Raw genomic sequence first — 102,226 nt, forward strand, 5'->3', positions numbered from 1 at the left:
CGCCGACACCAGGAAACCCACCACGGCGACCGCGGCGAACCCAAGACCCCACGCCACGTCGACGATCCGGTGCACACCCTTGCGCACGGCCACGGCGAACGTGACGAGCATGACGGCGAACGCGGCGGCGGCCGCCCACCCGAGACCGGTCGCGAAGTCGGCCCAGGCGAAGCCGCTCATGACGCGTCCAGACCGGGGTACCAGTCCCGCGGCGTCGCCGGGACACCACTGCGCCCGGCGGCCGTCGGGCGGACCGAGAGGATCTGGTCGACGCCCATGCGCCGCTCCTCGAAGGCGAGGGCGCCGCCCACCAAGTACAGACGCCACACGCGGGCCGTCTCCTCACCGACGAGCGTCACGAACTCGGACCAGCGTTCCTCCAGCGTGCGATGCCACGCGCTGACGGTGCGCACATAGTTCTCGCGGAGCGACTCCACCGACCGCACCTCCAGACCGGCCGTCTCCAGCAGGCCCACGGTCTCGCCCAGCGGCCGCATGTGCATGTCGGGCGCGATGTACGCCTCGATGAACGCGCCGCCGCCCGGAGCCGTCGACCCACGCGACATCTGCTGGACCAGGACGCGTCCCGCGGGCCGCACCAGACGGTGCAGCGCGGCGGCGAACGCCGGGTACTCGGCGTCCCCGACGTGTTCGCCCATCTCGACCGTGGCGACCGCGTCGTAGTCGCCGCCGGTGATGTCCCGGTAGTCCTGGCACACCACGTGCACCCGGTCCGTGAGGCCCCGCGCGCGCACCTGCTCGTCCACGTACGCCGCCTGCTCGCGGGCCAGGGTCACCGCCGTGACCTGTACCTCGAGCCGTTCGGCCGCGTACAGCGTCAGGGAGCCCCAGCCGCAGCCGATGTCGAGCAGCCGGGCCCCGGGCAGCAGGCCGAGCTTGTGGCAGATCAGCTCCAGCTTGGCGCGCTGCGCGTCGGCCGCGGTGAACTCCGGTCCTTCTCCCGCCCAGTACCCGCACGAGTACGCCATCGTCTCGTCCAGGAGCAGCCGGTAGAAGGCGTTGGACAGGTCGTAGTGGTGGCTGATGGCCTCCCGGTCACGGGACCTGCTGTGCAGGGCTCCGCGCAGCCGTGCCTGCGACGCCGGCGGGGCCGGGGGAGGGCCCACCGCGCCGAGGCGGGCCGCGGCGCCCGCCGCACGGGCGCGACCGGTCAAGGAGAGGCGGGGTACGTGCAGCTTCCGTTCGCGGGCCGCGGACCACATGGCGCGCAGCCCGGCCGCCAGGTCCCCTTCCACGTCGATCTCGCCGGTCACATACGCCTGTGCCAGCCCCAACTCGCCGGGATTCCACAGCAGTCGGCGCAGCGCGCGGCGGGAGCGCACGACGACCACGGGGCTGTCGGCCGGGCCCGCCTCGGTGCCGTCCCAGGTGCGCAGGCGGACCGGGAGCGGCCCGCCGAGCGCGGTCTCGGCGAGGGCGGCGAGGCGGTGGGCGGCGCCGGTCATCGGCTGATCTCCTCCTTGGTGAGCAGGTACTGCTGTACGTCGAGGTACCCGGAGCGGAACCCGGCCTCGGAGTAGGCGAGATAGAACGTCCACATGCGCTGGAACGTCTCGTCGAATGCGAGCGCGGCGACCGCGTCGGCCCGCTCGGCGAACCGTTCCCGCCACAGCCGCAGTGTCTCCGCGTAGTGCGCGCCGTAGCTGTCGCGGCGGGCGATCGTGAGGCCGGTGTGGTCGCGTACGGTCTCGGCGATGGCGTCGACGGACGGCAGCAGCCCGCCGGGGAAGATGTACTTCTGGATCCAGGTGTACGTGGACCGGCTCGCCAGCATCCGGTCGTGCGGCATCGTGATGGCCTGCAGCGCGACCCGGCCACCCGGCGCCAGGCGTGCGTCGAGGGTACGGAAGTAGGTGGGCCAGAACTCGGCGCCGACCGCCTCGACCATCTCGACGCTGACGACGGCGTCGTAACTGCCGCGCGCCTCGCGGTAGTCGCACAGCTCGACGGTGACACGGTCGGCGAGCCCGGCCGCAGCGACGCGTTCCAGGGCGAGTTCGCGCTGTTCGCCGGAGAGGGTGAGCGAGGTGACCCGGGCCCCGCGTGCGGCGGCGCGGATCGCGAGCTCGCCCCAGCCGGTGCCGATCTCCAGGACCCGGCTGCCCTCCCGCACTTCGGCGAGGTCGAGGAGCCGGTCGATCTTGCGGCGCTGGGCGTCGGCGAGCAGGCTCCGGTCGGCGGGCAGGCCGCGGAACACGGCCGAGGAGTAGCTGAGCGTCTCGTCGAGGAAGAGCGCGAACAGGTCGTTGGACAGGTCGTAGTGGTGGCTGATGTTGCTCCGCGATCCGGCCGGGGTGTTGCGCCGCGCCGAGGGCTGACGCGGGGCCCACAGCCCGCGCAGCCGCTGGAGGGGTGTGGGCACCAGCTCGGGCGTGTGCGCGGCGAGGACGGTGAGGGCCGCCACCAGATCGGGCGCGTCCCACTCACCGGCCATGTACGACTCACCGAACCCGATCAGCCCCTGCTTGCCGATGCGGCGGTGGAACGCGTCCGGCCGGTGGATGTGCAGGACAGGGCCGCCCCTGCCGAGCTCGGTGCCGTCGGCGAACCGCACACGCAGCGGCAGTTCACGCAGGGCACGGCGGACGACGGCCGCGGCGACGGCGGTCCGGGGCGGCGAGGCAGCCGGTGGCGCGGCCACGTCGGGCCACCTGGCCGGGTCCACGGGGAGGTGAGTGGGCCCGGCCGGGGGAGCCGTGGCGGGGCGGGTGTCGCCGGTTCTCATGAGGTGTTCTCCGAAGTGCTGTGTTCGTGCTGGTCGGGACGCGGCTGGACGGGCAGACCCCGCAGATACAGCCGGATGCCGTGCAGGCGAATGGCCGCCGACACCGCGAGCGTGGACCACGGGCTGCGCGCCGCGAGCCCCAGCAGGGTTCGTGCACGTACTTCCTTCCTGGTGCCGCGAACGGTTGCGGTGAACGGCCTGCAGCCGTCGCGCTCCAGGTGCACGGTGAGGTCCACCCGGCCCCCGGGCGCGGGCAGACGCATGCGGTAACGCCCGTCGACGGGGAAGAACGGCGAGACGTAGAACTCCTTGTCCGTCGACGCCCGGCCCGCGGCGTCGGGCCACAGCAGATAGCCGTGGCGTCCGCCGTACGTGTTGTGGACCTCGGCGACGACGCAGCGCAGGGCACCGCCGGGGGTGTGGCACCAGTACAGGGTGAGCGGGTTGAACACGTAGCCGAAGACGCGCGCGTGGGTCAGCATGACGACCGGGCCGCCGTCCAGATCCACTCCCTGCTCGGCGAGGAAGGCGTCGAGCCCGGAGCGGAGGGACGACTGCCGGTCGCCGCCGAAGTGGTCGCGGGCGTCAAAGCCCGCCAACGCCCGGAGCGGAAAGGGTAGTTCGGGCGGATGATCCGGGTCGATCAGCCACATGTACGTGCGGTGGCGCAGCGCGTAACGGCGCGGCGCGGTGCGCACGTGGGCGATCGTGACGCTGTACAGAGCCGGGGCCGCGCTCACCATGACACCCCCAGGGCCGCGGCGGCCGCGACGCCAGAGGCACAGCCGTCCTCGTGGAAGCCCCAGCCGTGGTAGGCGCCGGCGAACGCGGTCGTGGAGGTGCTCAGTCCGGGAAGCAGCCGCTGGGCGGCCACCGACTCCGGTGTGTACACCGGGTGTTCGTAGACCATGCGGGCACGGACCAGGTCCGGATCGACACGGTCCTCGCCGCCGAGCGTGACGATGTAGGTCTCGGGTGCGTCCAGGCGCTGGAGCCGGTTCATGTCGTAGCTGACCCGCACCCGGTCGGCGCCCGACCCGCAGGACGGCATCAGATAGTTCCAAGAGGCCCTGGCACCCCGGGCGCGCGGCAGCAGCGCGGTGTCGGTGTGCAGGAGCGTGGCGTTCCGGGAGTACCGGAACGCGCCGAGCACCTCCTTCTCCCGGGGCGTGGCATCCGCAACCAGCCGCAGCGCCTGGTCCGGGTGGGTGGCGACGACCACTGAGTCGTACGTGTGCGTGAAGCCGTCGGCGGCGGTGAGGTCGGCCCCGTCGGGATGGCGCCGCACGAGCCGTACCGGCGACCCGAGGCGCACCTCGTCGAGGTTCCGCGCCACCCGCTCCACATAGCTGCGCGAGCCTCCGGTCACGGTGCGCCAGGTCGGTGACCCGCCCACCGAGAGCATCCCGTGGTGCTTCAGGAACCGGAACAGATACGCGGCCGGATAGCGCATCGCCGTGGTGGCGTCGCACGACCACACCGCCGACACGAGAGGCGTCATGAAATGCGTACGGAAGTACGGCGAGAAGCCCTCGCGATCGAGGAACCCACCCAGCGTGAGCTGCGACTCCGCGTCGCGTTCGAGCAGCCGTCGCGCCGCCCGGTGGAAGGCGGGCACCTGTGCGAGCAGCCGCAGATAGCCGGGGCGCAGCGCGTTGCCGGGCTGCGCGAACAGCCCCGCGATACCCCGCGCACCGGCGTACTCCAGTCCGCAGCCCTCGCACCGCACCGACATGCTCATCTCCGACTCCTGCGTGGCGACGCCGAGCTCGGCGAACAGGCGCAGCAGGTTCGGATAGGTGGCGCCGTTGTGCACGATGAACCCGGAGTCGACCCGATGGCTCGCCCCGTCCGGCGAGGTCAGGTCGTGGCTGTGCGCGTGCCCGCCGAGACGGTCGTCGGCCTCGTACAGGGTGACGTGGTGTCTCCGGGCGAGTACGTGCGCCGCGGTGAGCCCGGCGACGCCGCTGCCGATCACGGCGGTGCGCCGCCGCCCCACCGTCCTTGGGGTGGCATCCCCCGAGCCGCCTCCTGGGACCGTCGACATCGCCTCTCCTCTCACCCGCCCGCGCATGCTGTCTCACGGGTAATCCGGAGCCGATCACGCGGTGGATTGGCGGAGAGGCGGAGTGCGGGCACCGGCCCCCGGCTCAGCTCTTGGGCATCAGCACGCTGTCGATGATGTAGACGGTGGCATTGGCGGTCTTTACGTTGCCGCAGACCACGTTCGCCGAGCCGTTGACCTTGTAGGACTCCCCGGAGCCCGCGGTGGTCAGCTTCGACTTCTCCAGCGTCTCGAACGAGCCCTTCTCCAGGTCCTTCGGCGTGAGCTTCTTGCCGACCACGTGGTATGTGAGGATCTTGGTGAGCTGCGCCTTGTCGTTGAGGACCTTGTCCAGGTCCGCCTTCGGGATCTTGGCGAAGGCGTCGTTGGTGGGCGCGAAGACGGTCACGTTCTCGGCGTTGTTGAGGGTGTCGACCAGGCCGGCCTTCTTCACCGCGGTCACCAGGGTGGACAGGTCCGGGTTGTTCGACGCGGCGGTGGCGACCGGGTCCTTCGCCATGCCGTCGAACGAACCCGCACCGTCCTTCGGCACGGACGAACAGGCCGCGCCGAACGGCTTGCTCATGGTCGAGGTGTCGTCCGAGGGGCTGGTCTTGTCGCTCTCCTCCGACGCGGAAGAGGAGGCGCTGTCGGAGCCGCTGTCCTTGGAACCACTGTCGGAGCAGGCGGTCAGCGCGAGCGGCAGCATGGCTGCGGCGGCGACGGCGACGGCGGCACGGCGGGTACGAGTGCGCATGGCAATCACTCCACGATCGAATCAGTGGGAGCTTCTTCGCTCCCGGCACACGTAATCCGGGGTGGACGGGGATGCGGATTGGTCGATTCCCCGAACGGGTGAAGACTGGCGGTCCGATGGCGGCACCCACCAATCCGCACCCCGCGCGAGAACGTATTCCGGGGCATGGACGGCAACGTGACACACCACCGGCCCCGCGGGGCCACGCGCCCGGCCCTCGGCGCCCTGAGCGGGCTGCTCGCCGGATACACGGCCCTCACCGTCGCGGAGCTTGCCTCCGCGGCCGTACGGCCCGAGTCGGGACCGGTCGTCGCGGTCGGCGGGGCGGCCATCGACCGCACCCCGCCCGCCGTGAAGGACTGGGCGATCCGGCAGTTCGGCACGGACGACAAGCTGGTGCTGCAACTGGGCATCCTCGTCGTGCTCTCGCTCCTGGCCCTGATCCTGGGCATGGTGGCCAACCGATGGCGACTCGTCGGCTCGTTCGGGGTGCTGGCTTTCGGCGGCATCGGCGCGCTGGCCGCCACCGGCAGGCCCGACTCGACGGGCGCGATCGACGCCCTGCCCTCCTTGGCGGGCGGGGTCGTGGGCACGGCCCTGCTGTACTGGCTCACCGGACGTCTCGAGGCCTCCATTGGGCCCGCGGCGGCGCGCGACTTCGGTGAATCTGGATCTGGATGGGACCGGCGCGGATTCATCATCGCGGCCACCGCCGCGGCGGCCGCCTCGACCGGAGCCGGAGTGCTCGGCCGGTCGCTGAACGGCTCCCAGGTGCAGAACGCCGTCGCCTCACGCAAGGACGTGGTGCTGCCCGCGCCCTCGTCGAAGGCCGCTCCCACACCGCGCGGCGCCGCCCTGCGCATCAACGGCATCAGCCCGTACGTGACACCCGACGCGGACTTCTACCGCGTCGACACGGCCCTGATCGTCCCCAAGGTCGACGCCACCACCTGGAAGCTCCGCATCCACGGCAAGGGGGTGTCCCGCGAACTGACACTGACCTTCGCGGACTTGCTGAAGCTGCCGCTCATCGAACGCACCATCACCCTGACCTGCGTGTCCAACGAGGTCGGCGGCCCCTACGCCGGTAACGCCCGCTGGATCGGAGTCCGTCTCGCCGACCTCCTGAAGCGGTGCGGTGTCGAACCTCCGTCGAAGGGCGGCCCCGCCGACCAGTTGGTGGCACGCTCCGTGGACGGCATGACCATCGGCAGCCCGGTCGAGGACGTGATGGACGGACGGGACGCGATGCTCGCCGTCGGCATGAACGGCCAACCGCTGCCCTTCGTGCACGGCTTCCCCGTCCGCATGCTCGTCCCCGGCCTGTACGGCTATGTGTCCGCCTGCAAATGGATCCAGGACATCGAGCTGACCACGTTCGACGCCTACGACCCGTACTGGGTCAAGCGGGACTGGGCCCGGCGCGCCCCCATCAAGACCCAGTCCCGCATCGACACACCGAAACCCTTCGCCCGCCCCGAGGCGGGCACCGTCATGGTCGCCGGAGTCGCCTGGGCGCAGCACCGCGGCATCGACAAGGTCGAGGTCCGCGTCGACGACGGCCCCTGGCAGGAGGCCCGCCTCGCCGCCGAGGACACCCGCGACACCTGGCGACAGTGGTCCTACGCATGGCAGGCCACCAAGGGCAGCCACACCCTCACGGTCCGGGCCACAGACCGCACGGGCACCACCCAGACGGCGAAGCGCACACCGACCGTGCCCGATGGGGCGTCGGGGTGGCACTCCGTGGTGGTGACGGTGGACTGAGCGACGGCGGCCCGTCGCCGAGGGCGTCCGCCGCCTCCGTGCCTCGACGGTGTGTGCGAGGCGGGTCAGCTCAGGTAGGCGCTGCACCCGGTGGAGTTGCGGATCCACTTGTGGGAGCTGATCGCGTTGTTGGCCGACTTGCCGTTGCTGAACTTGTCGTTGGACTTCTTCGACCAGTTGCGGTCGTTGTCCTCGTCCTTGTCCTTGCCGAGGTAGTCGCGGCAGTTCTTCGAGCCGTACGAGTACACGTAGCCGGCCTTCGCCGCGTTGTACCGCTTGTCGCAGTTGTGGGACGCCGCCTGCGAGCCGGAGCCGGAGCCGGCGATGTCCGACGGTGAGGTACGGGTTCAGCCGTGATCGCGGACGATCGGGCGGGCCCGGACGAGCGCCTCGTCGGTCAGGCGCAGATAGGTGTCGACCTCCTTTCGGTAAGCCGGGCCGATGGTGTCCTCGCGGTAGGAGCGCTCCAACGCCCCGACCCGTTCGGCGAGTTCGGTGGAGCGTGCGCACGTGGCCTCGGCGACGGCGAGCCGCACCTGGGAGCGGTGTGCGCGGTCAGGGCCCAACGATGCGTCCAGAGACGGGAGGTGGTCGCGGATCTGTTGCGGGGAGCGGTACGAGAGACCCTTGCCGCGCATGCACCGCGACCACCACCCGACGGCGGTCGTGTACCGCGGGTCACGGGTGACCTTGTCGGCGTACAGCGGGGTGAGCCCCTGGGCGGTCTTGCTCGCCCGAAACCATGCGCGGAGGTCCCCGTACAACTGCTCGCGGGCCGACGCGAGGCAGCCCTCCAGGCTGGTGCCGGTCCGGCCGCCCGAGGGCAGCCGGACGCTGACGGTGCGGCTGTCCGCCGGACCGAAGAGTGTCCGCTCCCAGTGAGTCCGAGCTTCGGGCGAAAGCCCCCTGAGGTGCGCGGTGTTGCGGTCCTGCCCGCGCTCCCGCTCCGCCACCCGGTCGAACCGGTCGCCGTAGCCGTTCCTGCGCGCCCAGCCGACGTCGTCGAGAACGAGGCCGACCGTCCGCATCTCGTCCGGGCGCGGCGCCCGGCCCGGCCGGTAGGGCTGCTCGTGCCGAGCCATGCAGCGCCCGGTGAGCAGCTGCTCGGCCCGGTCCAGCGTGCCGAGCTCGACATCCGTGGGCCAAGCGGTCCGCTTGGTGTCACCCGTGGTGCCGGCCTGAGCGCCCGCGCAGCCGGTGACGGCGACGAGCGCGAGGGTCGCCGCCCCCAGCGCGGCGTGTGTGCGACTCATGATGCCTCCGTACGAATCCCCCGTGGAGCCCTGCCTTTCCGCGAAGTTCGCGGCGATCTGAAGGTAGGAGGCGGGGCGGAGGCGCTCCCACGTCTTTCGGGCGAGCCCGAAACAGCTGAGGAGTACGCGGGGGTACGTGTGCGGGCTCAGCCCGCCGCGGCGCCGCTGAGCAGATGGCTGCCGAGCTGCGTGAGGCTGTGCTGCATCCGGTGGCGTTCCCGGGTGCTCGCGATGAGCCCGGCGCGTCGCAGCACCGCCGCGTGCTCGCTCGCCGAGGACAGCGAGACCCCGGCCAGGTGCGCCAACTCCGTTGTCGTACACGGCTCTTGGAGTGCCTGAAGCACCGCCGCGCGGGTGTGCCCGAGCAGAGGGGCGAGCCGCGGGCCCGGCCCGTCGGCCGGCTCCGGAATCAGTGGCCGGGCCGGATACACCAGGACCGGCCACAGCGCCTCGTCCAGCAGCGCGACCGGCGTGCGCCGACAGAAGTACGAGGGCACGAGGAGCAGTCCGCGCCCCTGGAGGCGGATGTCCCGCTGGACGGGGTAGTCCGCGACCAGCACGGGAGCCTCCCAGCGCAGGACGGGCGCGAAGGTGCGCAGCATGGCCTCCGTGCCGAGCCTGCCCTGCGCACCTGTCCGATGTCGCCGGTCGCCCTCGACGCGGGCCGCGATCTCCGGCCAGGCCGGCGCGAGCACGGAGGCGTGATAGATGCGCAGGGCCCGGCCGAGCCGGTGCACCACGCCCAGGTCCCCGGCGGCCAGAGGCCGGGCCCAAGCGGGCAAGGTGGCGTTCTGCGCCGCCAACAGCGTCATCTCCGCGCGTAGTTGACGGCGGGGAGTGGACAGGACGGCGTCGATACCGCACTCGAGCCCGGCGAGTCCGGCCGCCGGTGTCAGGAAGTCCGGGAAGTAGCCGCGCGGCGGCATGAGCGGTGACAGCATGCCAAGCGCGCTCATGTCGCGCGGGCACTGCCGCCTCCGCCACGAGTTGAGCACCGGCTCGCGCCGCATTTCCCGGAGCTGATGCAGACTCAGCACGATTTCCCAGAGCGGGTCCGGTTCCTCGGCGATCCTGGTGCGGGCCAGATCCCCGGCACTGAAGTGAATACGCAGCACGGCTTCCCCCGAATCCGCCACGGCGTTGGGTGGGGCGGACGCGCGCTCCGGGGTGGTCTGTTGAACCGGAACGTGCGCCGTCCTGAAGTGTCCTATGCTGGGACCATAGTGGCGAGAACGGCGGTTCTCAAGGCGGCGCGCGAGGCGCGCCGGGCGCTCAAGGGGCGTGCGGGGGCAGTGAGTTGATCAGCCGATGGGCATTCGGCGGCGAGTCGTTTGGAGGAGGCGTCCCGTTGATACCGGACGACCTGCGGGTGCACGTGGTCGAGGTGGCGGACGAGCTGTTCTACACCCACGGTGTCCACACGGTGACGATGCACCGGATCCGCGACGAGGCGGGGGTGCCGCTGAAGCGGCTGTACCAGATGTTCCCCTCCAAGGATCTCCTCCTCGCGGCCTGCCTCGACCGGCGTGACCAGGTGGCGCGTTCCGCGATCGGGCAGCGTGTCGGGTCGATCGAGGACCCGGTCGCGAAGATCCTCGGCCCCTTCGACTTCCTGGACGACTGGTTCCGTCAACCGGGCTTCCACGGCTGCGTGTTCGCGGGCGCCTTCGGCGAGGTGGGCGCCGCCGCGCCGATCGTCGTGAAGGCCGTGCAGACCCACAAGCTCGCCCTGCGCGCGCTCCTGACCGAACTGGTGGAGGAGGCGGGCATCCGCGACCCGGTGGCGGTGGGTGCCCAGTTGGCCGTGCTGTTCGACGGGGCGATGGCCCTCGCGACGTTCTCCGGCGACGCGGACGCCGCGCTGCACGCACGCAAGGCGGCACAGGCGGTGCTGGCCGCGGAACTGTGACGGCTGAGCACGGCATATCCGTGCGTAGGCGTCACAGTCCCCAGTCCCCAGTCCCCGGCCCACGCGGCGGCCGGGGCGCGTTACGTGCAGGGGACACGGTGTGAAAGAATTCCACCCTGCCGGTGCGAGCACGGTCCCCCTGGAGACCGTCGACGCCACCATCTCTTCTTCCGTTCTCCGGATGCCGCGGCCGCTTTCTCCCCGGTCGCGCCGTGTCCGGACGTCGGCATGAGCGAGTGGGGCAGGACGCCCGCCCCGGCGCCTGCCCCAGTCCACCTCGCGCGACGGAACGACGGAACCAAGCCACATGACACAACTGGATGAGACGGCCGCGCCCCCGAGCGCCCCGGGCCCGGTGGACAGCACGGACGGCGCGGACGGTACGGGCGGTGGTGACAAGCCCAGCCGCTACGCGAAGAAGGCGGTGTTCGCCTCCTCCCTCGGCTACGCGATGGACGGCTTCGACCTGCTGATCCTGAGCTTCGCGCTCTCGGCCATCTCCGCCGACCTGGGCCTGGACAAGGCGCAGGGCGGTTCGCTCGCCACCATCACGCTCATCGGCGCCGTCGTCGGCGGACTCGTGTTCGGGATGCTCGCCGACCGGATCGGCCGGGTGAAGGTCCTCACGTACTCGGTGATCTTCTTCGCCGTCTTCACCGGCCTCTCGGCGCTCGCGACCTCCTACGGCGAGCTGTCCGCGTTCCGGTTCCTCGCGGGCGTCGGCATCGGCGGCGAGTTCGGCATCGGCATGACGCTCGCCGCGGAGGCGTGGCCGAGCAAGAAGCGGGCGCGCGCCACCTCGCTGGTCGCGCTCGGCTTCCAGGCGGGTGTGCTCGCGGCGGCGCTGATATCCGCGCCGGTGATCGCGGCATGGGGCTGGCAGGGACTGTTCCTGATCGGCGCGGTGCCCGCGGTCGTCGCCATCGCGCTGCGCTCCCGGCTGCACGAACCCGAGCAGTTCACTCGCACCCGCGACGAGGGCAAGGGCCTGTCGACGCTCGCCTCGCTCAAGCTGCTGGTGAAGGACGGCCCCACGGCTCGTGCCAGCTTCGGCGTCCTCGTCCTGACCTCGGTCCAGAACTTCGGCTACTACGGCATCATGACGTGGCTGCCGACCTACCTGAGCGAGCGGTTCGGCTACAGCCTCACCAAGTCGTCCGGCTGGACCGCCGTCACCGTCGTCGGGATGGCGCTCGGCATCCTGCTCTTCGGTGAACTCGCCGACCGCCTCGGCCGCCGCAGGACGTTCTGGCTGTTCCAGGTCGGCGCGGCCGTCTCCGTCCTCGCGTACAGCCAGCTCGTCTCGCCCTGGGCGCTGCTCGTCGGCGGCGCCGTGATGGGCCTCTTCGCCAACGGCATGACCGGCGGCTACGGCGCGCTGATGGCCGAGCTGTACCCGACGCAGGTACGGGCCACAGCGCAGAACACTCTGTTCAACATCGGCCGCGCGGTGGGCGGCTTCGCGCCCGTCGTCGTGGCGCTCTGCGCGGACCAGTGGGGCTTCGCGGTCGCCATCGGGCTGCTGTCCGCGATCTACGTCGCCGACATCCTCGCCATGTTCGTCATCCCGGAGCGCAAGGGCGAGCGGCTCGCCTGAGGGCTTGTGACGGCACCCGCGCAGGGTGCTCGCCTTCGGCGCGGTCGGGCCGCATGCTGGGACCGGACGCCCGCGCCGAAGGGGAGGACGCCGTGACCGATCGCGATCAGGACCTGCGCACCCAGAAGATCTGGGCCCGCGACGCGCCCCACTACGACGGCTGGATGCGCCGCTTCGACCGCCACATGCTGCGCGGCGGCCGCGCCCGGCTGTGCGCGCGGGCCGAGGGCCGGGTTCTGGAGGTCGCGGTCGGCACCGGCCTGAACCTGCCGCACTATCCCAAGGGCACCGACCTGACCGGGGTCGACCTCTCCCCGGACATGCTGGCCCGCGCCCGGGTGCGGGCGGCCGATCTGGGCGTCGACGCCACGCTCAGCGAGGCGTCCGCGACCCGGCTCCCGTTCCCCGACGACTCCTTCGACTCGGTCGTCTGCGCGCTGGCCCTGTGCTGCATCCCCGACGACCGCGGGGCCGTCGCCGAGATGCGGCGCGTCCTCGCGCCCGGTGGCTCGCTCCTCCTGCTCGACCACGTCATCAGCCACAAATTCGCCGTCCGCACGCTCCAGCGGGCCCTTGAGCCGTTGACGCTGAAACTCGCGGACGACCATCAACTGCGCCGCCCGCTGCACCTCGTACGAGAAGCGGGATTCGACGTCGTCGAGCGCGAGCGCTACAGCCTCGGCGTCATCGAACGGCTCGTCGCGGTCCAGCCTTCGCCGCACTGAAGGAGTCGAGGACGGCGGCGAGGTCCGTGCCCGCGCGCAGGAGTGCCACGGAGCGCGCGGCGATCCGGTCGAGCCGCTCTTCGAGGATGCGGCGGACCCGCTCCGGTCCGCCGTGCTCCCGCATCGCGCCCAGCGAGCCGATGATGTCCCGCACCGCCGGGATGCCGTACCCGCTGCCGCGCAGCGCCGCGACGATCCTGGCCGCGCCGATCGCGGCCGGGCCGTAGCGCCGCGCCCGCTGTGATGTCACTCGCTCGGGCGCGACGAGGCCCTCCCGCTCCCAGAACCGCAGCGTCGAGGCGCGGACGCCGAGCGCGGCGGCGAGCTCGGTGATGGTCATGGTGTCGGCGCCCTCGACCGTTCCGTGGTCGGTCGGCTCGGACTCGATCGCCCACAGGGCCTGCTGCGCGCGCAGCACCTCGTCGCGTTCACGCGCCAGCGAGACATGCACGGCGCCGACCGAGGCCGCCGCCTCCTCGACCGTCCGCGTCCACAGTCCCGCCATCAGCTGCCTGGCGGCGACGGGCCCCATGGCCCCGGCGAGCCCCCGATAGGCGCGCAGCGCCCGCACATGGACGGGTGCGTACGCCCGATAACCATTGGCCGACCGGACGGCCGCCGGGACGACCCCGAGCCGCTCCAGATCGCGCACCTGCTGCACGGAGTACCCCGACTCCCTGGCGACATCGACGGTCCTCAACGCGCTCTCGACGGCCATCGATCCCCTCTCAACCCCTCTCAACCCCACACAAGCACTTCAAGTAGATGCTTGAACCATGACCAGCGACACGAGTATGGAACACCTCATCAAGACCGTGCGCGGCTTCGACGGCGCGCTCGTCCTCGCTCCGGAGCCCGGTGGGGACTTCCCCGAGATCGCGTGGGGCGACGCGTTCTTCTACTACGCGCCGGACGGCCAGGTCCCGCAGGCCACACAGCCGTACGGCACGATCGTCACCAAGAACTACCCCGGCGACGAGCTGTCCGACCTGGACGCCCCCGACCGTCTGCGCGTGAACATCCAGGTGGACCGGGCCGCGTTTCCGGCACTCACTGGAGACTCCGCGCCCGACTCTGCGCCCGATTACGCGGCCGTCGACACCGTGCTGCCGCACCCGGTGTATGGCGCTCAGAGCTGGATCTGCGTCGTCAATCCCGGCGAGCGGACGTCCGAGTCGGTCCTGCGGCTGCTGCGCACCGCGCACGACGCCGCACGGTCCCGCTACGAGCGCCGGCGCCAGGCGTGATCAGCAGACCGTGCCCGGCCGGGCGGCCGTCGACCGCAGCAGCTCCCGTACGAGGTCGAAGTCGACGGCGGCCGCCTTCCGGAACCGCAGGCAACCCTTGCCCATGTCCTGCCCGGCGAGCCGCTCGGCGTGGGCCTCGCGCACGTCGCCGCGCATCAGATAGAAGGAGATGTACTGCTTCTGGCTCGCGAAGGCGATCTCGGCGACACCGTCCCGCTCGTAGGCGGGCATGCCGTACGCCATGACCTCGGTGAAGCCGGTCAGCTCGGAGCGGCACAGCCGCCGCAGCTCGGTGAGCGCGGCCCTGCGTTCGTCGGGCAGTTCGGCGAGGTAGTCGTCCACGTTCGCGGCGGAGCTTTGCACCATGGCGTGATCGTACGGTGCCGGGTGCACGGCCGGGGGGGCTCAGGCCTCCACCGACGCCGGCGCGGGAGCCGTGGAGCCCGTGCCGGCCGGGGACGGTGCCGCTGGGCGTCCGCCCGTGCGGGTGGCGCCGATGCCCGCGGCGACCACGAAGGCGATGCCGACCGCCGGTGCCAGTCCGGGGTTCTGGCCGAGGACGGCGAGGCCGACCAGCATCGCGATGGCGGGTTCGAGGCTCATCAGGGTGCCGAAGGCCGATGTGGTCAGGCGGCGCAGCGCGAGGAACTCGAGGGCGAAGGGCAGGACGGGGCTCAGAGCGGCCAGGGCGAGCATGATCCACAGGCTCGTCCAGGTGACGTTCGCGGAGACGGCGGGCGCCGCGATCAGCATGCCGAGCACCCCGGCCACGGGCATGGACACCGCGAGCCCCTTCAGACCGGTGACACTGTCGCCGACGCGCTGGGTGAGCAGGATGTACGCGGCCCAGCAGCCAGCCGCCGCCAGCGCGTACACCGCACCGAGTGCGTCGAGGCCGCCGTGCCAGGGCTCGGTCAGCAGGACGACGCCGATCGCGGCCGCCGCGGTCCATGTCCGGCGGCCGTGGCCAGGACCGAACAGGGAGACGGCCAGCGGGCCCAGGAACTCCAGCGCGCTCGCCGTGCCCAGGGGCAGACGGTCGAGCGCCAGCATGAAGAACACCATCATCCCCGCCGTCGCGGCGCCCAGGACCGTGCAGGCCAGCAGGTCCGCCCGCGCGAAGTCACGGCGGCGGGGCCGGATGAGGACGAGCAGGAGCAGGCCCGCCCAGCCGAGCCGGAGGCCCGCCGTGCCCAGCGCGCTGAGCTGGCCGAAGAGGGGGACGGTCAGGGCCGAGCCGAGCTGGACGGTGGACATGGAGGCGACGGCCATCGCGAAACCGGCTTGCGCGCCGCTGGGGCGGGAGGAGCGGTGTGGGGCCTTGGGCGAACTCATGGGCGACATTCAATGCCCCATGCATCGTTCGTGTCCACGTGCCGATCATGGACGTTCCGTTCGATGATCCTGGACAATGGGGGAATGGAGACACGGCGGCTGCGGCTCTTGGTGGAACTGTCCCGGCTGGGGTCGATGCGCGCGGTCGCGGACACGGTGGGCACGACGACCTCGACGGTGTCGCAGCAACTCGCCGTCCTGGCAAAGGAGATGGGGGTCGAACTCATCGAGCCGGAAGGGCGGCGGGTGCGGCTCACGCCGGCCGGGCGGCGGCTGGCCGAGCACGCCGCCGTGATCCTCGCGGCCGTCGAGACCGCGCGCCTCGACCTCGCTCCGGGGGCCGAGCCGAACGGGACGCTGCGGGTGGCCGGGTTCGCCACCGCCATCCGCGTCCACCTGCTGCCGCTGGTCACCGAGCTGGCGGCGAGCCACCCCCGGCTGCACATCCTCGTCCGCGAGCACGAACCCGCCGAGGCCCTGGAACTGCTCGCCGCGGACGGGACCGATCTCGCGCTCACCTACGACTACAACCTGGCCCCCGCCGACCCGGACCCCGCACTGCACACCACCGCCCTGTGGACCGCGCCGTGGGGCCTCGGTGTGCCCGCCGACGCCGAGGTGCCGGAAGGGGCGGACACCCTCGGCGTCTTCGACGTGTTCCGCGCGCAGGACTGGATCGTCAACTCCCGCGGCACCTCCGACGCGACCGTCATCCACACCCTGGCCGCCATGGCCGGGTTCACGCCCCGCGTGACCCACCAGGCCGACAGCCTCGACCTCGTCCAGGGCATGATCACCGCCGGGCTCGGCGTCGGACTGCTGCCCATCGGCACCCCCACGTTCCCCGGGGTCCGGCTGCTGCCGCTCACCGGACCCGAAGTGCTGCTGCGCGCCCACGTCGTCGCGCGCCACGGCCGCCTGGGCTGGCCGCCGATCGCCCTGGTCACCGAGCTCCTCGCGGGCCGGACCGCGAACCGGCCCGCCGTTCAGTAGCTGTCGTAGGCGGGCTCGCCGTTCGGCCGGTAGACACCGACGACGGTGCCGCCCTTCGTCGTCGAGACGCTGACCGGTTCGAGCGCCGTGGGAATCGCCCCGTCGGCGAACAGCCGCTTGCCGGTGCCGATGATCACCGGGTGGACGGTCAGCCGGTACTCGTCCACGAGGTGGTTGCGCATCAGGGTCTGCGCGAGGTCGCCGCTGCCGACGACATTGATCTCGCCGCCGCCGGACGCCCGCAGCTCGCGCACGGCATCGACGACATCGCCCTCCAGCAGTGTGGAGTTCTGCCACTCGACGGACGTCAGGGTCCGGGACGCCACGTACTTGCGCATGCTGTTCATCCGCGCGGTGAACGGATTCCCGGGATCGGCGGTCGGCCAGTACGACGCGAAGAGCTGGTACGTCTTACGGCCGAGCAGCATCGCCTCCGCGTGCTCGTACCAGCCGGCGATGGCGGCACCGACCTCCTCGTCGTCCGTCGGCTTCTGCCAGCCACCGTGCTCGAACCCGTCCTCCATGTCCTCGTCCGAGGCCCCCGGCGCCTGCATCACGCCGTCCAGCGTCAGGAACGTACAGACAATGATCTTGCTCATGGCGTGCTCCCTTCGTCGACGGGTAGACCGGCAGACCGCCGGAAACTCATCGACGGGGCCGTAAAGGAGCACGCCGCGCGGCCCGCCCGAAGGTCCTACAGCCCGTACGTCTTGCCGATGATGTCCCGCTGGATCTCGCTCGTCCCGCCGTACACCGTCGACACCACCGTCGCGCGCAGCAGGGCCTCCATGCCGTACTCGGTGGCGTAGCCGTAGCCACCCATCATCTGCATGCCCTCCAGGGTGATGTGCTTCGCCAGCTCCGTGCACTTGAGCTTCGCCATCGAGGCCTCGCGGGGGAACACCTTGCCCGGCTCCGCGTCGATCGTCGCGGCGGTGTCGTCCAGGAGGAGCTGCGCGCACTCCAGTTCCGTCGCCATGTCGGCGATGCGGTGCTTGAGCGCCTGGAAGGAGCCGATGGGGCGGCCGAACTGCTCGCGCTGGCGGACGTACGCCAGGGTGTCGTCGAAGGCCCGGCGCGCCACGCCCAGCATCATCGCGGCGAGGATCATCCGCTCCAGGTTCAGGCCCGCCATCAACTGCGTCCAGGCCTTGCCCGGTGTGCCGACCACCGCCGAGTCCGGGACGAAACAGTCGGTGAAGTAGAGGTCGTTGACCTCCTTGCCGCCCATCGTGTCGATGCCGCGGATGGTCAGCCCCTCGGCGTCCGTCGGCACCATGAATTGGGTCAGGCCCTCGTGCTTCGCCGAACCCGGTTCCGTACGGGCGATGAGCAGGATGTGGTCGGCGAAGTGGGCGTTGGAACACCACGTCTTCTGGCCGTTGACCAGATAGCCGCCCGCGGTGCGCTCCGCGCGGCAGGTCAGCGCGCCCACATCGGAACCGGCCCCCGGCTCGGACATCGAGACGGACTCGACACGCCCGTTCACCACGCCTTCGAGGACGGTCCGCTTCTGCTCCTCGGTGCCGAACTTCTCGTACGCCGCCGCCGTGATGATCGTCGTCCCGAAACCGCTGATGGGGGCGCGGCCGTAGGAGGTCTCCTGGAGAAAGAGGGAGAGGTCCACCATGCCGAGGCCGGCGCCGCCGTACTGCTCGGGGACGGCGATGCCGAGCCAGCCGAGCTTCGCCATCTTCTCGTACAGCTGCTGGTTGTGGTGCTCCACGCCGTTGGACGTCAGCTTGTCGCGCTGTTCCTTCGTGCCGCACTCGCGACCGCAGAAGTCCGCGATGGCCTTGATCAGATCGCGGCGCTCGTCGGACAGGACTCGGGGCATGGGTGTCTCCTGAGTAAGAGGAAAGGTGTGCATGTGGCGCGGCTCAGCCGTTGCGTACCGCGGGGAAGACCGTGTGCAGCAGGTGGACGACCGAGCGGGTGAGCATCACATGCAGGTCGTCGCGGGTGAGGGTGCCGCGTGCCAGCCACTCGTGGGACGCGGACTTGAGCATGGCGCTGTGGGCGCGGATCATCGCGCGGAGCTTCTCCCGGCCCGCGTCCTCGTCGACGTCCGTCATCATGGCGGCCTCGAGGATCCGGTCGGTGGCGATCTCGTCGGCCTCCAGCATGATCCGGTCGACCTCCGGGTCGCCGAGGGACTCCATGCCGATGGCCGCGAGCCACATGTCCCGGTTCCGCTCGACGACCTCGAGCCAGCGGTCCACGCAGACGGCCAGCCGCTCCTCGGCCGTGGTCGGCGGCAGTCGCTGTGACACGGAGGCGGGGATGACCATCATCTGCCGCACCACTTCCAGGTACAGCTGCCGCTTGTCGCCGAAGTAGTGGTTGACGAGGGCCCGGGCCACGCCGGCCTCCGCCGCGATGTCGGAGATCGACACCGAGGCGTAGCCGCCGGATCCGAACCTTCGGCGGGCCACGGCGAGGATCTCGGCGCGGCGCGCGTCCGGTTCCATCCGGCGCCGCCGGGTGGCCTGGGCCTTGCCTCCCATGGGCGGCTACTCCTTGTCCTTGTCCACTGGTTCGTCCGACTCGTACATCGACTCGATCGTCGCCGCGTGCAGGTCGTCGATGGCGCGGCGGCGCAGGCTGAGCTTGGGTGTCAGCTCGCCGGTCTCCGTCGTCCAGGGGCCTGCGACGACCCGGTAGCGCTTGACCTGTTCCACCCGCGAGAGGACCGCGTTGGCCTCCTCGACCGCGGTGTCCATCGCGGCCAACACCTCGGGCTGCGTGGCGAGTTCGTCGAGCGCGAATGTCGCGAGGCCACGGGCTTGCGCCCATTGCGGGGCTGCCTCCTCGTCGAGGACGAGCAGCGCCGTGACGTAGCGGCGCCGGTCGCCGATCGCGACGGCCTGGCCGATCAGTGGGTGGGCGCGCAGCAGGGACTCGATCTTCGTCGGGGCGATGTTCTTGCCGCCGGCGGTGATGATGAGTTCCTTCTTGCGGTCCGTGACGGTGACGATGCCCCGGGAGTCGACCGTGCCGACGTCACCGGTCGGCAGCCAGCCCTCGGCGTCCGCGCCGGAGTCGATGGTGCCGTCCGCCTGGAGGTACCCGGCGAAGACCACGGGGCCGCGGACGAAGAGCTCGCCGTCCTTGGCCTCCCTGACCTCGATGCCAGGGCCCGGACGGCCGACCGAGCCGAGGGCGAACACCTCGGGCGTGCTGACCGTGGCCGCGCCCGTCGTCTCGCTCAGGCCCCACACCTCGTACACCGGAAGGCCCACGCTCGCCAGGAACTCCAGGACGGCCGTGGGGATCGGCGCGGCGCCGCTGAACGCCCGCAGACAGTCGTCGAAGCCGATCGCGGCGCGCAGCGGGCGCAGCGCCAGCTCGTCCAACTTCTGCATCTGCTCGGCCAGTTCAGGCGGTACGCCCTTGTCGGCGGAGCGCAGCCGGAAGACCTCCAGGGCCGTCTTCTGGGCCTGCGCCAGGGCCGTCGCCTGCTCCTCGGGGAGCGCCGCGAGCTGGGCGCGCAGGCCGGTGGTGAGCTTCTCCCACACCCGCGGCACACCGAAGAAGCCGTGCGGGCGGACCTTCTGCAGCGCGGGCAGCAGCTGGTCGGGGGAGGGGCAGATGGTGACATGGCCGCCGCTGCAGATCGGCATGTAGATCCCGAGGACCCGCTCCGCGATGTGCGCCATCGGCAGGTACGCGACCGAGCGCGGATGCTCGGGCAGCGGCACCAACTGCTCCTGCATCACGGACTCGTGGATGACGTTGCGGTGCGAGAGCACCACGCCCTTGGGGTCGCCCGTGGTGCCCGAGGTGTAGACGAGGGCCAGCGGCTGGTCCGTGGTGGCGGCGTCGGTGAGCGTCTCGAAGGCGGCGTCGTCGGGCGGCAGCGCGCCCCGCACGGCCGCGTAGCTGACGAACCGGGGGTCGTCGGCGGGCGCCGCCGACCAGTCGAGGACGACGACGGCCCGCAGCCGGGGGAGGTCGTCGAGGACGGGCGTCCAGCGCCGCACCTGCTCCTCGCCCTCCAGGACAAGGACGGTGGCGGCGCTGTGCCGGGCGATGACACCGATCTGCTCGGTGCTCAGGGTGTCGTACGTGCTGCAGGGCAGCGCGCCGATGTGGGCGGCGGCCAGGTCGGTGACCCAGTGCTCGGCCCGCTTCGACATCGCGATGAGCAGACGGTCGCCCCGGTCCAGGCCGAGTTGGGCGAGGCCGCGGGTGAGCGCGGCGGTCTCGGCGCGCAGTTGGTTCCAGGTGAGGGTGCCCGCGTCCGGCCCGATGCCGGTGGTGAGGGCGGGGCGGTCCCCGAACTCCTGGGCGTTGCGGCGCAATAGTTTGGTGATCGTCAGCCCGTCGATGGACTGGCGCAGCGGCTCTGTTGGCGTCACGGCGGCTCCCGGAAACGTACGACGTGGAACGTGCGGGGGTGGGGCGGACTGTCAGTGAGCGGTGCCCACCGTGGACCGTTATTGGCGCCGTGTCAATAAGTCGCGTCGTCGTATCCGGGGACCAGGTTCGGCGAACGTGTCTACGCCGGCGGCCCCAGCATCGGCACCAGGAACTGCCGTGCCACGCCCCGCATTTGCTCGTCGTCGTCCAGGTCGATGACATGGCTCGGCACGACCAGGAACGATGTGCAGACCCGCACCATCATCTCGGCCACCACGTCCACGTCGACCTCCGCCGCGACCTGCCCCGCCCGCTGCTCCTCGCGCAGCCGCGCCGCCACGAACTGCTGCACCACGTGCTGCGTGCGGCCCCCGTCGGTGGTCATCGACGGCACCACGGAGTCCGGCTCGACCGCCATCAGGCCGCCGATGAGCCGGTTGTGGCGGATGGCGCGCAGGGAGCTCACGAAGCCCACGACGACCCGGTCGGCGACCGTGTCCGCGCCCCGGATCTCGCTCGCGAACCGCTCGAAGTAGCGCCGGAACTCACGCCGCACGACGTGCTCGACCAGCGCCTCCTTCGTGTCGAACCGGCGGTAGACGGTGATCCGGGAGACGCCCGCGAGCCGCGCCACGTCGGCCATCGTGGAGCGCTTGATGCCCATGCGGCAGAACTGCTCGTAGGCGGCGTCCAGTAGACGCACCGTCACCTCGTCCGTGTTTCCGGTGGTGTCGGTCCCCACGACGGATTCGCTGAAGGCCAGCTCGAGCACGTTCGGTTCCACAGGTGCCTCCCTGATTGCGTCCAGCCTCTGGCGTTCATGCCACGTCTGTGCTCCCCTGTGGTACTGATACAGAGATGCTCAACGTGTTTCATCGTACCAAAGCAACTGCTGCACCAGCAGGGCTTGTTGACGGTCGAGAGAGTCACGGAACTCAAGGAGGAGTTCGGGGCAATGGATGGCTTGAGCAGGCGGAACATGTTGCTCGCGGGCGGTGCCCTCGGCGCCCTGGGAGTGCTGGGCGCGGCGTCACCGGCGAGCGCCCGGTCCCTGTGGACGTGGTCACCGGGCGACTCGGTCGCCGGGACCGGCGCGGGCGTCGACCCCGAGTGGGTCTGGGACGACGAGGTGGACCGGCTCATCGCCTCGGTCATCGACCGCGGCGACGTACCGAAGGTGAACGAGCAGCTGCGCACCTGGACCCGCAACGACCAGGCGGCGCCGCCCGGACTCCCCAAGGACGTAAGGGAGTTCATCGACAAGGCGCGCCAACTGCCCTCCTGGGCCGACCGGGAGAAGCTGGAGGTGGCGGCCGACTTCAACAAGACGCGCGGCTTCTACCTCAATGTGCTCAACGGGGTCGGCGGCGGCATGCTCAGCACCGCCATACCCCGCGAAGCGCGCGCCGTGTACTACTCCAAGGGCGGCGCCGACATGGAGGACCGCGTCGCCAAGACGAGCATCCTCGGCTTCTCCGTCGGCGACCTCAACGCGTACCGCCCCGACGGCGACTGCGTCGTGCAGGCCGTCAAGACGCGGATGGTGCATGCGGCGGTCCGGCACCTGCTGCCCAGGTCACCGGCGTGGTCGCAGGTCAGCGGTGGGCAGAGGATCCCGATCAGCCAGGCCGACATCCTCGTCACCTGGCACAGCCTCGCCACGTACGCGATGCGCAAGCTGCTGGAGTGGAAGGTGCCCATCAGCTCCGCCGAGTCCGAGGCCTATCTGCACCTGTGGCAGGTCACCGTGCACATGCTCGGAGTCCAGGACCAGTACATCCCCAAGACCTGGGACGCCGCCAACGCCCAGTCCAGGCAGGTCCTCGACCCGATCCTCGCTTCCACCAAGGAAGGCGTCGAGCTCACCGACATCCTGCTCGGGCAGCTCGCGGAGCAGACCAGCCCCGGCGGGATCGACCGGCCGCTGTGCAACGCGCTGGCCCGCTACCTCGTCGGTGACCGGGTCGCCGACATGGACCGCATCCCCGAGGAACCGTTCTGGGAGAAGACGATCGCGGCGGTCTGGCCGAAGCTCGTCGCCTTCCGCGAGGGACTGCTCCCGCTGCCCCTGGTGCCGCCGCTCGCCTGGACGGTCGACGAGGCGGCACGCCAGTACATCCTCGCCTTCCTCACCAAGGGCAAGGGCACCGCCATCGAGATCCCCGACACCAACCGGCCCGCGGGCCGTTGAGGAGACGAGACCAGCGATGAGCGGACACGAAGGACGCGAAGGACACGAAGGGCAGCACGGGTTCAGCAGGCGCAGCATGCTGCTCGGCGGCGGAGCGTTAGGCGCCTTCGGCGCCATCGGCCTCGCGTCACCGGCGAGCGCCCGGTCCCTGTGGACCTGGTCACCGAAGACCTCCGTCGCCGGCGCGGGCGCGGGCGTCGACCCCGAGTGGGTGTGGGACGAGCAGGCCGACCCGGTGATCGCCAAAGTCATCGAGCGCGGCGAGGTCGCCAAGGTCAACGACCTCCTCGCGCAGTGGAAGCGCAACGACCAGCCGCTGCCCGCCGGACTCCCGGCGGATTTGCGGGAGTTCATGGAGGACGCCCGCAAACTGCCCTCTTGGGCGGACCGGGCCCAGCTCGACCGCGGCTCCAAGTTCAGCAAGACCAAGGGCATTTACGTCGGCGCCCTGTACGGCCTCGGCAGCGGCCTCATGAGCACCGCCATCCCCCGCGAGGCACGCGCCGTGTACTACTCCAAGGGCGGTGCGGACATGAAGGACCGCATCGCCAAGACCGCCAGACTCGGCTACGACATCGGGGACCTGGACGCCTACAAGCCCGAGGGCTCGATGGTCGTGACCGCCGTCAAGACCCGCATGGTGCACGCGGCGGTGCGGCATCTGCTGCCGCAGTCCCCGGCGTGGTCACAGGTCAGCGGTGGGCAGAAGATCCCGATCAGCCAGGCCGACATCCTCGTCACCTGGCACAGCCTCGCCACCTTCGTCATGCGCAAGCTGAAGGACTGGGGCGTACGGGTCAACTCCGCCGAGGCGGACGCGTATCTGCACGTGTGGCAGGTCAGCGCGGCGATGCTCGGCGTCCAGGCGGAGTACATCCCGAAGACCTGGGACGCGGCCAACGCCCAGTCGAAGCAGGTCCTCGACCCGATCCTCGCGCACACCAAGGAGGGCGAGGAACTGACCGAGGTGCTCCTCGGCATCGTGGCGGAACTGGACTTGGGTCTTACCCGACCCCTGATCAGCGCGTTCTCCCGGTATACGCTGGGTGGCCGGGTCGGCGACATGATCGGCCTGTCCAAGGAGCCGATCCTGGAGCCGCTCGTCGCCGGTGCCTGGCCACTGCTCGTGGCCTTCCGCGAAGGGCTCATCCCCATACCGGGGGTGCCGGCGGTCATGTGGACATTGGAAGAGGCGATCCGTCGGTTCGTGCTCCTGTTCCTGGCCGAGGGGCAGCCGATCGCCATCAACCTTCCGGACATGAACCGGCCGGAGTGAGAGGAAGTATGCGCAGACGACAGTTGCTCGGCTACGTACTGGCGGCACCCACGCTGGTGGCCGCGGCCGAACTCGCACCGGCAAAGGAAGCGGCGGCCGAGGGAACGGCGACCAAGGGGGCGGCGGCCAAGGATGTCGCGGGGGCCGGCGGTCTGCCGTCCCTCGACATCACGGAGGTCGTCGACCTCAACGACGCCATGACCCTGGCGGCCGCGCCGACCTCCGCGCTCATCACCGTCCAGGTGAACAAGGACGGCACGGTGTCCTTCGCGCTGCCCCGCGCGGAGGTCGGCCAGGGCATCACCACGTCGACCGCGATGCTGATCGCGGAGGAGCTGGACGTACCCCTCGACCGGGTGCACGTCACGCTCGCCGACGCCCGCCCCGAACTCCTCTTCAACCAGCTCACCGGCGCCTCCAACACGACAATCGCCACTTACACCCCGGTGCGGGTGGCGGCCGCCATCGCGCGCGGCAGGCTCCTCGACGCCGCGGCGCTCGTACTGGACGCGGCCGTCGACGAGTTGAGGATCAAGGCGGGCGTCGTCCTCGGCTCCGCGGGCAAGAGCATCGGCATCGGGGAACTGGCCGAGAAGGCCGCCGCGACCACGACGCAGAAGGCCACGGCACGGCTGAAGAACGCAGACGAGTTCTCTGTCATCGGCACATCACAGGGCCGCGTCGACGCCCGCGCCGCGGTCACCGGCGCCAAGAAGTTCGCCATGGACCTCGCCGTACCGGACGCGCTGCCCACGATGGTGTGCCGCGCGCCCACCATCAACGGCAAGGTCGGCTCGGTGGCCAACCTCGACACGGTGCGCAGCATGCCCGGTGTCACCGACGCCGAGGTCGTCTCCACCGGCGTCGCCGTGCGGGCCCGCACCTTCGGCCAGTGCATCGACGCCGTACGCGCCCTCGAGGTGTCCTGGCGGGGCGGCACGGCCGAGGGCAAGTCCGACGCCACGGTCCTGGCCGAGCTGAAGAAGGCCGAACCCTCCATGGGGCTGCCGTCGTTGAACCGCACCGTGGAGGAGAGCTTCACCTTCCACTTCCGCGGCAACAGCGCACTGGAGCCCAACTGCGCCATCGCCGACGTCCGTTCGGGCAAGGCGGAGATCTGGGGCGGCCTCAAGTCGCCCATCGTCGCCAAGCAGACCATCGCCGCCCGCCTCGGCCTGCCGGTCGGCGCCGTCACCGTCCATGTCACCGAGAGCGGCGGTTCGTTCGGCCGCAAGCTGTTCTTCGACGCGGCCCTCGAAGCCGCCGAGATCTCCCAGAAGATGGGCAAGCCCGTCCGGCTCATGTGGCACCGCGCCGACGACGCACGCCAGGGCCGCGCCCACCCGATGGCCACCTCGCGCGTGCGTGCCTCGTACGCGGGCGGCAAGGTGCTGAGCTTCAAGCAGCGGCACACCAGTGTCTCCACCGACCTCTCCATGGGCTTCGGCGAGGCGCTCACCTCCGTGGCCGCGAAGCTGCCGGTCGCCGACCTCGCGTTCTCCGAGACGTTCTTCCAGCTGTCGCAGTCGATGCCGTACGAGTTCGGGGTCTACAGCCGGCTCCTCAACGAGACGGACAAGGGCTTCAACACGGGCAGCATGCGCAACGTCTACTCGCCGGACGTGACCTGCGCCCGCGAGCTGATCGTGGACCGGCTCGCCGAGAAGATGGGCAAGGACCCGCTCTCCTTCCGCCGGGACTTCCTGGACGACGAGCGGGCCCGCGCGGTCCTCGACAAGGTCGCCGAGGTCGGCCGGTGGGGCCGGGAGCTGCCGGACGGGGTGGCGCAGGGGATCGCCGTGCACACCGAGTACCACTCGGTGAACGCGGTCCTCGTCGAGCTCGACTGCCGCCCCGAGACGGTGAAGCGGCCGATCCGCGACGGTGTCACGGGCCCCCGGGTCACCAAGGCGGTGTGTGCGGTCGACGTGGGCCTCGCGGTCAACCCCCGCGGCCTCGAGGCCCAGATGATGGGCTGCCTCATGGACGGCATCGCGCAGACCCTCACCTCCAGCCTGCACCTCGAGGACGGCCGCTTCCTGGAGGCGAGCTGGGACAACTACGCCTACACCCGGCAGTGGAACACGCCGCCCGAACTCGACATCATCGTCATGCCCAGCACGAGCGAAAAGCCCGGCGGGGCGGGGGAGTTGGGCGTCGCGACGTCGATGGCCGCGGTGGCGTGCGCGTACGCGCGGGCGAGCGGCACGATGCCGACGACGTTCCCCATCAACCACGACACACCGTTCTTCATCCCGAAGCCGACCGTCCCGCCGGTGCCGCAGTCGCCGACCGACGGCCTGACTCACGCCATCTGAGCCCACGCCATCCGGCCCGTACCCGACCCACCGATACGAATCAGGGAGACTGGAAACCCCGTGCCCAAGCACACTTTTCGCGTCAACGGCGAGCAGGTGACGGTCGACGTAGAGGACGACGTGCGCCTGCTGTGGGTGCTGCGCGACATCCTGGGCGTCACAGGTCCGAAGTACGGCTGCGGCATCAACGTCTGCAAGGCCTGCACCAGCCACCTCAACGGCAAGGCCGTCAACCCCTGCTCGATCCCCGTCAAGGCGCTCGCCTCCGACGACGAGGTGACGACCATCGAGGGCCTCGCCGACACCGTGGACGCGGACCTGCACCCGATGCAGCAGGCCTGGCTCGACCAGGACGTCGCCCAGTGCGGCTACTGCCAGCCCGGCCAGATCATGGCCGCTGTGGCGGTGGTCCGCCGGGCCAAGGAGGAGGGCCGCGCCATCACCGACGCGGACCTCGACGGCATCCGGAACGTGTGCCGCTGCGGCACGTACTTCCGGATCCGGGAGGCCATTCGCGAGGGCGCCAAGGGAATGTGAGCCCCTGCCCCGACGAGGGGCGCCTTTCGTGAATCCGCCATGTCTTGGCGGACCCGCCCACTTCGGAGCGCACGCTTCCGAAGTGGGCGCGGACCGCCGAGACTTGTGGACCCGACACCGACGCCGGATTCACGAAAGGCCCCACGATGCCCGCATTCAGCGATGGGACACCGGAGACCGAGCCGCCCGCAGGACCGACGGTGACAACGGACGTCGTGGTCGTCGGCTCGGGCCCGGCCGGGGCCGCCGCCGCGCTCCTCCTGTCGACGCTCGGCGTCGACACCATCATGATCACGAAGTACCGGTGGACGGCCAACACACCTCGCGCGCACATCACCAACCAGCGCACGATGGAGGTCTTCCGCGATCTGGGCATCGAGGACCAGGTGCTCGCCGACGCCACCGAGCACGCCCTCGTCGGCGACACCGTCTTCTGCACGAGCATCGCCGGTGAGGAGATCGGCCGGATCCGCACCTGGGGCACCCGACCCGACCGCGAGGGCGACTACCGCCTCGCCTCGCCCTGCCTCACCGTCGACATCCCGCAGACGTACCTCGAGCCGATCCTGGTCCGCAACGCCACCGAGCGCGGCGCGCAGACCCGGTTCTCCACCGAGTACCTGTCCCACACCCAGGACGCCGACGGTGTCACGGTGCGGGTCCTCGACCGGCTCACCGGCCACGAATACAGCATCCGGGCGAAATACCTGATCGGCGCCGACGGCGCCCGCTCCAAGGTCGCCGAGGACATCGGCCTGCCCTTCGAGGGCGCGATGGACATCGCCGGTTCGATGAACATCACCTTCAAGGCCGACATCGCCCGCCACGTCGAGCACCGCCCGTCCGTCCTGTACTGGGTCGTCCAGCCCGGCTCGAACGTCGGCGGCATCGGCGCCGGACTCGTCCGCATGGTGCGCCCCTGGAACGAGTGGCTCATCGTGTGGGGCTACGACATCGCCGAGGAGCCCCCGGTCGTCGACGAGGCGGCCGCCGTGCAGATCGTTCGCAACCTCCTCGGCATCCCGGACCTGGACGTCGAGATCACCGGCACCAGCCTGTGGGGCAACAACGAGATGTACGCGACCCGGCTGCACGAGGGCCGGGTGTTCTGCGCGGGCGACGCCGTCCACCGGCACCCGCCGAGCAACGGCCTCGGCTCGAACACCTCCGTGCAGGACTCCTACAACCTCGCCTGGAAGCTCGCGGCCGTACTCAAGGGCCACGCGGCCCCCTCGCTCCTCGACACCTACTCGGCCGAGCGGGCGCCGGTCGCGGAGCGGATCGTGAAGCGGGCCAACAAGTCCGGCCGCGAGTTCGTCGGCATCTTCGAGGCGCTGGGCCTGCTCGGCGCCACGACCGAGGCCGAGATGTCGGCCGCCATCGAGGAGCGCAAGGACAACACCCCCGCAGGCGCCGCCAAGCGGGCCGCCCTGGTGCGCGCCATGGAGCTGAAGAACTACGAGTTCAACGCGCACGGAGTCGAACTCGGCCAGCACTACACCTCCGCCGCGATCGTCCCCGACGGCACCGAACGCCCCGCACCCGCCCGCGACGCGGACCTCTACTACGAGATGTCGACCGTCCCCGGCGCCCACCTGCCGCACGCCTGGGTCGGTGACAGCACACACCGCCACGCCCTCATGGACCTCGTGCCCTACGACCGCTGGACGCTCCTCACCGGTATCGCGGGCGAGGCCTGGGAGCAGGCCGCGGAGAAGGTCGCAGGCGAGTTCGGCGTGCCGCTCGCCACGGTCGTCATCGGTCCCGGCCGCGAGGTCACGGACCTGTACTACGACTGGGCCGGCTTGCGCGAGATCGACGAGAGCGGTGTGCTGCTGGTGCGCCCCGACAAGCACATCGCGTGGCGGTCGGCGAGCCTGCCCGAGGACCCCGCTCAGGAACTGCGCCGGGCCATGGCGTCCGTCCTGGGAAGGAACGAGCCCTGATGCACTTCGTCCACGAAACGCTCCCGCAGACGGTGCGGTTCGCCTCCGGCGCGGCGGCGGAGAGCCTCGCCGCCGAACTCGGCCGCCTCGGCAGCGAGCGGGTGATGGTCATCGCGGCGCCCTCGGCGAAGGCGTCGGCTGAGCGCATCACCGCAGGCCTCCCCGTCGCCGTACGTCACGACGATGTCGTCATGCACGTCCCCGTCGAGACCGCGCGGCGCGCGAGAGAGGTCGCCGCGGCCCACGAAGCCGACGTCGTCGTCAGCATCGGTGGCGGCTCCGCCACCGGGCTCGCCAAGGCGGTCGCGCTGACATCCGGGCTCCCGGTCGTCGCCGTCCCCACCACCTACGCCGGCTCCGAGGCGACCCCGGTGTGGGGCCTCACCGAAGGGTCCGTCAAGACGACGGGCACCGACCGGAAGGTCCTCCCGCGCACGATCGTCTACGACGCCGAGCTGACGCTCGGCCTCCCCGTCGGCCTGAGCGTCGCCTCCGGCCTGAACGCGCTCGCACACTGCGTGGACTCCCTGTGGGCCCCGCGCACCGACCCCCTCAACCAGGCCCTGGCCGCCGAGGGCGCACGGGCGCTGTGCGCCGGCCTGCCCCGGGTGGCGGAACGGCCGGAGGGACTGGAGGGCCGGGAGCAGGCCCTGTACGGGGCGTACCTGTCCGCCGTGGCCTTCGCGTCCGCCGGGTCCGGGCTGCACCACAAGATCTGCCACGTCCTGGGCGGCCGGTTCAACCTGCCGCACGCCCAGACCCACGCCGTCGTTCTCCCGCAGGTCCTCGCCTTCAACGCACCGAGCGCCCCGGAGGCGGAACGGCGCCTCGCCGCGGCGTTCGACGCCCCTACAGCGAACGAGGGGTTGGCCCGACTGCGCGCGCGACTGGACGCGCCCCGCTCGCTGCGGGACCTCGGCATGCCCCACGACGGCATCACGGCCGCGGTCGAAGCCGTCCTCGCCGCCGCCCCGGCCGACAACCCGCGGCCCGTCACACCGGAAGACATCACGGCACTGATCGAGGCCGCCTGGAAAGGAGCCGACCCCCGATGACACAGACTCCGAACACCTCCGCGGGCGTCCCCGCCGAGCAGCGGGAACGCGAGGCCGATGTCCTGCGCCAGGTACTGCGGTCCTTCGACGACTGCGCCGACCCCCGGCTGCGCCAGGTCCTGGAGTCCCTGACCCGGCACCTGCACGCCTTCGTCCAGGACGTCCGGCTCACCGAGGAGGAGTGGAGCGCGGGCATCGACTTCCTCACCCGGGCCGGACACATCACCGACGAACGCCGCCAGGAGTTCATCCTCCTCTCCGACGTCCTCGGTGTGTCGATGCAGACGGTCGCCGTCAACAACGAGGCATACGGCGACGCCACCGAAGCCACCGTCTTCGGCCCCTTCTTCACCGAGAACAGCCCCGAGATCGAGCACGGAGGAGACCTCGCCTTCGGCGCCGCCGGAGAACCCTGCTGGGTCGAGGGCACCGTCACCGACACCGCCGGAAAGCCCGTGCCCGGGGCGCGGATCGAGGTCTGGGAGGCCGACGAGGACGGCTTCTACGACACGCAGTACGGCGACGACCGCGTCGCGGCCCGCGCCCACCTGTTCTCGGACACCGAGGGGCACTACCGGTTCTGGGGCCTCACCCCGACCCCGTACCCCATTCCCCACGACGGCCCGGTCGGAGGCCTGCTGGCGGCATCGGGCCGCTCCCCGATGCGGGCGCCGCACCTGCACTTCATGGTCACCGCGCCCGGACTGCGTACGCTCGTGACGCACATCTTCGTCCGCGGCGACGAACTGCTCGACAGCGACGCGGTGTTCGGCGTGAAGGAGTCCCTCGTCAAGGACGTCACGACACAACCGGCCGGCACACCGACGCCCGACGGACGCGACCTGGAGGGCCGGACCTGGTCCCGCGTCCGCTTCGACATCACGCTGGCACCCGACGGGAGTTAACCGGTGCGGGCCTCGCGCAGCACGTCCGAGGCCCGCATCCCGTAACGCTCCTTGAACCGGTGGGAGAAGTGGGCGGCCGAGCTGAAGCCGCAGCGGACCGCGGCTTCGGCGACCGTCGCCGCCCCGCCCCTGGTGAGCAGGGTGTGCGCCAACTCCAGCCTGCGGCCCCGCAGATACTGGGGAACGCTCTCGCCGCCCGAGGCGAACACCCGCGACAGATGCCGCTCGCTGATGCCCACACCACGGGCGATGCGCGACGCCGAGAGTCCGGGCTCGGCCACGTGCTTGTCGATGTAGACCTTGGCGATCGCCAGATGGGCCGCGGCGAGCGTGGGCGGGCGGCCTGTCACCAGGCTGCCGAGCAGCCCCAGCAGGGTCTGTTCGTCGACGGTGCCGGCGCCTGCGGGACGCACCGCACGGCCGGCGAGCCGGGCGAACGTCCGCGCCTCTACGGACCCTTCGTCGATATCGAGGACCAAGGGTCGCTTCAGCGTCGCCGGACCGCCGATGTCCCGCCACACCGCACGGGGAACCTTGATCGCCAGCTCCTCGAGCCCCTTTGAGAAGCCCCGCACGAAGGGACGGTCGGCATCGCAGACGATCAGCTGGCCCGAGCGCAGCAGATGGACCCCGTCGTCGTGGTAGAAGAACGCGTCGTCCGCCAGGTTCAGATAGCAGGCCATCGCGTCGGACGGCGTGCGCCGGATCACCGCCTGGGGGCGCTCCACGATGTGCGGGCTGCCGAGGACCCGCGCGATGTGGACCCTCGGCAGTTGCAGGTTGATCTCCGTGGCGTCCAGGCGCCGCTCGCCGAGGGAGCGGCACCGCAGGCCGATCAACGCTTCGGCGTTGTGCCGCTCCCACAGAGCGATGTGCTGTTCCTCGGGGAGGTTCAGGGTGCTGAAGCTGACGGGGTGTGTCATGGGCCGCCCGAGCCTCCCGGTTCCTGAGTGTGTCTGCTCGCGTCTGACCGAACGGCGCCTGGTTAAACGCTCAACAGCTCAGGTTAGTGGGTTTTCAGGCGGGCGGGTCCGTGCGCAGCCACACAGCCGTGTCCGCGGGCAGGAGTCCCTCCTCCGTCAAGGGCCCGCTGGCCAACAGCACCTCGCCGGGCGGCAGATGGGCGGGCGGCCCGTCCACATTGACCACGCACTCCCAGCCGTCGAGGCGCGTGAAGTGCAGCAGCTGTTGCGTCTCTCCCATCCGGGGCTCGCCCAGCACCTCGCTGCCGGGGGCGCCCGGTCGCAGCAGCTCGCGGCGCAGGCGCAGCGCCGTACGGTAGAAGGCCAGGTGCGAGTCGGGATCCCGGTCCTGGGCGGCCACCGAAAGGGCGCCGAAGCCCTCCGGTTGCGGCAGCCAGCCGGCCGAGTCCCCGAACCCGTACGACGGGCCGTCGGTCTCCCACGGGAGCGGCACTCGGCAGCCGTCCCTGCCCTTGCGGTGGCCGCCCGACTGTCCGTACACCGGGTCCTGGAGGTCCTCCGCGCGCAGGTCGGCGACCTCCGGCAGGCCCAGCTCCTCGCCCTGGTAGATGTATGCGGAGCCGGGCAGGGCCAGCATCAGCATCGTGGCCGCGCGGGCGCGGCGCAGTCCGAGTTCGCGGTCGGGCTCGGGGAGCCGGCCGTCGGCGCGCAGCCACGCCTCCAGGTCGGCGCCGACCGGCAGGCCGAGCCGCGAGGCGTGCCGGACCACGTCGTGGTTGGACAGCACCCAGGTCGCCGTCGCACCCACCGAACCGGCCGCGTGCAGCGACTCCTCGATCACCTTCGCGAGGTCGGGTGTGCGCCAAGGGGCCGACAGGAACTCGAAGTTGAACGCCTGGTGCAGTTCGTCGGGGCGGGTGTAGAGCACCCTGCGGGAGTTGGTCACCCAGGCCTCGGCCACGGCGACGCGCGGTGGTGTGTAGGCGTCGAGGACCGTGCGCCAGTCGCGGTAGATCTCGTGCACCTCGTCGCGGTCCCAGTACGGGTGGGTGCCCGGCGGCATGTCGTCGTGGATGCCCTTGTACTGGGGGCGGCCGATGTCGGACAGCGGCCCGGCGAGATCCTTGGCGCAGCCGTGGGCCACGTCGATGCGGAAGCCGTCGACGCCCCGGTCGGACCAGAACCGCAGTGTCTCCCGGAAGTCGGCGCGCACGTCCTCGTGCTCCCAGTTCAGGTCGGGCTGCTCGGGCGCGAACAGGTGCAGGTACCACTGCCCGTCGGGCACCTGCTTCCACGCGTTGCCCGAGAAGCTGGCCTCCCAGTCGGTGGGCGGGAGCGAGCCGTCGGGGCCGCTGCCGTCGCGGAAGACGTAACGCTCGCGGGCCGGGGAGCCCGGCGGCGACGCCAGCGCCTCCTGGAACCAGACGTGCTGGTCGGACGTGTGGTTGGGGACGATGTCGACGAACACCTTCAGGCCGAGGCGGTGTGCCTCGGCGACCATGGTGTCGAAGTCGTCGAGGCTGCCGAGACGCGGGTCGACGTCTCGGTAGTCGGCTACGTCGTAGCCGCCGTCCTTCAGCTCCGAGGGGTAGAACGGGCTGAGCCAGACCGCGTCCACGCCCAGGTCGGCGAGGTGACCGAGGCGGCGGGTGATGCCGACGAGGTCACCGATGCCGTCACCGTTGGAGTCGGCGAAGCTGCGCGGATAGATCTGGTAGACGACGGCCTGACGCCACCAGTCGGCGTCCTGCGGCGAGTTGTCGATGTGCTCGGTCATGCGGACTCCGTACGTAGTCGAGTGGGGGGAACGCGGCGCATGCGGCGCGGTCATCCCTTGACCGCGCCGTCGGTCAGGCCGGACAGCACGCTGCGGCGGAAGATCAGCACCAGGAGCGCGATGGGAACCGTCGCGGCCATGGCCCCGGCGAAGATGGTGCCGAAGGGGATCTCGTAGACGCCGGAGAACAGGGCGATGCCCACCGGCACGGTCCGGAAGTCGTCGGAGGAGTTGAAGGTCAGGGCCATCAGGAACTCGGTCCAGGTGGCGGTGAACGTGAACACCCCGGCGGTGAACAGGGCGGGTCTGGCCTGCGGCAGGATCACCGACAGGAGCGTGCGGACCGGGGACGCGCCGTCGACCGTCGCCGACTCCTCCAGCTCGTGCGGGATGTCGAGCAGCGAGTTCCGCAGGATCCACACCGCGAACGGCAGGTGGAAGGCGACGTACGGGATGATCAGGCCCCAGTAGCTGTTGAGCAGGTCGAGTTGCCGCTCGACCAGGTACAGCGGGGTGACCACGGCAATGGTCGGGAACACCGAGATCATCAGCAGCGCCACCATGATGGGCCCGCGTCCGCGCAGCGGCAGCCGGCCCAGGGCGTAGCCGGAGAACAGGCCGAGGCCGAGGACGATGGCGGTGGCGCTGAGGCAGATGACCGCACTGTTGAGGAGGTAGCGGTCGAAGCCGGCCGAGCTCAGGGCCCGCGCGTAATGCGCCCACGTCGGGTCCTCGGGCAGCACGGTGGGCGGGGAGGCACCCAGCTCGCCCTCCGGCTTGAAGGAGGTCACGGCCATCCACAGCAGCGGCAGCGACACCGCGATGACCAGGACGAACGCCCCGATGTTCACGACGTTCAGCCAGCGGCGCACACCGGTGGCCTGTCGTCCGCGGCGGCTCATCGGCCCACCCCTCCTTCGTCCACCTGCATCTTGAAGGCCCGTAGGAACAGCAGGCAGCCGATGGCGACCAGCGCCCCCGTCGCCGTGGCGATCGCCGCCCCGAGGCCGACGTTGAGGTCCTGGAACAGCGCCTTGTACCCGAGGATCGCCAGCGACTGGGTGGCCGTCCCCGGACCGCCCTGGGTGAGGACGAAGGGCAAGTCGAAGATGCCGAAGGCCTGGAGGACGCGGAAGAGGACCGCCACCGCGATCACCGGCCGCAGCGCGGGCAGCACCACCAGACGGAACGTCTTCCAGGCACCCGCGCCGTCCATCTCGGCCGCCTCGTACCGTTCCTGAGGGATCTTCACCAGACCGGCCAGGATGATGACGGCGACGAACGGGGTCGTCTTCCAGATGTCCGCCACCGCGAGCCCCGCGATGGCAGGCACCGGCTTGCCAAGGATCACCGGCGGCGCCTCCATGACCAGGCCGAACAGCCAGGTCACCGCCCCGTACCCGGCGTCGTACAGATACGCCCACAACTGCGCCGATACGACGGTGATCAGCGACCAAGGGATGAGGAGCAGCGCCAGGATCCAGCCGCGCCCCGCCTCCAGGCGTTCGAGGAGCACCGCCACCGCGATGCCGAGCACCATCTCGACCGCGACCGTGCCCAGCGTGTAGCCCACCGTGAACACGAGCGCGTCCAGCCACGCGGAACTGGAGAACATCGTGGCGTAGTTGGCGACCGTCCACTCCTGGACCTCCATGCCGCCGAACGTGAAACGGATCTTCGCGAAGCTGGTCACCACGGAGTACAGCACCGGGAAGAGTGTCACCAGTCCCACCACGACCAGCGTCGGCGCGGTGAACAGCCATCCGGTGCGTGCCTTGCGGCGCCGCAGCCCGTCTCCCCGGACCGCGGTTTCGGAACCCGGCACGGTCGTCGCCCGCGGCCGGGTGCGCACCGGGGCCGTCACAGCGACTCCCCGGCGAGGGCGGCGGTCAGCTGGTCCTGCGCGTCGGCGACCGCGCGGGCCACCGGCACACCGGTCAGGACCCGGTTCGCGTGCGTGTAGATCGCCTTGCTCACCTGCGGGTACGACGGGTTGCGGGTCGGTCGTGCGACGAGTGTCATCTCCGGTGCCAGGGCGTACACCGGGTTCTTCGAGCCTCGGATCCAGCGGCTGTTGAGGGCCTCGCGGGTGGTGGGCAGTTGCGCGCCATGCTCGGCGAGGACCATCTGACCCTCCTGGGCGATGAACTTGGCGAAGGCCGCGGCAGCGCCCAGCTTGCGGGAGTGCGGATTGAGGTAGTTGCACCAGCCGCCCAGACAGCCGAGCCCGCCCTCGCGCCCCTCGAACCCGGGACGCAGCGCGGCGCCGACCTTCCCCGCCACGGAGGAGTCCGGGGCGGTGGCGACACCCCACGCGTACGGCCAGTTCCGAAGGAACAGCGAGTGCCCTCCGGTGAAGTCGTCGATCGTGTTCTGCTCGATGAACGTGGAGACGGCCGACGGGGATACACGACTGGTCACCAGGTCGCGCATCAGGCCGAAGGTCCGCTCGGCCGCCGCTCCCGCGAAGGTGGCGCGGCTGCCGTCCGGGGAGAGCGCCTGGCCCCCGGCGTCCGCCAGGAGTTCGGTGACGTTGCAGGTCATCCCCTCGTAGACGCTGCCCTGCCAGACGAAGCCGTGCTTGATGTCACCGGCCTTCTGGACCCGCTGCGCGGTGCGCATCAGCTCCTCCCAGGTGCGCGGCACCCGCAGCCCGTGCTTGTGCAGCAGATCGCGCCGGTAGTAGAGGTACGGCTGGTCCTGGTAGAGCGGGAAGGCGTACCGGTGACCCTCGTAGCCGAGCGAGGTGAGCAGCGCCTTGGGATAACGCTGCCATTCCTCCTCATCCAGCAGCGACTCGACCGGCAGCGCGAACGACGCGGCGCCGAACTGGGCGGCCCAGGTGATGTCACCCTGATAGACGTCGGGGGTCGAGCTGCCGGCCGCCAACTGCGTGGACAGTGCCGAGCGTTGGGTGTCGGTGCTGGCCGGCGCCTTGATGATGTTCACCGAGATCTGCGGGTACCGCTTGCGGAAAGCGCTGATCAGACGGGGTGCCAGATCACCGCCGTCCTTCGCGGCCACCGAGCTGTACCACCAGTCGATGGTCGTCTTCCCGCGTGGCACCCGCTGTGCCTCGGACGGATCCGGGGGAGTGGCGGAGGCCCGGGAACAGGCCGAGACGAGAGGGGCAGCGGCGGCGGTACCGGCAGCGACACCCAAGGAGGACAAGGTTCTTCTGCGGCTCAATGTCATGGGGAGGTGCTCCTGCCGAGGTGGCGGCTGACCCAGCGCTGACAACTTCCTGAGAACGCTTGCACGCTAGGCAGTCACTCGCCGACAGGTCAATGGGTCTGCACTGCACGGAGTTGAAGACAACGCTTTCACGCTCTTGCCGTCGTGTGGAGCCGCCGTGCTACGTTCCCGTCATGCCGATACCCGACCAGCGCTATCCGACGATGGCCGATGTGGCCGAGCGGGCCGGGGTGTCGGTCTCGACCGTCTCGCGCACGCTGCGCGGCATGGCCACGGTCTCGCCCGAGGCGCGGCAGCGTGTCGAACAGGCCGCCAGGGAGCTGGAGTTCGTGGTGTCCCGGCAGGCGTCCTCGCTCGTCACGGGGCGCACGGGGAACGTCGCCGTACTGGCCCCGACCCTCTCGTCCTGGTTCGTGGGATGTGTGCTCCAAGGGCTGAGCACACAGCTGAGCGGCGCAGGCCTGGACCTGCTGATCTACCCCGTCGCCGAACTGGCCGAGCGGAAGGCCTTCTTCGAGCGGCTCCCGGCCCGCCGCAACGCCGACGCACTGATGGTGCTCAGCTTCGACCTCACCGAAGAGGAGACCGCGCGCCTCGACGGCCTCGGGATGCCGGTCGTGTACGTCAGCCGCAAGGTCGAGGGCCGCCCGAGCGTGTACGTCGACGACGTCGCGGGAGGCCGCGCCGCCACCCGGCATCTGCTCACCTTCGGACACCGCCGCATCGCGTACCTCTGCGGCAACCGGAGCGACGGCTTCACCTACAGCTCGCGGCAGCGCAGGACCGGTTGCGTCGAGGCCCTGGCCGAGGCCGGGAACGAACCCGCCCTCGTCCGCGAGGTGACACACAGCCGGCGCGCGACCCTGGAAGCCATCGGCGAGCTGACCACCCTGCCCGACCCGCCCACCGCGCTCTTCGCCGAGACCGACGAACTCGCCCTCGAACTCCTCACCGCCCTGCGCGAGGCCCGCATCGCCGTCCCCGAACAGCTCTCCGTGGTGGGCTTCGACGACCACCCGGTGGCGGAGTGGGCCGGCCTGACCACCGTCGCGCAGGACCCGGTGAGCCTGGGCGCGGTGGCCGGCGGCATGGTCACGGACCTGATCGCGAAACCGGACGCCGACCCCGCACCCCACCGGGAGCTGCCGTTGCGGCTGATTCCGAGGGGGTCGACGGTGCGGCCCGGGGGTTGACCGGATCGCGCGGGGGCGAGCGGGACCCTCCGGTAACCGGCCCCGGGCCGGTCGGCCATGGGCCGCCCTCACACGAGTCACCGGCGACACCTGGCTGACCGCTACATGTCGCAGGCGGCACGAACTCCCCGATGATGCACGGCACATCGACGCCCGAGCCGCCTCCTCACCACGCTCGGGCGCGTCCCTCTCGTCTGGAGTCAGCCGTCATGACAGAGCCGCACCCCCCACTCGGTTCCCCAAGGGACCGCCGCACCGGCGGACGCCTGCGCCGCTGGGCCTCAGCCGCCGCGGGAGCCCTCGCCCTCACGGCCGGTCTCCTGGCCGGCGCACCCCAGGCCTCCGCCGCCACCCTCACCGAGGTCACCGGTTTCGGTTCCAACCCCGGGAACCTGTCCATGTACGCGTACAAGCCCGACACCCTGCCCGCAGACGCGCCGCTCGTGGTCGCCCTGCACGGCTGTACGCAGAGTGCGAGCGACTACTACAGCCACTCGGGCTGGCCGAAGTTCGCCGACAGCTACGGCTTCGCGGTGGTCTTCCCGCAGACCGGCAGCGCGAACAACGCGAACTCCTGCTTCAACTGGTTCCAGTCGGGCGACAGTTCGCGCGGCCAGGGCGAGGCACTGTCCATCAAGCAGATGGTCGACAAGGCCGTGGAACAGTACGGCAGTGACACCCAGCGGGTGTACGTCACCGGTCTGTCGGCCGGGGGTGGCATGACCGCGAACCTGCTCGCCGCCTACCCGGACGTCTTCGCGGGCGGCTCCATCGACGCGGGCCTGCCCGCCTCCTGCGCGACGAGTGTGTCCGCCGCCTACACCTGCATGTACAGCCCGCCGGACAAGACCCCTGCACAGTGGGGCGACCTCGTACGCTCCGCAGCCCCCGCCGGCACCACATCCTGGCCCCGCGTGGCCGTCTGGCAGGGCACCGCGGACACCACCGTCGTACCGGCCAACGCAGGCGAACTGCGGGACCAGTGGACGAACGTGTGGGGCATCGGCCAGACACCGTCGCGCACCGAGAACCTCAGCGGGGGCACCACGTTGAGCGTCTACGACGACAGCGCGGGCAACGCCGCCGTCGAGGTGTACTCCATCTCCGGCATGAACCACGGCCTCGCCGTCGACCCGGGCAGCGGCGCCGAACAGTGCGGCACCACCGGCACGTACTACCTGGACACCATCTGCTCCAGCTATCACACGGCCCGCTTCTGGGGCCTCGACGAGGGCGCGGACGGCGGCGGCGGCGAGACCCCGGGCACCCTGCCCGCGCCCACCGGCCTGAAGGTGTCCGGCACCACCGACACCACCGCCTCCCTGACGTGGAACGCGGTCGACGGAGCGGCTTCGTACGAGGTCTACCGGGGCGGCTCGAAGGTGGGCACCGCCACGTCCGCCTCGTACACCGACACGGGGCTCGCCACGGGTACGGCGTACGCCTACACGGTGGCGGCCGTCGACGCCGAGGGCGCCGCCGGGGCCAAGTCCGCGCCGGTGACCGCGACCACCGGCGGCTTCACCCCCACATGCCACACGGCGAGCAACTACCAGCACACCACGGCCGGACGCGCCCACCAGAGCGGCGGCTACACCTACGCCAACGGCTCCAACCAGGCGATGGGCCTGTGGAACACCCACATCACGCACACGCTCAAGCAGACGGCTGCCGGGTACTACGTACTCGCCGACTCCGGTTGTTCGGGCTGACATCGAGGGGCGCCTGGGTCTGTGCCCGCGCCCGCGCCCAGGGGTGCGTGGCGCGGCCCTTCGCGGGGCGCGCGTCGGATCCGTGCCTGTCAGCGCAGCCCGGTCGCCGCCTCCGAGAGTGCCGGCGCGGCCGTGAACACGGCGAGGAACGCGCCGCGGACCTGCTCGGCGACCGCGTCCGGGCCGGCGGCGTCGAACTTCCCGTCGAGGTGCAGGAACGCCAGTCCGTGGACCAGTGCCCACACCGGTGTCCACAGCGCGTCCGGATCGGCGCCGGGGACGGCCCGGCGCACGGTGTCGCGGACGTAGTCGGCGATGGCGGCGGTCGCCGCCACCCGCTCCTCGTTGGCCGGGTCGCAGGGCTCGGCGAACATCGCCCGGAACAGCGCGGGGTGGTCGAGCGCGAAGCGGACGTACGCGACGGCGATCTCCGCGAGCTCGGCCGGGGTCACGGGCGCGGGGTGGGCGGCCAGCAGCTGCTCGGCCAGCTCGCGGTAGCCCTCGGCGGCGACGGCGGAGACGAGTGCTTCACGGTCCTCGAAGTGCCGGTACGGCGCGGTCGGTGACACGCCCGCACGGCGTGCGACGGCCCGCATCGACAGCGCGGCGCTGCCGTCCTCCTCCAGCAGCTCGCGCGCGGCGCGCAGGCAGGCGGCGCGCAGATCGCCGTGGTGGTACGCGGTGGTCCCCTGTGGCACAGGTCACGCCCTCTCATGTATGCACCGCTTACATTCCCTGGTTAATGTGAGCGCTGTACACATTCTAGGTGATCGCCCTGCGTGGGCGCGCCGCCGTGGCCGGACACGTCATGTCGAACACGCCACGGACGGAGACAGAGGGAAGAGGGATTCGGATGACCAGCGAGCTGTTCTCGCCGTTGTCCCTGCGATCCGGCCAGGTACTGGGCAACCGGATCGCCAAGGCCGCCATGGAGGAGAACCTGGCCGACGAAGGGCAACTGCCGGGACCGCGTCTCCTCGCGCTGTACCGGCGCTGGGCCGCGGGCGGCACCGGGCTGCTGATCACCGGCAATGTCATGGTGCACGCCGAGGCTCTGACCGGCCCCGCGGGCGTCGTGCTCGACGAGGCCGCGCCGCTGGAGCCGTTCGCCGCGTGGGCCGAGGCCGGGAAGTCGGGCGGCGGCGCGCTGTGGATGCAGATCAACCACCCCGGCCGCCAGGTGCAGTCCGGCATGCCCGGTGTGGTGTGGGGCCCCTCCGAGGTGGGCGTCGACCTGGGGCGGCACAGTGGTCGCTTCGGCAGCCCCACCGCCATGACCCCGGAGCAGATCGACGCCACGGTGAACCGCTTCGCGGTGACGGCCCGGCGTGCCGAGGAGGCGGGCTTCGACGGCGTGGAGATCCATGCCGCGCACGGCTACCTGCTGTCGCAGTTCCTGTCTCCGCTGGTCAACAAGCGGACGGACGCATGGGGCGGCTCGCTGGAGAACCGGGCCCGGCTGCTCCTCGACATCGTCCGCGCGGTGCGCGCCGAGGTCTCGCCCTCCTTCGGCGTCGGCGTGAAGCTCAACTCGGCCGACTTCCAGCGCGGCGGATTCGACGCCGACGACGCGCGCCAGGTCATCGGGATGCTCGAACCGCTCGGCGTGGACCTCGTCGAACTGTCCGGCGGCAGCTACGAGAGCCCGGCGATGACCGGCCGCCCCGCGGACGAGCGCACCCGGACCCGCGAGGCCTACTTCCTCGACCTGGCCAAGGACCTCGTCAAGGAGAGCCCGCTGCCGCTGATGCTCACCGGTGGCATCACGCGGCGCGAGACCGCGGAGCAGGTGCTCCACAGCGGCGTGGCGCTCGTCGGTATGGGCACCGCCCTCTCCGTCACCCCCGACCTGCCCGAACGCTGGCGCCGCGACCGCGAGGCCGACCGCCACCTGCGCCCGGTGACCTGGTCCGACAAGGCCCTCGCCTCGGCCGCCACCATGGCCCAGGTCCGCCACCAGATGCGCCGCATCGCCCACGGCCGGGACCCCAGGCCCGGCACCCACCCGGCACGCGCCCTGCTGTGCGAACAGGGCCGACAGCGCCGGGCCCTGCGCCGCTACCGCACCTGGCTGAGCACATCACGGCCCACGGACACTGCCGCCGACCGAGCCGCGTGACGCCGCGACCGCTTGCGCGCCACGTATGAGACACGACGATGGACGAAGGAGGAGCGACGATGTCGTCAACCGCGCAGGACATGGTGAGCGTCGATCTGGGAGGCCGTACGGTCGCGGTCCCCAGGGGCGGCCTCTATGACCGGTACCGCATGAACACCGACCTCGACGAGGTCGCCCGCGATCCCCGCGTCAGCGAAGTGGACTTCTTCCGGCGGCTGCCCAAGACCGAGGTCGCCTCCCCGATCGGAGCCACCCTCACCCCGAACTTCTACTACCGCATGGCGACCGCCCGGCTCACGATGCTCGCCCGCACCCGCGCGATCCGTTCCCGGCTGCCCGGCGAGCTGGCACCGCTGGAGGTCGCACCCGGCCTCGGCCTGGTCTCGGTGATGTTCTTCCGCTACGACGTGTGCGACATCGACTTCTACACGGAAGCCGCCGTGGGCATCGCCGTGAAGCCCGCCCGGCACGGCGGGCTCGGGTTCTTCGACCTCGTGACCGCGCTCAAGAACGAGCACCTCCACTCCTACGTGCTTTCCCTGCCGGTGAGTTCGGACATCGCCCAGGTCCGCGGACACGACGGGTACGGCTTCCCCAAGTGGGTCACCGAACTCGACGTCGACATCGACGCCGACCGGACGAAGGCCCGCGTCGCCAACGAGGAGGGCGGCACGGACCTCTCCCTCGCGGTGCCCACGCCCGCGCAGACCGTGCACGGGAGCGGGGGCCGTGTCTCGAGCCTCACCTCGTACACATCGATCAACGGCGCCTGGCACTCCACCCTGAACCAGACCAACACCCTCGCGGCGGGCACCGCCCGCTTCCCGCGTGGGGTCGACCTCCGGCTCGGCCGTGGCCGCATGTCCGACGACCTGCGCTCGCTCAGGCCGACGAGGCTGCTGCAGCTGGACGTCATGACCGAGGGCCAGGCGGCCCTGCACATGCCCGTCCCCACCTCCGTACCGACCCGCACCACCCCAGGGAGCCGACGATGACCAGAGTCCTCTTCGTCGTGTCAGCGGCCGACCGCTGGACGCTCAAGGACGGCGAAGTGCACCCCTCGGGCTACTGGGGCGAGGAACTCGCCGTGCCGCACAAGATCTTCAGCCGCGCCGGCTGGGAGATCACCATCGCGACACCCGGCGGCAGACCTCCCACGCTGGACCGGCTGAGCATGTCCCGGACCGCCGGTCTGCCGTCCAAACTGCGCGAGGTCGCCGGATACCTTGATTCCATCCAGGGCGAGCTCGACAAGCCCAGAAGCCTGGAGGATGTCGACCCGGGCGCGTTCGACCTGGTCTTCTACCCGGGCGGGCACGGGCCGATGGAGGACCTCGCCGTCGATACCGTCTCGGGCGCGCTGCTCACCCGCGTCCTGGCCTCCGGCAAGCCGTTGGCGCTGCTGTGCCACGCGCCCGCCGCCATGCTCGCGGCCAGGAACGAGGACGGATCGTGGCCGTTCGCCGGGTACCGGATGACAGGGCTGTCCAACCTGGAGGAGAAGCTCAACAGCTTCGGCCGCAAGGCAGTGTGGTTCCTGGAGGACCGGCTGCGGGAGAGCGGCGCCGACTACCGCAAGGGACGCCTCCCGCTGCGCCCGTTCACGCAGGTCGACCGGAACCTCTACACCGGCCAGAACCCCGCGTCCTCGGAATCGCTCGCCAGGCGACTCGTGGAAGACCTGTCCGCCTGAACCTCGCTCACCGGCGCACTTCCGGAGGTCACCGCATGACACCAAAACCCCTACAGATCGCTGCCCTCGTCATCGACGCCCAGGACCCCGAACGCCTCGCCGCCTTCTGGTCCGAGCTGCTCGGGCGGCCCATCGACACCCGTACCGGCCCGTACATCTGGCTGCGCCGGGAGGGCGGACTCGTGTTCGGGTTTCAGCGCAATCCGCGGCCCACCCCCGGCAAGGACCGTATGCACGTCGACCTGACCTCGCCCGACCTGGCCGCCGAACAGCGGCGGGTCGAGGCGCTCGGTGGGCGGCGGCTGACGGAGTACGACCAGGGCGGGTTCCTGGTGATGGCGGACCCGGAGGGCAACGAGTTCTGCATCCTGCCCGAAGGGTCCGTAGACATGGACGAGGACGGGCGCGCCCACTATCTGGAGTGATCCGGCTCGCTGGACAGGCCCCCCGGTGCGCGGGCTCCCGGGACCGTTCCCTCCGGCAGCGTGCTGTCCGGCAGTGCGCCTGGTGTCTCGTACCGCCGCGCCCCGAAGCGGTACACCAGCACCAGCACCGCGAAGAACGGCAGGCCCGCCTTCCAGGAGTCCTGTAGGCCCTCGATGAACACGGTCGACACCAGGATCGCCGCGAGGGCGAGCGCCGCCGCGACGGTGGTGAAGGGCGCGCCGCGCAGCCGGGCCGGTGAGGCGGGCAGGCCGTGGCGGGTGCGGTGGCGGCGGAAGGCCAGGTGCGAAGCCAGGATGAGGATCCACACCACCAGCGCGCCGAACACCGAGATGCCGAAGAGCAGGATGTACGCCGTGTCCTCGGAGTGCACCGAGAGAAGCGCGGCCGCGCCCAGGCCGATGCCGGAGACGGCGAGCGCCCGGTGCGGGACGCCGCGCGTGCCGACCCGTGCGAACAGGCGCGGCGCGTGCCGGTCCACCGCAAGGGAGTGGATCATGCGGGTGGCCAGATACGTGTTGGCGTTGGCGCTGGAGAGGGCCGCGGTGAGCACGACGAAGTTCATGATGCCGGCCGCCGCCGGGATGCCCGCGACGTCGAAGAGCTGCACGAAGGGGCTCGCCGTGACGTCGCCGCCCTTCGCGGTGCGCGTCCACGGCACGACGGTGACGACGACCGCCATCGCCAGGACGTAGAAGAGCGCGAGGCGGACGACCATCCGGCGGGCCGCGCGGGGGATGTCCCGCACCGGGTTCTCGGACTCGGCCGCGGTCACCGCGATGATCTCGGTGCCGATGTAGCTGAAGATGACGAACACGAAGGCTGTTGCGAGGCCGCTCATGCCGTGCGGGAGCAGTCCGCCGTGGCCGGAGAGGTTCGAGGTGCCGACGGCGGCATGGCCGGGCAGGCCGAGGAACACGTATGCGCAGCCGAGCAGGACGAAGACACCGATCGCGGTGATCTTGATGGTGGAGAACCAGTACTCCAGGCGGCCGAACACCCCGACGCTCAGCGCGTTCGCCGCGAGCAGCAGCAGTGAGAACGCCACCACCGGCAGCCAGAGCGGGAGCCCGGGCCACCAGAAACGGACGTAGATGCCGGCCGCGATGACCTCGCCGCCGATCGCGATCACCTGGATCGTCCAGTACGTCCAGCGGATCACGAACCCGGCGAGGGGGCCCAGATAGTGCCGCGCGATGCTGCCGAAGGAGCCGGCCGCCGGGTGCACGGACGTCATCTCGGCGAGCGCCCAGCCGATCACCAGGGCGATCAGCGCACACACCATGTAGGCGATCACCGTGGCCGGGCCCGCGGCCGAGATGGCGAGGCTCGAACCGAGGAACAGGCCGGTGCCGATGGCCCCGCCGAGACCCATCATGCTGAGCTGACGTCCGGTCAGGGCCCGTTTCAGGCCGTGGTCCTGTGGTGGTGCCGAGTCGGTGCGCGGGTCGTCGGGCATGTCACTCGCTCCGTGGTGGGTGCGGTGTTCCTGGACGTACGGCTGCTTGGGGCCGCTCGGCTACGTGGCGCGGAGTTCGCCGAGCGCGGTGATCAGCGCGTCGACGTCGGAGGGGGTGTTGTAGTAGTGGAACGAGACGCGGAGCAGGGTGCCGCGCGGGCTGGTGACGATGCGGCGCTCGCCGAGGGCGGCGGCCAGCGCGTCCGGTGCCGGGTCGGCGATCGCGACCTGCGGCCCCCGCAGTTCGGGGTCGGCGGGCGAGGCGAGAGTCTCGCCGGTCTCGGTGAGGCGTTGGTGTGCGTACGCCGTGAGTTCGCGGATGTGTGCCTCGACGTCCTTGGCGTCGACCTCCGCCAGCGTGCGCAGTCCGGCCGCCGCGGCGTACGCGGAGGGGATCGACGGCGTGCCGGTCTCGAAGCGTCGCGCGGTGTCGGGGAAGTCGAGCGTACGAGGATCGAAGCCGAAGGGGTCGACCCGCCCGAACCACCCGGTGAGCTGCGGCGCCACCTCGTCCCGCACACCGTCGCGCACGTACAGGAACGCGATGCCGGGAACGCCCAGCAGATACTTCAGCGCGCCGCACACCAGGTAGTCGCAGTCCAACTCCCGTACGTCGACGGGAAGTACGCCGAGGCCCTGATACGCGTCGACGAACACCCGCGCGCCCGCGGACCGCGCCGCCCGGACGGTCTCGGCGACCGGCAGCCGGACGCCGTTGCGGTACGACACCAGGGGGATCGAGACGAGGTTGGTCGTCTCGTCGATGGCATCGAGGTACCCGGTGGCGGGAACGATTCCGTCCTCGTCCGGCACGTGCCGCACCTGCGCGCCCCGCCCGCCCTGCGCCAGCCACACGTGGGCGATGGACGGGAACTCCATGTCCGTCGTGACCAGGCCGGGGCGGCGCGACCAGTCCAGCGTGGACGCCACTTGGTACGCCCCGTCGGACGCGCAGGGCACGACGGCGATCTCGTCCGTGGCGGCACCGATGTGCGCGGCGAACGCGGCCCGCGCGGCGTCGACCTGCACCATCCACTCACCCCAGGGTGCGCCGTGGCTGCGCATGGACCACTGGAACTCCTGCAGCGCCGTCAGCACGTGCTCGGACGCCGCGCCCTGGCTGCAACTGGCCAGGTGGACCGTGTCCTTGAGGGAGGGGAAGCGGGCGCGGAAGCGTTCGGGGGTGTCCAGGGTGTCGATCGGCACGGGGCGACTCGCATTCAATCCCGGTGAACGTGTTCAGTGCGGGTGATCGAACCAGTCGAGTGTGTGCGGCGTCAATGGGTGTGCGGACATGGGTACTTGCGGCGTCCGGGCCCGTGGTGTCATCGGCTCGGCGGCGTCACACTCACCAGGAACCGTGCGGGCTCCTCGCCCTCGTTGACGTAGCGATGGGGGACCCGGGAGTCGAAGGTGCAGCTGTCGCCCGGCCCCAACTCGTGGCGCCCGTCGCCCGCTTCGACGACGAGACGGCCGCTGAGCAGCAGCACGCACTCCTCGGACGGGTGGCTGTACCGCTCGCCGGAGGACGCTCCGCCCGGCTCCAGCGTGCCCTCCAGGACCTCGAGGCGCGCCGACCCGGCCGACACCCGCGTGTACTCGATCCCGCCCTGCGGCGACCTCACCTGGATCCGCCGCTCGCGCCGCACCACCGCGACCTCCTCCGCCTCGTCCTGCCGGAACAGGTCGAACAGCGGAAGGCCGAGCGCGGCGGAGAGCCGGCGCAGCGTCTCCAGGCTGGGGTCGGTGAGCCCGCGCTCGACCTGACTGACAAGGCCGGTCGACACCCCGGCCCGCTCGGCCAGCTCCCGCACGGTCATCTTGTGGGCCTTGCGCAGCTCACGTATCCGATTACCGATCACGGGGCGAGGTTAGACCACCGCCTCTCTTCCTCCGAAGGGCTCGGTCAATTGATCCGCCGCGCCGCCCCCGCCCACGCCTTGTCCCGCAGCACATACTTCTGGATCTTCCCGGTCGACGTCTTCGGCAGCTCGCCGAAGGTCACCGACTTCGGGGCCTTGAAGCGGGCGAGGCGGGTGCGGACGTGGTCGATGATCTCCGGGGCGGTCGCCGAGGCGCCGTCCCGGAGGGTGACGTACGCGGCCGGGACCTCGCCCCAGCGCTCGTCGGGCACCGCGATCACCGCCGCCTCCAGGACCGCCGGGTGGTCCATGATGGCCTGTTCGACCTCGACCGATGCGATGTTCTCGCCGCCCGAGACGATGACGTCCTTCGAGCGGTCGCGGAGCTCGACGTAGCCGTCGGGGTGCACGACGCCGATGTCGCCCGTGCGGAACCAGCCGTCCGGAGCCGCCGCGGCGGTCGCCTCCGGGTCGTTCAGGTAGCCGAGCATGACGTTGTTGCCGCGCAGCGCGATCTGGCCGGTGGTCGTGGCGTCCGCCGGGACGTCGGTGCCGTCGTCGGCGATCACGCGGGCCGTGCACGAGATCATGTTGCCCACGCCCTGGCGGGCCTTGAGGCGGGCCTGCGCCGCGCCGTCCAGGGAGTCCCACTCGGGGCGCCAGTCGCACAGCATCGCGGGACCGTACGTCTCCGTCAGCCCGTAGAGGTGTGTGACGTCGAAGCCCAGCTCGCCCATCCTGCGCAGGATGGCGGGGGAGGGCGGGGCGCCGCCCGTCGCCATGCGGATCGTGCGGCCCTGGGGCAGCGGTGCGGCCTCGGGGGCGTAGGCGATCATCGACAGGACGGTGGGCGCGCCGTTGAGGTGTGTCACGCCCTCCTCGCGGACCAGCCGCCACACCTCGGCGGGGTCGAGCTTGGGCAGGCACACGTGCGTGGCCGCCGCCGCGGTCACCGCCCACGGGAAGCACCAGCCGTTGCAGTGGAACATCGGCAGCGTCCACAGGTGCACCGAGGACGGGGTGAGGCTCGTGTGGCCGACCATCGCCACCGATTGCAGGTACGCGCCTCTGTGGTGGTACATCACGCCCTTGGGGCGCCCCGTCGTGCCCGACGTGTAGTTGACGGCGAGGAGGGAGCGCTCGTCGGCCGGGGTCGCGTGGAGCGGATCGGCGCCGGCGAGCAGCGACTCGTATTCCTCGCCCGACCTGATGCGGTGCGGCGGGGTGTCCAGGCGGGCGAGCGCGTCGTCCACCAGGACGTCGAAGGACGGGTCGTGGATCAGCACGGCTGCCTTCGAATGGCCCAGGATGTACGCCACTTCGGCCGCCGCGAGCCGCGTGTTCACCGCCACGAGCGGCACGCCCGCCCACGGCACGCCGTAGTGCGCCTCCAGGAGTACGTGGGTGTTCGGGGCGAGTACTGCCACCGGGCGTCCGTCGGCCAGCGGTGCGAGTGCGCCCGCCAGGCGGGTGCAGCGGTCGTGCAACTCCGCGTAGGTCCAACGCCGTTCACCGTCGACGACCCCGATCCGGTCGCCGTGCGCCGAAGCGGCACGGTCCAGATACGCGGTGGGGGTCAGCGGCTCGTACGACAGGGCGTCGAGGTCGGTGACGGTTTCCGGCATGGCGGCCTCCTGGGGGAGAGCGGGGTCCCGCAACCGGCTCTACCCCGTTCGGTGCCGGCCAAGCCGTGGGAACAGCGCCCGCCGTGCCTCGCCCGCGACGTCGTGCACGAGCGGCGCCAGCTCCTTGAAGTCGACCGCCTGTCGGTCCCCGCACAGGGACAGCGCCGCCGTGGCCTGGCCGCAGCCGTGCAGGGGCGCGGCGACGCAGCGGATGCCGGACAAGGTCTCCTCGTTGTCGACGGCGAGGCCCTCGCGCCCCCGGATCCTGGCCAGTTCGTGGCGAAGATCCGCGGCTGTGCGCAAGCTGCGTGCGGTGCTCTGGGGCAGCCGGCCGCGGTACGCCGAGTCGACCAGTCCGGGTTCGAGGGTCGCGAGGATCGCCTTGCCGACGGCCGTCGTGTGCGCGGGCAGCCGGGCGCCGAGCCGGGTGGGGAGGCGGGCCGCCGGTCGGCCGCCCGCCTTGTCGAGGAAGACCACCTCGCGCCCGTCGAGGACGGCGAGGTGCCCGGCGAGCCCCGTACGCCGGCACATCTCGTGCAGCAGCGGCGTGACGACGTCCCTGATCTCGCTGTGCCCCGCTGCCCGCCCGCCGAGCTCCAGCGGACGCATGCCGAGGCGGTAGCCGCCGGTGGAATGGGTGAGCCAGCGCAGCCGGATCATCTGGTCGAGGATGCGGTGCAGCGTCGAACGCGGCAGACCTGTGCGCTCGGCGAGGTCGAGCAGGGACAGGCTCGGGGTGTGCGGGTCGAACGCGTCGAGGATCACCGTCATGCGTTCGATCATGGAGATCGGCGCGGCCGGGGGCGGGCCGCGGTGCTCCGCCGCGTCCGCCGTGCCGGTGTCGACCGTTGCCGGTGTCGTCATGGTCGCCTCCCTGGTGGGCGTGCTGACCGGGAGCGCCAAGTGTCGACCGTAGGAGGGGGTGCGAGGGAAGTCCCTTGCGGGGCTCCTGCCGCCCATATACAGAATCCTCACTTCCTCCACGGCCCCGGCCGCCCGGGCGCCGTCCGTCGGTGAGTCCCACTGAGCGGGAGTGCGGGGCCCGGTGAGCGGGATGCGGCCGCCGGGCCCCTTCCGGGTGGTGCCGCGCGCCCACAGAGTGCGGCACGTCCAGCAGATCTGACGGACTGTCAAATCAAGCTGAGTGCGAAGGCCACGTCTACGTGAAGGGCATCGATGTCCGTGCGAGGAACTCACGCCGTCCCCCGGCGGGCCCGCGTGCTCTGCGGGGCGGGTGCGGCCGCGCTTCTGGTGCTGCTGCCAGCGGCGGCCGGAACGGCGGGCGCCGCCGAACCGGAAGCGGCCGAGGGCGAGGACTGTCCGGTGGCCGCGATGGCGCAGGGCGTACAGGTGACCGTGAGCGCGAGCAACGACACACTGCTGTCGGCGCCCGCCGGGGCGGGCATCCCGGTGGCCAAGTCCTGTGTGAACTACGCGGTCGGCGAGTCCTCGGGGTGGGCCGGCAGCCCGTATCCCGGGGAGACGGTCATCTCCGCCCCCGCTCTCATCGGCAGCCAGACCCGGCAGAAGTTCCCCGACTACCCGCTGTACGCGGCCTCCAGGTACCCGTCCGAGGACAGCGCGAAGGCAGGCCGGGCCCCGCACACCATGCGCGCGCACAGCACCAAGACGTCCACCGACACGGTGGCCGGCACGGTCCTCGGCAAGGACGCGACCGGCGCCTCCACCAAGACGGCCGCCCACTCCTCCGTCGACCCCGAAGCCCTCACCGGCACGGCGGAGGCGAGCGCCGACACCCGGCCCTGGTCCGTGAACGGCGTCCTCGACATCGGCCGCATCCGCAGCTCGGCCGAGGCCTCCGTCGACCGCTCCGGCAAGCTCGTCCGCGACTCCGATCTCACCATCGGCCGCACCGAGATCGCCGGCCAGGGCGTGGAGATCACACCGGACGGGCTCAAGGCCGCGGGGAAGGCATTGAAGCTGCCCGGCGGAGGCACGGGAGGAGCGGACCCGGCCGAGGCGCTCACCCAGGCCCTCGCGAAGGCGGGCGTCAAGATCCGCTACCTGGACGAGAAGCGCACCGAGCACGGCATCGAGTCCGCCGGACTCGAGGTGCGGGCCCGCCAGCAGGACACCCGCTCCGGCTCCGTCTACACCGTCACCTACGTGTTCGGCCGCGCCTCCGCCGACGCCGGCCGCGTCGAGGCACCTCCCGGCAGCGGCGACATGCCACCCGCCCCCGCCCCGCAGGCCCCCTCGGGGACGGGCGGCGGCGACGGCGCGGGCGCGCCCGCACCCGGCGGCGGAGGCGGCGCCGACACCCCGAAGACACCCCCCGACGGCGGCGGATCCCCGCCGGGCCCCAAGGACACCCGGCCCGTCCAACTCGCCACCAATCCGACCGACATGGGCGTCACCGGCCTCTACATCGTGCTCGCGTTCGGCGCCGTGGCCACGTTCGCCGCCGGCACCCTGCTGCGCCTGTTGGGAGTGAAGACTCGATGGACCTCGTGACCCGGATACGCAGTCAGTGGGACCGGCTGACCGCCGCGCTCACCGCGCTCGCGGGCGCCGTGACCCTCGTCCTCGGCTGGCGCGGGGTGAGCGGCACGCCGTACCCCGCCGAGCAGCTGCCGTACGTGATCAGCGCCGGGCTCGGCAGCCTGTTCCTGCTCGGCCTGTCCACCGCGCTGTGGCTCTCGGCCGACCTGCGCGACGAGTGGCGCAAGCTCGACCGGATCGAGCAGGTCCTGCGGACGGGCGGCGAGGCGGCCCCCTCCGCCGTGCCGCCCGCCCCGGCCCCGGGTGGCGCCGAGACACCGACTCCCACGGCCCCCGTCCCCGAAGGGAGCCTCCGATGACCGGCGTCGACCCGCGCGCCGCCCCCTGGCGCGACCGCGACGTCGTCACCGTCTGCGGCACCAGCCTCGCCGGGCTCGCCCTGATCGTGACCGCCTGGTTCGGAGCGAGCGCCACCGTGTCCACCGCCCGGCAGGCCGCCTGGATGAACCTCGGCGTCGCCGGATTCGCCGTGGGCGCGGGCGGGCTCTGCCTGTGGCTGCTGCGGGCGCGCCGGACCCTGGGGGAGCGGCGCGTGACACTGATCGCCCTCGCACCCGCGGACGACGACGAGGACACGCGCCCAAGGCCCACCCCTCGTATACGGAGCACGGACGACACACTCGCCCTGCCGCTCGTACGCGCCGAGGGCATGGAACGGCCGCACCGGCCGGACTGCCCGCTGGTCGCGGGCAAGGAGGTGACACCCGCCGCGGTCGGCGCGGGCGAACCGTGCGGGGTGTGCGCGCCGTGACCGAACTGCTGCCGTTCCTGGTCGTCGGCGTCACCACCGGATCCGTGTACGGGCTGGCCGCCATGGGCCTCGTCCTCACCTACAAGACCTCGGGCATCTTCAACTTCGCGCACGGCGCCATCGCCGCGATCTCCGCGTTCGTCTACTACGACCTGCGCACCCTGCGCGGCCTGCCCTGGCCCGTGGCGCTCGCCGTCGCCGTGGTCGTCGTGCCACCGGTCGTCGCACTCCTGATGGAACGCGTCACGCGCACCCTCGCCGCGGCGACCGTCGCCACCAAGGTCGTCGCCACCGTCGGCCTGCAACTCGTCGTCACGAGCGCCCTGATCGCCGGATACGGCAGCTCGGCCCTCGACTTCCCCGGCTTCCTGCCCACCGACACGGTCACGGTGATCGGCGTCCACGTCGGCATCGACCAGCTGACCTCCGCGGTCGTGGCGGCGGCCGGAGCGCTCGGGTTCTTCGCCTTCTTCCGGCTGTCCTCGATGGGCGTACGGATGCGGGCGGTCGTCGACGACCCGGACCTGCTGGAACTCTCCGGCACCAGCGCGTTCGCGGTACGCACCCGGGCCTGGCTCATCGGCTGCTGGTTCGCCGCCGCGTCCGGCATCCTGCTCGCACCCCAACTCGGCCTGGACGTACTCCTGTTGACGCTCCTCGTCGTCCAGGCGTACGGGGCCGCGGCCGTCGGACTCTTCTCCAGTCTCCCCCTCACCTACGCGGGCGGGCTGCTCATCGGTGTGCTCTCGGCGCTCGCCACGAAGTGGGTCGCCACGTCCGAGACACTCTCGGGCCTGCCTCCCGCGATGCCCTTCGTCGTGCTGTTCGCCGTACTGCTCCTGGTCGGCCGGGGCAGGCTCGCCGAGATCGGCGGACACCGGCCCGCGCCCGCCTCGAAACCACTGGTGAGCCGGTCGGCCGGCAGGATCGTGGCCGTGGTCGCGGTGGTGCTCGCGGGCTGCGTCCCGCTCGTCGCGGCGTCCAAACTCCCCGTCTTCTCTTCGGCGTTGGTGTACATACTGATCTTCGCCTCGCTGCAACTCCTCGTCCGCACCTCGGGCCAGGTCTCGCTGGCGCACGCCGCCCTGGTGGCGGTGGGTGCCTCGACGTTCTCGCATCTCGCGGTCGGCGCCGGACTGCCGTGGCTGCTCGCCGTACTCCTGGCAGGGGTCGTCGCCGTGCCCGTCGGCATGCTGGTGGCGATCCCCGCGATCCGGCTCTCGGGCCTCTACCTCGCCCTGGCCACCTTCGGCCTGGGTCTGCTTCTGGAACGGGCGGTCTACGGCACGACCTGGATGTTCGGCAGGACCAACACCCTGCCCGCGCCCCGACCCGGCCTCTTCGAGGGCGACGAGGCCTTCTACTACGTCCTCCTCGCCTTCGCCGTCGCGGGCTCCCTGCTCATCGCCCTCATCGGCCGCAGCCGCCTCGGACGCCTCCTGCGCGCGATGGCCGACTCGCCCACGACGCTCTCCACGCTCGGCCTCGGGGTGCACGTCACCCGTGTCACCGTCTTCGCCATCTCGGCGTTCGTCGCCGGTGTCGCGGGCGCCCTGTACGCGTCCCAGGGCCGCTCGGCGACGGGCGCGCCCTTCCTCTCGTACACCTCGCTGACCTGGCTGACCGTCCTGGTCCTGTGCGCGGGCCTGCGCTCGGCGGGCCCGCCCCTCGCGGCGGTCCTGGTCGCGGTCGTCCCCGCCTACCTCACCAACGACACCTTCGCCCAGGCCCTCCCGGTGATCTTCGGCTTCGGCGCGCTCCTCGTCGCCCTGTACGAGGCGGGGGCGTCGAAGCGCCGTGGCACGGGGACGCCCGCGCCGGACGAGTCGCACGTCTCGCGCGCCGACGAGCGCCTCGGGGCGCCGGGCCCGGCGGCGCAGCGCCTGACGGTGGCTCGCAAGGCGCGCGCCGCGCAGTCGGCACCGGCGCGGGTCCGGGTCGGTTCGGGGCTGCGGAAGGAGGCGGCGCGATGAACGAGACACCTGACGCGCGTGTGGACGGCCTTGAGATCGACGACCTGACCATCCGTTTCGGCGGCAACACCGCCGTCGACTCCGCCGCCTTCGCCGCCCCGCTCGGCCGCGTCACCGGGCTCATCGGGCCCAACGGCGCAGGGAAGACCACCACGTTCAACGCCTGCTCCGGGCTGCTGCGGCCCACCCGAGGCGAGATCCGGCTCTTCGGCAAGGACATCACCGGACGGCCGCCCGCCGCCCGCGCGGGACTCGGCCTCGGCCGGACCTTCCAGCGCATGGACCTCTTCGACTCGCTCACCGTCGAGCAGAACATCGCGCTCGGACGCGAGGCCGGGCTCGCCCGCGGCAACCCCCTCAAGCAGCTCCTGGCCACCCCCGCCGAGACGAAGGCCGTACGGGCCGCCACCGAGGAGGTTCTCGAACTGTGCGGCCTGGGCGCCCTGCGCCACGAGATCGCGGGCTCGCTCTCGACCGGGCAGCGCCGCCTCGTCGACCTGGGCCGGGTCCTCGCCGGGGACTTCAAGCTGCTGCTCCTCGACGAACCGTCCTCGGGCCTCGACACCGCCGAGACGGAGAAGTTCGGCGCGATCGTCACCAGGATCGTCGCCGAACGCGGCTGCGGCGTGCTCCTCGTCGAGCACGACATGGGTCTCGTCATGTCGGTCTGCGACCACCTCTACGTACTCGACTTCGGCCGGCTGATCTTCGAAGGCACGCCGGCCGAGGTGCGCGCGAGCCCCGCCGTGCGCGCCGCCTACCTGGGATCGGAGGCCGCGTAGTGCTGGAACTCGACGACATCGACGCCGGATACGGCGGCGCCCGCGTCCTGCGCGAGGTGAACGTGTGGCTCCCGCCGAAGTCCGTCGTGGCGCTGCTCGGCACCAACGGCGCGGGAAAGACGACCCTGTTGAGAGTCGCGTCCGGTCTTCTCGCACCCACATCAGGGCGCCTCACCATCGACGGCAAGGACCTCACGGGCAAACGCCCGCACACCCTGGCCCGAGCGGGCGTCTGTCATGTCCCGGAAGGGCGCGGGGTGTTCCCGACCCTGACGGTCAAGGAGAACATCCTCGTCCAGGCGGCGGGCGGCAACGTCGACGAGGCCGTCGAACGCGCCGTCACCGCCTTCCCGATCCTCGGCGAGAAGCTCGGCCAGCTCGCGGGCTCCCTCAGTGGCGGCCAGCAGCAGATGCTCGCCCTCGCCCGCGCCTACGTCACCGACGCCGACTACGTACTGCTCGACGAGGTGTCGATGGGCCTCGCCCCCGTCGTCGTCGACGAGATCTTCGAGTTCCTCGGCAGGCTGGCCGAGGACGGCCGCGCCCTCCTCCTCGTCGAGCAGTACGTGTCCCGCGCCCTCGAACTCGCCGACTACGTCTACCTGATGAACCGGGGCCGCATCGAATTCGCCGGAGAACCGGGCGAGTTGGACGGTGACCGGCTCGTCGCCCAGTACTTGGGCGCGCACACCTGACCACCCCTCTTGCCACTGCTTCGTTCCCGCGCTCCGGAGGAGAACCATGACCCCGACCCGTACACGCGCCACCCTGGCGGCCGTGGCGGCGCTGAGCCTGGTGCTCGCCGCCTGCGGCAGCCGGGTCGACCACGACACCGTCGTACGTTCCGTGGGCGGCGGCGGGAAGGTCGCCACCGGGGCCGCCGGCTCGGACACCGGAGTCGGGGCCGACGGCTCGACCGACTCCACCACCCCGGACGACGGCTCGAAGCCCGACGGGAAGTCCGCAAGCGGGACCGGAACCAGTGGGGGAGGAGGCGGGGGCGGCTCGGCGTCCGGCGGCGGTGGCGGAAAGGCGGGCGGTGGCAGCTCCCGCGGCGGCCCCATCGTCATCGGCAGCGTCGGGACGACCTCGGGGCCCGGCGGCGTCGCCTTCGCCCAGGGTCCGCGTGCCCTCCAGGCCTGGGCGGCCACCGTCAACGCCAACGGCGGCATCGACGGCCGCAAGGTCCAGGTCGTCGTCATGGACGACGGCGCCGACGCCTCCAAGGGGCGCAGCCAGATGCAGGAGCTCGTCGAACAGCGCAAGGTCGTCGCGATCGTCGCCTCCTTCACCACCACGCAGACCATGAACGCCTGGAAGAGCTACGTGGAGAAGAAGCAGGTCCCCGTCATCGGCGGCGACTGCTCGACCACCGCGTGGACCGCGAGCCCCATGCTGTTCAGCGAGTGCCCCGGCACCAACTCCGCGCTCGACGGCCTCGCCCAGGTCGGCGCGAAGTACGGCAAGGGGAAGAAGCTCGGCGCCCTCTTCTGCACCGACTCCGACGCCTGCACCCACGTGCACGAGCGGTTCTTCGGCAGCGGGAACGCCGCCAAGCGCCACGGCCTCGACCCCGTCTACAACGCCAAGATCTCCGTCACCCAGCCCGACTTCACGGCCGAGTGCATCCAGGCACGCAACGCTGACGTCGACCTGATGCTGGTGACCGGCGACCCCAACACCGTGAACCGGGTCGCCTCCTCGTGCAGCAGGCAGAACTTCAACCCGCAGTTCCTGCAGCCGGGCGCCACCGTCGACGGCAGCACCGCCTCCAAGCCGGGCCTGAAGAACGTCCTGGCGGTGACCCCGGTGTTCCCCTTCAAGGGCTCGTCGGCGGCCGGCTTCGGGCAGTTCGACTCCGCCTGGAACAAGTACGGCGGCGGCAAGGCGCCGGGCCCCTCGGCCGCGCAGGGCTGGGCCTCGGCGAAGGTGTTCGAGAAGGCGGCGCGCGGCGCCGGTGACATCAGCCGGGCCGGACTGATCAAGGAGCTGCGGACCTTCCGCGGCCAGCGCTTCGACGGACTGACCGTCCCGCTGACGTACACCAGCAAGGGCTCGAACGACACCAAGTGCGCCTTCGGGATGCGGGGTTCGGGCGGTCAGTGGACGGCGATGTCCGGTGGAAAGGCGTTCTGCTGGTGAGCCGCCGACCGGACCGCACACGCAACAGGCGGCGCACCCTGCTGTGGCATCAGATCCTGACCGGGGCGGTCGCCGTGGCGGCGACGGGCGGCATGGCGACGGCGACGGTCTGGCAGCTGGCGGACATGTCACCGGTCGCGGCCACGAGCGCGACGCCGTCCGGCACGCAGGTGGGCGGCGGCAGCCCCCCGCTGTACCCGCAGGCGCCGACGGAGATACCGGGGACGCGTCCGGTGCCGTTCAAGACCGAGAAACGCGACGGCGGGAAGCCTTCGAAGGGCCTCCCGGCACTCCCTTCACTCCCGACGACGCACGGGATTCCCGGCCGGGTCCTCGCCGCCTACCGCAGCACCGTCGAGGACCTCGCGGCCGAGTCACCCCGGTGCGGGGTGCGGATGCCGCTGCTGGCGGCTGTCGGCCGGGTGGAATCCGGGCACGCGCGAGGCGGCGCCCTGGACGGCGACGGCCGTACGCGAGCCCCCATACTCGGCCCGCGACTCGACGGCGGCCCCGGTGTGGCCGCCATCCACGACTCCGACGGCGGGACCTGGGACGGCGACCGGACCTGGGACCGCGCCGTGGGCCCCGCCCAGTTCATCCCCTCCACCTGGCGCCGCTGGGGCAGCGACGGCGACGGCGACGGCGCCCGCGACCCGCACCAGATCGACGACGCGTGGCTGTCGGCGGGCCGCTACCTGTGCGCGGCGGGCGGCGACCTGACCCGCGGCGCCGGAATCCGCAGGGCGGTGCTGGCGTACAACCACTCCGATTCCTACCTGGAGTTGGTGCTGAGCTGGATGCGGGTCTACGGGAACGGGGCCGTGCCGACGGCGGGGCTGCCGGGGGACGGGGAATCGCGGGGCAGGCCCGGGAAGTCGGAGGAGCCGGGCAAGGGGGAGGGGCGAGGGAAGGAGGACGGAAAGCGGAACGGGGAGGAAAAGGGGAAGGGGAAGGGCGGCAAGGAGTCGGGCTCCCCCTCGGCCACGCCCAGCCCCTCGCCGTCGGAGAGCCCGTCGGGCGACGGCGAGCGTCCGTCGAAACCCAAGCTGCCGAGCCTTCCCAGCCCCACCTTCCGGCTGCCGACCTCCGGCCACACACCCTCACCGCTGTTTCCCTCTCGCAGCCCGAAGTGAGCCCGTGAGGTCAGGCGTCGGCGAGCTGCGTGTCCAGCGCGGCGAGGAGCCAGTCGTGGGCCGTGCCCGGGGTCGGCTCCGGGCGGGCGCCGGCCGGGGTGGTCAGTTCCGCCACCAGGTCCCAGTAGCGGTCGAGGCGCGGATCGGAGGAGAGTTGCCCTGCGAGGCCGCGGCGGAAGTCCAGGGTGTCGCGGGCCCTGGACACACTCGCGTACGTCGTGACGAAGCAGTCGAGCGCCGCACCCGGCGCGGGGGCCTCGCCCGCCCGCATCGGCTCGGCCGCAAGATCGTAGGCCTCGGCCAACCCGGCGTACAGCACGGAGGATTCACGCGCGCCTGCCGTGCTGTGGGCGGCGGGCTGGGTGGGGCCCGTGTCCGGTGTGCAGGGGCGTGACACCAACGCGCACAGCCGCGCGAAGGCGAGCACCTGACTCGGGGTGGGGGCGTCGGGCGGGGCCGGAACGGCGGCCTCCAGAAAGGCCGTTCGCGACGCGGCCGGCATCCGGGGCGGCAGCCAGGCCCGCCAGAACCTGGCCAGTGGGGTTGTGCTCGGCGGGGTGTCCAACGAGCCGACGAGCCGCAGCCGGTCCGCACGCTCCTGCGGCGGGCACTCCTGAACGAGGCGCAGCGCCGCCTCCTGCCAGCGCAACGCGCTGAGCCGCGAGCCGAGGGTGCGCAGCTGCCCCGCGACGGCGTCCTCCAGGACTCCGTCCGCCCCCGCCCGCTCGTCGACGATGCGCCGCACCTCGGGAACGGGCAGGCCCAGACCGCGCAGCGAACGGATCGTCCGGAGCCGGTCGAGCGCGTCGGAGCCGTACCGGCGGTGCCCGCCCGCGCTGCGGGTGCGCTCCGGGAGCAGCCCGCTGTCGGAGTAGAAGCGGACCGTCTTGACGGTCGTACCCGCATGCTCGGCGAGCTCACCGATGCTCCACAGCCCGTCGGGCGAGCTGGGCGACAGTTGCACTTGAACCTCCCTCAGGGGGAGTTCCTAACGTACCTCCCGCCACTGACAACCACTGATGGAGGCGTGGAAATGACGGAGTTCGTACTGGTGCCGGGCCTGTTCACGGGCCCGGACGCGTGGCGGGAGACGGCCGGGAAACTGGCGGCCGAGGGCGCGCGGACCCACGTGGTGGACCTGGGGCCCGCCCAGGACCTGGACGCACACATCGCAAGGGTCGTGGCGGCCATCGACACGATCACGGAGGGCGCGGAGGGAGCAGACGGTGTCGCGGGCCGGGACGTCGTCCTCGTCGGCCACGACTACGGCGTGTATCCGGCAGTGGGCGCGGCCGATCTACGGGCCCACCGCATCGCACGGGTGGTGTACCTCGACACGGGTCCGGTGGGCGACGGCGCCGTGGCTCTCGCCGCGGTCCCCGACCAGGAACTGCGCGAACGCCTCGCCAAGGAGGAGAACGCCAAGGGAGAGCTGCCGGCCCCCGCCCGGGAGGATTGGCGGCGCTGGGGAAGCACCGCCGGCGTCCCCGACGAGGCCCTGGACCGACTGACCGCGCACGCCGCTCCGCAACCGCTCGGCACGCTCCTGCAACCACTGCACTTGACCGGCGCGGCCGACGGCCTGCCGACCACTGGAGTGCTGTGCGCGGAGAGCGGCGCGACCATCGACACCGTCCGCATGCTGCTCCGCTTCGGCGACCCGACGGTCAAGGCCCTGGTCCGCCCGGGCGTGACCTTCTTCGAACTGCCCACCGGGCACTGGCCGATGCTGTCCTGCCCGGACGAACTCGCCGACGTGCTGCTGCGCGCGGCGGCCGACGAAGGCACCCGTCTCGACCCCGTGGGCGACGAGGAGACGACACAGTCCGGATACCTCCGGCCGTTCCTCCTGGACGTACCGGAGATCCCACGCGAACGGCGCGGTGCCATCGACCTGTACGTTCCCGAAGGCACTTCGGCGGAGCCCCGCCCGGCGGTCGTGATCGTGCACGGCGGCCCCGTGCCGGAGGACGCACGGCCAACGCCGCGCGACTGGCCGACCCTGATCGGCTACGCCCGCCTCGCGGCATCACGCGGCGCGATCGGCGTCACCCTCGACCACCGGCTGCACGCGGTCACGGCGTATCCGACGGCGGCCGAGGACGTGGCCGCCGCGGTCGCCGAGGTACGGGCCGATCCCCGAGTCGACGCGGACCGGATCGCGCTGTGGTTCTTCTCCGGCGGCGGCCCCCTGACGGCACCGTGGCTGAGGGAGGCCCCGCCGTGGCTGCGCTGCCTGGCGGCGAGCTACCCGATCATGGCGCCCCTGCCCAACTGGGGCGTCAACGACCCCCGGTTCCGGCCCGCGGACGTGGTGGCGCGCGGGGGAACGCCCCCGTTCATCCTCATCCGGGTCGGCCGCGAGGCCCCGGCGGTCGCGACGACGGTGGCCGAGTTCGTCGACGCCGCCGAGTCGGGCAACGCCCCGCTGGAGGTCATCGACGTCCCCGGAGCACCACACGCCTTCGAAGGCCTCGACCACAGCGACGCCGCACGCGGGGCGGTGACGGAGGCGATGGAGCGGGTGCTGGGACGGCTGGGGCTGGGCTGAGGAGACGTCCGGCCACGGCATTGTGCCGGTCAGCCGGTGTCCCGAAGGCCTCGCATCTCCCGCTCAAGATGCGCGCGGAAGCTGCGCGGGGGACGGCCCGTGACCTGTTCGACCGTGGCGGTGGTGCGGTCCTCCGCTCCCTCGGCGATCGACCGGTCCATGTGCGCCAGCATCGCGGCGAACTCCTCCGGGATCTCCGTCGCGAGGTGGTCGCGCAGGTGCTCGTAGGAGAGCTGCTGGTGGGACACCGGACGGCCGGTGAGCTCCGTGATCAGCTTCGCGATGGTGTCGTACGAGAGGGGCTCGGGGCCGGTGAGTACCAGGTCGGTGTTGGGGGCGGCTTCGCCGGTCAGGGCGCGGACGGCGACTGCCGCGATGTCCTCGGCGTCGACGAAACCGATCCGGCCGCTGCCGGTCGCGGTCCGGATGACGCCCTCCTCGCGGATGCTCGCGGCGTGTGCGTGCGCGCCGGTGAAGTTCTGCATGAACCACGAGGGCCGCAGCACCGCCCAGTTGTCGAAGAGCTTGGGCAGATCCTCGTGGACGACTCCTACCGCCGGTCCGCCCTTGGGGATGGCCGCGGCGCTCAGCAGCACCGCGCGGTGGACGCCGGCGGCGCGGGCTCGGCGGAGGAACGGCAGCATGACGGCCGCCGGGTCGGGGTCGCCCACGGGCGGGACGAGGTACACACGGTCGACTCCGTCGAGGGCGGTGTCGTGGGTGGTGGGGGCGTACCAGTCGAAGGGGACCGGTTCCGTGCCGGGAATCGGGGTCGCGCCGCGGCTGGCGGTTCTGGCACGGTGGCCGGCGGCCGTGAGGTGAGCGGCGACGCGGCTGCCCGTGGTGCCGGTGGCGCCGATGACGAGTGTGGCGGTCGTGGTGGTCATCGGGCGCTCCCGGTGAAGTCGGCGCCGTCCTGCTGGACGGCCAAGGGGTTCCAGTAGTCGCGGTACGACGTGATGTGTCCGTCCTCGACCGTGACGACGGCGACGTAGCTCATGTCGAAGGGGCCGCCGGTCTCGACCAGGCGGCCGACGCCGCGCATCTCGACCACGATCGTCCGCGGGTCGGTGGTCTCGTGGATCCGCAGTTCGGGGAAGTCGTGCAGGTCGATGTGGTCGGGGTAGTGGCGCATGTATGTCGCGACGGCCTCCCTGCCGTTCAGGCGCCGTGGCCGGCCGGGCGGGGCGAAGGGGAACTCCATCACGCCGTCCTCGGCCCACAGGCCGACCCAGCCGCTGATGTTCTTGTCGAGGAGCAGCTTCAGGCCGTGGCGGAACAGTTCCGTCGGGGTGGCCGAGGCGGCACGTGCGGACATGCGTGTCTCCATCTCGTAGAATCGCAGAATACGGACCGTGGGTCCGTTTCGAAGGTAGCGGACCGTGGGTCCGTTTTGCAATGAGAGGGAGAAGCGCATGCCGCCCGAGCGCAAGCCACGCAAGGACGCCGCCCGTAACCGGGAGGCCGTCCTCGCGGCCGCCGACGCGCTGTTCGCCAGGGGGACGAGTCCCGAGGACGTCACCATGGCCGACATCGCGGCGGAGGCCGGCGTCGGCAAGGGCACGCTCTTTCGCGCCTACGGCGACCGCTCCGGGCTGCTCCGCGCGCTGTACGAGGCGCGGCTCGAACCGGTCACCGAGGCCGTCGAGTCCGGCCCGCCGCCCCTCGGCCCCGACACACCACCGCGGGAGCGCGTCCTCGCCCTGCTCGACGCCGTGCTGTGCTTCAAGCTGGACAACCGGCGCCTCGCGCTGGCCCTCGAGGGCAGCGGGAGCGGCAGCCCGTATCGGGCGGAGCACTACGAGCGGTGGCACGGCCTGCTTCGGGCCGTACTGGAGCAGGTGCCCGGTCTGGGCGACGGGGAGTTCACCGCGCATGCGCTGCTGGCCGCCACCCGCGCCGACCTCGTCGAGCACCTGGCCGGGCAGGAGGACGTACCGCGCGAACGGATGCGCGCTCAACTGGCGGACTTCGCGGCCCGCGTCATGGGCGGTGCGCCGGGCGACTCCTGAGGCCCGGCCGCCGTCTCAGTGAAGTGCCTGCGCACCTATGACGGACAGCAGCCGCAGCTTCTCGTGGCTCTCGCTGCCGGGGGCGGCCGTGTAGACGAGGAGGAGGTGGGACTGGCCGGGGTCGACGAGTGTCTGGCAGGTCAGTTCCAGCGCGCCGACCTCGGGGTGCACGAAGTGCTTCACCTCGTGGGGGCGGATGCCGACCTCGTGGTCGCTCCACACCCGGCGGAACTCCTCGCTCTGCGCGAGCAGCAGGTCGGCGTAGTGGGCCGCGCGGGAGCCGGGCCCCCGGAGCGTCGCCACACCCCGCAGGCCCGAGACGAACATGCGGGTCAGGAAGGCGTGGTCCTCGGGAGCGTAGAGCTCGCGCGTCGCCGGGTCGGTGAACCAGCGGTAGCCGATGCTGCGGGCCGGGCCGGTGTGGACGGTCTGGTCGCCGGTGAGCGCGATGCCGAGTGGAGTCTGGCGGAGCGTCTCGCCGAGCTCGGTGACGATCTCCGCGGGCGTGTCGTGGAGGCGGTCGAGCACGCGCAGCAGGCCCGGGCCGATGTGCGCGCTGTCCGCGCCGCGCGGGGGCGGGGTGTGTCCGGCGAGCCGGAACAGGTGGTCGCGCTCGTCGAGTGAGAGATGGAGGCCCTGCGCGATGGCGGCGATCATCTGCTCGGACGGGTGGGGGCCGCGCTCACGCTCAAGGCGCGCGTAGTAGTCGGTCGACATGTGGCACAGCCCGGCGACCTCCTCGCGCCGCAGACCGGTCGTCCTGCGGCGTCTCCCGCGCGGCAGGCCGACGTCCTCGGGCTGCAGGGACGCGCGGCGGCGCCTGAGGAACTCCGCGAGTCCGGTCCGGTCGATCACTCTTGCCTCCGTCACGCCACGCGCCACCTTCGATGCCCATTTCTATCGCCCGCGCGAGGCTCCAACCACGGACTGACAATCCCCCCTTCGTCGGTTGCCGTCGCCCTGGCGTCGTCCGAGGCTCTGGGTATGCCCCGCAAACCGATCGACATCACCGTTCCCGACCTGTCCGGCAGGCGCGCCGTCGTCACCGGCGCGAGCGACGGCATCGGGCTCGGCCTCGCCGCCAGGCTCGCCGCGGCCGGTGCCGAAGTGCTCCTGCCCGTACGCAATCCCCGCAAGGGCGAGGCGGCACTCACCACGATCCGCGAGAAGGCCCCGCACGCGGACGTGTCGCTCCGCGAACTCGACCTGTCCTCGCTCGACTCCGTCGCGGCCCTCGGCGAAACCCTGCGGGCGGAGGACCGGCCGATCCACCTGCTCATCAACAACGCCGGCGTCATGACCCCGCCCGACCGGCAGACGACCGCCGACGGTTTCGAGCTGCAGTTCGGCACCAACCACCTCGGCCACTTCGCCCTCGTGTCCCACCTCCTGCCGCTGCTGCGCGCAGGCCGGGCACGGGTCACCTCGCAGGTCAGCGTCGCCGCCAACCAGGGCGCCATCAACTGGGACGACCTGAACTGGGAACGCTCCTACGACGGCATGAAGGCCTACAGCCAGTCGAAGATCGCGTTCGGCCTCTTCGGCCTCGAACTCGACCGGCGCAGCCGGGCCCACGGCTGGGACATCACCAGCAACCTCTCCCACCCCGGCGTCGCCCCGACGAACCTGCTCGCAGCCCGCCCCGAGGTCGGCCGCGCCAAAGACACCATGGGCGTACGCCTGATCCGGACGCTGTCCGCCCGCGGCATCGTCGTCGGCACGGTCCACACGGCGCAGCTTCCCGCCCTCTACGCCGCCACCTCCCCGGACGCCGAACGCGGCCGCTTCTACGGCCCGAGCGGAATCGGGCACATGGGCGGCCCGCCCGCGGAACAGAAGCTCTACACGCGCCTGCGGGGAACGGACGAGGCGCGGCGCATGTGGCAGGTCTCCGAGGAGCTCACGAAGGTCTCCTTTCCCTGCGATACGTAGCGGCACGACGGCGGCCGCGTACGTAAGATGGCTCGCATGCGTACGCGACCGACCCTGACCTGGGAACCGTCCGGCGACCTGCCGCCCGCCACGACCGACCTGGCGCCCGTCGTCGAGGCCGTGCGCGCGGGTGGGGTCGTCGTGCTGAGCGGCGCCGGGCTCTCCACCGAGTCGGGCATCCCGGACTACCGCGGGGAGCACGGTTCGCTGCGGCAGCACACCCCCATGACGTACCAGGAGTTCACCGGCAGCGAGCACGCCCGGCAGCGGTACTGGGCGCGCAGCCAGCTGGGCTGGCGGGCCATGATCCGCGCCCGGCCCAACGCGGGACACCTCGCCGTGGCCGAGCTGGCCGAGGCGGGCCTGGTCACCGGCGTGATCACGCAGAACGTCGACGGGCTGCAGCAGGCCGCCGGTGCCCCGGACGTCATCGAGCTGCACGGCAGCCTGAGCCGTGTGCTCTGCCTGCACTGCCGCGCCTTCACCACCCGCGCCGAAGTCGACCGGCGGCTGCGCGAGGCCAACCCCGGCTTCGAGGCCGAGGCCGAGCGGCACCGTACCGCGCGCGTCAACCCGGACGGCGACGTGGAGCTCCCCGACGAGGCGGTGCGCGACTTCCAGGTGGTGACGTGTGCGGCCTGCGGCGTCGGGGTGCTCAAGCCGGACGTCGTCTTCTTCGGCGAGAACGTGCCGCCGGACCGGGTCGCCGCCTGCCGGGAGCGCGTCGCCGCGGCAACCGCGCTGCTCGTCCTGGGCTCCTCGCTGACCGTCATGTCCGGCCTGCGCTTCGTGCGCCAGGCCGCGGACGCCGGAACGCCAGTCCTGATCGTCAACAACCAGCCCACCCGCGGCGACCGGTGGGGCGTGCGGGTGGAGCTGCCGTTGGGGGAGGCGTTGCGGGACGTGGTGGCGGGCGTTCTCGAGTGAACGTCAGTGCCGGCCGCTCTCCGTCCGGAGCTGGTCGAGCCATTCCTCGCCCATCCGCCGCCCGTCGGGATACTCGTCGTCCCGGTCCCACCGCCACGTCGTGACGACCGCCAGGACGAGGGTCCGGCACGCGGCCAGCAGGTCCTTGTCGATCCCCGAACAGTGCGTGGCGACCTCCTCCGGCGCATGGGCGAGGTCGAACTCGACGGGCCCGCGGCAGCACGTCTCCAGGTCGACGAAGAGCAGGCCGGCGTCCTTGGTGTCGAGAACGTTGCCGGGGTGCGGCTCCCCGTGCAGCAACTGCTCGTCGCCGCCGTGCTCGCCGAGCGTGCGCCCGAGCCTCCGCAAGGTGTTGCCCAGCAGCTCCCGGTCCGCGGCGGCGAGGAGCGGCGTGCGGTCGCGGTCCGCGAGCAGGTCCTGGGCGCGGGCGATCCGCTCCGTGAAGTGCGGGGCCGGGGCGTCGACGGCGCGCATTCCCGCGTGCAGCCGTTCGAGGGCGCGGGCGTAGTCGGCTGGAGGCACCGAGGGTGCGCCCGTGGGCTCGTAGTAGGTCCACAAGGTGATGACGAAGCCGTCCCGCTCGTACACCCGCGGCTGAACGCGCGGATCGAGCGCGGCCACCGGGGACCCGACGGCGGCGAGGCGCTGCGCGAGACCGACCTCGAAATCCGCCACCTGATCGTCCACCGGTGCCACCCGGGCCAGCACATCGCACGGCAGCAGGCGCGCGGTGAGCTTGTTCGAGTCGTGCAGAACGGTGGCGTCGTCCACCCTCAGCCCCAGTGAGGAGCCCACGGCCATGGCCGCCGACAGCGCCCGAGCGGACTCGGTCCCGCGCATCGCCACCTGCTTCCCATAGTTGAGACCTCAGACGGTGTAACCACCGTCCACGGCAAGGTGCTGTCCCGTGATGAACCCGGCCCGGTCCGACACCAGGAACGCGACCGCCTCCGCGATGTCCTGTGCGGTCCCGAAGCGGCGCAGGGGAATGTTACGACGCGTCACCTGGAGCGCGGCGTCGTCGAGTTCGCCGTCCTCGATGAGGCGGGCGGCGATGCCGTCGGTGAGCATGCCGGGGCCGACGCAGTTGAAGCGCACCCCGTAGCGGCCCTCCTCGGCCGCGAGCGCGCGGACGACCGCTTCCACCGCGGCCTTCGTGCCCGAGGACAGGCCGTCACGGACGGGGTAGCGGTGGGTGGCGGCGGTGGTGACCGCGACGACGCTGCCGGCGGTGTCCCGCAGCGGTGCGAGTGCCGGGTGGACCAGGTTGTAGAAGGCCTGGGCCTCGGTGTGGAGCTGTTGCCCGTACCGGGACGGCGGTACCTGACTGAGGTGCACCATCGGGACGTGCGGGCCCGCCGCGTGGACGAGCGTGTGCAGGCCGCCGAACCGCTCCACCGCCGCCCCGACCGCGCCCGCCGCCCCGTCCTCGTCCGTGAGGTCCGCCCGCACGCACTCCACCTGGCCGCCCTCGGCGCGGAGTTCCGCGGTGAGGGCCTCGGCGGCCTCCTGGTTCGAGCGGTACGTGAACAGCACGGTGCTGCCGCGCCGTGCGAGGGTGCGGACGACCGCCGCCCCGATGCCGCCGGTGCCGCCCGCCACGAGCGCGGCGCCCTTGCGGGAGTCGAAGTCCTGTTCCGTGTCCGCATGTGTGCCGTTCAACGCGCCAACTCCCTCACAGCTCCGGCCGGTCGGCGACGCCCGTCGTCGTGATGTCGCCCGTCCCCGCGTATATAGCCGCAACCGCCGAAGAGTTGAAGACATGTCCGGCCGTCGGCGGGAGTCACGGAGGTATCTTCGGTCCCCTGACGAAGGAGCGGATGTGGAGTCGCCGACGAGCAGGGTTGCCGAGCGCGCCGACCGTTCGCCCAAGGGCGGCCGCCCGCGCGCCACTTCCCGCGCCGACCTGGAACGGATCGGCTTCGAGCTCTTCGCCCGGCAGGGCTTCGACGCCACGACGGTCGACGACATCGCGGGCGCGGCCGGTATCGCCCGGCGGACCTTCTTCCGCTACTTCGCGTCGAAGAACGACCTCGTGTGGGGCGACTTCGAGCAACAACTCGCGGGATTCCGCGCACTGTTGAGCGCCACCGGCCCGGACGTTCCGATCATGACGGCGCTGCGCGCGGCCGTGGTCGATTTCAACCGTTTCGATGCCACCGTGGTGCCCTGGCACCGGCAGCGCATGCGACTGATCCTGTCCGTGCCCACCCTTCAGGCCGATGCCACGTTGCGTTACACCTCGTGGCGGGCGATCGTCACGGACTTCGCCGCCGACCGGCTGCGCCTCGCCCCGTCCGACGCGCGCCCGCGGCTCTACGGCCACACCGTCCTCGCCGCGGCCGTCACGGCGTACGAGCACTGGCTGGAGGTGCCGGACGCGGAGCTGAGCGAGCTCCTTGACACGGCGATCCGGCACCTGGAGACAGGGCTCGGCGAGGCACCTCCCGCGTAGTGCGGGCCTCAAGGCAGCTCGCGCCGCATCGCGTCGGCGACCAGCTCACCGATCAGCACGGCGGTCGCGGTCGGGCCACGGTGTGGTGTGTCCGGCAGTATCGACGTGTCGGCCACCCGCAGCCCGCGCACCCCGTGCACCCGCCCGTACTGGTCGACCGCCGGGCCCATCGGGACGGTGCCGCAGGTGTGTTGGGCCGTGCCGGGGTGGTCGCGGATCCATGTGTCGAGCGCGCGGTCGTCGCCGAGGACGTCCGCCCCGGGAGCGAGCAGGCCACCGTCGGAGAGCTCGGTGAACGGCGCGGTGTCCAGGAGATCGGCCGTGGTGCGCACGGCCACGCGCAGGCGGCGAAGGACCTCGTCGTCGCGCAGATAGTCGTAGTCGATGGCGGGGGAGACCGCGGGATCGGCGGACAGCAGCCGGAGTCGGCCGGTCGGGTGCGGAGTCTGCACGGAGGCGAGGAACGAGAGCGGTGCGCCCGGCACGCGGACGGTCCCGCTGACGAGTCCGGCCATCGGGACCAGTGACTGGAGGATCTCGATGTCGCCCGGACAACCGACACCCCCAGCACGGGAGTTGAGGTGCAGGGAGCCGCCGAGCCACGTCGTGGTGGGCGGGGCGAGGTCGTCGCGCGGCAGCCAGTCCAGGACCAGTTGCGGATGGTCGGACAGACGGGCGCCGACGGCAGGTGTGTCGCGGACGACGGGGACCCCGGTGCGCTCCAGGTCCGCGCGTGGACCGATCCCGGAGAGCAGCAGCAGGTGGGGCGTGGCGAGCGCCCCCGCGCACACCACCACGCACCCGGCGCCGACCGTCTCGCTCGCCCCGCCGTCCCGCTCGACCACGACTCCTGTGACGCGACCCCGCTCCACGACCACCCGGCGTACCGAACACCCGCCCACGACCGCGAGGCTGGGGCGCTCGCGCACCGCCGGTGGCAGGTAGGCCAGGCCGGTGTTGAGCCGCACCCCGTCGACCGAGTTCGACGGCACGGGGCCGAAACCCGGCGGCCCCGGCGCGTTCTTGTCGGGCTCCGCCGGAAAGCCGAGCTCGTGTGCGGCATCGCGGAAGGCCGAGGCGGCAGGGTGGGTGAGCGGGCCGCGCGCGACACACAGCGGCCCGCGGTCGCCGTGCGGGCCGCTCCCGCCGAAGTCGAGATCGTTCTCCAGGCGGCGCAGCAACGGCAGTACTCGCTCGTACGCCCACGCGGGATTCCCTGCCCCGGCCCACCGGTCGAAGTCCGCGCGCGGCGCCCGCACGAAGTACCCGCCGTTGACGGTGGTGGACCCGCCGAGGACCCGGCCGCGCGGCACCGACCACGGCCGATCAGGTGTCAGCCGTACGGCATGCGCGAACGTCGCCGGGTGCCCCGGGCGGGCCCCCGGCACGACGCGCGTGTCCAGCAGCTCCGGGGCGAAAGCAGGTGGCACCGCACCGGCCTCCAACAGCAGCACCCTCCGGTCGCCGTCCTCGCTCAGCCGTGCCGCCAGCACGGCCCCCGCGCCACCGGCGCCGACGATCAGCACATCGGGACGGGCTGACGCGATCGGAGCCATGGGACCGGATCCAATCCCGCCGCGGCGACGGCGCGCAAGACCCCCGGCGGCGACCGCACCCTTTCTTTTTGGCATCGCATGCCAATACTCTCGACTCGGCTCGCGCACACCCTCAACCATCCACAGGTAACAGGGAGTTACGCATGAACGAGCAACTCGAAGAGCCCGCCACCGCCGCCCATGCGGCGACCGCCTCGGCCGATGTGGCCGCCGCCGCGACGGCCGTCGACGAACCACTCATCGAGGCCGACGACCTGGTCGAAGAGGTCTCCATCGACGGCATGTGCGGCGTGTACTGATCGTGCCCGCCCCCGCCTCAGGACTCGACGCCTGCGCGTTCGACCTGGACCGCGCCTGGGACGTGCACCCCCAGGTGTCGGTCCGGCCCGAACCCTTCGGCGCGCTGCTGTACCACTTCGGCACGCGCAAACTGTCCTTCCTCAAGGACCGGGGACTGCTCGCCGTGGTCCAGGCACTCGCGGCGTCACCCACCGCACGGGCCGCCTGCGCGAGCACGGGCGCGGACGACGCGGACACGGTCCGGTACGCCCGCGCCCTCGCCGTCCTGGCCCGCTCGTCGATGCTGGTCGAAAGGAGCCCGACACCGTGACCTCGACCCCCGTGGCGGCCAAGCCCGGTGAACGCCTGGTGGACCTCTTCGAATACGGCCTCGACGCGCCGATCTGCCTCACCTGGGAACTCACCTACGCCTGCAATCTGTCCTGCTCCCACTGCCTGTCCAGCTCGGGCCGCCGCGACCCGCGCGAGCTGACCACCGCCGAGGCCAAGGCGGTCATCGACGAGCTGGAGGCCATGCAGGTCTTCTACGTCAACATCGGCGGCGGCGAGCCGACCGTGCGCCCCGACTTCTTCGAACTCCTCGACTACGCCACCGCCCACCACGTCGGCGTCAAGTTCTCCACCAACGGCGTGCGCATCACCCCGGCCGTCGCCCGGCGCCTCGCCGCCAACGACTACGTCGACGTACAGATATCCCTCGACGGCGCCACCGCCGACGTCAACGACGCGGTGCGCGGGACGGGTTCGTACGACACGGCGCTCAAAGCGATGGCGAACCTCGCCGACGCCGGCATGAAGAACTTCAAGCTGTCCGTCGTCTGCACCCGGCACAACATCCCGCAGATGGACGACTTCAAGGCCCTCGCCGACCGGTACGGCGCCCAGCTCCGCCTCACCCGGCTGCGCCCCTCCGGCCGCGGCGCCGACGTATGGGACGAGCTGCACCCGCTGCCCGCCCAGCAACGGCAGCTCTACGACTGGCTCGTGGCGCACGACGGGGAGGTGCTGACCGGTGACTCCTTCTTCCACCTGTCCGCCTACGGGCAGGCACTTTCCGGCCTGAACCTGTGCGGGGCGGGCCGCGTCGTGTGTCTCATCGACCCGGTGGGCGATGTGTACGCCTGCCCGTTCGCCATCCACGACGAGTTCCTCGCGGGAAGTGTGCGCGACACGGGCGGCTTCGCCGGTGTGTGGCGGGAGTCCGACCTCTTCCAGCGGCTGCGCGAACCGCAGCACGGCGGGGCCTGCGCCTCCTGCACCTTCTACGACACCTGCAAGGGCGGCTGCATGGCCGCGAAGTTCTTCACCGGCCTGCCGCTGGACGGCCCCGACCCGGAGTGCGTCCAGGGGTACGGGGAGCAGCTCCTCGCGGAGCGCGACCGGGACGGCGGCACGGTCCCGAAGCCGTCCGGTGACCACTCCCACCGCACCGGCCCGGTCACCGTGCCACTCATGCGAAGGCCCCCGGTGAGCGCGTGTGACGAGAACCCCGTAGCCGGAATCCGCTGATCCACGAGGAGACAGCCGCCCCATGGCAAGAAACCCATGGTTCGAAACGGTCGCCGAGGCCCAGCGGCGCGCCAAGAAGCACCTCCCCAGCAGCGTCTACGGCGCCCTGGTCGCCGGCTCCGAACGCGGCCGGACCATCAACGACAACATCGGCGCGTTCGCCGAACTCGGCTTCGCGCCACGGGTGGTGGGCCACCACGCCGAACGGAATCTGACGACCACCGTCCTCGGCGTCGAGTCCGCGTTCCCGGTCCTGATCTCGCCGACCGGTGTGCAGGCCGTGCACCCGGAGGGCGAGGTGGCCGTGGCCCGTGCCGCCGCCAACCGGGGCGTCATCATGGGTCTCAGCTCGTTCGCGAGCCGGTCGGTGGAGGAGGTCGCGGAGGCCAATCCGAACACCTTCTACCAGATGTACTGGATGGGCAGCCGCGACTCGATGGTGCAGCGCATGGAGCGCGCCAGGGCGGCCGGGGCCAAGGCGCTCATCGCCACCCTGGACTGGTCGTTCTCCAACGGCCGCGACTGGGGCAGCCCCTCGATCCCGGAACGTCTCGACCTGCGTACGGCCTTGAGGTTCGCCCCCGATGTGCTGCCGCACCCGCGCTGGCTCCTCGCGTTCGCCAAGGCCCGCCGCGTCCCCGACCTGACCACGCCCAACCTCCAGGCACCCGGGGGGCAGGCGCCCACCTTCTTCGGCGCCTACGGCGAGTGGCTGCAGACTCCGCCTCCCACCTGGGACGACGTTCAGTGGCTGCGCAAGGAGTGGGGCGGCCCGTTCCTGCTCAAGGGCGTCAGCCGCGTCGACGACGCCAAACGGGCCGTCGACGCCGGTGTCTCCGCCATCTCCGTCTCCAACCACGGCGGCAACAACCTCGACACCACCCCCGCCACCATCCGCCTCCTGCCGTCCGTCGCGGAGGCGGTCGGCGCCGACATCGAGGTCCTCCTCGACGGTGGTGTGCGGCGCGGCGGCGACGTCGCCAAGGCCCTCGCGCTCGGTGCCCGCGCCGTCCTCATCGGCCGCGCCTACCTGTGGGGCCTGGCAGCCAACGGGCAGGCGGGCGTGGAGAACGTCCTGGACATCCTGCGCGGCGGCCTCGACTCCGCCGTCCTCGGCCTCGGACACGCCTCCGTCGACGAACTCGGCCCGGACGACCTGGTGATCCCGGACGGCTTCACCCGCACCATCGGGGTCCCACGTGCCTGAACCGGTGGACCTTGCGCGCGCGACCTGGACCACGGTGCCCGAAGGCTCCCTGGTCCTCGTCCCTGTCGGGTCCACCGAACAGCACGGCCCGCACCTGCCGTTGAACACGGACAGCGTGATCGCCGAAGCGGTGGCGCGCGACCTGGGGCGCCAACTCCCGTACGAGGATGTCGTCTTGGTGCCCACCCTCACCTACGGTGCGAGCGGTGAGCATGCCGGGTTCCCCGGCACCCTCTCCATCGGGCACGAGGCGCTGCACGCGGTCCTCGTCGAGACGACGCGGTCCCTGGCCCTGTGGGCGGGCCGCGTCGTCCTCGTCAACGGCCACGGCGGGAACGTCACCACCCTCGACGCTGCGTGCGCCCAACTCCGCCACGAAGGCCACGACGTCGCCTGGCTCGGCTGCGCCCCACCCGGCGGCGACGCCCACGCCGGCCGCACCGAGACCTCGGTCATGCTGCACCTCGCCCCGGACGACGTACGTCTCTCGGAAGCGGCCCCCGGCGACACCCGCCCCCTGCCCGAACTGCTGCCGCACCTCATCGCCCACGGCGTCCGCGGCGTCTCCCCGAATGGCGTGCTCGGCGACCCGACCGGAGCCACCGCCGAGGAGGGCCGCGAGCTGATCGAGGCGATGGTGTCGAGCGCCGCACACCTCGTCACCACGGGCTGCACCGACCCACGGGGCAGGCTCCTGGTCGCCGCACCGCAAGGAGCCGCATGACCCTCCCGCACGGTTTCGTCGTCGCACTCGACCGGCGCACCCGCGTCCTCGACGGCGGCCGCGCCCTGCTCGGCGGGACCCCGACGCGACTGCTGCTGCTGACGCCAAGGGCCCGCGCCCTGATGACCGGGCGCACTCTGTCCGTACGCGACCGGGCGGGCGCGGTCCTCGCCGACCGGCTGCTCGCCTCCGGCCTCGCCCACCCGCTGGTCACGGAGCTGCCACCGAACGACGCACAGGGATCGGTCACGTACGTCATCCCCGTCCGTGACCGCGCCGACCAGCTGGACCGCGCACTCGCGGGTATCCGGGCCACCACGGCCGACGCCCCGGTGATCGTCGTCGACGACGCCTCCCGCGAACCGGCCCCCGTCGCCGCTGTGGCCGCACGCCACCACGCGCGCGTGGTGGCGCTCCCCGCCAACCTCGGCCCGGCCGGCGCCCGCAACGCTGGTCTGCGCGAAGTCACCACGCCGTACGTGGTGTTCGTCGACTCCGACATCGTCCTCGCGCCCGACACGGTGGACGTCCTGCTGCGCCACTTCGCGGACCCGGCCGTCGTCATCGCGGTGCCCCGCATCACCGCACTGCCGGGCCCCGACGCCGAGCGCTGGCTGGGCCGCTACGAGAGCGTCCGCTCCTCCCTCGACCTGGGCGGCCAACCGGCCGCGGTGCGCACCGGCACCCCCGTCTCCTGGGTTCCCAGCGCCTGCATGCTCGCCCGCACCGACGGGCTCCTCAAGGCGGACGGCTTCGACGCCGCGATGCGCGTGGGGGAGGACGTCGACCTGTGCTGGCGGCTGACCGCCGACGGCGGCCGCGTCCGCTACGAACCCGCTGTGTACGCCGCCCACGAGCACCGGGTCGAACTCGTGGACTGGTTCCGCCGCAAGGCCGTGTACGGCACCGGGGCCCACCCGCTGGCGCGCCGCCACCCCGACAACATCGCCCCCGCGATCCTCGCCCCGTGGAGCGCGGCACTGCTCGTCGCCCTGCTCGCGCAGCGCCGCTGGTCGCTGCCCGCGGCGGGCGGACTAGCGGCCGTGGCCACCGTGAGCAACGCCCGGAAACTACAGGGCATCGCGCACCCCCTGCCGCAGGCGGCGCGGCTCACGGCCCTCGGTACGCTCGCGTCACTCACGCAGGGCACCGCGCTGCTCACCCGACACTGGTGGCCCCTGACGGCGGTGGGGTGCCTCGCCTCGCGCAGGATGCGCCGGGCCACGGCCGTCGCCGCGGTCGCCGACGTCGCCCTGGAGACCCTCGGGCGCGGCCCGAACCCCATCCGCCTCGACCCCGTCCGCTACGCCGTCGCCCGCCGCCTCGACGACCTCGCGTACGGCTCCGGGGTGTGGCTCTCGGCGCTCAAGGGCCGCTCTACCGCGGCGTTGCGCCCTCGGATCGTGTGGCCCGCCCGTCCCCGGTCGCCGCTTCCTCGCGAGCGCGCAGGTCGCCGTACAGCCGCGCGACCCCGCCGCACACCAACGGCATGACCAGGGGCGGCAGCAGGAGCAGCGCCACCGCCGTGGGGAAGACGATCATCAGTACGCCGGTCATCCACACGTTGTCGTCGTTCAGCCACAGCATGCCGAGCCCGGCGTAGTGGTTCAGGGGACCGGCCGCGTACACGACGACCACGTAGGCGAGCACGGCCGCCGCGCAGGACAGCAGGCCCAGGCCGAACGTGCGCAGGCGCGCGCGCCGGGTCAGCACCCAGGAACGCCACACGGCGGCGAACGGGTTGCGGCGCTCGAGGACCGTCTCGGCGGTGGCCCCGGAGAGCCGGAACCAGAGCAGCGGGCCGAGCGACCAGATGGCGATCGGCAGCACCCAACCCACCAGCGTGTACTGCCAGGACGCGGTCTCGCCGAGCGGAGTGGGTTCGACGCCGGGCACCTCTTCCGTGTCGACCAGGGTGAACAGGACCATGCCCGCGAACACCACGACGGCCACGAAGGCGCCGCTCAGGAAATTGGTGACGACGGCGGCGAACAGGCGCGGACGGGTGCGCCGCCACAACTCGCCGACGGACAGCGGCCCGCCGCCGCGCCGGGCATGGGCACTGCCGACCGCGTACGCGCTGTGGAGCACGGAGACGACGACCAGCGCCAACAGGAGGAACACCGGCGCCGCCACCGCCCCGACGGACCGCAACGGATCCAGGCCCCCGTCCGCGTACGCCGCATAGGAGTCCTCGTTGGCTATGTTGCGGTCCGCGTACTCCCGCACGTTCTCGAAGCCGTCCCACGCCGCGCCGAACGCGCAGGCGAGGACGGCGAACCCGAGCACGGCGGTCGCCGCCGACACCCAGAGGGTGAAGCGGTACAGCGTGCCCCGGTAGGGCCTGACGTCGTGTTCCATGAAGATCAGGACGCCCGGCGGGACGAGCGGGGTTCCCGGTGCGGGGCGGTCAGCCCGCGTACGTGGTCCCGAACGCCTCAAGGAACTCGAGCGTCGCCGCCGCCGAGCGATTGGGGCACGACACGGCCGTCCACGTCACCCCGGCCTTCTCCAGCGCGGCGAACGCCTCCCGGTGCCGGTCCGCGTCCAGGGCCGGCCGCGCGAGGGCTTCGTCGCGGTAGGAGTGCAGTACGTCGACGTCTGTACCGCGCCCGGCCGCTGCCGTGGCGTCGCGCACCTCCGCGATCGCGCCCGCCAGTTCGGGCAGTGGGCCGAGCGCCGGGGTGCGCGCGGTGGCACTGAGTTCGGGACCGCCGGACATCGGCATCCAGCCGTGCGCCCGCTCGGCCACCCGGCGCCGGGTCAGCCGTGAGTTGCCGCCGATCCACACCGGTATCGGCTGCTGCGCGGGCTTCGGCAGGGCCTGCGCCTCGCGGACGTTGAAGTGCCGGCCCTCGTAGCTGAACGGCTGGCCGCTCCAGTGCAGCGGCAGCACGTCGAGCACCTCGTCGAACAGGGCGTTGCGCTCCTCGAAGTCGACGCCCAGGGCGTGGAACTCGCCCTTCAGATAACCGGCGCCGAGGCCCAGGATCAGCCGCCCACCGGAGAGCCGGTCGAGCGTCGCCGCCTGCTTGGCAAGGAGCAGCGGATTGCGGTACGGGGCGACGGCCAGATACGTGAGGAGGCGCAGCCGGCTGGTGACCGCTGCCGCGTGGGAGAGCGCCACGAAGGGGTCGAGGGTCTGGTGCCCGCCGTGATTCAGCCAACGTGCGCCGGGGGCAGGGTGTTCGCTGAAGGAGAGGCCGGAGAACCCGAACCGCTCGGCGGCGCGGGCCACTTCGGTCAGCGGACCGGCGTCCAGCATGTCGGCGTCCGGCCCGTGCGCCTCCGGGTAGTGAAACAGGAATCGCATGGCACGCGTCTACCCATGCGCGCCGCAAAAGGGAAGAGCTTCGCCCGGCTCTCCTTCTCTGGTCCAGGAGTTCTGTGGTTCAGGAGCGGGGCCAAGGCTGGCCGCTGATCCGTTCGATGCTGGTGTTGAAGCGCTGCAGGTAGTGCGCGAAGGTCTCCACGTCCTCGGCGGACCAGTCCTCGAAGACCTTGTCCAGCTCCTGGACGTGGGTCGCGCGCTCGTGGTCGAGGCTTCGCTCGCCCTCTTCGGTGAGCCGGAACTTGCGTGCCATGCCCCCGTCCGGATCGGGGATCCGCTCCAGGAGACCGGCCCGCATCGCGCTCGCCGTCTGCCGGTTGAGCGTGGACGCGTCCAGCAGCAGCGCCTCGCTGAGCTGCCCGATCGACATGGGCCCCTGGCCCCTGATCCGGCTCAGCAGGATGTATGCGCTGCGCTCCATGCGGGCGGCCTCGCGGCGCCGCTTCTCGCTGCCGAGCTGATGCCGGCCGAGCACCATGTGCTCGAACTCGACCAGGTGCGATGGCTTGTCCATGTACGTGCGTCCTCCCAGGTCGACCGTATCGCAGGGTGTCGCGGCCGATGCCTCCTGTCCGGGCTCCTGCCCCGCTCCAGCGCCGCACCGTCACATATGTGCGCCACGCATGGAATATGCGCGATGCACATCATGTGTACGATGCACATCGTTGCACACGCTGAAGAGTGAGAAGAGATTGAGGAGTCCTTCATGGATGCGCCCCAGTCGAGCGGCAGGTCGGGCGTCGTCGTCGCCACCCTCGCGCTCGCCGGAACCGTCGCCGCGATCATGCAGACGCTGGTGACCCCGCTCATCGCCGAACTGCCCCGGATCCTGGACACGTCCGCCTCGAACGCGGCCTGGGTCATCACGGTCACCCTGCTCGTCTCGGGCGTGTGCGTACCCGTCTCCGGGCGCCTCGGCGACCTGCTCGGCAAGCGCCGCATGATGCTCGCCTGAGCCGTGCCGCTGGTCGTCGGCTCGGTGGTGTGCGCCCTCTCGTCGTCCGTCGTGCCGATGATCGTCGGGCGCGGGCTGCAGGGGATGGGCATGGGCATGGTGCCGCTCGGCATCGCCCTGCTGCGCGACGTCGTGCCCGCCGCGAAGCTCAGCGGGTCCATCGCCCTGGTCAGCGCGTCCATGGGCATCGGCGGCGCGATAGGCCTGCCGATCGCCGCCGCCGTCGCGCAGTACGCGAACTGGCGCGTGCTGTTCTGGGGTGCCGCCGTGCTCGCCGTGGTCATCGGCGTCATGATCTTCCTGATCGTGCCGGACGTCCCCGCCGCCGCGAAGGGACAGCGCTTCGACGCGCCCGGCGCGATCGGCCTGGCCATCGGCCTCGTCTCGCTGCTGCTCGCGATCTCCAAGGGCGCCGACTGGGGCTGGTCGTCGACCACCACGCTGGGCCTGTTCGGTATCGCCGTCGTGGCCCTCCTCGTATGGGGCCGCTACGAACTGCGCACCCGCGACCCGCTGGTCGACCTGCGGACGACCGCCCGCCCGCGCGTGCTGTTCACCAACGCCGCCTCGATCCTCATCGGCGTAGGCATGTACGCGTTCATGCTGATCGCGCCGCAGGTCCTGCAGTTCCCCGAGGCCACCGGATACGGGCTCGGTCAGTCGATGCTCGCCGCCGGGCTGTACATGGCGCCCGGCGGCGTCATGATGATGCTGATCTCGCCGCTCGGCGGAAAGCTGATCAACGCACGCGGTCCCAAGACCGCGCTCATCGGCGGCGCCCTCGTGATCGCCGTGGGATACGGGGTCGCGCTGCCGCTCATGGGAACGGCCTGGGGCATCATGGTCGCCGGCATCGTGATCAACAGCGGTGTCGCCCTCGCCTACGGGGCCATGCCCGCGCTCATCATGGGCTCGGTGCCGATCTCCGAGACGGCCGCGGCCAACGGCTTCAACACCCTGATGCGCTCGCTCGGTACCACCATCGGCTCCGCCGTGATCGGTGTGGTCCTCGCGCAGATGACCGTCTCCATGGGCGGCCACACGCTCGCCTCCGAGGACGGATTCCGCACCGGCCTGATGATCGGCTGTGGCGTCGCCCTGGTCTCCGCCGCCGTCGCGACACTGATCCCGGCGCTGCGCAAGGCGGAACCGGACCCGGCCGCCGACGCACGGCCCGCCGAGGGGACGGTTGTGGTGCGAAGTGCAGGGCAGGAGTGGTAAAAGGTCATCCGGGTTCCCTTGCCAGGCACGGCACTTGGAGGTGCACCGTCATGCTCCCGGCTCGCCGACACGCAGCGGAGGCTGCCTGCGAGAGAGCAGAACGGTCCGCTGAACTCGAGGCGCAGGTCGAGCAGTTGAAGGAAGCGGTGACCTCGCACGCCGAGGTCGACCAGGCCATCGGCGTCGTGATCGCGGTCGGCGGTGTCACGCCCGCCGAGGCCTGGGACGTGCTGCGCGAGATCTCCATGCGCACCAACACGCGGCTCCGGCTGGTCGCCCGGCAGCTGGTCGCCTGGCCGCGCACCCGCGAGCTCGATCCGGTGATCCGCGCCGAGCTGGAGCGACAGCTCGCGCAGCGCAGGACGACGGCGAGCCCGGTGGCGACCGAACCTCGCTGAAGCCCCGCTCCCCGGCCCGGACCGCGAAGGCTCCCGCCGAGAAGCGGGGGCGGGCTCACTGCCGAACCCGCCACGGCCAGCATTGACCGCTTCACCCCTCGGAGTAACACGCAGGCCCGCTCACTAACGCAAATGTGCCCGGAATCTTCACGTGTGCTGGCCCGCCCGGTCACCGAGTCCGCCAGGAGCGTGTTCGGCCAGGACCTCGGCCGTCCGGCGCAGGACCGCCTCGGTCTCCTCGTCCGTCAGCGGTACGAGTTCCAGGGTCAGCTCGCCTTCGTATTGACGGTCCGTGTAGACCCAGATCCGCGGGTCCCCGGAGCTGAGCGCGTCCGCGAGGGCCCGCGCGTCGAGCCCGGCCCGTGCCACGTCGACGTGCAGTGCGGCCCGGGGGAACGGCAGCCCGGCCGGATCCGGGACGGGGTGCGCGGTGAGCCCGGGCAGCGCGGCGGCGCGGGCCGAGAAACGCGCGACCTTCTCCTCCTGGCGCCGAGCCCACGCGGACACGTCAAGGTCCTGCCGTGCCTCCAGCGCGGCGAGCGTGCCCACGATCGACTCCTTGCTCGCCTTCATCGCCCGGCCGATGCCCCTGCCCTGCGCCCGCACCGCCCGGACGGCCTCGGCGCGGCCGAGCACCAGTCCTGCGGTCGGACCGCCCAGGTACTTCTGGCCGCTGACGAGGACGAGGTCGGCCCCGGTGCCGAGGAGTTCGCCGATCCGGAAGTCCTGCGCGGCCCCGTCGATGACGGCGGGCACCCCGCGCCGGTGCGCGGCGGCGACCGCCTCGGCGAGCGGAACGCGTGCCCCGCGCGTGAGCCGCGACGACACCAGCACGAGGCAGGCGGTGCCGGGGTGCGCGAGATCCTTCTCCAACTCGTCCAGGGTGCAGGCGGAATCGGTTCCCGACAGGACGGGCGTGGCGCCCGCGAGACGGATGTCCTGGACCAGTGGATGCCCGTAGTCGACCGCGTGACCCGCGGGGAGCACCACGCGCGCGGGCAGCCCGCCGGTGTCCGGCAGCGCGGCGATCCGCGCCGTCGACTCGCCCGTCATCGCCGCGGCGACCGACAGCGTGATCGCCGACGACGTGCAGTGCACGACCGTTCCGGCCTCCGCCCCCGTGGCGCGCGCGAGGGTGCGGTCGGCGAGCTCGTGCAGCTCCTCCATGACGAAGAAGCCGGCCAGCGCCTCCGCGACCGCGCGCCCGACCCGCTCGTCGCTGCGCGAGACACCGGCCGGGGTGAAGGGCCCCCGGGCGTTGATCAGCCGCGTCAGCCCGTACCGCTCGTGCGGCCCCTGCTGTTCGTGAAGTCCCATGGGCAGCATGGTGCCTGGTCGGCGGCGTGTGTCCGGCGACCGGCTCAGCGGGTCGCGTGCAGCGCGTCGCCGAACCGGCGATGGCTGTGCCGCCAGCCTTCGCCGACCCGCACCGCGTCGCGCACATGCGGATGGTCCGCGGCGAGCCCCACGTGCTCGTGCTCCACCTCCGGGACCGACCCGTCCGCGGCCACCGGCCACAAGCGGGCCGCCGCGATGCCCGCGCCCACCGCCACCACCGAGAGCCCGGCCACGGCGGCGCCGAGACCGGCCCGCGCGCCCAGCCATCCGGCCAGCGGGTACGTGAGCAGCCAGCACGCGTGCGACAGGGAGAACTGCGCGGCGAACGCGGCCGTACGCTCCCGCTCCGGCGCGGCCCGCCGGACCAGCCGCCCTGTCGGCGTGAGCACCATCGAGCACGCGCCACCGAACGCGGCCCACGCGGCGAGCAGCGCCGGCACCCGCCAACTCCCGCTCTGTGCCGCCGTGATGACCCCGACGGCCACGAACACCGCGCCCAGCGCCAGCGCCCCGCGCACCATCACCGCCCGCTCGCCGACCCGCTCCAGCACACGCGGCACCACGAGCGCCACCGCCATCGACCCGGCCCCGTACGCCCCCAGCGCCACCGGCAGCGCGCCCGACGGCAGGCCCAGGAAGTCCCTTACGTAGACGACGGAGTTGACGGTGACCAGCGCGCTCGCCGCCGCCACGGCCAGGTTCAGCGCCAGCAGACCGCGCAGCTGCGGGAGTGCGAGGAAGAGCCGGGTCCCGGCCGTCGCCCTGGCGAACACCCCACCTGCGCGCGGGGGAGCGGGCGCGCGCTCGGGCAGCGTCGCCGAGACCACCAGCGCGGCGGAGGCGAGGAAACCCACGACCGTTCCCGTGAACAGCCGGTGGTACGAGAGCACGGACAGCAGCGCCGCGGCGAGCGCCGGACTGAACAGGCTCTCCATGTCGTACGCGAGCCGGGCGAGCGACAACGCGCGCGTGTAGTCACGTTCGTCGGGCAGCACGTCCGGGATCATTGCCTGGAACGTGGGCGTGAACACGGCCGAGGCGGACTGCAGCACGAACACCAGGACGTAGACCTGCCACACCTGGTCCACGAACGGCAGCATCAGGGCCACGCCCGCCCGCAGCAGATCGGAGCCCACCAGCACCGCGCGCCGCGGCAGCCGCTCCGCGAACGCCCCCACCAGCGGGGCGACCAGCACATACGCCGTCATCTTGATCGCCAGGGCGGTGCCGAGCACGGCCCCCGCGTCCGCCCCGGCGATGTCGTACGCCAGGAGCCCGAGCGCGACGGTGGCGAGGCCGGTGCCCACCAGCGCGACGACCTGGGCGCCGAACAGCCGGCGGTACGTGCGGTGGCGCAGAACCGTGAGCATGCGGGGCCCTCCCGAAGGCTGCGTCGCCAGAATACTCGTCATGTGCGCACCTGCGCACATGACGAGTATGGAACACCGGGTGGGCCGTTCGCACAAGAGCCGTATGACCAGGGCTCTAGGCTGGGGCCATGCCCGCAAGCGACCCGACCCCCGCCGCGGCCCACGCGGCCGTCGCGCACCCGCGCGAGCCCGACGCCGCCCGACTCGCCGAGGCGACACGGGTGTTCGCCCTGCTGTCGGACGCGACCCGGCTGCACGTGCTGTGGCTGCTCGCCCTGGAGGAGTCGGACGTGGGCTCGCTCGCCGACCGCGTCGCCGCCTCGCGCACGGCCGTCAGCCAGCACCTGGCGAAGCTGCGGCTCGCGGGCCTGGTCGAGGCGCGCCGCGAGGGCCGGCACATGCACTACCGCCTCACCGACGGGCACCTGCGGCGCCTGGTGACGGAGGCGCTGAGCCACGCGGACCACCGGGTGACCGGAGAGGCCCCGCACGACTGACTGAGAGGCGCGCGACCGGGCAGCTCTTGCGTCACGTACGGTCGCGGACCGAGGTCAGCAGTCCGTAGAGGACGACGTTCCCCGCGTACCCGGTGCTCTTGCTGTACGTGCCGCCGCAGGTGATGACGCGGAGTTCGGGCAGGCCGGTGTCGCCGTAGACGCGGCGGGACGGGAAGCGCTTCTTGTCGACGACATCGATGCCGTGGATCTCGAACACGGCCGTCTTCCCGTCCGCCCGGTCGATCTCGATGTGCTCGCCCTTCTTGAGCGCGCCGAGGCCGTAGAAGACGGCGCGGCCCTCCGCGTTGTCGACATGCCCGTCCACGACCGCCGTGCCGCGCTCGCCAGGCGTGACCGCGCCCGGGAACCAGCCCGCCAGGTTCGCCTTGTCCGGCGGCGGCGCGTCCAGCCAGCCCTCCGGGTCCCGGCCGACGCGTGTCAGCGGAGCGTCCACACCGATCTCGGGGATGCGGATGCGCTGCGGCGCCGCCGCGGGCAGCGGGTCGGCGGGAGGCGTCGTGGTGCCGAGCTTCGCCGCGCCGGGTTCGGGCTGGGGCGGCCCCTCCCCGGAGATCCCGTGGTGCACCAGCAGGACGCCGGCGAGCAGCGTCGCCGCGAGGAAGGACCAGGTGGGGCGGCGGCTCCGCACCGCAGGCGGGGACTCGGCTATCGCAGGCATCGGCGCGCCCCGCTCTGGTGCCGTCGTCGGCGCAGCCGCCTGCCGAGGAGCACCGGCAGAACCGCCAGGGCGAGCAGGCCGGTCGCCGCGCCGAGGTGGCGGCCGAGCCCGCTCGATGTGTCGGCCGCCTCGGGGCCCGTGGCGGGCGCGGGCGCCGGGGCGGCCGCGGCCAACTGCTGCGGAGCGGACGGGGGCCGGGACGCCGCCACCTGCTGCGCGTGCAACGGCGCCGCCTGCGCACCCCAGTCGAGCAGCGCGCGGCTCTCCTCGTAGACCGCGTTGAAGTCCCCGGCCCGCGGGTTCATGACGGTCACCAGCACCGTGCGCCCCTCGTGCGTCGCAGCGGAGATCAGGGTGTTGCCGGCCTTGGACGTGTAGCCGTTCTTGACGCCGATCAGGCCCGGATACGGCTTCACCCCGTGCGAGCCCACGAGGAGCCGGTTGGTGTTCTCGATCCCGAACGCCCGCGGGCCGCCGGCCGCGGGGAAGCGCGCCCACTTCGTGGCCATGTAGCGCCGGAAGTCGTGGTTCCTGAGGCCCTCCCTGGCGATCAGCGCCAGATCGTGGGCCGAGGAGAACTGGCCGCGGGTGTCGTAGCCGTCGGGGGAGCGGACCTGGGTGTCGTGGGCGCCGATCCGGCGGGCGGTCGCCTGCATCTGCGCGACGGTGCGGGAGACCCCGCCGTTCATGTGGGCGAGGGTGTGCACGGCGTCGTTGCCCGAGCTGAGGAACACGCCGCGCCACAGGTCGGCCACCGTGTAGCGCTGCCCCTCGTCGACCCCGACGAGGCTGCTGCCCGGGGCGACGTCGGAGAGATCCCCGTACGTCGCCCGGTGCACCTCGTCCTGGCGCAGCTTCGGCAGCACGGTCAGGGCGAACAGCGCCTTGAGCGTGCTCGCGGGCGGCAGCCTGCGGTGCGGCGCCTTCGCGGCGAGGACGTCACCGGTGCGCGCGTCCATGACCTCCCACGACAGCGCGGACAGCTTGGACGGCGGGGCCGGCGGGTCGGGCACCATAGGGTCGGCACCGGCCGGGCCGACGGCGGCGACGGACACCGTCGCACACACGCCGCACGTGACAACGGCCCTGCTCAGGACAGGGCGAAAGCGGAAGAATGACGCCATGCCGGAAACGTAGAACCGGCTCGGCGCAACCGCGCTCCACGTACGCCATACGGCCCGCGCACACGGGGGACGCCCGCCACGAGGTGCGCACGGTACGGCCCGGAAATACGCTGTTCGGGTGACGGCCGCGCCGCCCGGTGCGGCCGTGCTCCTCCCCGCCGAGCCGGGCGGGCCACGAACGTGACGTACGTACGCTGGAATGACACGACGGTGGAGGTGGCCGCCATGACGGCCCAGACACGACTCCTGAACCGGCTCTCGCACGCGGACCGCGACCGGTTGCTGCCCCTGGCCACAGAGGTCTCGTTCGCCCAGGACACCCGGATCTTCGAGGAGGGGGACCGGGCGGACCGGTTCTGGATCATCCGGACGGGGATGGTGACCCTCGACGTCCGCGTCTCCGACCGCACCCTGCTCCCCATCGACCCGCTCGGCCCGGGTGACCTGCTGGGCTGGTCCTGGCTGTTCCAGCCTTACGAGTGGGACTTCGGCGCGGAGGCGTTCAGCCCGGTGCGTGCCTACGAGTTCGACGGCGCCGAGGTGCGGGCGCTGTGCGAGCGGGAACCGCGGCTCGGTGTGGCGGTGCTGCACGCGGTGGCCGAGGTGATGGCGCACCGGCTGGAGTCGGCGCGGGTCAAGCTGGTCGAGGCGCATCGGACGCACGGGCGCATCCAGGCGCTCTAGGCGTTCGAGCGGTTCCCGTGGGGGCGTCCGTGTCACCCGACTCGACGCCTCGACAGGCGGTGGGCGCCTCCACGCGGTGGGATCGGTCGCGGAGCATCCGAACATCCGTGGTCCGTCCGCCGGGCCCGCCGAGAGGATCCGCATGGGCCGCACCGCGTCCTGGCCGACCGCCGCCGTCGCCGCGGCCGCACTCGCCTTCGGGGCGCTGGCATGCCCCTCGGTGGCCCGGGCGGCGGACGACGATCCGTGGAGCACCGACACGTCGTGGACCGAGAGCCGGCCCGTCGACGACACCTCGGGAACGCTGGAACTCGTGCCCGCCGACCCGGGGCCGGGCGCGAGCGTCACGGCGAACACGAGCGCCTGCGGCGAGGACCGGATCGCGACGGGGTACGCCGACAGCCTCGGAGCGGGCGAGTTCCCCTTGCAGACGGCGACGCAGGAGGGCTCGGTCACGGGCCAGTTCAAGGTGCCGACGGGCGCCAGGTCCGGAACGTTCCCGATCACCGTGACCTGCGAGAGCGGCACCGAGGTGCGGCAGACGCTCACCGTGTCGGGGCGGGGGAGCACCGAACTGGGCGGGGTGAAGGCCGGTGCCGGCGGGTCGCTGGGCACGCTGAGCGTCGCGCAACTCGCCCTGGGCGGGGTCCTCATCGCGGGCGCGCTGGGCGCGGCCGGGTACTACGCACGCCGCCGCGCCCAGGAGACGTGATGGTCGTCCCGGGCGCGGCGGTGGTGACGAACTCCCTCAACCCTTGCGGGTCTTGACCTCTTCCGTGAGGGCGGGGACGACGTCGAAGAGGTCGCCGACGACGCCGTAGTCGACGAGGTCGAAGATCGGCGCTTCGGCGTCCTTGTTGATCGCGACGATCGTCTTGGACGTCTGCATGCCCGCGCGGTGCTGGATCGCGCCGGAGATGCCGGAAGCGATGTACAGCTGCGGCGAGACGCTCTTGCCGGTCTGGCCGACCTGGTTGGAGTGCGGGTACCAGCCCGCGTCCACGGCGGCGCGCGAGGCGCCCACGGCCGCGCCCAGGGAGTCGGCAAGGGCCTCGATGACCGAGAAGTTCTCGGCACCGTTGACGCCACGGCCACCGGAGACCACGATCGCGGCCTCGGTCAGGTCCGGACGGCCCGTCGACTCACGCGGGGTGCGCGAGGTGACCTTGGTGCCCGTCGCCTGCTCGGAGAACGACACCGCAAGCGCCTCGACCGTACCGGCGGCGGGGGCCGGCTCGACGGGGGCGGAGTTGGGCTTGACGGTGATGACCGGCGTGCCCTGGCTCACGGTCGACTTGGTGGTGTACGAGGCGGCGAACACCGACTGGGTGGCCACCGGGGCGCCGTCACCGGCTTCCAGGTCGACGGCGTCGGTGATGATGCCCGACTTGATGCGCAGCGCCAGGCGGGCGGCGATCTCCTTGCCCTCCGCGGACGAGGGCACCAGCACGGCGGCCGGGGACACCGCGTCGTAGGCGGCCTGCAGCGCGTCCACCTTCGGCACGACGAGGTAGTCGGCGTACTCGGCGGCCTCGTGCGTCAGGACCTTGACGGCGCCGTGCTCGGCGAGCGCGGCGGCGGTGTCGGCGGCGCCGTTGCCCAGCGCGACGGCGACCGGGTCACCGATGCGGCGCGCGAGGGTCAGCAGCTCCAGGGTGGGCTTGCGGACGGCACCGTCCACGTGGTCGACAAAGACCAGAACTTCAGCCATGGGACTTCAATCTCCTGCAATCACAAAGAACTTGGGCGATGGGTGGGTACGGCTGAAGCTCAGATGAACTTCTGGCCCGCGAGGAACTCGGCGAGCTGCTTGCCGCCCTCGCCCTCGTCCTTGACGATCGTGCCCGCGGTGCGCGCCGGACGCTCGTCCGCGGAAGCGACCTTCGTCCAGGCACCCTCGAGGCCGACCTGCTCGGCCTCCAGGTCCAGGTCCTCCAGGTCCCACGCCTCGACCGGCTTCTTCTTCGCCGCCATGATCCCCTTGAACGAGGGGTAGCGGGCCTCACCCGACTGGTCCGTCACCGACACCACGGCCGGAAGGGACGCCTCGAGCTGCTCGGAGGCGGTGTCACCGTCACGGCGCCCCGTCACCTTGCCGCCGGCGACCGCGACCTCGGACAGCAGCGTCACCTGCGGCACACCCAGCCGCTCGGCGACCAGCGCCGGCACGATGCCCGCCGTGCCGTCCGTGGACGCCATACCGGAGACCACCAGGTCGAAGCCGGCCTTCTCGATCGCCTTCGCCAAAACGAGCGAGGTACCGATCGCGTCCGTGCCGTGCAGGTCGTCGTCCTCCACGTGGATCGCCTTGTCCGCACCCATCGACAGCGCCTTGCGCAGCGCGTCCTTCGCGTCCTCGGGACCCACGGTCAGGACCGTGACCTCCACGTCGTCATCGGAGTTCTCCGAGATCTGCAGCGCCTGCTCCACCGCGTACTCGTCCAGCTCCGACAGCAGACCGTCGACATCGTCACGGTCCAACGTCAGGTCATCGGCGAAACCCCGGTCGCCCGTGGCGTCCGGCACGTACTTCACGGTGACAACGATCCTCAAGCTCACGCCGACTCCTCCACTGCCCTGCTGCCCTACTGCAGTCGTCCAACTACTTCCGCCAACGTATGGCACTCAGTTCCCTCTGTAAAGGTACCTAGTGCCATGAGGGGTGGTCCGGTGTTACGTTCCCGGCATGAGCGAGGCACGCGAGGTCAACGGGGCACAGAAGAAGGCACCCATGCGGGAGGTGCTGGCCGAGGCGGCGTTCCAGCTGTTCACGGAGCGCGGGTTCGAGCGGACGACCGTGGACGACATCGTGGCGCGGGCCGGGGTCGGGCGGCGGTCGTTCTTCCGCTACTTCCCGTCCAAGGAGGACGCGGTCTTCCCGGACCACGAGAGCTGCCTCGCCGACATGACGGCGTTCCTCGACGCCGCGAGCGACGAGAGCGACGCCGTGGACGTGGTGTGCGACGCCGCCTGCCTGGTGCTGCGCGTCTACTCCACGAACCCCGAATTCTCCGTGCAGCGCTACAAGTTGACCCGCGAGGTGCCGGGCCTGCGGACCTACGAACTGTCCGTCGTGCGGCGCTACGAGCGGATGCTCGCCGGGTATCTGCGGCGGCGCTGGGCCGATGCCGCAGACGCTTCGCTGCGGGCCGAGGTGGTGGCCGCCTCCGTCGTCGCCGCGCACAACAACGGCCTGCGCTCCTGGCTGCGTTCGGGCGGCGAGGGCGACGCCGAGGACGCGGTCGACCGCGCGCTGCGGCTCGTGCGGCGGACCTGGGGGGAGGGGGCCGCCGGCGCGGGTGCGCCCGAGCCCCAACAGGAGGACGTCGTCGTGATGGTGGCGACCAAGGGTGCCCCGATGTGGCGGGTCATCCAGCGGGTGGAATCGGCGCTGCGGGACGACTGAGAGACGCCCGGGAACGGAGCCCGAAGCAACTTGATGGTACTCAGTGTCTTTACCGCCTGGCACTGAGTGTCATACGCTGACAGGGCGTCGAGGCACTGCCGCCCGGCGCGCGCCGGCGAGTGCGGGAGGCCGAAGGATGTCAGTGATGTCAGGGACGTTCACGAGCGGCATCGGCGTCATGGCGCCGAAGGGTGGCGAGGGCGTCAAGGGTGCCCCGCACGGTTCGGTCGGTAGCGACGGTGCGGACGCCGACACGGGATTCGCCTACCAGCGCTGCCGTTGGTGTCGTACCCCGTCCTTCCGGCGGCTGTTGTGTCCGGTCTGCGCGTCGAGCGAGTTGAAGACCGAGCACAGTGCGGGTCCCGGCGTCGTGGTCCAGTCCCGCGTCGTCCACCGCGGCACCGGAGTCGCGCGCAATGAGGCACTGGTCCGCTTCCCCGAGGACTTCGTCGTGCCCTGCCGCATCGTGGGCACCGCACCGCACATGGTGTGGCTCGGTGCCACCGTGCGCCCCGTGGCGAACGCGGCCGCCGACTCCGGCGAGGTCTTCTTCGAGCTCGAGGACGACTTCGCCGTCGACTACGACCTGCGCTGAACCCGGCGACCCGTACCGACTGACGATCGTCGTTGCCGCTCAGGCCCCGCCGGCCCCCGCGGCCTCCTCGGCGATCCGGTCGAACTGCGCGCCCATCGCCTCGGCCAGGGCCTGCGCGGCGGACAGCGGACGCACCATCACCATGAAGTCGTCGATGAGGCCGTCCTCGTCGAAGTGCAGGAAGTCGGCGCCGGTGATCTTCCGGTCGCCGACCCGCGCCTCGAAGACGAGCACGTGGTCCCGCCCCTCGGCGTCGCCGATCTCCCGCACGTAGCGGAAGTCCTCGAAGACGCGGGTGACACCGCGCAGGATCGCCGCGGTGATCGCCTTGCCCGGGTAGGGCTTGAATACGACGGGGCTGGTGAAGACGACGTTCTCGGCCAGCATGGCCTCGACCGCGTCGAGATCGTCCTTCTCCACGGCCGCACGGAAAGGATGCATGGGTGCCACCTCGGTTCCTCGCCCATCGACTTCATAGGCAACAAGTTGAATAGGTGCGGGTGACAGTAATCGCATCGCTGTATGGTGTCCACATGTCGCTCAAGTACGCCGTCCTGTCCGCGCTGCTGGAAGGCGAGGCCTCCGGCTACGACCTGGCGAAGATCTTCGACGTCTCGGTGTCGAACTTCTGGGCGGCGACGCCCCAGCAGCTCTACCGGGAGCTGGAGCGGCTGACCGCCGACGGGCTGATCGACGCCCGGGTGGTGCCGCAGGAGCGCAGGCCGAACAAGCGGATGTTCACGCTGTCCGCGGCCGGCCGCGCCGGCCTCGCGGCGTTCACGCGGCGGCAGCCCAGGCCGCTCGCGCTGCGCGACGAACTCATGGTGCAGGTGCAGGCCGTCGACGTCGGTGAACTCGCCGCCGTCCGGGCGCACATCGAGGAGCGCATGGACTGGGCGCGCGGGAAGCTCGCCCGCTACGAGCGGGTGCGGCGGCATCTGCTCGGCGAACTGGACGAGGACGACTTCCTCGCCGACGGGGAGCGGATCGGCCCCTATCTGACACTGCTGCGCGGCATCTCCTTCGAGGAGGAGAACCTGCGCTGGGGGCGGCGCGTCCTGGAGATCCTGGAGCGGCGCGCCGCCCGCTCCGCTCAGCCCTCCGGGTCCCCGGAGGGCTCGGGCTCCTTGAGCTGAAGCCCGTTCTCCCAGATCTTGTTGAGCGTCGTCACCAGCTTCTCGTACGGGATGCGCTGGCCGAGGACGAAGACCAGGTACGCCATGCGGCTCACCATGACCGACAGGGCGTGCGCCGTCACCAGCGGGTCGAGGGCCGGGTCGGCCGCGCCCGCGTCCTGAAGGGAGCGGATCAGCTTGGCGTTGCGGCGCGCGAACGCGTTGCCCCGCTCGATGCGCAGCTGCTTGAACGTCTCGTCGACCTGCGCGACCTGCTCGAAGAGCGCCATGAGGCGGGCGTTCTTCTTGTAGGCGCGCAGATACTCGCGGTTCGACGCGTCGATCATCTCGCGCGGATCGGTGATGCCGGTGCGCTCGCGCAGATGCGGGTGGAGCATCTCCTCCTGCACCTGCGCCACGAGCGCCTGGAAGATCTCTTCCTTGCTGTTGAAGTACGTGTAGAACGAGCCGGACGCGACATGTGCGGCCTTGGAGATGTCCGTGATCCGGGCGTCGAGATACCCGTCGCGCTCGAACACCTCGCGGGCGGCGGCGACCAGCGCGTTGCGCGTGCGGACGCCGCGGGCGCTGCGCGGTGTGATGGGTTGCTTCTGTCCGCCGTCTGCGGCCGGGGCGTGGGCAGCCAACGCGGGTCCCTCCGTTCGTGTTTCCACTGGTGGGCGAACATTCCTCAGAGGGTGTGCACCCACCGGTGGCTGCGGATCGTATCAGCCGACATCCGCGAGGAACTCCAGGAGAGCGGAGCTGACCGCGCCGGCCCGCTCCTGCTGGATCCAGTGCCCCGCCCCGTCGAGCACGACGCGCCCGCGCAGATCGGTCAGCACCTCCTCGAGCCGGTCGGCGGGCATGAACCGGCCCACCGGGTCCGCGGACCCGGTGACGAACAGGGAGGGGCAGTCGATGGTGCGTCCGGCGAGGCGCTCCGTCAGCTCCCAGGTGCGGTCCATGTTCCGGTAGTAGTTGAGGCCGCCGGTGAACCCGGTGCGCTCGAACTCCTCGACGTAATAGGCGAGTTCCTCCTCGCTCAGCCACGGCGCCGGCGGGAAGTTCTCGTCCGGGCGCCCGGCCCACTCGGCGGACCAGATCTCCCGTGTCACCAGCGTCCTGCGCACGTTCTGCGCGAGGGCGCGGTCGGCGACACCCGACTCCTGGAACCACACCATGTAGAAGGCGTCGCCGAGCCGCCGCCGCATGACGGGCAGCGGCGCCACGGGGGAGCGGGGCGCCACCGGCACGCTCATCCCGACCACACCCCGCACCCGCTCCGGGTGCGCGAGCGCCATCTGCCACACCACCTGCGCACCCCAGTCGTGCCCCACGAACACCGCGTCGTCCGCGCCCACGGCATCGAGCAGCCCGACGAGGTCCCCACAGATGGTGAGCGTGTCGTACGCGTCGACATCCTCAGGCCGCGAGCTGCCGCCGAACCCCCGCATGTCGGGGGCGAGCACCCGGTACCCCGCGGCGCCGAGCGCGAGCACCTGATGGCGCCACGAGAAGGCCAGCTCCGGGAAGCCGTGGCAGAGCACCACCAGCGGCTTGTCGTGCTGGTCGGCATTGGCCGGGCCGTGCTCGAAGACGCGCAGCGAGATCCCGTTCACGTCGACCTGCCGAGAGGCCACGCGCTTCCACTCGGTCACGGGGGAGGGGGTGGTCATCTGGGCAACTCCTCGAACTCGGCACCGGGTGACAACTTGAACAGTCCCTGTTCAAGGGCATGTTCAAGGTATTGAAGTTGACGTTGGGTTCAAATATACAGGGGGGCGGCCGCAGGCCACAGCGGTCGTGACATGTCCGGACGACGGAGGAGCCCCGCACGTGAATCCGCCCACCGCACAGCCCAGAAAAGGCTCCGAGCAGGCAGCCGCCGGGACAGCTCCGGCGCGCGCCTCGGGCAAGCTACTTGCCGCCGGACTCATCGGAAGTTCCATCGAGTGGTACGACTTCTTTCTCTACGGGACGGCCGCCGCGCTGGTCTTCCCGCAGGTCTTCTTCCCCGACTCCTCGGCGCTGACCGGCACCCTGCTGTCGTTCAGCACGTTCTGGGCGGGCTTCGTCGCCCGGCCGATCGGCGGAGTCGTCGCGGGACACCTCGGCGACCGGCACGGCCGCAAGGCGATGGTCGTCCTGTCCATGGCGCTGATGGGCGCCTGTACGTTCCTCATCGGCTGTCTGCCGGGCGCCGGGGTCCTGGGCGCCGCCGCGCCGCTGCTCCTGGTGCTGCTGCGCTTCGTGCAGGGCCTCGCCTGCGGCGCCCAGTGGGGCGGCATCGCGCTGCTGCTCACCGAGTCCGCCTCACCCAAACGCAAGGGATACGCGGGCACCTTCGGGCAGATGGGTGTCTCGATCGGAGTGTGCCTCGGCAACGGGGTCTTCCTCCTCTCGAGCGCGGTCACCTCGGACGAGGCGTTCCTGAGCTGGGGGTGGCGCATCCCGTTCCTGGTGAGCGCCGTGCTGCTGCCCGTCGTGATGTACGTGCAGAACAAGGTCGAGGACTCGCCCGAGTTCCGGGCCATGGCCGAGCAGGCCGCCGCGAAGAGCGACAAGGAGAAGGTGGCCCGGGCGCCCGTCGTCGAGGTGATCCGCACCAAGTGGCGCACCGTGCTGCTCGCGGCGGGACTCCTCGCCGGCACCAACTGCCTCTTCTACATCAGCATCGCGGGTGTCATCAGCTACGCCGCCGAGCACCTCGGCCTCGACAAGGACTCCATCCTCCTGGTCGCGCTCCCGGTGACCGCCGTCGGCGCCCTGTTCGTGCTGTGGGCGGGGTGGCTGTCCGACCGGGTCGGACGCAGGCCCGCCGTGCTCGTCGGGGCCGCGATCATCGTGTTGTGGGCGTTCCCCTACTTCTGGCTGGTCAACACCGGTTCCCTGCTGTGGCTCGGCGTCGCCGTCCTGATCGGCGGGTTCGGCCAGTCCCTCACGTACGGGCCGCTCGCCGCGTACATCGGTGAACTCTTCGAGCCGCGCGTGCGCTACTCCGGTGCCTCGCTCGCCTACCAGCTCGCCGCCCTCACCATCAGCGGCGGCACCCCGCTCATCATGACCGCGATCGTCGGCGGCACCGGCGGCACCACCTGGGTGTCCGTGTTCGTCGCGGTGATGGGCCTGCTCACCTTCGGCTGCGCCTATGTGCTGCGCGAGACCAACCCGCGCGAGGTGCGCGAGGACCCGACAGCGGTGCCGGGCACCGTGGAAGGAGCGCGAACGTGACGACGACCGAGCAGGACCTGGCGTATGCCGAGCGGCGGGGCGCCGTCACCGTGGTGACGCTCAACCGTCCCGACCGGCTCAACGCCTGGACCAATGAGCTGGAGGACCGCTACTTCGCGCTCCTCGACGAGGCGGAGGCCGACCCCGAGGTGCGCGCGGTCGTCGTGACCGGGGCGGGCCGCGGGTTCTGCGCGGGCGCCGACATGGCCGAGCTGGCGCGGATCGACTCGGCCGACGCGGCGAGCGAGGAACGGCCGAAGAGGGAGCGGCCCCGCTGGTTCCCGCTGACCCTGCGCAAGCCGCTGATCGGCGCGATCAACGGGGCGGCGGCGGGCCTCGGCCTCGTCGAGGCGCTGTACTTCGACATCCGGTTCAGTACGCCGGACGCCAAGTTCACCACGTCGTTCGCGCGCCGCGGGCTGATCGCCGAGTACGGGATCGCGTGGCTGCTCCCGCGTGTCATTGGGCCCGCACGCGCGGCGGACCTGCTGTTCTCGGGGCGGGTCGTGCGCGGCACGGAGGCGTACGAGATGGGGCTCGTCAACCGGGTCGTCGGGCAGGACGCGCTGCTCGACGAGGCCGTCGCCTACGCCACGGAGCTCGCGACCTGGTGCTCGCCGGCATCGATCAGCGTGATGAAGCAGCAGCTCAGCGAGGCGTTCGAGACGGACTTCGAGGGGGCGGCGCGCAGGGCAGAGGCGCTCATGGAGGAGTCGTTCGGGCGGCCCGACGCGGCGGAGGGTGTACGGAGCTATCTGGAGGGGCGGGAGCCGGTGTTTCGGCCGTTGGGGCCGACCTGACTCGAGGGAGCGGTCACCCCGGCGCGGGGTCGCGGGGCTCTGCCCCGGGCCCCGCTGCTCAATCGCCGCAGGGGCTCGAAAATACCCACCGTGGCGGCGGCCCGTCGTTGCTGCGGCCTGGAATCTCATTCGGAAAGGTTCCGCATGACCAACGCCTCCGCATCCATCTGGACCCACGCCGCCTCCGCCCCCGACCGGATCGCACTGCGCGGTTCGGCGTCCGCTGTCTGGACATACGGGCAGCTGCGTGAACGCGCCTCGGCCGTACGGGAGTTGCTGGACGCGCACGGCGTCCGGCCCGGTGACCGCGTGCTGCTCGTCGCGCCGTCCGTGCCCGAGTTCGCCATGGCGTACTACGGGGTCCTGGCCTCGGGAGCCATCGCGGTCACGGCCAACACCATGGCCACCGAGCGCGAGTTGACGTACCTGGGACGGGACGCCGACGTGCGGCTCGTGCTGGCGTGGAGTGCGCTCGCCCCGGTGTCCCGCCGCACCGCCGACGAACTTGGCGTGCCCTTCCGGGAGTTGAGCGCAGGGCTGGGCGGGATCGCGACCGCCGCAGCCACCCCCGAACCGATCCCCGCCGAAGCCCACGACACCGCCGCCCTCCTCTACACCTCCGGAACCACGGGCAAACCCAAGGGTGCCCAGCTCACCCACGGCAATCTCGAATCCTGCGCCGCGATCTTCTGCGACATCCACGCCATCGGCCCCGACGACCGCGCCGTCACCGGGCTCCCGCTCTTCCACGTGTTCGGGCAGGCCTGCGTGATGGGGACGGCCATGCGCGCGGGCGGCTCCCTCACCCTGCTCGAACGGTTCGACGCCGGGGCGATGGCGGCGCTCATCCGGCGCGACCGGCCCACCTTCATCGCCGGCGTGCCGACCATGTGGAACGCGCTGCTGAGGGCCACCGACGACGCGCAGGCCGACTTCGCGGGCCTGCGGCTCGCCTCCTCCGGTGGTGCCTCCCTGCCCGTCGAGGTCATGCGGGCCTTCGAGGAACGGTTCGGCTGCACCATCGTCGAGGGGTACGGACTCACCGAGACGACTGGCGCGGGGACCTGTCACCTCGCGGGCGAACCGGCCAGTCCGGGGACGGTCGGGCGCGCCCTGCCGGGCTGCGAGGTCGCCGTGCGCGACGACGCGGGCGCCGAGCTGCCGCCGGGGGAGGTGGGTGAGGTGCACATCAAGGGACCCGTCGTCATGAAGGGGTACTGGAACCGGCCCGACGCGACCGGCGAGGCTCTCGACGCCGACGGCTGGCTGCGGACCGGTGACCTCGGATCCCTCGACGCCGCGGGCGATCTGCGCATCGTCGACCGCAAGAAGGACCTCGTCATCCGCGGCGGCTACAACGTGTATCCGCGCGAGGTCGAAGAGGTGCTGTACGAGCATCCCGACATCGTCGAGGCCGCCGTCATCGGAGTGCCCGACCCGCACTACGGCGAGGAGGTCGCGGCCGTCGTCGCCCTGCGCCCCGGCGCCGATGCCCTCGATGTGCGGGCGCTGCGGTCCTGGGCCAAGGAGCGATTGTCCGCGTACAAGGTGCCCCATCTGCTCGCCGTGGTCGACGAGTTGCCGAAGGGGGCCACCGGAAAGATCCTCAAGCGCGCCATCGACCCGGCCGTCGTCAGGGCTCTCTAGAACTTGACGTCGGATTCAAGTACGGTGAGTGGCACGCACCGGGTGGGACGAAGGAAGCGAAGGAGCGGACAGCGGGATGTTGATCAACGACAAGGTCGCGATCGTGACCGGAGCCGCCGGGGGGATCGGCGCCGCCGTGGCCCAGCGCCTGCTGGAGGCCGGCGCCCGAGGTGTGCTGCTCACCGACCTCGACGCGGGCCGCCTGGACGAGACCGTGCGGCGGCTCGCCGGGAGCCACGAAGGACGCGTGGCGGGCCTGGCCGGGGACGCGGGCGACACCGAGCACCTGCGCGGCCTCATCGCGGCGGCGGAGGAAGGCTTCGGGCCCGTCGACCTGTACTTCGCCAACGCCGGGATCAGCGGCGGCGCCGGTCTCGACGCCTCCGAGGAGGAGTGGGACCGCGCGCTCGACATCAACGTGAAGGCGCATGTGCGCGCCGCGAAGCTCCTCGTGCCGGGCTGGGTCGAGCGGGGTGAGGGCTACTTCTTCTCCACCGCGTCCGCCGCCGGCCTGCTCACGCAGATCGGCTCGGCGACGTACTCCGTCAGCAAGCACGCCGCCGTCGCCTTCTCCGAGTGGCTCTCGGTCACGTACGGGGACGAGGGTGTGCGCGTCAGCTGTCTGTGCCCGCAGGGTGTCGAGACCGAGCTGCTGATGGCGGGCACCCGTTCCGCCGACCCCACCGAGCAGGCCGCGGCCCGCGCCGTGCTGGACGCCGGGAACCTGCTCAAGCCGCTCGATGTCGCCGACGAGGTGCTCGCGGCCGTCGCCGACGAGCGCTTCCTCGTCCTCCCGCACCCGCAGGTGCTCGACTTCTACCGCCACAAGGGCAGCGATTACGACCGCTGGCTGCGCGGCATGCGCCGTTACCAGAAGTCCGTGCGATGACCGCGCGCAGCGCCGTCCTCTTCGACTTCGGCGGTGTCCTCACCACAAGCCTCATCGACGCCTTCGAGTATCTCGGGCGCGAACTCACCGGTGAACCCGGCCTGTTGCTGCGCCTGCTGACGCACGACAAGGAGAGCAGCGCCCTGCTCGTCGAGCACGAGAAGGGCCTCATCGGACAGGCCGAGTTCGAGGAGGGCTTCGCCGCCCGGCTGCGTGCCCACGGCGCGGACGTCGAGGCCGCCGGTCTCGTCACCCGCATGCAGGCGAACCTGCGACCCGACCCCGACATGGTCGCCCTCGTCGCGAAGCTGCGTGCCGAAGGGCACCGCGTCGGACTGCTCTCCAACTCCCTCGGCGACGACTGCTACGCGGGCTTCGACCTGCCCGCGCTCTTCGACGCCGTCACCATCTCCGGCGAGATCGGCGTCCGCAAACCCTCGCGGCGCGCCTACGCCATCGCCTGCGAACGCCTCGGCGTCGCACCCGAACAGACCGTCATGGTCGACGACCTGGAACAGAACATCACGTCCGCGGCCCGCATCGGCATCGCCGGGGTCGTCCACCGCGACGCCGCCACGACATCCGCCGAACTCGACCGCCTGCTGGGCGCGTCGAGCCGCGTGTGACACCGTACGAAAAGACTTCGGAGGGACCACCCATGTACGAACAGACCGCCAGGGGCAAGGAGTACCAGGAGAAGCTGCTCGCCTTCATGGACGAGCACATCTACCCGGCCGAGGCCGTCTACGCCGCGCAGATGGCGGAGTCCGGCGACCCGCACTTCCACCCGCCGGTCATCGAGGAGCTGAAGACCGAGGCGAAGAAGCGCGGCCTGTGGAACCTGTTCAGCCCGCACCCCGAGTGGGGCCCCGGGCTCACCAACCTCGAGTACGCGCCGCTCGCCGAGATCATGGGCCGCAGCGCGGGCCTCGCCCCCGAGGCCACCAACTGCAACGCGCCGGACACCGGCAACATGGAGGTCCTCACCCTCTTCGGCACCGAGGAGCACAAGGAGAAGTGGCTCAAGCCGCTGCTCAACGGTGAGATCGCCTCCGCGTTCGCCATGACCGAGCCCGCCGTGGCCAGCTCCGACGCCAGCAACATCCAGATGCGGATGGAGCGCGACGGCGACGACTACGTCCTCAACGGCCGCAAGTGGTGGACGTCCAACGCCCTGCACCCCAACTGCAAGGTCCTCATCGTCATGGGCAAGACGGACCCCGACGGGCCCGCCTTCCACCAGCAGTCGATGATGGTCGTGCCGATCGACACCCCCGGCGTCACCATCGTGCGCGGCCTGCCCGTCTTCGGGTACCAGGACCGCGAGGGCCACGCCGAGGTGCTCTTCGAGAACGTACGGGTCCCGGCCACCGCCCTGCTCTCCGGCGAGGGCGACGGCTTCATGATCAGCCAGGCCCGGCTCGGCCCCGGCCGCATCCACCACTGCATGCGCGCCATCGGCATGGCCGAGCGCGCCCTCGACCTGATGATCGACCGGGCCCAGGCCCGTACGACCTTCGGCTCCCCGGTCGCCGACCGCGGCAACATCCAGGACTGGATCGCCGAGGCCCGCATCGAGATCGACATGGCGCGACTGCTCACGCTCAAGGCCGCCCACCTGATGGACACCGTCGGCAACAAGGAGGCGCGCACCGAGATCGCCGCGATCAAGGTCGCCGCTCCGAACGTCGCGCTGAAGATCGTCGACCGCGCCATTCAGGTGCACGGCGGCGGCGGCGTCTCCGACGACTTCCCGCTCGCCAGCATGTACGCGCACCTGCGCACCCTGCGCCTGGCCGACGGCCCCGACGAGGTGCACAAGCGGACGATCGCCCGGCGCGAGCTGCGCCGCCGGCAGAAGGAACGGGGTGAGAAGTGACCTCTTCCCTTGAGGGGAAGGTCGCGGTGGTGACCGGCGCGTCGCGAGGCATCGGCCTCGCGGCGGCCGGCGCCCTGCGCGACCGCGGCGCCCGCGTCGTGGTGACCTCGCGCGACGAGGACCGAGCGAAGGAAGCGGCACGTCGACTCGGCGACGGCGTCGAGGGGTTCGGGGCGCACGCCACCGACGAGGACGCCGCCCGCGCCTGCGTCGAGCACGTCGTGGCGACGTACGGCCGCCTCGACGTCCTCGTCAACAACGCCGGTACGAACCCGGCGTACGGCCCGATCGTCGACCAGGACCACGCGCGCTTCGCCAAGACCATGGACGTCAACCTGTGGGCGCCGATCCTGTGGACGTCGCTCGCCGTGCGGGCCTGGATGGGTGAACACGGCGGGAGCGTCGTCAACACTGCCTCCATCGGGGGACTTTCGGTCGCCAAGGACGTCGGGATCTACCACGTCTCGAAGGCCGCCCTCATCCACCTCACCAAGCACCTCGCCCTCGAACTCGGCCCCAAGGTACGGGTGAACGCCATCGCCCCCGGCGTCGTGCGCACCCGCCTCGCCGAGGCGCTGTGGCAGGACAACGAGGAGGCCGTCGCGGGCGCGACACCGCTCGGCCGGATCGGCGAACCCGAGGACATCGGCGAGGCGGTCGCCTTCCTCGCCGGGGAGGGCGCCCGCTGGATCACCGGGGAGACCCTCGTCGTCGACGGCGGGCAACTGGTCGGCTCCGGCCCGCTGTAACGGCGTGATGGATGGGGGTGGTCCTCCAGGTGAAGCGTGCGCGAGGATGGAGGCATGACCGCGGCCCAGCGCGCCATGACCGAGCTCGGAACATGGCCGACCCTGGTAAGTGGCCCGCCCCAGTGCTCGGTTGGGCATGCGTTCCGCGCGGCGGGCCACGACCTTGTGCACTTCCATGCCGACGACTGCGCGGATCTGTATCTGACGTCGTCGGCCGTGCAGCGACTGCTGCCCCAATTGCGACACAACAGTGCCATCAGGGTGCAACCGGGGGCCTCCTGGATTACCGTGCTTCTCGAATGCGACACGGATGTGCAGCTGTTGCTGAGCCTGGTGAGCGTCGCCCTGAAGGAACACGATGCGCACGCCACCCCTTCACCTCCGTGTGACTGGGAGCGCTGTTAGCGACGAGAGGCGAGCGCCGATGCGCAAGATCGTTTTCATGATGGGCATCTCCCTCGACGGCTATATGGAGGGCCCCGGCCGGGACATCGGCTGGCACCGGGTCGACGAGGAACTGCACCAGCACATGAACGATGTGTGCGGCTCCTTCGGCGGCATCCTGGCCGGCCGCGTCACGCACGAGCTCATGGCCGACTACTGGCCCACGGCCGACAAGGACCCCGAGGCATCACCCGCCACCGCCGAATTCGCGGGCATCTGGCGCGAGATCCCGAAGATCGTGTTCTCCCGGACGCTGAAGCCGGGGCCCGCCGAGTGGCACACCACGGTCATGCCGGAGGTGGCGCCCGAGGCGATCCGCGCGCTCAAGGAACAGTCCGGCGGTGACCTGGTCATCGACGGGGCGAATCTGGCGCGGACCTTCCTCGACCACGACCTCGTGGACGAGTTCCGGGTGTACGTGCACCCGGTCATGATCGGCACGGGCACTCCCATGTTCCACCCGGCGGAGAGCTTCGCCGTGCGCCCCCTGCGTCTCGCGGAGACGCACACGTTCGGCAACGGGGTCGTCCTGCTGCGGCACGAGCGCGACCGGGGCTGAGCGATATCGCCGTGGGCGAAGTGCGGGGCGCGGGCCTCCCGCGCCCTCGTACGGTGGGCCGATGAGCATCCAGGAGAGCCCGCGCCCCCGTCCCGCTCCGTCCCAGGAGCCACTGTGGCGCCATGTCGTCGGCGGGGTGCTGCGGCGCCGCAGGCGGGCGCAGGGGCGGACGCTGCAGGACGTGGCGGACGTCGCCGGGATCTCCATGCCCTACCTGTCGGAGATCGAGCGCGGGCGCAAGGAGCCGTCGTCGGAGATGCTGGCCGCCGTGGCGGGAGCGCTCGGGCTCGGGCTCGTCGACGTACTGGCCCTCGCACAGGGCGAGTTGGCGCACGCGGCGCGACCGGTCCGGCTGGTCTCCGCCACTGGTGTCACCGTGTCCGGGCGGGGCTCGCGGGGCACGGTCTGCCTCGCCGCCTGACCCGGGCTCAGGGCTCTTCTGACGGATCTTGCTGGAGTCGCGGACCCTGGCACGCACTCCCCCAAGCTCTTAAGGAGCAGGGGGGACCCCCTTCGGCGTTGTCGTCGGTTGCCAACTCCCCCACCCTCGAACCAGGCTCCGCCAGGCTCGGGCGGGAGGTGCCCCCTTCGCGTTGACGCCCTCCTCCGCCTTGCAGCTGCACGCACCAGGCCCCGCTCACCGGCACCGCACGTGGCGGCCTCACGCATCCAGCCTGATCCGTCAGAAGGGCCCTAGCCTTCCTCGAGGTGGCGCCGCAGCACCGGCACATGGCTGTGCTCGATGTCCTTCACCGACGTCACGAGCGTCACCGGGCCCTGCTTCGCCAGGCCGCGCACCCGCTCCACGAGTTCGGCGCGCTCCGGTTCGGCCAGCTCCGCCGCATAGCGTTCGGCGAACGAGTCGTAGCGGTCCGCCTTGTCCGCGTGGTACCAGGAGCGCAGCTCCTTCGACGGCGCGATGTCCTTCAGCCACTCGTCGACGTCGGCGCGCTCCTTAGAGACGCCGCGCGGCCAGAGCCGGTCGACCAGCAGGCGGGTGCCGTCGGCCGGGGCGGCCGGATCGTAGACCCGGCGGACGGCGAAGGATCCGGAGCCATGATGTGCGGTCATGGGCCCATTGTGCTGCGTACGCCCGCGGTGCGCCGTGGGTGCGAGGGAGGGCCGGGCGTCAGCCGTTCGGCCCATGCGCGATGGCGGAGCCCGAGGTTCCGTAGCGACAGTCGAGCATGACCCAAGCACCGTACGACCCGCAGACTCCCCACCGGACGCCCGGCGGCGACGCCCCGCTGGGGCAGGGGCCGCTCGGCAGACTCGCCCAGTCCGCCTGGCAGGCCGTGCTGCTCATGGGCATCGCCTCGGTGATCCTCGGCGTGCTCGTCCTGTCCTGGCCGGGCGCGTCGCTGCGCGTGGCAGGCGTCCTGTTCGGCGTGTACCTGCTGGTGAGCGGCATCTTCCAGCTCGTCGCCGCGTTCGGTACGCACGCGACGGCCGGGATGCGTGTCATCGGCTTCATCAGCGGCGCCCTCTCGGTGCTCCTCGGCCTGTTCTGCTTCCGCGACGCGATGGAGTCGACGCTGCTGCTCGCCCTGTGGATCGGCATCGGCTGGCTGTTCCGCGGCATCACGCAGACCGTCGCCGCGGCCTCCGACCCCGCCATGCCCACCCGCGGCTGGCAGATCTTCCTCGGTGTCATCACCGCGCTCGCCGGTGTCGTCCTGATCGTGTCGCCGTTCGAGACCCTGGCGGTGCTCACGCTGGTCACCGGCATCTGGCTGCTCGTGGTCGGCTTCGTGGAGATCGGCACGTCGTTCGCGGTCCGCAAGCGGGCCAAGGACATCCCCTCCGGGGTGTGACCGCGGCCGACCCGGCGCGCAGCGCATAAGGCGAGGGCCCCGCTGATCCAGCGGGG

104 protein-coding genes and 1 pseudogene (1 of these 105 running past the window's edge) are annotated in these 102,226 nt (G+C 71.5%); 57 read left to right on the forward strand and 48 right to left on the reverse strand.

Annotated elements, in window-relative coordinates:
- The 6 genes from ACFV9W_RS09710 to ACFV9W_RS09735 all read right to left on the reverse strand — a co-directional run.
- On the reverse strand, positions 1–180 hold the 5' end (the start) of the coding sequence (locus ACFV9W_RS09710) for a DUF1295 domain-containing protein (protein ID WP_385757318.1). It extends 621 nt beyond the left edge of the window; the window shows 180 of its 801 coding nt (coding positions 1–180); it begins with the start codon at positions 178–180; its stop codon lies off the left edge, out of view.
- Positions 177–1,466 carry a class I SAM-dependent methyltransferase gene (locus ACFV9W_RS09715; RefSeq protein ID WP_385757320.1) on the reverse strand — a complete coding sequence of 430 codons (1,290 nt, stop codon included), beginning with the start codon at positions 1,464–1,466 and terminating at the stop codon, positions 177–179. Before ACFV9W_RS09715 ends, ACFV9W_RS09710 begins: the two co-directional genes overlap by 4 nt.
- Positions 1,463–2,746, reverse strand: coding sequence for a class I SAM-dependent methyltransferase (locus ACFV9W_RS09720; protein ID WP_385757321.1), 1,284 nt, complete (start codon positions 2,744–2,746; stop codon positions 1,463–1,465). The genes ACFV9W_RS09715 and ACFV9W_RS09720 overlap by 4 nt, the downstream gene beginning before the upstream one ends.
- Positions 2,743–3,489, reverse strand: coding sequence for a DUF1365 domain-containing protein (locus tag ACFV9W_RS09725; protein WP_385757323.1), 747 nt, complete (start codon positions 3,487–3,489; stop codon positions 2,743–2,745). Before ACFV9W_RS09725 ends, ACFV9W_RS09720 begins: the two co-directional genes overlap by 4 nt.
- Positions 3,483–4,793: an NAD(P)/FAD-dependent oxidoreductase gene (locus ACFV9W_RS09730; protein ID WP_385757324.1), complete on the reverse strand. Its 1,311-nt coding sequence runs from the start codon at positions 4,791–4,793 to the stop codon at positions 3,483–3,485. Before ACFV9W_RS09730 ends, ACFV9W_RS09725 begins: the two co-directional genes overlap by 7 nt.
- Before the next feature lie 103 nt (positions 4,794–4,896).
- The gene (locus ACFV9W_RS09735) at positions 4,897–5,547 is read right to left on the reverse strand and encodes a fasciclin domain-containing protein (protein ID WP_385757326.1); all 651 of its coding nucleotides are present in this window, start codon (positions 5,545–5,547) and stop codon (positions 4,897–4,899) included.
- Between the two features lie 165 nt (positions 5,548–5,712).
- Here ACFV9W_RS09735 and ACFV9W_RS09740 point away from each other — a divergent pair, with 165 nt between their 5' ends.
- Positions 5,713–7,314 (forward strand): sulfite oxidase, encoded by a 1,602-nt coding sequence (locus tag ACFV9W_RS09740; protein WP_385757327.1) that lies wholly within the window; start codon positions 5,713–5,715, stop codon positions 7,312–7,314.
- 65 nt (positions 7,315–7,379) lie between these two features.
- Here ACFV9W_RS09740 and ACFV9W_RS09745 read toward each other — a convergent pair whose 3' ends face one another.
- From ACFV9W_RS09745 to ACFV9W_RS09755, 3 genes are all read right to left on the reverse strand, one after another.
- A complete protein-coding gene (locus ACFV9W_RS09745) occupies positions 7,380–7,562 on the reverse strand; it encodes a hypothetical protein (protein WP_385757328.1) in 183 nt (60 codons plus the stop codon).
- A gap of 99 nt (positions 7,563–7,661) precedes the next feature.
- The gene (locus ACFV9W_RS09750) at positions 7,662–8,567 is read right to left on the reverse strand and encodes a hypothetical protein (RefSeq protein WP_385757330.1); all 906 of its coding nucleotides are present in this window, start codon (positions 8,565–8,567) and stop codon (positions 7,662–7,664) included.
- A 146-nt stretch (positions 8,568–8,713) separates the two neighbouring features.
- Positions 8,714–9,682 carry a helix-turn-helix domain-containing protein gene (locus ACFV9W_RS09755; RefSeq protein WP_385757332.1) on the reverse strand — a complete coding sequence of 323 codons (969 nt, stop codon included), beginning with the start codon at positions 9,680–9,682 and terminating at the stop codon, positions 8,714–8,716.
- A gap of 233 nt (positions 9,683–9,915) precedes the next feature.
- Here ACFV9W_RS09755 and ACFV9W_RS09760 point away from each other — a divergent pair, with 233 nt between their 5' ends.
- From ACFV9W_RS09760 to ACFV9W_RS09770, 3 genes are all read left to right on the forward strand, one after another.
- Positions 9,916–10,476 (forward strand): TetR/AcrR family transcriptional regulator, encoded by a 561-nt coding sequence (locus ACFV9W_RS09760; RefSeq protein ID WP_385757334.1) that lies wholly within the window; start codon positions 9,916–9,918, stop codon positions 10,474–10,476.
- 307 nt (positions 10,477–10,783) lie between these two features.
- A complete protein-coding gene (locus ACFV9W_RS09765; protein WP_385757336.1) occupies positions 10,784–12,073 on the forward strand; it encodes an MFS transporter in 1,290 nt (429 codons plus the stop codon).
- A 92-nt stretch (positions 12,074–12,165) separates the two neighbouring features.
- Positions 12,166–12,798, forward strand: a complete 633-nt coding sequence (locus ACFV9W_RS09770) for a class I SAM-dependent methyltransferase (protein WP_385757338.1) — start codon at positions 12,166–12,168, stop codon at positions 12,796–12,798.
- On the opposite strand, the gene ACFV9W_RS09775 is transcribed toward ACFV9W_RS09770, so the two are convergent.
- The gene (locus ACFV9W_RS09775) at positions 12,758–13,516 is read right to left on the reverse strand and encodes a MerR family transcriptional regulator (RefSeq protein ID WP_385757339.1); all 759 of its coding nucleotides are present in this window, start codon (positions 13,514–13,516) and stop codon (positions 12,758–12,760) included. The two genes, ACFV9W_RS09770 and ACFV9W_RS09775, sit on opposite strands and share 41 nt — an antisense overlap.
- A 76-nt stretch (positions 13,517–13,592) precedes the next feature.
- Between ACFV9W_RS09775 and ACFV9W_RS09780 the strand changes: the two genes are divergently transcribed.
- Positions 13,593–14,045 (forward strand): DUF6194 family protein, encoded by a 453-nt coding sequence (locus tag ACFV9W_RS09780; protein ID WP_385757535.1) that lies wholly within the window; start codon positions 13,593–13,595, stop codon positions 14,043–14,045.
- Here ACFV9W_RS09780 and ACFV9W_RS09785 read toward each other — a convergent pair whose 3' ends face one another.
- Together ACFV9W_RS09785 and ACFV9W_RS09790 are read right to left on the reverse strand one after the other, a co-directional pair.
- Complete coding sequence (locus tag ACFV9W_RS09785) at positions 14,046–14,411, reverse strand: iron chaperone (RefSeq protein WP_385757340.1); 366 nt, start codon at positions 14,409–14,411, stop codon at positions 14,046–14,048.
- A 39-nt stretch (positions 14,412–14,450) separates the two neighbouring features.
- A complete protein-coding gene (locus tag ACFV9W_RS09790; RefSeq protein WP_385757342.1) occupies positions 14,451–15,380 on the reverse strand; it encodes a DMT family transporter in 930 nt (309 codons plus the stop codon).
- A gap of 84 nt (positions 15,381–15,464) precedes the next feature.
- On the opposite strand from ACFV9W_RS09790, the gene ACFV9W_RS09795 reads away from it, so the two are divergent.
- Positions 15,465–16,373: a LysR substrate-binding domain-containing protein gene (locus tag ACFV9W_RS09795; RefSeq protein WP_385757343.1), complete on the forward strand. Its 909-nt coding sequence runs from the start codon at positions 15,465–15,467 to the stop codon at positions 16,371–16,373.
- On the opposite strand, the gene ACFV9W_RS09800 is transcribed toward ACFV9W_RS09795, so the two are convergent.
- The 5 genes from ACFV9W_RS09800 to ACFV9W_RS09820 form a co-directional block, all read right to left on the reverse strand.
- On the reverse strand, positions 16,367–16,972 hold the full coding sequence (locus tag ACFV9W_RS09800; protein ID WP_385757345.1) for a dihydrofolate reductase family protein: 606 nt from the start codon (positions 16,970–16,972) through the stop codon (positions 16,367–16,369). The genes ACFV9W_RS09795 and ACFV9W_RS09800 overlap by 7 nt on opposite strands.
- Before the next feature lie 95 nt (positions 16,973–17,067).
- On the reverse strand, positions 17,068–18,210 hold the full coding sequence (locus tag ACFV9W_RS09805) for an acyl-CoA dehydrogenase family protein (RefSeq protein WP_385757346.1): 1,143 nt from the start codon (positions 18,208–18,210) through the stop codon (positions 17,068–17,070).
- Between the two features lie 43 nt (positions 18,211–18,253).
- Positions 18,254–18,880, reverse strand: a complete 627-nt coding sequence (locus ACFV9W_RS09810) for a TetR/AcrR family transcriptional regulator (RefSeq protein WP_385757348.1) — start codon at positions 18,878–18,880, stop codon at positions 18,254–18,256.
- A gap of 6 nt (positions 18,881–18,886) precedes the next feature.
- Complete coding sequence (locus ACFV9W_RS09815) at positions 18,887–20,734, reverse strand: AMP-dependent synthetase/ligase (protein ID WP_385757349.1); 1,848 nt, start codon at positions 20,732–20,734, stop codon at positions 18,887–18,889.
- A 140-nt stretch (positions 20,735–20,874) separates the two neighbouring features.
- The gene (locus ACFV9W_RS09820) at positions 20,875–21,519 is read right to left on the reverse strand and encodes a TetR/AcrR family transcriptional regulator (protein ID WP_385757350.1); all 645 of its coding nucleotides are present in this window, start codon (positions 21,517–21,519) and stop codon (positions 20,875–20,877) included.
- A 171-nt stretch (positions 21,520–21,690) separates the two neighbouring features.
- On the opposite strand from ACFV9W_RS09820, the gene ACFV9W_RS09825 reads away from it, so the two are divergent.
- From ACFV9W_RS09825 to ACFV9W_RS09855, 7 genes are all read left to right on the forward strand, one after another.
- Positions 21,691–22,926: an oxygenase MpaB family protein gene (locus tag ACFV9W_RS09825; RefSeq protein ID WP_385757352.1), complete on the forward strand. Its 1,236-nt coding sequence runs from the start codon at positions 21,691–21,693 to the stop codon at positions 22,924–22,926.
- Positions 22,927–22,942: 16 nt separating this feature from the next.
- Positions 22,943–24,202: an oxygenase MpaB family protein gene (locus ACFV9W_RS09830; protein WP_385757353.1), complete on the forward strand. Its 1,260-nt coding sequence runs from the start codon at positions 22,943–22,945 to the stop codon at positions 24,200–24,202.
- A gap of 8 nt (positions 24,203–24,210) precedes the next feature.
- A complete protein-coding gene (locus ACFV9W_RS09835) occupies positions 24,211–26,520 on the forward strand; it encodes a molybdopterin cofactor-binding domain-containing protein (protein WP_385757355.1) in 2,310 nt (769 codons plus the stop codon).
- 60 nt (positions 26,521–26,580) lie between these two features.
- On the forward strand, positions 26,581–27,057 hold the full coding sequence (locus tag ACFV9W_RS09840) for a (2Fe-2S)-binding protein (protein WP_327674490.1): 477 nt from the start codon (positions 26,581–26,583) through the stop codon (positions 27,055–27,057).
- A gap of 146 nt (positions 27,058–27,203) precedes the next feature.
- On the forward strand, positions 27,204–29,003 hold the full coding sequence (locus ACFV9W_RS09845; RefSeq protein ID WP_385757357.1) for an FAD-dependent oxidoreductase: 1,800 nt from the start codon (positions 27,204–27,206) through the stop codon (positions 29,001–29,003).
- Complete coding sequence (locus ACFV9W_RS09850; RefSeq protein WP_385757358.1) at positions 29,003–30,058, forward strand: maleylacetate reductase; 1,056 nt, start codon at positions 29,003–29,005, stop codon at positions 30,056–30,058. Before ACFV9W_RS09845 ends, ACFV9W_RS09850 begins: the two co-directional genes overlap by 1 nt.
- Positions 30,055–30,963, forward strand: a complete 909-nt coding sequence (locus tag ACFV9W_RS09855; RefSeq protein WP_385757359.1) for a dioxygenase — start codon at positions 30,055–30,057, stop codon at positions 30,961–30,963. The genes ACFV9W_RS09850 and ACFV9W_RS09855 overlap by 4 nt, the downstream gene beginning before the upstream one ends.
- Here ACFV9W_RS09855 and ACFV9W_RS09860 read toward each other — a convergent pair.
- From ACFV9W_RS09860 to ACFV9W_RS09880, 5 genes are all read right to left on the reverse strand, one after another.
- The gene (locus ACFV9W_RS09860; protein ID WP_385757361.1) at positions 30,960–31,886 is read right to left on the reverse strand and encodes an AraC family transcriptional regulator; all 927 of its coding nucleotides are present in this window, start codon (positions 31,884–31,886) and stop codon (positions 30,960–30,962) included. The two genes, ACFV9W_RS09855 and ACFV9W_RS09860, sit on opposite strands and share 4 nt — an antisense overlap.
- A 94-nt stretch (positions 31,887–31,980) precedes the next feature.
- Positions 31,981–33,663, reverse strand: coding sequence for a glycoside hydrolase family 13 protein (locus ACFV9W_RS09865; RefSeq protein ID WP_385757363.1), 1,683 nt, complete (start codon positions 33,661–33,663; stop codon positions 31,981–31,983).
- Between the two features lie 50 nt (positions 33,664–33,713).
- A complete protein-coding gene (locus tag ACFV9W_RS09870) occupies positions 33,714–34,565 on the reverse strand; it encodes a carbohydrate ABC transporter permease (protein ID WP_385757365.1) in 852 nt (283 codons plus the stop codon).
- The gene (locus tag ACFV9W_RS09875; RefSeq protein WP_385757366.1) at positions 34,562–35,527 is read right to left on the reverse strand and encodes a carbohydrate ABC transporter permease; all 966 of its coding nucleotides are present in this window, start codon (positions 35,525–35,527) and stop codon (positions 34,562–34,564) included. Before ACFV9W_RS09875 ends, ACFV9W_RS09870 begins: the two co-directional genes overlap by 4 nt.
- Complete coding sequence (locus tag ACFV9W_RS09880) at positions 35,524–36,729, reverse strand: extracellular solute-binding protein (RefSeq protein WP_385757368.1); 1,206 nt, start codon at positions 36,727–36,729, stop codon at positions 35,524–35,526. Before ACFV9W_RS09880 ends, ACFV9W_RS09875 begins: the two co-directional genes overlap by 4 nt.
- Positions 36,730–37,031: 302 nt before the next feature.
- On the opposite strand from ACFV9W_RS09880, the gene ACFV9W_RS09885 reads away from it, so the two are divergent.
- Together ACFV9W_RS09885 and ACFV9W_RS09890 are read left to right on the forward strand one after the other, a co-directional pair.
- A complete protein-coding gene (locus ACFV9W_RS09885) occupies positions 37,032–38,051 on the forward strand; it encodes a LacI family DNA-binding transcriptional regulator (protein ID WP_385757370.1) in 1,020 nt (339 codons plus the stop codon).
- Between the two features lie 209 nt (positions 38,052–38,260).
- Positions 38,261–39,763 (forward strand): PHB depolymerase family esterase, encoded by a 1,503-nt coding sequence (locus ACFV9W_RS09890; protein ID WP_385757372.1) that lies wholly within the window; start codon positions 38,261–38,263, stop codon positions 39,761–39,763.
- A gap of 89 nt (positions 39,764–39,852) precedes the next feature.
- Here the strand turns inward: ACFV9W_RS09890 and ACFV9W_RS09895 are convergent, their stop codons facing one another.
- A complete protein-coding gene (locus ACFV9W_RS09895; RefSeq protein WP_385757373.1) occupies positions 39,853–40,461 on the reverse strand; it encodes a TetR/AcrR family transcriptional regulator in 609 nt (202 codons plus the stop codon).
- Between the two features lie 155 nt (positions 40,462–40,616).
- Here ACFV9W_RS09895 and ACFV9W_RS09900 point away from each other — a divergent pair, with 155 nt between their 5' ends.
- The 4 genes from ACFV9W_RS09900 to ACFV9W_RS09915 are packed head-to-tail and all read left to right on the forward strand — an operon-like array spanning position 40,617 to position 44,000.
- The gene (locus ACFV9W_RS09900; RefSeq protein WP_385757375.1) at positions 40,617–41,882 is read left to right on the forward strand and encodes an NADH:flavin oxidoreductase/NADH oxidase family protein; all 1,266 of its coding nucleotides are present in this window, start codon (positions 40,617–40,619) and stop codon (positions 41,880–41,882) included.
- Positions 41,883–41,941: 59 nt separating this feature from the next.
- Complete coding sequence (locus ACFV9W_RS09905; RefSeq protein WP_385757376.1) at positions 41,942–42,877, forward strand: acetoacetate decarboxylase family protein; 936 nt, start codon at positions 41,942–41,944, stop codon at positions 42,875–42,877.
- On the forward strand, positions 42,874–43,575 hold the full coding sequence (locus ACFV9W_RS09910) for a type 1 glutamine amidotransferase domain-containing protein (RefSeq protein ID WP_385757378.1): 702 nt from the start codon (positions 42,874–42,876) through the stop codon (positions 43,573–43,575). The genes ACFV9W_RS09905 and ACFV9W_RS09910 overlap by 4 nt, the downstream gene beginning before the upstream one ends.
- Before the next feature lie 35 nt (positions 43,576–43,610).
- Positions 43,611–44,000, forward strand: coding sequence for a VOC family protein (locus tag ACFV9W_RS09915; protein WP_385757380.1), 390 nt, complete (start codon positions 43,611–43,613; stop codon positions 43,998–44,000).
- Here the strand turns inward: ACFV9W_RS09915 and ACFV9W_RS09920 are convergent.
- The 5 genes from ACFV9W_RS09920 to ACFV9W_RS09940 all read right to left on the reverse strand — a co-directional run bounded on the left by ACFV9W_RS09920 (position 43,988) and on the right by ACFV9W_RS09940 (position 49,829).
- Positions 43,988–45,478 carry an amino acid permease gene (locus ACFV9W_RS09920; RefSeq protein WP_385757382.1) on the reverse strand — a complete coding sequence of 497 codons (1,491 nt, stop codon included), beginning with the start codon at positions 45,476–45,478 and terminating at the stop codon, positions 43,988–43,990. The genes ACFV9W_RS09915 and ACFV9W_RS09920 overlap by 13 nt on opposite strands.
- Positions 45,479–45,538: 60 nt before the next feature.
- Positions 45,539–46,684, reverse strand: a complete 1,146-nt coding sequence (locus ACFV9W_RS09925; RefSeq protein WP_385757384.1) for an aminotransferase class V-fold PLP-dependent enzyme — start codon at positions 46,682–46,684, stop codon at positions 45,539–45,541.
- A 119-nt stretch (positions 46,685–46,803) separates the two neighbouring features.
- Positions 46,804–47,340: a helix-turn-helix domain-containing protein gene (locus ACFV9W_RS09930; RefSeq protein WP_385757386.1), complete on the reverse strand. Its 537-nt coding sequence runs from the start codon at positions 47,338–47,340 to the stop codon at positions 46,804–46,806.
- A gap of 44 nt (positions 47,341–47,384) precedes the next feature.
- On the reverse strand, positions 47,385–48,965 hold the full coding sequence (locus ACFV9W_RS09935; protein ID WP_385757387.1) for an AMP-binding protein: 1,581 nt from the start codon (positions 48,963–48,965) through the stop codon (positions 47,385–47,387).
- Positions 48,966–49,004: 39 nt separating this feature from the next.
- Entirely contained in the window at positions 49,005–49,829 is an 825-nt protein-coding gene (locus ACFV9W_RS09940; protein WP_385757389.1) for an IclR family transcriptional regulator, read from the reverse strand.
- 318 nt (positions 49,830–50,147) lie between these two features.
- On the opposite strand from ACFV9W_RS09940, the gene ACFV9W_RS09945 reads away from it, so the two are divergent.
- The 8 genes from ACFV9W_RS09945 to ACFV9W_RS09980 are packed head-to-tail and all read left to right on the forward strand — an operon-like array spanning position 50,148 to position 58,269.
- Entirely contained in the window at positions 50,148–51,440 is a 1,293-nt protein-coding gene (locus tag ACFV9W_RS09945) for a hypothetical protein (RefSeq protein WP_385757390.1), read from the forward strand.
- On the forward strand, positions 51,428–51,787 hold the full coding sequence (locus tag ACFV9W_RS09950; RefSeq protein WP_385757392.1) for a hypothetical protein: 360 nt from the start codon (positions 51,428–51,430) through the stop codon (positions 51,785–51,787). The genes ACFV9W_RS09945 and ACFV9W_RS09950 overlap by 13 nt, the downstream gene beginning before the upstream one ends.
- Positions 51,784–52,239 (forward strand): hypothetical protein, encoded by a 456-nt coding sequence (locus ACFV9W_RS09955; RefSeq protein WP_385757393.1) that lies wholly within the window; start codon positions 51,784–51,786, stop codon positions 52,237–52,239. Before ACFV9W_RS09950 ends, ACFV9W_RS09955 begins: the two co-directional genes overlap by 4 nt.
- Positions 52,227–54,212 carry a hypothetical protein gene (locus ACFV9W_RS09960; RefSeq protein ID WP_385757394.1) on the forward strand — a complete coding sequence of 662 codons (1,986 nt, stop codon included), beginning with the start codon at positions 52,227–52,229 and terminating at the stop codon, positions 54,210–54,212. Before ACFV9W_RS09955 ends, ACFV9W_RS09960 begins: the two co-directional genes overlap by 13 nt.
- On the forward strand, positions 54,209–54,994 hold the full coding sequence (locus ACFV9W_RS09965) for an ABC transporter ATP-binding protein (RefSeq protein WP_385757396.1): 786 nt from the start codon (positions 54,209–54,211) through the stop codon (positions 54,992–54,994). Before ACFV9W_RS09960 ends, ACFV9W_RS09965 begins: the two co-directional genes overlap by 4 nt.
- A complete protein-coding gene (locus tag ACFV9W_RS09970; protein WP_385757398.1) occupies positions 54,994–55,689 on the forward strand; it encodes an ABC transporter ATP-binding protein in 696 nt (231 codons plus the stop codon). The genes ACFV9W_RS09965 and ACFV9W_RS09970 overlap by 1 nt, the downstream gene beginning before the upstream one ends.
- Positions 55,690–55,735: 46 nt before the next feature.
- Entirely contained in the window at positions 55,736–57,136 is a 1,401-nt protein-coding gene (locus ACFV9W_RS09975; RefSeq protein ID WP_385757399.1) for an ABC transporter substrate-binding protein, read from the forward strand.
- On the forward strand, positions 57,133–58,269 hold the full coding sequence (locus ACFV9W_RS09980) for a lytic transglycosylase domain-containing protein (RefSeq protein ID WP_385757401.1): 1,137 nt from the start codon (positions 57,133–57,135) through the stop codon (positions 58,267–58,269). Before ACFV9W_RS09975 ends, ACFV9W_RS09980 begins: the two co-directional genes overlap by 4 nt.
- A gap of 10 nt (positions 58,270–58,279) precedes the next feature.
- Here ACFV9W_RS09980 and ACFV9W_RS09985 read toward each other — a convergent pair whose 3' ends face one another.
- Positions 58,280–59,233 (reverse strand): MerR family transcriptional regulator, encoded by a 954-nt coding sequence (locus ACFV9W_RS09985; protein ID WP_385757403.1) that lies wholly within the window; start codon positions 59,231–59,233, stop codon positions 58,280–58,282.
- 69 nt (positions 59,234–59,302) lie between these two features.
- On the opposite strand from ACFV9W_RS09985, the gene ACFV9W_RS09990 reads away from it, so the two are divergent.
- Positions 59,303–60,820: an alpha/beta fold hydrolase gene (locus ACFV9W_RS09990; RefSeq protein WP_385757404.1), complete on the forward strand. Its 1,518-nt coding sequence runs from the start codon at positions 59,303–59,305 to the stop codon at positions 60,818–60,820.
- A 29-nt stretch (positions 60,821–60,849) separates the two neighbouring features.
- Here ACFV9W_RS09990 and ACFV9W_RS09995 read toward each other — a convergent pair whose 3' ends face one another.
- Complete coding sequence (locus tag ACFV9W_RS09995) at positions 60,850–61,707, reverse strand: ergot alkaloid biosynthesis protein (RefSeq protein WP_385757405.1); 858 nt, start codon at positions 61,705–61,707, stop codon at positions 60,850–60,852.
- A complete protein-coding gene (locus tag ACFV9W_RS10000) occupies positions 61,704–62,138 on the reverse strand; it encodes a nuclear transport factor 2 family protein (protein ID WP_385757407.1) in 435 nt (144 codons plus the stop codon). The genes ACFV9W_RS09995 and ACFV9W_RS10000 overlap by 4 nt, the downstream gene beginning before the upstream one ends.
- A gap of 97 nt (positions 62,139–62,235) precedes the next feature.
- Between ACFV9W_RS10000 and ACFV9W_RS10005 the strand changes: the two genes are divergently transcribed.
- The gene (locus ACFV9W_RS10005) at positions 62,236–62,832 is read left to right on the forward strand and encodes a TetR/AcrR family transcriptional regulator (protein ID WP_385757409.1); all 597 of its coding nucleotides are present in this window, start codon (positions 62,236–62,238) and stop codon (positions 62,830–62,832) included.
- Positions 62,833–62,847: 15 nt separating this feature from the next.
- Here ACFV9W_RS10005 and ACFV9W_RS10010 read toward each other — a convergent pair whose 3' ends face one another.
- On the reverse strand, positions 62,848–63,687 hold the full coding sequence (locus tag ACFV9W_RS10010; protein ID WP_385757538.1) for a helix-turn-helix transcriptional regulator: 840 nt from the start codon (positions 63,685–63,687) through the stop codon (positions 62,848–62,850).
- Positions 63,688–63,816: 129 nt separating this feature from the next.
- On the opposite strand from ACFV9W_RS10010, the gene ACFV9W_RS10015 reads away from it, so the two are divergent.
- Entirely contained in the window at positions 63,817–64,764 is a 948-nt protein-coding gene (locus ACFV9W_RS10015) for an SDR family oxidoreductase (RefSeq protein ID WP_385757411.1), read from the forward strand.
- A gap of 36 nt (positions 64,765–64,800) precedes the next feature.
- A complete protein-coding gene (locus ACFV9W_RS10020) occupies positions 64,801–65,691 on the forward strand; it encodes an NAD-dependent protein deacetylase (RefSeq protein WP_385757413.1) in 891 nt (296 codons plus the stop codon).
- 3 nt (positions 65,692–65,694) lie between these two features.
- Here the strand turns inward: ACFV9W_RS10020 and ACFV9W_RS10025 are convergent, their stop codons facing one another.
- Together ACFV9W_RS10025 and ACFV9W_RS10030 are read right to left on the reverse strand one after the other, a co-directional pair.
- Positions 65,695–66,531: a phosphotransferase gene (locus ACFV9W_RS10025; protein ID WP_385757415.1), complete on the reverse strand. Its 837-nt coding sequence runs from the start codon at positions 66,529–66,531 to the stop codon at positions 65,695–65,697.
- 27 nt (positions 66,532–66,558) lie between these two features.
- Positions 66,559–67,353 carry an SDR family NAD(P)-dependent oxidoreductase gene (locus ACFV9W_RS10030; RefSeq protein WP_385757417.1) on the reverse strand — a complete coding sequence of 265 codons (795 nt, stop codon included), beginning with the start codon at positions 67,351–67,353 and terminating at the stop codon, positions 66,559–66,561.
- 160 nt (positions 67,354–67,513) lie between these two features.
- Between ACFV9W_RS10030 and mftR the strand changes: the two genes are divergently transcribed.
- Entirely contained in the window at positions 67,514–68,146 is a 633-nt protein-coding gene (mftR, locus tag ACFV9W_RS10035; RefSeq protein WP_385757419.1) for a mycofactocin system transcriptional regulator, read from the forward strand.
- A gap of 8 nt (positions 68,147–68,154) precedes the next feature.
- Here mftR and ACFV9W_RS10040 read toward each other — a convergent pair whose 3' ends face one another.
- Positions 68,155–69,702 carry a GMC family oxidoreductase gene (locus ACFV9W_RS10040; protein WP_385757421.1) on the reverse strand — a complete coding sequence of 516 codons (1,548 nt, stop codon included), beginning with the start codon at positions 69,700–69,702 and terminating at the stop codon, positions 68,155–68,157.
- 143 nt (positions 69,703–69,845) lie between these two features.
- Here ACFV9W_RS10040 and mftA point away from each other — a divergent pair, with 143 nt between their 5' ends.
- Genes mftA through mftF form a run of 6 tightly spaced genes read left to right on the forward strand, consistent with a single transcriptional unit; the run spans position 69,846 to position 74,935 of the window.
- Positions 69,846–70,001: a mycofactocin precursor MftA gene (gene mftA / locus ACFV9W_RS10045; RefSeq protein WP_385757423.1), complete on the forward strand. Its 156-nt coding sequence runs from the start codon at positions 69,846–69,848 to the stop codon at positions 69,999–70,001.
- Positions 69,986–70,312, forward strand: a complete 327-nt coding sequence (mftB, locus tag ACFV9W_RS10050) for a mycofactocin biosynthesis chaperone MftB (RefSeq protein WP_385757425.1) — start codon at positions 69,986–69,988, stop codon at positions 70,310–70,312. Before mftA ends, mftB begins: the two co-directional genes overlap by 16 nt.
- Positions 70,309–71,511: a mycofactocin radical SAM maturase gene (gene mftC / locus ACFV9W_RS10055; protein WP_385757427.1), complete on the forward strand. Its 1,203-nt coding sequence runs from the start codon at positions 70,309–70,311 to the stop codon at positions 71,509–71,511. Before mftB ends, mftC begins: the two co-directional genes overlap by 4 nt.
- Before the next feature lie 22 nt (positions 71,512–71,533).
- Entirely contained in the window at positions 71,534–72,718 is a 1,185-nt protein-coding gene (gene mftD / locus ACFV9W_RS10060; RefSeq protein WP_385757429.1) for a pre-mycofactocin synthase MftD, read from the forward strand.
- Positions 72,711–73,442 (forward strand): mycofactocin biosynthesis peptidyl-dipeptidase MftE, encoded by a 732-nt coding sequence (gene mftE, locus ACFV9W_RS10065; protein WP_385757431.1) that lies wholly within the window; start codon positions 72,711–72,713, stop codon positions 73,440–73,442. The genes mftD and mftE overlap by 8 nt, the downstream gene beginning before the upstream one ends.
- Positions 73,439–74,935, forward strand: a complete 1,497-nt coding sequence (gene mftF, locus ACFV9W_RS10070) for a mycofactocin biosynthesis glycosyltransferase MftF (protein ID WP_385757433.1) — start codon at positions 73,439–73,441, stop codon at positions 74,933–74,935. Before mftE ends, mftF begins: the two co-directional genes overlap by 4 nt.
- On the opposite strand, the gene ACFV9W_RS10075 is transcribed toward mftF, so the two are convergent.
- The 3 genes from ACFV9W_RS10075 to ACFV9W_RS10085 form a co-directional block, all read right to left on the reverse strand.
- Positions 74,820–75,803 carry a hypothetical protein gene (locus ACFV9W_RS10075; protein WP_385757434.1) on the reverse strand — a complete coding sequence of 328 codons (984 nt, stop codon included), beginning with the start codon at positions 75,801–75,803 and terminating at the stop codon, positions 74,820–74,822. The genes mftF and ACFV9W_RS10075 overlap by 116 nt on opposite strands.
- A 49-nt stretch (positions 75,804–75,852) precedes the next feature.
- Positions 75,853–76,755 carry an LLM class F420-dependent oxidoreductase gene (locus ACFV9W_RS10080; RefSeq protein ID WP_385757437.1) on the reverse strand — a complete coding sequence of 301 codons (903 nt, stop codon included), beginning with the start codon at positions 76,753–76,755 and terminating at the stop codon, positions 75,853–75,855.
- Between the two features lie 79 nt (positions 76,756–76,834).
- Positions 76,835–77,287, reverse strand: a complete 453-nt coding sequence (locus ACFV9W_RS10085; RefSeq protein WP_385757439.1) for a MarR family winged helix-turn-helix transcriptional regulator — start codon at positions 77,285–77,287, stop codon at positions 76,835–76,837.
- Between the two features lie 192 nt (positions 77,288–77,479).
- On the opposite strand from ACFV9W_RS10085, the pseudogene ACFV9W_RS10090 reads away from it, so the two are divergent.
- Positions 77,480–78,949 (forward strand): annotated as a pseudogene (locus ACFV9W_RS10090) (MFS transporter).
- A 146-nt stretch (positions 78,950–79,095) separates the two neighbouring features.
- Positions 79,096–79,347, forward strand: a complete 252-nt coding sequence (locus tag ACFV9W_RS10095; protein ID WP_385757441.1) for an ANTAR domain-containing protein — start codon at positions 79,096–79,098, stop codon at positions 79,345–79,347.
- Positions 79,348–79,494: 147 nt separating this feature from the next.
- On the opposite strand, the gene ACFV9W_RS10100 is transcribed toward ACFV9W_RS10095, so the two are convergent.
- Positions 79,495–80,664 carry an aminotransferase class V-fold PLP-dependent enzyme gene (locus ACFV9W_RS10100; protein ID WP_385757443.1) on the reverse strand — a complete coding sequence of 390 codons (1,170 nt, stop codon included), beginning with the start codon at positions 80,662–80,664 and terminating at the stop codon, positions 79,495–79,497.
- 44 nt (positions 80,665–80,708) lie between these two features.
- Positions 80,709–82,055, reverse strand: a complete 1,347-nt coding sequence (locus tag ACFV9W_RS10105; protein ID WP_385757446.1) for an MFS transporter — start codon at positions 82,053–82,055, stop codon at positions 80,709–80,711.
- A gap of 128 nt (positions 82,056–82,183) precedes the next feature.
- On the opposite strand from ACFV9W_RS10105, the gene ACFV9W_RS10110 reads away from it, so the two are divergent.
- The gene (locus ACFV9W_RS10110; RefSeq protein ID WP_385757449.1) at positions 82,184–82,552 is read left to right on the forward strand and encodes an ArsR/SmtB family transcription factor; all 369 of its coding nucleotides are present in this window, start codon (positions 82,184–82,186) and stop codon (positions 82,550–82,552) included.
- 31 nt (positions 82,553–82,583) lie between these two features.
- Here the strand turns inward: ACFV9W_RS10110 and ACFV9W_RS10115 are convergent, their stop codons facing one another.
- Entirely contained in the window at positions 82,584–83,231 is a 648-nt protein-coding gene (locus ACFV9W_RS10115; protein WP_385757451.1) for a class F sortase, read from the reverse strand.
- Positions 83,219–84,355 carry a D-alanyl-D-alanine carboxypeptidase family protein gene (locus tag ACFV9W_RS10120; RefSeq protein WP_385757454.1) on the reverse strand — a complete coding sequence of 379 codons (1,137 nt, stop codon included), beginning with the start codon at positions 84,353–84,355 and terminating at the stop codon, positions 83,219–83,221. The genes ACFV9W_RS10115 and ACFV9W_RS10120 overlap by 13 nt, the downstream gene beginning before the upstream one ends.
- 225 nt (positions 84,356–84,580) lie before the next feature.
- Here ACFV9W_RS10120 and ACFV9W_RS10125 point away from each other — a divergent pair, with 225 nt between their 5' ends.
- Positions 84,581–85,039, forward strand: coding sequence for a Crp/Fnr family transcriptional regulator (locus ACFV9W_RS10125; RefSeq protein ID WP_385757457.1), 459 nt, complete (start codon positions 84,581–84,583; stop codon positions 85,037–85,039).
- 142 nt (positions 85,040–85,181) lie between these two features.
- Positions 85,182–85,751, forward strand: a complete 570-nt coding sequence (locus tag ACFV9W_RS10130) for a hypothetical protein (protein WP_385757460.1) — start codon at positions 85,182–85,184, stop codon at positions 85,749–85,751.
- A 36-nt stretch (positions 85,752–85,787) separates the two neighbouring features.
- On the opposite strand, the gene ACFV9W_RS10135 is transcribed toward ACFV9W_RS10130, so the two are convergent.
- Positions 85,788–86,750 (reverse strand): electron transfer flavoprotein subunit alpha/FixB family protein, encoded by a 963-nt coding sequence (locus ACFV9W_RS10135; RefSeq protein ID WP_385757463.1) that lies wholly within the window; start codon positions 86,748–86,750, stop codon positions 85,788–85,790.
- 59 nt (positions 86,751–86,809) lie between these two features.
- Complete coding sequence (locus ACFV9W_RS10140; RefSeq protein ID WP_385757465.1) at positions 86,810–87,598, reverse strand: electron transfer flavoprotein subunit beta/FixA family protein; 789 nt, start codon at positions 87,596–87,598, stop codon at positions 86,810–86,812.
- Positions 87,599–87,770: 172 nt separating this feature from the next.
- Here ACFV9W_RS10140 and ACFV9W_RS10145 point away from each other — a divergent pair, with 172 nt between their 5' ends.
- Both ACFV9W_RS10145 and ACFV9W_RS10150 read left to right on the forward strand, forming a co-directional pair.
- On the forward strand, positions 87,771–88,445 hold the full coding sequence (locus tag ACFV9W_RS10145) for a TetR family transcriptional regulator (RefSeq protein WP_385757540.1): 675 nt from the start codon (positions 87,771–87,773) through the stop codon (positions 88,443–88,445).
- A 145-nt stretch (positions 88,446–88,590) separates the two neighbouring features.
- Positions 88,591–89,040 (forward strand): Zn-ribbon domain-containing OB-fold protein, encoded by a 450-nt coding sequence (locus ACFV9W_RS10150; protein WP_385757467.1) that lies wholly within the window; start codon positions 88,591–88,593, stop codon positions 89,038–89,040.
- A 39-nt stretch (positions 89,041–89,079) separates the two neighbouring features.
- Here ACFV9W_RS10150 and ACFV9W_RS10155 read toward each other — a convergent pair whose 3' ends face one another.
- Entirely contained in the window at positions 89,080–89,481 is a 402-nt protein-coding gene (locus ACFV9W_RS10155; protein WP_385757470.1) for a nuclear transport factor 2 family protein, read from the reverse strand.
- Between the two features lie 92 nt (positions 89,482–89,573).
- Between ACFV9W_RS10155 and ACFV9W_RS10160 the strand changes: the two genes are divergently transcribed.
- Positions 89,574–90,176 (forward strand): PadR family transcriptional regulator, encoded by a 603-nt coding sequence (locus ACFV9W_RS10160; RefSeq protein ID WP_385757473.1) that lies wholly within the window; start codon positions 89,574–89,576, stop codon positions 90,174–90,176.
- On the opposite strand, the gene ACFV9W_RS10165 is transcribed toward ACFV9W_RS10160, so the two are convergent.
- Complete coding sequence (locus tag ACFV9W_RS10165; protein WP_385757475.1) at positions 90,134–90,802, reverse strand: TetR/AcrR family transcriptional regulator; 669 nt, start codon at positions 90,800–90,802, stop codon at positions 90,134–90,136. The two genes, ACFV9W_RS10160 and ACFV9W_RS10165, sit on opposite strands and share 43 nt — an antisense overlap.
- A gap of 81 nt (positions 90,803–90,883) precedes the next feature.
- Entirely contained in the window at positions 90,884–91,834 is a 951-nt protein-coding gene (locus ACFV9W_RS10170) for an alpha/beta fold hydrolase (RefSeq protein WP_385757478.1), read from the reverse strand.
- A 160-nt stretch (positions 91,835–91,994) separates the two neighbouring features.
- Between ACFV9W_RS10170 and ACFV9W_RS10175 the strand changes: the two genes are divergently transcribed.
- From ACFV9W_RS10175 to ACFV9W_RS10220, 10 genes are all read left to right on the forward strand, one after another.
- Positions 91,995–93,389, forward strand: coding sequence for an MFS transporter (locus tag ACFV9W_RS10175; RefSeq protein ID WP_385757481.1), 1,395 nt, complete (start codon positions 91,995–91,997; stop codon positions 93,387–93,389).
- A complete protein-coding gene (locus ACFV9W_RS10180) occupies positions 93,386–94,189 on the forward strand; it encodes an enoyl-CoA hydratase-related protein (protein ID WP_385757483.1) in 804 nt (267 codons plus the stop codon). Before ACFV9W_RS10175 ends, ACFV9W_RS10180 begins: the two co-directional genes overlap by 4 nt.
- Before the next feature lie 144 nt (positions 94,190–94,333).
- Positions 94,334–95,836 carry a long-chain fatty acid--CoA ligase gene (locus ACFV9W_RS10185; RefSeq protein ID WP_385757486.1) on the forward strand — a complete coding sequence of 501 codons (1,503 nt, stop codon included), beginning with the start codon at positions 94,334–94,336 and terminating at the stop codon, positions 95,834–95,836.
- 76 nt (positions 95,837–95,912) lie between these two features.
- Positions 95,913–96,725 carry an SDR family oxidoreductase gene (locus ACFV9W_RS10190; protein ID WP_385757489.1) on the forward strand — a complete coding sequence of 271 codons (813 nt, stop codon included), beginning with the start codon at positions 95,913–95,915 and terminating at the stop codon, positions 96,723–96,725.
- Positions 96,722–97,351, forward strand: coding sequence for an HAD family hydrolase (locus tag ACFV9W_RS10195; RefSeq protein WP_385757491.1), 630 nt, complete (start codon positions 96,722–96,724; stop codon positions 97,349–97,351). The genes ACFV9W_RS10190 and ACFV9W_RS10195 overlap by 4 nt, the downstream gene beginning before the upstream one ends.
- A gap of 32 nt (positions 97,352–97,383) precedes the next feature.
- Positions 97,384–98,604 (forward strand): acyl-CoA dehydrogenase family protein, encoded by a 1,221-nt coding sequence (locus tag ACFV9W_RS10200; protein WP_385757494.1) that lies wholly within the window; start codon positions 97,384–97,386, stop codon positions 98,602–98,604.
- The gene (locus ACFV9W_RS10205; RefSeq protein WP_385757497.1) at positions 98,601–99,353 is read left to right on the forward strand and encodes an SDR family oxidoreductase; all 753 of its coding nucleotides are present in this window, start codon (positions 98,601–98,603) and stop codon (positions 99,351–99,353) included. Before ACFV9W_RS10200 ends, ACFV9W_RS10205 begins: the two co-directional genes overlap by 4 nt.
- A gap of 54 nt (positions 99,354–99,407) precedes the next feature.
- Positions 99,408–99,758: a luciferase family protein gene (locus tag ACFV9W_RS10210; RefSeq protein ID WP_385757500.1), complete on the forward strand. Its 351-nt coding sequence runs from the start codon at positions 99,408–99,410 to the stop codon at positions 99,756–99,758.
- A 19-nt stretch (positions 99,759–99,777) separates the two neighbouring features.
- The gene (locus ACFV9W_RS10215) at positions 99,778–100,356 is read left to right on the forward strand and encodes a dihydrofolate reductase family protein (protein WP_385757502.1); all 579 of its coding nucleotides are present in this window, start codon (positions 99,778–99,780) and stop codon (positions 100,354–100,356) included.
- Positions 100,357–100,417: 61 nt separating this feature from the next.
- Positions 100,418–100,777: a helix-turn-helix domain-containing protein gene (locus ACFV9W_RS10220; protein WP_385757505.1), complete on the forward strand. Its 360-nt coding sequence runs from the start codon at positions 100,418–100,420 to the stop codon at positions 100,775–100,777.
- A gap of 272 nt (positions 100,778–101,049) precedes the next feature.
- Here the strand turns inward: ACFV9W_RS10220 and ACFV9W_RS10225 are convergent, their stop codons facing one another.
- Positions 101,050–101,427 (reverse strand): DUF488 domain-containing protein, encoded by a 378-nt coding sequence (locus ACFV9W_RS10225; RefSeq protein ID WP_385757508.1) that lies wholly within the window; start codon positions 101,425–101,427, stop codon positions 101,050–101,052.
- Between the two features lie 116 nt (positions 101,428–101,543).
- On the opposite strand from ACFV9W_RS10225, the gene ACFV9W_RS10230 reads away from it, so the two are divergent.
- The gene (locus tag ACFV9W_RS10230) at positions 101,544–102,170 is read left to right on the forward strand and encodes an HdeD family acid-resistance protein (RefSeq protein ID WP_385757510.1); all 627 of its coding nucleotides are present in this window, start codon (positions 101,544–101,546) and stop codon (positions 102,168–102,170) included.
- The last annotated feature ends 56 nt before the right edge of the window (positions 102,171–102,226 follow it).

The sequence above is a fragment of the Streptomyces sp. NPDC059897 genome (assembly GCF_042730865.1).
Lineage (GTDB): Bacteria > Actinomycetota > Actinomycetes > Streptomycetales > Streptomycetaceae > Streptomyces.

Coding starts and splice junctions, on each gene's coding strand:
- ACFV9W_RS09715 (WP_385757320.1), bottom strand. CDS start 1,466: ATGACCGGCGCCGCCCACCGCCTCGCCGCCCTCGCCGAGACCGCGCTC.
- ACFV9W_RS09720 (WP_385757321.1), bottom strand. CDS start 2,746: ATGAGAACCGGCGACACCCGCCCCGCCACGGCTCCCCCGGCCGGGCCC.
- ACFV9W_RS09725 (WP_385757323.1), bottom strand. CDS start 3,489: ATGGTGAGCGCGGCCCCGGCTCTGTACAGCGTCACGATCGCCCACGTG.
- ACFV9W_RS09730 (WP_385757324.1), bottom strand. CDS start 4,793: ATGTCGACGGTCCCAGGAGGCGGCTCGGGGGATGCCACCCCAAGGACG.
- ACFV9W_RS09735 (WP_385757326.1), bottom strand. CDS start 5,547: ATGCGCACTCGTACCCGCCGTGCCGCCGTCGCCGTCGCCGCCGCAGCC.
- ACFV9W_RS09740 (WP_385757327.1), top strand. CDS start 5,713: ATGGACGGCAACGTGACACACCACCGGCCCCGCGGGGCCACGCGCCCG.
- ACFV9W_RS09750 (WP_385757330.1), bottom strand. CDS start 8,567: ATGAGTCGCACACACGCCGCGCTGGGGGCGGCGACCCTCGCGCTCGTC.
- ACFV9W_RS09765 (WP_385757336.1), top strand. CDS start 10,784: ATGACACAACTGGATGAGACGGCCGCGCCCCCGAGCGCCCCGGGCCCG.
- ACFV9W_RS09775 (WP_385757339.1), bottom strand. CDS start 13,516: ATGGCCGTCGAGAGCGCGTTGAGGACCGTCGATGTCGCCAGGGAGTCG.
- ACFV9W_RS09780 (WP_385757535.1), top strand. CDS start 13,593: ATGGAACACCTCATCAAGACCGTGCGCGGCTTCGACGGCGCGCTCGTC.
- ACFV9W_RS09785 (WP_385757340.1), bottom strand. CDS start 14,411: ATGGTGCAAAGCTCCGCCGCGAACGTGGACGACTACCTCGCCGAACTG.
- ACFV9W_RS09790 (WP_385757342.1), bottom strand. CDS start 15,380: ATGAGTTCGCCCAAGGCCCCACACCGCTCCTCCCGCCCCAGCGGCGCG.
- ACFV9W_RS09795 (WP_385757343.1), top strand. CDS start 15,465: ATGGAGACACGGCGGCTGCGGCTCTTGGTGGAACTGTCCCGGCTGGGG.
- ACFV9W_RS09800 (WP_385757345.1), bottom strand. CDS start 16,972: ATGAGCAAGATCATTGTCTGTACGTTCCTGACGCTGGACGGCGTGATG.
- ACFV9W_RS09805 (WP_385757346.1), bottom strand. CDS start 18,210: ATGCCCCGAGTCCTGTCCGACGAGCGCCGCGATCTGATCAAGGCCATC.
- ACFV9W_RS09810 (WP_385757348.1), bottom strand. CDS start 18,880: ATGGGAGGCAAGGCCCAGGCCACCCGGCGGCGCCGGATGGAACCGGAC.
- ACFV9W_RS09825 (WP_385757352.1), top strand. CDS start 21,691: ATGGATGGCTTGAGCAGGCGGAACATGTTGCTCGCGGGCGGTGCCCTC.
- ACFV9W_RS09830 (WP_385757353.1), top strand. CDS start 22,943: ATGAGCGGACACGAAGGACGCGAAGGACACGAAGGGCAGCACGGGTTC.
- ACFV9W_RS09835 (WP_385757355.1), top strand. CDS start 24,211: ATGCGCAGACGACAGTTGCTCGGCTACGTACTGGCGGCACCCACGCTG.
- ACFV9W_RS09845 (WP_385757357.1), top strand. CDS start 27,204: ATGCCCGCATTCAGCGATGGGACACCGGAGACCGAGCCGCCCGCAGGA.
- ACFV9W_RS09850 (WP_385757358.1), top strand. CDS start 29,003: ATGCACTTCGTCCACGAAACGCTCCCGCAGACGGTGCGGTTCGCCTCC.
- ACFV9W_RS09855 (WP_385757359.1), top strand. CDS start 30,055: ATGACACAGACTCCGAACACCTCCGCGGGCGTCCCCGCCGAGCAGCGG.
- ACFV9W_RS09860 (WP_385757361.1), bottom strand. CDS start 31,886: ATGACACACCCCGTCAGCTTCAGCACCCTGAACCTCCCCGAGGAACAG.
- ACFV9W_RS09865 (WP_385757363.1), bottom strand. CDS start 33,663: ATGACCGAGCACATCGACAACTCGCCGCAGGACGCCGACTGGTGGCGT.
- ACFV9W_RS09870 (WP_385757365.1), bottom strand. CDS start 34,565: ATGAGCCGCCGCGGACGACAGGCCACCGGTGTGCGCCGCTGGCTGAAC.
- ACFV9W_RS09885 (WP_385757370.1), top strand. CDS start 37,032: ATGCCGATACCCGACCAGCGCTATCCGACGATGGCCGATGTGGCCGAG.
- ACFV9W_RS09890 (WP_385757372.1), top strand. CDS start 38,261: ATGACAGAGCCGCACCCCCCACTCGGTTCCCCAAGGGACCGCCGCACC.
- ACFV9W_RS09900 (WP_385757375.1), top strand. CDS start 40,617: ATGACCAGCGAGCTGTTCTCGCCGTTGTCCCTGCGATCCGGCCAGGTA.
- ACFV9W_RS09905 (WP_385757376.1), top strand. CDS start 41,942: ATGTCGTCAACCGCGCAGGACATGGTGAGCGTCGATCTGGGAGGCCGT.
- ACFV9W_RS09910 (WP_385757378.1), top strand. CDS start 42,874: ATGACCAGAGTCCTCTTCGTCGTGTCAGCGGCCGACCGCTGGACGCTC.
- ACFV9W_RS09915 (WP_385757380.1), top strand. CDS start 43,611: ATGACACCAAAACCCCTACAGATCGCTGCCCTCGTCATCGACGCCCAG.
- ACFV9W_RS09920 (WP_385757382.1), bottom strand. CDS start 45,478: ATGCCCGACGACCCGCGCACCGACTCGGCACCACCACAGGACCACGGC.
- ACFV9W_RS09935 (WP_385757387.1), bottom strand. CDS start 48,965: ATGCCGGAAACCGTCACCGACCTCGACGCCCTGTCGTACGAGCCGCTG.
- ACFV9W_RS09940 (WP_385757389.1), bottom strand. CDS start 49,829: ATGACGACACCGGCAACGGTCGACACCGGCACGGCGGACGCGGCGGAG.
- ACFV9W_RS09950 (WP_385757392.1), top strand. CDS start 51,428: ATGGACCTCGTGACCCGGATACGCAGTCAGTGGGACCGGCTGACCGCC.
- ACFV9W_RS09955 (WP_385757393.1), top strand. CDS start 51,784: ATGACCGGCGTCGACCCGCGCGCCGCCCCCTGGCGCGACCGCGACGTC.
- ACFV9W_RS09965 (WP_385757396.1), top strand. CDS start 54,209: ATGAACGAGACACCTGACGCGCGTGTGGACGGCCTTGAGATCGACGAC.
- ACFV9W_RS09975 (WP_385757399.1), top strand. CDS start 55,736: ATGACCCCGACCCGTACACGCGCCACCCTGGCGGCCGTGGCGGCGCTG.
- ACFV9W_RS09990 (WP_385757404.1), top strand. CDS start 59,303: ATGACGGAGTTCGTACTGGTGCCGGGCCTGTTCACGGGCCCGGACGCG.
- ACFV9W_RS09995 (WP_385757405.1), bottom strand. CDS start 61,707: ATGACCACCACGACCGCCACACTCGTCATCGGCGCCACCGGCACCACG.
- ACFV9W_RS10000 (WP_385757407.1), bottom strand. CDS start 62,138: ATGTCCGCACGTGCCGCCTCGGCCACCCCGACGGAACTGTTCCGCCAC.
- ACFV9W_RS10005 (WP_385757409.1), top strand. CDS start 62,236: ATGCCGCCCGAGCGCAAGCCACGCAAGGACGCCGCCCGTAACCGGGAG.
- ACFV9W_RS10015 (WP_385757411.1), top strand. CDS start 63,817: ATGCCCCGCAAACCGATCGACATCACCGTTCCCGACCTGTCCGGCAGG.
- ACFV9W_RS10020 (WP_385757413.1), top strand. CDS start 64,801: ATGCGTACGCGACCGACCCTGACCTGGGAACCGTCCGGCGACCTGCCG.
- ACFV9W_RS10025 (WP_385757415.1), bottom strand. CDS start 66,531: ATGCGCGGGACCGAGTCCGCTCGGGCGCTGTCGGCGGCCATGGCCGTG.
- ACFV9W_RS10040 (WP_385757421.1), bottom strand. CDS start 69,702: ATGGCTCCGATCGCGTCAGCCCGTCCCGATGTGCTGATCGTCGGCGCC.
- mftA (WP_385757423.1), top strand. CDS start 69,846: ATGAACGAGCAACTCGAAGAGCCCGCCACCGCCGCCCATGCGGCGACC.
- mftD (WP_385757429.1), top strand. CDS start 71,534: ATGGCAAGAAACCCATGGTTCGAAACGGTCGCCGAGGCCCAGCGGCGC.
- mftF (WP_385757433.1), top strand. CDS start 73,439: ATGACCCTCCCGCACGGTTTCGTCGTCGCACTCGACCGGCGCACCCGC.
- ACFV9W_RS10075 (WP_385757434.1), bottom strand. CDS start 75,803: ATGGAACACGACGTCAGGCCCTACCGGGGCACGCTGTACCGCTTCACC.
- ACFV9W_RS10080 (WP_385757437.1), bottom strand. CDS start 76,755: ATGCGATTCCTGTTTCACTACCCGGAGGCGCACGGGCCGGACGCCGAC.
- ACFV9W_RS10085 (WP_385757439.1), bottom strand. CDS start 77,287: ATGGACAAGCCATCGCACCTGGTCGAGTTCGAGCACATGGTGCTCGGC.
- ACFV9W_RS10100 (WP_385757443.1), bottom strand. CDS start 80,664: ATGGGACTTCACGAACAGCAGGGGCCGCACGAGCGGTACGGGCTGACG.
- ACFV9W_RS10105 (WP_385757446.1), bottom strand. CDS start 82,055: ATGCTCACGGTTCTGCGCCACCGCACGTACCGCCGGCTGTTCGGCGCC.
- ACFV9W_RS10110 (WP_385757449.1), top strand. CDS start 82,184: ATGCCCGCAAGCGACCCGACCCCCGCCGCGGCCCACGCGGCCGTCGCG.
- ACFV9W_RS10115 (WP_385757451.1), bottom strand. CDS start 83,231: ATGCCTGCGATAGCCGAGTCCCCGCCTGCGGTGCGGAGCCGCCGCCCC.
- ACFV9W_RS10120 (WP_385757454.1), bottom strand. CDS start 84,355: ATGGCGTCATTCTTCCGCTTTCGCCCTGTCCTGAGCAGGGCCGTTGTC.
- ACFV9W_RS10125 (WP_385757457.1), top strand. CDS start 84,581: ATGACGGCCCAGACACGACTCCTGAACCGGCTCTCGCACGCGGACCGC.
- ACFV9W_RS10130 (WP_385757460.1), top strand. CDS start 85,182: ATGGGCCGCACCGCGTCCTGGCCGACCGCCGCCGTCGCCGCGGCCGCA.
- ACFV9W_RS10135 (WP_385757463.1), bottom strand. CDS start 86,750: ATGGCTGAAGTTCTGGTCTTTGTCGACCACGTGGACGGTGCCGTCCGC.
- ACFV9W_RS10145 (WP_385757540.1), top strand. CDS start 87,771: ATGCGGGAGGTGCTGGCCGAGGCGGCGTTCCAGCTGTTCACGGAGCGC.
- ACFV9W_RS10150 (WP_385757467.1), top strand. CDS start 88,591: ATGTCAGGGACGTTCACGAGCGGCATCGGCGTCATGGCGCCGAAGGGT.
- ACFV9W_RS10155 (WP_385757470.1), bottom strand. CDS start 89,481: ATGCATCCTTTCCGTGCGGCCGTGGAGAAGGACGATCTCGACGCGGTC.
- ACFV9W_RS10160 (WP_385757473.1), top strand. CDS start 89,574: ATGTCGCTCAAGTACGCCGTCCTGTCCGCGCTGCTGGAAGGCGAGGCC.
- ACFV9W_RS10170 (WP_385757478.1), bottom strand. CDS start 91,834: ATGACCACCCCCTCCCCCGTGACCGAGTGGAAGCGCGTGGCCTCTCGG.
- ACFV9W_RS10185 (WP_385757486.1), top strand. CDS start 94,334: ATGACCAACGCCTCCGCATCCATCTGGACCCACGCCGCCTCCGCCCCC.
- ACFV9W_RS10190 (WP_385757489.1), top strand. CDS start 95,913: ATGTTGATCAACGACAAGGTCGCGATCGTGACCGGAGCCGCCGGGGGG.
- ACFV9W_RS10195 (WP_385757491.1), top strand. CDS start 96,722: ATGACCGCGCGCAGCGCCGTCCTCTTCGACTTCGGCGGTGTCCTCACC.
- ACFV9W_RS10200 (WP_385757494.1), top strand. CDS start 97,384: ATGTACGAACAGACCGCCAGGGGCAAGGAGTACCAGGAGAAGCTGCTC.
- ACFV9W_RS10210 (WP_385757500.1), top strand. CDS start 99,408: ATGACCGCGGCCCAGCGCGCCATGACCGAGCTCGGAACATGGCCGACC.
- ACFV9W_RS10215 (WP_385757502.1), top strand. CDS start 99,778: ATGCGCAAGATCGTTTTCATGATGGGCATCTCCCTCGACGGCTATATG.
- ACFV9W_RS10220 (WP_385757505.1), top strand. CDS start 100,418: ATGAGCATCCAGGAGAGCCCGCGCCCCCGTCCCGCTCCGTCCCAGGAG.
- ACFV9W_RS10225 (WP_385757508.1), bottom strand. CDS start 101,427: ATGACCGCACATCATGGCTCCGGATCCTTCGCCGTCCGCCGGGTCTAC.
- ACFV9W_RS10230 (WP_385757510.1), top strand. CDS start 101,544: ATGACCCAAGCACCGTACGACCCGCAGACTCCCCACCGGACGCCCGGC.